General features: G+C 38.1%; 105 protein-coding genes and 4 pseudogenes (2 of these 109 only partly in view). 82 read left to right on the top strand and 27 right to left on the bottom strand.

All coding sequences use genetic code 11. The features are described 5' to 3' along the window. A protein-coding gene (locus tag MHB45_RS20875) for an MFS transporter (protein WP_048690078.1) crosses the window boundary here: on the top strand, positions 1-529 show its end. It extends 731 nt beyond the left edge of the window; only the last 529 of its 1,260 coding nucleotides appear in the window; the start codon falls outside the window, past its left edge; its stop codon occupies positions 527-529. Between the two features lie 40 nt (positions 530-569). Here the strand turns inward: MHB45_RS20875 and MHB45_RS20870 are convergent, their stop codons facing one another. Beyond that, complete coding sequence (locus MHB45_RS20870; RefSeq protein WP_048690075.1) at positions 570-1,169, bottom strand: TetR/AcrR family transcriptional regulator; 600 nt, start codon at positions 1,167-1,169, stop codon at positions 570-572. 118 nt (positions 1,170-1,287) lie between these two features. Between MHB45_RS20870 and MHB45_RS20865 the strand changes: the two genes are divergently transcribed. Together MHB45_RS20865 and MHB45_RS20860 are read left to right on the top strand one after the other, a co-directional pair. Continuing rightward, positions 1,288-2,013, top strand: a complete 726-nt coding sequence (locus MHB45_RS20865; protein ID WP_048690072.1) for an ABC transporter ATP-binding protein — start codon at positions 1,288-1,290, stop codon at positions 2,011-2,013. Further along, a complete protein-coding gene (locus tag MHB45_RS20860) occupies positions 2,010-3,026 on the top strand; it encodes an ABC transporter permease (RefSeq protein WP_072273657.1) in 1,017 nt (338 codons plus the stop codon). Before MHB45_RS20865 ends, MHB45_RS20860 begins: the two co-directional genes overlap by 4 nt. Before the next feature lie 95 nt (positions 3,027-3,121). On the opposite strand, the gene MHB45_RS20855 is transcribed toward MHB45_RS20860, so the two are convergent. Further along, positions 3,122-3,571, bottom strand: a complete 450-nt coding sequence (locus MHB45_RS20855) for a GNAT family N-acetyltransferase (RefSeq protein WP_072273871.1) — start codon at positions 3,569-3,571, stop codon at positions 3,122-3,124. A 1,225-nt stretch (positions 3,572-4,796) separates the two neighbouring features. Between MHB45_RS20855 and MHB45_RS20850 the strand changes: the two genes are divergently transcribed. Continuing rightward, complete coding sequence (locus tag MHB45_RS20850; protein ID WP_048684178.1) at positions 4,797-5,495, top strand: GntR family transcriptional regulator; 699 nt, start codon at positions 4,797-4,799, stop codon at positions 5,493-5,495. Positions 5,496-5,567: 72 nt separating this feature from the next. Here MHB45_RS20850 and MHB45_RS20845 read toward each other — a convergent pair whose 3' ends face one another. Further along, complete coding sequence (locus MHB45_RS20845; RefSeq protein ID WP_048684176.1) at positions 5,568-6,155, bottom strand: TetR/AcrR family transcriptional regulator; 588 nt, start codon at positions 6,153-6,155, stop codon at positions 5,568-5,570. 153 nt (positions 6,156-6,308) lie between these two features. Here MHB45_RS20845 and MHB45_RS20840 point away from each other — a divergent pair, with 153 nt between their 5' ends. Then, positions 6,309-7,226 carry an ABC transporter ATP-binding protein gene (locus MHB45_RS20840; RefSeq protein ID WP_048684174.1) on the top strand — a complete coding sequence of 306 codons (918 nt, stop codon included), beginning with the start codon at positions 6,309-6,311 and terminating at the stop codon, positions 7,224-7,226. Positions 7,227-7,342: 116 nt separating this feature from the next. Beyond that, positions 7,343-8,830, top strand: a complete 1,488-nt coding sequence (locus tag MHB45_RS20835) for an ABC transporter permease (RefSeq protein ID WP_340908082.1) — start codon at positions 7,343-7,345, stop codon at positions 8,828-8,830. An 88-nt stretch (positions 8,831-8,918) separates the two neighbouring features. Here the strand turns inward: MHB45_RS20835 and MHB45_RS20830 are convergent, their stop codons facing one another. Beyond that, positions 8,919-9,668: a sulfite exporter TauE/SafE family protein gene (locus MHB45_RS20830; protein WP_072273652.1), complete on the bottom strand. Its 750-nt coding sequence runs from the start codon at positions 9,666-9,668 to the stop codon at positions 8,919-8,921. A 777-nt stretch (positions 9,669-10,445) separates the two neighbouring features. Between MHB45_RS20830 and MHB45_RS20825 the strand changes: the two genes are divergently transcribed. After that, positions 10,446-11,605, top strand: a protein-coding gene (locus MHB45_RS20825; RefSeq protein ID WP_424765136.1) for an IS3 family transposase whose coding sequence is annotated in 2 segments (ribosomal slippage) — positions 10,446-10,704 and positions 10,704-11,605 — 1,161 coding nt in all. Because the reading frame shifts where the segments join, the coding sequence is not laid out codon by codon here. A 204-nt stretch (positions 11,606-11,809) separates the two neighbouring features. Here the strand turns inward: MHB45_RS20825 and MHB45_RS20820 are convergent. From MHB45_RS20820 to MHB45_RS20810, 3 genes are all read right to left on the bottom strand, one after another. After that, positions 11,810-12,628, bottom strand: coding sequence for a hypothetical protein (locus tag MHB45_RS20820; protein ID WP_048678921.1), 819 nt, complete (start codon positions 12,626-12,628; stop codon positions 11,810-11,812). Between the two features lie 935 nt (positions 12,629-13,563). After that, the gene (locus MHB45_RS20815; protein ID WP_226990392.1) at positions 13,564-13,941 is read right to left on the bottom strand and encodes a hypothetical protein; all 378 of its coding nucleotides are present in this window, start codon (positions 13,939-13,941) and stop codon (positions 13,564-13,566) included. 141 nt (positions 13,942-14,082) lie between these two features. After that, positions 14,083-14,469: a hypothetical protein gene (locus MHB45_RS20810; RefSeq protein ID WP_072273651.1), complete on the bottom strand. Its 387-nt coding sequence runs from the start codon at positions 14,467-14,469 to the stop codon at positions 14,083-14,085. A gap of 136 nt (positions 14,470-14,605) precedes the next feature. Between MHB45_RS20810 and MHB45_RS20805 the strand changes: the two genes are divergently transcribed. Together MHB45_RS20805 and MHB45_RS20800 are read left to right on the top strand one after the other, a co-directional pair. Next, positions 14,606-16,018: a LysM peptidoglycan-binding domain-containing protein gene (locus MHB45_RS20805; RefSeq protein ID WP_048678933.1), complete on the top strand. Its 1,413-nt coding sequence runs from the start codon at positions 14,606-14,608 to the stop codon at positions 16,016-16,018. Positions 16,019-16,320: 302 nt separating this feature from the next. Beyond that, complete coding sequence (locus tag MHB45_RS20800) at positions 16,321-17,106, top strand: PhzF family phenazine biosynthesis protein (protein ID WP_340908081.1); 786 nt, start codon at positions 16,321-16,323, stop codon at positions 17,104-17,106. Between the two features lie 226 nt (positions 17,107-17,332). Here MHB45_RS20800 and MHB45_RS20795 read toward each other — a convergent pair whose 3' ends face one another. After that, positions 17,333-17,917 carry a LysE family transporter gene (locus tag MHB45_RS20795; protein ID WP_048678910.1) on the bottom strand — a complete coding sequence of 195 codons (585 nt, stop codon included), beginning with the start codon at positions 17,915-17,917 and terminating at the stop codon, positions 17,333-17,335. 103 nt (positions 17,918-18,020) lie between these two features. Here MHB45_RS20795 and MHB45_RS20790 point away from each other — a divergent pair, with 103 nt between their 5' ends. From MHB45_RS20790 to MHB45_RS20755, 8 genes are all read left to right on the top strand, one after another. Next, positions 18,021-18,575 (top strand): helix-turn-helix domain-containing protein, encoded by a 555-nt coding sequence (locus MHB45_RS20790; protein ID WP_048678909.1) that lies wholly within the window; start codon positions 18,021-18,023, stop codon positions 18,573-18,575. 290 nt (positions 18,576-18,865) lie between these two features. Continuing rightward, positions 18,866-19,036 (top strand): hypothetical protein, encoded by a 171-nt coding sequence (locus MHB45_RS20785; RefSeq protein ID WP_153246092.1) that lies wholly within the window; start codon positions 18,866-18,868, stop codon positions 19,034-19,036. 374 nt (positions 19,037-19,410) lie between these two features. Then, positions 19,411-22,221: a bifunctional metallophosphatase/5'-nucleotidase gene (locus MHB45_RS20780; protein ID WP_340908080.1), complete on the top strand. Its 2,811-nt coding sequence runs from the start codon at positions 19,411-19,413 to the stop codon at positions 22,219-22,221. A gap of 54 nt (positions 22,222-22,275) precedes the next feature. Further along, on the top strand, positions 22,276-26,607 hold the full coding sequence (locus tag MHB45_RS20775) for an endonuclease (protein ID WP_340908079.1): 4,332 nt from the start codon (positions 22,276-22,278) through the stop codon (positions 26,605-26,607). Between the two features lie 347 nt (positions 26,608-26,954). Next, positions 26,955-27,617: an L-serine ammonia-lyase, iron-sulfur-dependent subunit beta gene (sdaAB, locus tag MHB45_RS20770; protein WP_340908078.1), complete on the top strand. Its 663-nt coding sequence runs from the start codon at positions 26,955-26,957 to the stop codon at positions 27,615-27,617. Positions 27,618-27,657: 40 nt separating this feature from the next. Next, a complete protein-coding gene (gene sdaAA / locus MHB45_RS20765; protein WP_063596028.1) occupies positions 27,658-28,533 on the top strand; it encodes an L-serine ammonia-lyase, iron-sulfur-dependent, subunit alpha in 876 nt (291 codons plus the stop codon). Between the two features lie 299 nt (positions 28,534-28,832). Then, the gene (locus MHB45_RS20760) at positions 28,833-28,979 is read left to right on the top strand and encodes a hypothetical protein (RefSeq protein ID WP_162489976.1); all 147 of its coding nucleotides are present in this window, start codon (positions 28,833-28,835) and stop codon (positions 28,977-28,979) included. Between the two features lie 155 nt (positions 28,980-29,134). Next, complete coding sequence (locus tag MHB45_RS20755; RefSeq protein ID WP_226990390.1) at positions 29,135-29,674, top strand: DinB family protein; 540 nt, start codon at positions 29,135-29,137, stop codon at positions 29,672-29,674. A gap of 537 nt (positions 29,675-30,211) precedes the next feature. Here MHB45_RS20755 and MHB45_RS20750 read toward each other — a convergent pair. Beyond that, a protein-coding gene (locus tag MHB45_RS20750; protein ID WP_114238069.1) for an IS3 family transposase occupies positions 30,212-31,560 on the bottom strand; the annotation gives its coding sequence in 2 pieces (ribosomal slippage) (positions 30,212-31,101 and positions 31,101-31,560; 1,350 coding nt in all). Between the two features lie 110 nt (positions 31,561-31,670). After that, complete coding sequence (gene brnQ, locus MHB45_RS20745) at positions 31,671-33,011, bottom strand: branched-chain amino acid transport system II carrier protein (RefSeq protein WP_048678899.1); 1,341 nt, start codon at positions 33,009-33,011, stop codon at positions 31,671-31,673. 1,081 nt (positions 33,012-34,092) lie between these two features. On the opposite strand from brnQ, the gene MHB45_RS20740 reads away from it, so the two are divergent. The 6 genes from MHB45_RS20740 to MHB45_RS20715 all read left to right on the top strand — a co-directional run bounded on the left by MHB45_RS20740 (position 34,093) and on the right by MHB45_RS20715 (position 41,709). Continuing rightward, on the top strand, positions 34,093-35,193 hold the full coding sequence (locus tag MHB45_RS20740) for a GerAB/ArcD/ProY family transporter (protein ID WP_048678894.1): 1,101 nt from the start codon (positions 34,093-34,095) through the stop codon (positions 35,191-35,193). A 1,043-nt stretch (positions 35,194-36,236) separates the two neighbouring features. Further along, the gene (gene speB, locus MHB45_RS20735; protein ID WP_048680023.1) at positions 36,237-37,175 is read left to right on the top strand and encodes an agmatinase; all 939 of its coding nucleotides are present in this window, start codon (positions 36,237-36,239) and stop codon (positions 37,173-37,175) included. A 55-nt stretch (positions 37,176-37,230) separates the two neighbouring features. After that, on the top strand, positions 37,231-38,598 hold the full coding sequence (locus MHB45_RS20730; protein WP_340908077.1) for an APC family permease: 1,368 nt from the start codon (positions 37,231-37,233) through the stop codon (positions 38,596-38,598). Positions 38,599-38,641: 43 nt separating this feature from the next. Then, positions 38,642-40,285: an amidohydrolase gene (locus tag MHB45_RS20725; RefSeq protein ID WP_048680028.1), complete on the top strand. Its 1,644-nt coding sequence runs from the start codon at positions 38,642-38,644 to the stop codon at positions 40,283-40,285. Positions 40,286-40,396: 111 nt separating this feature from the next. Beyond that, complete coding sequence (locus MHB45_RS20720; RefSeq protein ID WP_048680032.1) at positions 40,397-40,975, top strand: TetR/AcrR family transcriptional regulator; 579 nt, start codon at positions 40,397-40,399, stop codon at positions 40,973-40,975. A 419-nt stretch (positions 40,976-41,394) separates the two neighbouring features. Then, positions 41,395-41,709: a DinB family protein gene (locus MHB45_RS20715; RefSeq protein ID WP_340908076.1), complete on the top strand. Its 315-nt coding sequence runs from the start codon at positions 41,395-41,397 to the stop codon at positions 41,707-41,709. 1,047 nt (positions 41,710-42,756) lie between these two features. Here MHB45_RS20715 and MHB45_RS20710 read toward each other — a convergent pair. Then, a complete protein-coding gene (locus tag MHB45_RS20710) occupies positions 42,757-43,287 on the bottom strand; it encodes a PadR family transcriptional regulator (protein WP_340908075.1) in 531 nt (176 codons plus the stop codon). Between the two features lie 46 nt (positions 43,288-43,333). Then, positions 43,334-44,515, bottom strand: coding sequence for a YhgE/Pip domain-containing protein (locus MHB45_RS20705; RefSeq protein WP_048678943.1), 1,182 nt, complete (start codon positions 44,513-44,515; stop codon positions 43,334-43,336). Positions 44,516-44,896: 381 nt separating this feature from the next. Between MHB45_RS20705 and MHB45_RS20700 the strand changes: the two genes are divergently transcribed. Both MHB45_RS20700 and MHB45_RS20695 read left to right on the top strand, forming a co-directional pair. After that, entirely contained in the window at positions 44,897-45,340 is a 444-nt protein-coding gene (locus tag MHB45_RS20700) for a cell wall hydrolase (RefSeq protein WP_034310870.1), read from the top strand. A 122-nt stretch (positions 45,341-45,462) separates the two neighbouring features. After that, positions 45,463-45,648 (top strand): hypothetical protein, encoded by a 186-nt coding sequence (locus MHB45_RS20695; protein ID WP_338566580.1) that lies wholly within the window; start codon positions 45,463-45,465, stop codon positions 45,646-45,648. Between the two features lie 130 nt (positions 45,649-45,778). Here the strand turns inward: MHB45_RS20695 and MHB45_RS20690 are convergent, their stop codons facing one another. Further along, positions 45,779-46,141 carry a hypothetical protein gene (locus MHB45_RS20690; RefSeq protein WP_048680404.1) on the bottom strand — a complete coding sequence of 121 codons (363 nt, stop codon included), beginning with the start codon at positions 46,139-46,141 and terminating at the stop codon, positions 45,779-45,781. A gap of 719 nt (positions 46,142-46,860) precedes the next feature. After that, positions 46,861-47,169: a DUF1796 family putative cysteine peptidase gene (locus MHB45_RS20685; RefSeq protein ID WP_340908074.1), complete on the bottom strand. Its 309-nt coding sequence runs from the start codon at positions 47,167-47,169 to the stop codon at positions 46,861-46,863. A gap of 450 nt (positions 47,170-47,619) precedes the next feature. Between MHB45_RS20685 and MHB45_RS20680 the strand changes: the two genes are divergently transcribed. From MHB45_RS20680 to MHB45_RS20655, 6 genes and pseudogenes are all read left to right on the top strand, one after another. Further along, the gene (locus MHB45_RS20680; protein WP_081088734.1) at positions 47,620-49,209 is read left to right on the top strand and encodes a bifunctional metallophosphatase/5'-nucleotidase; all 1,590 of its coding nucleotides are present in this window, start codon (positions 47,620-47,622) and stop codon (positions 49,207-49,209) included. 218 nt (positions 49,210-49,427) lie between these two features. Beyond that, on the top strand, positions 49,428-49,775 hold the full coding sequence (locus tag MHB45_RS20675) for a VOC family protein (RefSeq protein ID WP_072273647.1): 348 nt from the start codon (positions 49,428-49,430) through the stop codon (positions 49,773-49,775). Positions 49,776-49,808: 33 nt separating this feature from the next. Beyond that, positions 49,809-50,249 (top strand): SRPBCC domain-containing protein, encoded by a 441-nt coding sequence (locus MHB45_RS20670; protein WP_048680407.1) that lies wholly within the window; start codon positions 49,809-49,811, stop codon positions 50,247-50,249. 168 nt (positions 50,250-50,417) lie between these two features. Then, positions 50,418-51,124, top strand: a pseudogene (locus MHB45_RS20665) (cytochrome c biogenesis CcdA family protein). Between the two features lie 270 nt (positions 51,125-51,394). Continuing rightward, positions 51,395-52,534 carry an FtsW/RodA/SpoVE family cell cycle protein gene (locus tag MHB45_RS20660; protein ID WP_072273645.1) on the top strand — a complete coding sequence of 380 codons (1,140 nt, stop codon included), beginning with the start codon at positions 51,395-51,397 and terminating at the stop codon, positions 52,532-52,534. Positions 52,535-52,739: 205 nt separating this feature from the next. Then, positions 52,740-52,889: a hypothetical protein gene (locus MHB45_RS20655; RefSeq protein WP_048680414.1), complete on the top strand. Its 150-nt coding sequence runs from the start codon at positions 52,740-52,742 to the stop codon at positions 52,887-52,889. 33 nt (positions 52,890-52,922) lie between these two features. Here MHB45_RS20655 and MHB45_RS20650 read toward each other — a convergent pair whose 3' ends face one another. Then, a complete protein-coding gene (locus tag MHB45_RS20650; RefSeq protein ID WP_048680417.1) occupies positions 52,923-53,186 on the bottom strand; it encodes a hypothetical protein in 264 nt (87 codons plus the stop codon). Positions 53,187-53,790: 604 nt separating this feature from the next. Between MHB45_RS20650 and MHB45_RS20645 the strand changes: the two genes are divergently transcribed. The 3 genes from MHB45_RS20645 to MHB45_RS20635 all read left to right on the top strand — a co-directional run bounded on the left by MHB45_RS20645 (position 53,791) and on the right by MHB45_RS20635 (position 56,346). Then, the gene (locus tag MHB45_RS20645) at positions 53,791-54,702 is read left to right on the top strand and encodes a DUF4240 domain-containing protein (RefSeq protein WP_048687922.1); all 912 of its coding nucleotides are present in this window, start codon (positions 53,791-53,793) and stop codon (positions 54,700-54,702) included. Positions 54,703-55,669: 967 nt separating this feature from the next. Then, entirely contained in the window at positions 55,670-55,855 is a 186-nt protein-coding gene (locus tag MHB45_RS20640; protein WP_034306238.1) for a hypothetical protein, read from the top strand. After that, complete coding sequence (locus MHB45_RS20635; protein WP_340908073.1) at positions 55,852-56,346, top strand: hypothetical protein; 495 nt, start codon at positions 55,852-55,854, stop codon at positions 56,344-56,346. The genes MHB45_RS20640 and MHB45_RS20635 overlap by 4 nt, the downstream gene beginning before the upstream one ends. Before the next feature lie 1,031 nt (positions 56,347-57,377). Here MHB45_RS20635 and MHB45_RS20630 read toward each other — a convergent pair. Beyond that, complete coding sequence (locus MHB45_RS20630; protein WP_338566496.1) at positions 57,378-58,613, bottom strand: IS110 family transposase; 1,236 nt, start codon at positions 58,611-58,613, stop codon at positions 57,378-57,380. A gap of 781 nt (positions 58,614-59,394) precedes the next feature. Here MHB45_RS20630 and MHB45_RS20625 point away from each other — a divergent pair. The 12 genes and pseudogenes from MHB45_RS20625 to MHB45_RS20575 all read left to right on the top strand — a co-directional run bounded on the left by MHB45_RS20625 (position 59,395) and on the right by MHB45_RS20575 (position 73,540). Further along, positions 59,395-60,147 (top strand): DeoR/GlpR family DNA-binding transcription regulator, encoded by a 753-nt coding sequence (locus MHB45_RS20625; protein WP_048687913.1) that lies wholly within the window; start codon positions 59,395-59,397, stop codon positions 60,145-60,147. A 548-nt stretch (positions 60,148-60,695) separates the two neighbouring features. Then, a complete protein-coding gene (locus tag MHB45_RS20620; RefSeq protein ID WP_241665200.1) occupies positions 60,696-61,676 on the top strand; it encodes a substrate-binding domain-containing protein in 981 nt (326 codons plus the stop codon). A gap of 80 nt (positions 61,677-61,756) precedes the next feature. Continuing rightward, positions 61,757-63,322: a sugar ABC transporter ATP-binding protein gene (locus MHB45_RS20615; protein WP_262871249.1), complete on the top strand. Its 1,566-nt coding sequence runs from the start codon at positions 61,757-61,759 to the stop codon at positions 63,320-63,322. An 80-nt stretch (positions 63,323-63,402) separates the two neighbouring features. Next, positions 63,403-64,305 (top strand): ABC transporter permease, encoded by a 903-nt coding sequence (locus tag MHB45_RS20610; protein WP_225988884.1) that lies wholly within the window; start codon positions 63,403-63,405, stop codon positions 64,303-64,305. A 64-nt stretch (positions 64,306-64,369) separates the two neighbouring features. Beyond that, positions 64,370-65,395, top strand: a pseudogene (locus tag MHB45_RS28380) (glycoside hydrolase family 32 protein); the annotation flags it as partial. A 78-nt stretch (positions 65,396-65,473) separates the two neighbouring features. Next, a complete protein-coding gene (locus MHB45_RS28375) occupies positions 65,474-67,414 on the top strand; it encodes a glycoside hydrolase family 32 protein (RefSeq protein WP_397330534.1) in 1,941 nt (646 codons plus the stop codon). Positions 67,415-67,524: 110 nt separating this feature from the next. Further along, positions 67,525-68,490 (top strand): carbohydrate kinase family protein, encoded by a 966-nt coding sequence (locus MHB45_RS20600; protein ID WP_072273643.1) that lies wholly within the window; start codon positions 67,525-67,527, stop codon positions 68,488-68,490. 952 nt (positions 68,491-69,442) lie between these two features. Further along, complete coding sequence (locus tag MHB45_RS20595) at positions 69,443-70,087, top strand: YczE/YyaS/YitT family protein (RefSeq protein WP_048687904.1); 645 nt, start codon at positions 69,443-69,445, stop codon at positions 70,085-70,087. A gap of 269 nt (positions 70,088-70,356) precedes the next feature. Further along, on the top strand, positions 70,357-71,025 hold the full coding sequence (locus MHB45_RS20590; protein ID WP_048687902.1) for a DNA alkylation repair protein: 669 nt from the start codon (positions 70,357-70,359) through the stop codon (positions 71,023-71,025). 209 nt (positions 71,026-71,234) lie between these two features. Continuing rightward, positions 71,235-71,627 (top strand): hypothetical protein, encoded by a 393-nt coding sequence (locus MHB45_RS20585; protein WP_142398455.1) that lies wholly within the window; start codon positions 71,235-71,237, stop codon positions 71,625-71,627. A gap of 461 nt (positions 71,628-72,088) precedes the next feature. Further along, complete coding sequence (locus MHB45_RS20580) at positions 72,089-72,703, top strand: undecaprenyl-diphosphatase (protein WP_340908072.1); 615 nt, start codon at positions 72,089-72,091, stop codon at positions 72,701-72,703. A gap of 396 nt (positions 72,704-73,099) precedes the next feature. Continuing rightward, entirely contained in the window at positions 73,100-73,540 is a 441-nt protein-coding gene (locus tag MHB45_RS20575) for a cell wall hydrolase (RefSeq protein ID WP_048687896.1), read from the top strand. Between the two features lie 628 nt (positions 73,541-74,168). On the opposite strand, the pseudogene MHB45_RS20570 reads toward MHB45_RS20575, so the two are convergent. Then, positions 74,169-74,342, bottom strand: a pseudogene (locus MHB45_RS20570) (IS4 family transposase); the annotation flags it as partial. 419 nt (positions 74,343-74,761) lie between these two features. Here MHB45_RS20570 and MHB45_RS20565 point away from each other — a divergent pair. From MHB45_RS20565 to MHB45_RS20525, 9 genes are all read left to right on the top strand, one after another. Continuing rightward, on the top strand, positions 74,762-75,103 hold the full coding sequence (locus tag MHB45_RS20565; protein ID WP_048687895.1) for a Na-translocating system protein MpsC family protein: 342 nt from the start codon (positions 74,762-74,764) through the stop codon (positions 75,101-75,103). Positions 75,104-75,312: 209 nt separating this feature from the next. Further along, positions 75,313-76,578 carry a nucleobase:cation symporter-2 family protein gene (locus MHB45_RS20560; protein ID WP_207117882.1) on the top strand — a complete coding sequence of 422 codons (1,266 nt, stop codon included), beginning with the start codon at positions 75,313-75,315 and terminating at the stop codon, positions 76,576-76,578. A 246-nt stretch (positions 76,579-76,824) separates the two neighbouring features. Continuing rightward, positions 76,825-77,211, top strand: a complete 387-nt coding sequence (locus tag MHB45_RS20555) for a DUF1259 domain-containing protein (protein ID WP_048687893.1) — start codon at positions 76,825-76,827, stop codon at positions 77,209-77,211. A 133-nt stretch (positions 77,212-77,344) separates the two neighbouring features. After that, complete coding sequence (locus tag MHB45_RS20550; RefSeq protein ID WP_048687891.1) at positions 77,345-77,839, top strand: GNAT family N-acetyltransferase; 495 nt, start codon at positions 77,345-77,347, stop codon at positions 77,837-77,839. A 631-nt stretch (positions 77,840-78,470) separates the two neighbouring features. Beyond that, positions 78,471-79,331 carry a transporter substrate-binding domain-containing protein gene (locus MHB45_RS20545; RefSeq protein WP_072273641.1) on the top strand — a complete coding sequence of 287 codons (861 nt, stop codon included), beginning with the start codon at positions 78,471-78,473 and terminating at the stop codon, positions 79,329-79,331. 153 nt (positions 79,332-79,484) lie between these two features. Further along, the gene (locus MHB45_RS20540; protein WP_048687885.1) at positions 79,485-80,135 is read left to right on the top strand and encodes a class I SAM-dependent methyltransferase; all 651 of its coding nucleotides are present in this window, start codon (positions 79,485-79,487) and stop codon (positions 80,133-80,135) included. A 269-nt stretch (positions 80,136-80,404) separates the two neighbouring features. Further along, a complete protein-coding gene (locus MHB45_RS20535; protein ID WP_048687884.1) occupies positions 80,405-80,770 on the top strand; it encodes a DUF2089 domain-containing protein in 366 nt (121 codons plus the stop codon). 13 nt (positions 80,771-80,783) lie between these two features. Beyond that, positions 80,784-81,173, top strand: a complete 390-nt coding sequence (locus MHB45_RS20530; RefSeq protein WP_161922167.1) for an SHOCT-like domain-containing protein — start codon at positions 80,784-80,786, stop codon at positions 81,171-81,173. A gap of 10 nt (positions 81,174-81,183) precedes the next feature. After that, positions 81,184-81,465, top strand: a complete 282-nt coding sequence (locus tag MHB45_RS20525) for a hypothetical protein (RefSeq protein WP_048687924.1) — start codon at positions 81,184-81,186, stop codon at positions 81,463-81,465. Between the two features lie 171 nt (positions 81,466-81,636). Here the strand turns inward: MHB45_RS20525 and MHB45_RS20520 are convergent, their stop codons facing one another. Further along, entirely contained in the window at positions 81,637-81,795 is a 159-nt protein-coding gene (locus MHB45_RS20520; protein WP_176702876.1) for a hypothetical protein, read from the bottom strand. A gap of 228 nt (positions 81,796-82,023) precedes the next feature. On the opposite strand from MHB45_RS20520, the gene MHB45_RS20515 reads away from it, so the two are divergent. The 5 genes from MHB45_RS20515 to MHB45_RS20495 all read left to right on the top strand — a co-directional run bounded on the left by MHB45_RS20515 (position 82,024) and on the right by MHB45_RS20495 (position 85,606). Further along, on the top strand, positions 82,024-82,407 hold the full coding sequence (locus MHB45_RS20515) for a nuclear transport factor 2 family protein (RefSeq protein WP_048687882.1): 384 nt from the start codon (positions 82,024-82,026) through the stop codon (positions 82,405-82,407). Between the two features lie 598 nt (positions 82,408-83,005). Then, the gene (locus MHB45_RS20510; RefSeq protein WP_072273638.1) at positions 83,006-83,680 is read left to right on the top strand and encodes a VOC family protein; all 675 of its coding nucleotides are present in this window, start codon (positions 83,006-83,008) and stop codon (positions 83,678-83,680) included. Positions 83,681-83,746: 66 nt separating this feature from the next. Then, positions 83,747-84,196, top strand: a complete 450-nt coding sequence (locus tag MHB45_RS20505; RefSeq protein ID WP_072273637.1) for a hypothetical protein — start codon at positions 83,747-83,749, stop codon at positions 84,194-84,196. A gap of 179 nt (positions 84,197-84,375) precedes the next feature. Continuing rightward, complete coding sequence (locus tag MHB45_RS20500) at positions 84,376-84,753, top strand: hypothetical protein (protein ID WP_048678333.1); 378 nt, start codon at positions 84,376-84,378, stop codon at positions 84,751-84,753. A gap of 361 nt (positions 84,754-85,114) precedes the next feature. Continuing rightward, positions 85,115-85,606: a DUF6584 family protein gene (locus MHB45_RS20495; protein WP_048678336.1), complete on the top strand. Its 492-nt coding sequence runs from the start codon at positions 85,115-85,117 to the stop codon at positions 85,604-85,606. A 137-nt stretch (positions 85,607-85,743) separates the two neighbouring features. Here the strand turns inward: MHB45_RS20495 and MHB45_RS20490 are convergent, their stop codons facing one another. Continuing rightward, positions 85,744-86,388, bottom strand: a complete 645-nt coding sequence (locus MHB45_RS20490; RefSeq protein WP_048678430.1) for a YczE/YyaS/YitT family protein — start codon at positions 86,386-86,388, stop codon at positions 85,744-85,746. Between the two features lie 108 nt (positions 86,389-86,496). Between MHB45_RS20490 and MHB45_RS20485 the strand changes: the two genes are divergently transcribed. The 11 genes from MHB45_RS20485 to MHB45_RS20435 all read left to right on the top strand — a co-directional run bounded on the left by MHB45_RS20485 (position 86,497) and on the right by MHB45_RS20435 (position 94,350). Beyond that, positions 86,497-86,949: a MarR family winged helix-turn-helix transcriptional regulator gene (locus MHB45_RS20485; RefSeq protein WP_127777915.1), complete on the top strand. Its 453-nt coding sequence runs from the start codon at positions 86,497-86,499 to the stop codon at positions 86,947-86,949. 25 nt (positions 86,950-86,974) lie between these two features. Next, positions 86,975-87,493 (top strand): GNAT family N-acetyltransferase, encoded by a 519-nt coding sequence (locus tag MHB45_RS20480; protein WP_048678342.1) that lies wholly within the window; start codon positions 86,975-86,977, stop codon positions 87,491-87,493. A 290-nt stretch (positions 87,494-87,783) separates the two neighbouring features. After that, entirely contained in the window at positions 87,784-87,966 is a 183-nt protein-coding gene (locus MHB45_RS20475; RefSeq protein WP_034310968.1) for a hypothetical protein, read from the top strand. A 67-nt stretch (positions 87,967-88,033) separates the two neighbouring features. Beyond that, positions 88,034-88,165, top strand: a complete 132-nt coding sequence (locus tag MHB45_RS20470; protein ID WP_221408526.1) for a DUF6254 family protein — start codon at positions 88,034-88,036, stop codon at positions 88,163-88,165. 787 nt (positions 88,166-88,952) lie between these two features. Then, entirely contained in the window at positions 88,953-89,297 is a 345-nt protein-coding gene (locus MHB45_RS20465; RefSeq protein ID WP_048678348.1) for a hypothetical protein, read from the top strand. A 416-nt stretch (positions 89,298-89,713) separates the two neighbouring features. Further along, positions 89,714-90,289, top strand: a complete 576-nt coding sequence (locus MHB45_RS20460) for a TetR/AcrR family transcriptional regulator (protein WP_048678351.1) — start codon at positions 89,714-89,716, stop codon at positions 90,287-90,289. A gap of 111 nt (positions 90,290-90,400) precedes the next feature. Then, positions 90,401-91,249, top strand: a complete 849-nt coding sequence (locus MHB45_RS20455) for an alpha/beta fold hydrolase (RefSeq protein WP_340908071.1) — start codon at positions 90,401-90,403, stop codon at positions 91,247-91,249. A 14-nt stretch (positions 91,250-91,263) separates the two neighbouring features. Continuing rightward, a complete protein-coding gene (locus tag MHB45_RS20450; RefSeq protein WP_055348208.1) occupies positions 91,264-92,322 on the top strand; it encodes an alkene reductase in 1,059 nt (352 codons plus the stop codon). Between the two features lie 104 nt (positions 92,323-92,426). Next, positions 92,427-93,419, top strand: a complete 993-nt coding sequence (locus MHB45_RS20445; RefSeq protein WP_055348207.1) for an NADP-dependent oxidoreductase — start codon at positions 92,427-92,429, stop codon at positions 93,417-93,419. A gap of 141 nt (positions 93,420-93,560) precedes the next feature. After that, complete coding sequence (locus MHB45_RS20440) at positions 93,561-94,097, top strand: sugar O-acetyltransferase (protein WP_048678359.1); 537 nt, start codon at positions 93,561-93,563, stop codon at positions 94,095-94,097. 64 nt (positions 94,098-94,161) lie between these two features. Continuing rightward, positions 94,162-94,350 (top strand): hypothetical protein, encoded by a 189-nt coding sequence (locus MHB45_RS20435; RefSeq protein ID WP_048678360.1) that lies wholly within the window; start codon positions 94,162-94,164, stop codon positions 94,348-94,350. A gap of 25 nt (positions 94,351-94,375) precedes the next feature. Here MHB45_RS20435 and MHB45_RS20430 read toward each other — a convergent pair whose 3' ends face one another. The 3 genes from MHB45_RS20430 to MHB45_RS20420 form a co-directional block, all read right to left on the bottom strand. Further along, the gene (locus MHB45_RS20430; protein WP_340908070.1) at positions 94,376-95,434 is read right to left on the bottom strand and encodes a YkvI family membrane protein; all 1,059 of its coding nucleotides are present in this window, start codon (positions 95,432-95,434) and stop codon (positions 94,376-94,378) included. 125 nt (positions 95,435-95,559) lie between these two features. Further along, the gene (gene proC / locus MHB45_RS20425; RefSeq protein WP_065421095.1) at positions 95,560-96,459 is read right to left on the bottom strand and encodes a pyrroline-5-carboxylate reductase; all 900 of its coding nucleotides are present in this window, start codon (positions 96,457-96,459) and stop codon (positions 95,560-95,562) included. Positions 96,460-97,040: 581 nt separating this feature from the next. Then, positions 97,041-98,399, bottom strand: a complete 1,359-nt coding sequence (locus MHB45_RS20420; protein WP_072272405.1) for an IS1182 family transposase — start codon at positions 98,397-98,399, stop codon at positions 97,041-97,043. Positions 98,400-98,945: 546 nt separating this feature from the next. Here MHB45_RS20420 and MHB45_RS20415 point away from each other — a divergent pair. The 4 genes from MHB45_RS20415 (at position 98,946) to MHB45_RS20400 (ending at position 102,133) form a co-directional block, all read left to right on the top strand. Then, positions 98,946-99,500 carry a histidine phosphatase family protein gene (locus MHB45_RS20415; protein ID WP_048678367.1) on the top strand — a complete coding sequence of 185 codons (555 nt, stop codon included), beginning with the start codon at positions 98,946-98,948 and terminating at the stop codon, positions 99,498-99,500. A 38-nt stretch (positions 99,501-99,538) separates the two neighbouring features. Beyond that, positions 99,539-99,916: a TIGR04104 family putative zinc finger protein gene (locus tag MHB45_RS20410; protein WP_055348204.1), complete on the top strand. Its 378-nt coding sequence runs from the start codon at positions 99,539-99,541 to the stop codon at positions 99,914-99,916. A gap of 103 nt (positions 99,917-100,019) precedes the next feature. Further along, positions 100,020-100,775, top strand: a complete 756-nt coding sequence (locus MHB45_RS20405; RefSeq protein WP_048678372.1) for a class I SAM-dependent methyltransferase — start codon at positions 100,020-100,022, stop codon at positions 100,773-100,775. Between the two features lie 86 nt (positions 100,776-100,861). Then, positions 100,862-102,133: an MFS transporter gene (locus MHB45_RS20400; RefSeq protein ID WP_253349917.1), complete on the top strand. Its 1,272-nt coding sequence runs from the start codon at positions 100,862-100,864 to the stop codon at positions 102,131-102,133. Between the two features lie 81 nt (positions 102,134-102,214). On the opposite strand, the gene MHB45_RS20395 is transcribed toward MHB45_RS20400, so the two are convergent. Next, positions 102,215-103,545, bottom strand: a protein-coding gene (locus MHB45_RS20395) for an IS3 family transposase (protein ID WP_226990452.1) whose coding sequence is annotated in 2 segments (ribosomal slippage) — positions 102,215-103,173 and positions 103,173-103,545 — 1,332 coding nt in all. Because the reading frame shifts where the segments join, the coding sequence is not laid out codon by codon here. A 335-nt stretch (positions 103,546-103,880) separates the two neighbouring features. Here MHB45_RS20395 and MHB45_RS20390 point away from each other — a divergent pair. Further along, on the top strand, positions 103,881-104,699 hold the full coding sequence (locus MHB45_RS20390) for an alpha/beta fold hydrolase (RefSeq protein ID WP_055348314.1): 819 nt from the start codon (positions 103,881-103,883) through the stop codon (positions 104,697-104,699). 176 nt (positions 104,700-104,875) lie between these two features. After that, positions 104,876-105,259: a YkvA family protein gene (locus tag MHB45_RS20385; protein WP_340908069.1), complete on the top strand. Its 384-nt coding sequence runs from the start codon at positions 104,876-104,878 to the stop codon at positions 105,257-105,259. A 204-nt stretch (positions 105,260-105,463) separates the two neighbouring features. On the opposite strand, the gene MHB45_RS20380 is transcribed toward MHB45_RS20385, so the two are convergent. Both MHB45_RS20380 and MHB45_RS20375 read right to left on the bottom strand, forming a co-directional pair. Continuing rightward, entirely contained in the window at positions 105,464-106,117 is a 654-nt protein-coding gene (locus MHB45_RS20380) for a Vat family streptogramin A O-acetyltransferase (RefSeq protein ID WP_048678380.1), read from the bottom strand. A gap of 25 nt (positions 106,118-106,142) precedes the next feature. Beyond that, positions 106,143-107,030: a Vgb family protein gene (locus tag MHB45_RS20375; protein ID WP_048678384.1), complete on the bottom strand. Its 888-nt coding sequence runs from the start codon at positions 107,028-107,030 to the stop codon at positions 106,143-106,145. Between the two features lie 421 nt (positions 107,031-107,451). On the opposite strand from MHB45_RS20375, the gene MHB45_RS20370 reads away from it, so the two are divergent. Further along, positions 107,452-108,552, top strand: coding sequence for a CotS family spore coat protein (locus MHB45_RS20370; protein WP_048678387.1), 1,101 nt, complete (start codon positions 107,452-107,454; stop codon positions 108,550-108,552). Continuing rightward, positions 108,549-109,682 (top strand): annotated as a pseudogene (locus MHB45_RS20365) (glycosyltransferase family 4 protein); the annotation flags it as partial. The gene MHB45_RS20370 and the pseudogene MHB45_RS20365, both read left to right, overlap by 4 nt. Positions 109,683-110,236: 554 nt before the next feature. On the opposite strand, the gene MHB45_RS20360 reads toward MHB45_RS20365, so the two are convergent. Continuing rightward, positions 110,237-111,577 (bottom strand): nucleobase:cation symporter-2 family protein, encoded by a 1,341-nt coding sequence (locus MHB45_RS20360; RefSeq protein ID WP_340908068.1) that lies wholly within the window; start codon positions 111,575-111,577, stop codon positions 110,237-110,239. A 247-nt stretch (positions 111,578-111,824) separates the two neighbouring features. Between MHB45_RS20360 and MHB45_RS20355 the strand changes: the two genes are divergently transcribed. Next, complete coding sequence (locus MHB45_RS20355) at positions 111,825-113,009, top strand: PucR family transcriptional regulator (protein WP_048678394.1); 1,185 nt, start codon at positions 111,825-111,827, stop codon at positions 113,007-113,009. A gap of 109 nt (positions 113,010-113,118) precedes the next feature. Here MHB45_RS20355 and MHB45_RS20350 read toward each other — a convergent pair whose 3' ends face one another. Beyond that, positions 113,119-114,309: a PucR family transcriptional regulator gene (locus tag MHB45_RS20350; protein ID WP_048678397.1), complete on the bottom strand. Its 1,191-nt coding sequence runs from the start codon at positions 114,307-114,309 to the stop codon at positions 113,119-113,121. A gap of 239 nt (positions 114,310-114,548) precedes the next feature. Here MHB45_RS20350 and uraD point away from each other — a divergent pair, with 239 nt between their 5' ends. Further along, positions 114,549-115,046 (top strand): 2-oxo-4-hydroxy-4-carboxy-5-ureidoimidazoline decarboxylase, encoded by a 498-nt coding sequence (gene uraD, locus MHB45_RS20345; RefSeq protein ID WP_105718765.1) that lies wholly within the window; start codon positions 114,549-114,551, stop codon positions 115,044-115,046. Between the two features lie 13 nt (positions 115,047-115,059). Continuing rightward, on the top strand, positions 115,060-115,343 hold the 5' end (the start) of the coding sequence (gene pucL / locus MHB45_RS20340; protein ID WP_048678400.1) for a factor-independent urate hydroxylase. The gene runs 700 nt beyond the window's last position; 284 of the gene's 984 nt are visible here — the first part of the coding sequence; it begins with the start codon at positions 115,060-115,062; its stop codon lies beyond the right edge, outside the window.

Genomic DNA, 115,343 nt, shown 5'->3' with positions numbered 1-115,343 from the left:
AGCTGCGTTTGCCAAGGCCGTGCTCCTTTTAACGGACAGCGATTACGGATTCCTTGTAAGCGTCGCCGGGGCAGGCATCATTGCTGGTGCCATAGTCAATGCCGTATTCATCAGTAAAGTGAAAATCTCGCACATGATTGGTCTTGGATCTTTATTTGTCTCGATAGGTTATATGATTTTTGCCTTTTCGAATTCCTTTTCACTGGCCGCCATCGGATTTTTCATCATTGCCTTTTCATTGGCTTTTGCCAACACTGGCTTTCAAACCTTTTATCAAAATAATATTCCGGTGGAAATCATGGGCAGGGTCGGAAGTGTTTTTGGCTTGTTAGAAGCTTTATTGATCATCATTACTACCGCAATCGTTGGTGTTTCAGCCCATTTCATTTCGATTCGGTTCGTGGTGATTTCAGGTTCCTTGATCATGTTCGCTTTATCCATATGGTTGTCGATGCTTAGTATGAAGACCTCCAAGAGCAGGTATTATTCCGTTGGTGATGCAGAGATAGAAGCGAAGGAAAAGATGTAATCCGATTTAAAGGCATGTTGATATGCCGTTGATGAATGATTCATTGGATGAATGTGCGCAATTGGCTGATGAAGTTCAAGATTTGAAAATGGATTTTCGCCATTTCTTCCACCGTTTGTTCTTCACAGTTCTCCAGCCACTCAGTAATCACCCCTAAAATCGCCGATGTCAGGAAGGCGTGCATATACATGCGGAATGCTTCATCTTTAGCTGCTGGATGAAGGCTGATCAAACGCTCCAACAGTACTTCCCCGAAAACCCGTTTTATTTTTTTCGCAAAAGAAGGGTCGCCCTGATCACCAAGAATGGCCCTTAATGCGTGAGCATGTTCACTGATGAATTGAAAAATCGCTATGAAAGGCGGATAAAGTTGCTGTTGATTAAGAGCCAAAAAAGCTTCTTTAGGCAAAATGGCAGTAATGCGGGTTTGAAGTTCATGTAACAATTCCTGCTGTAAGTGATCCATCAATTCATATTTATCTGTGTAGTGCAAATAGAATGTGCCCCGATTAATATTGGCACGCTCTGCAATTTTCTTCACGGATACATGTGAGAACCCCTCTGCTTCAATGAGTGCAATAAAATGATGTTGTATCTGCTTTTTCGTCTTTTGTACCATATCCTCATGAATCGATGCCATGGAATGTCTCCTTCACTAAACATTTTTCCAAATGTGTTGATTGTATTAGACCGAATGCTACCTTAGAATGATGATACACTCAACACCGTGTTAATTAAAGAGGGAGGATGTGTGTGCAATGAAAAAGGCGATTTCCATTGATGGAATTGCTAAGGGTTTTCAGAAGAAGAAGGTCATTCAGCCATTGAGCCTGAATATTGAAAAAGGCGGAATTTTTGGCTTGTTAGGTCCATCCGGATGCGGAAAGACGACCTTGATTAAAATGATTGTCGGATTGATTAAGCCCGATGCGGGTAAAGTCACGGTTCTGGATCATGAAGTGCCAAATGAAGCCCTGTTAATGGATGTCGGCTATATGGCACAGTCCGATGCTTTATATACAGAACTGACGGGAGCTGAAAACCTCGAATTTTTTGCGAAGCTATACCGTTTTTCGAAAAAGGAACGAAGGGAGCGCATTCAATATGCAGCTGAAATCGTACAGCTGACGAATGATTTGAACGTTCGGGTTGCCCATTATTCAGGGGGAATGAAACGCCGTCTTTCACTTGCGGTTGCACTCATCCAAAATCCGGAGATTCTCATTTTGGATGAACCGACAGTAGGAATAGACCCTTTGCTGAAACAATCGATTTGGGAGGAACTTGAGCGTTTAAGGAATGAAGATGATAAGACGGTCATCATCACGACGCATGTGATGGATGAAGCGGAGCGATGCGATAAACTGGCGATGCTGCGTGAAGGTGAAATCATCGCGGCAGGGACCCCTGCAGCTTTAAAAACTCAATTTGCCGCGGAAACGCTTGATGATGTTTTTTTAAGGATTGGAGGCGGCCTAAAATGAGAATTGCCTCTCTTGTTACTCGTATTACCCAGCAGATGCGCCGGGATCGAAGGACGCTCGCTTTATTTTTCCTGGCTCCATTGCTCATTTTAACGCTCATGTATTTTATTTTCGATACAGAGGCAAGTGATTTGAAAATCGTTGTTACAGGCAGTGATGAAACGATCGTTAAAGCATTGAAACAAGCGGATTTTCAAGTCACGGCTGCTGAGGAATTCTCACGGGAAAAGATGATTGAAAAGGATACGGATGGCTGGCTGCATGTTGAAAATGGCAAAATGAAACTCACGCTTTTGAACGACGAACCGACCCGGGCAAAGGCCGTTCAAATGCAAATGATGCAAGGCTTGCAAGGGAATGAAAAAAACACTCCCTCAATTGAGGAGAAATATGTTTACGGAGATGCCAACACAAAGGGTTTTGATACCTTCAGTCCGATGCTCGTCAGCTTTTTCGTTTTCTTCTTTGTATTTTTAATAGCGGGGATTGCGCTTTTGAAGGAGCGTACAAGTGGTACGTTGGAACGGCTGCTTGCCACCCCGATTAAAAGATACGAAATCGTAGCGGGCTATGTGATCGGATATGGCTTATTTGCTCTAATTCAAACCATAATTGTCGTTCTATACGCTGTCAATGTATTGGATATCGTCCTTGTTGGCTCCATTTGGCTCGTTTTACTGACGAATATACTGGTCGCGCTCGTTGCATTATCGCTTGGTACATTACTATCGAGTTTCGCGACATCCGAATTCCAAATGGTACAATTCATTCCGTTGGTCATCGTGCCGCAAGTCTTCTTTACAGGGATTTTCCCATTGGATGGCATGTCAGACTGGCTCCAAAAAATCGGCAAGGTCATGCCTCTCTATTACGCATCGGATGCCATGAACGGCATTATGTACAAAGGTTTAACGTTCGACGAGGTCTTACTGGATCTGCTCATTCTCCTGGCCTTTGCCATCGTTTTTATCACCATCAATATCATTAGCTTAAAAAAATACCGTGCACTATGAAATCAACAACTTAACAAAAGAAGCCGGATTCCCTGGAAAGTGAGGAACCGGCTTTTTTTTACTGACATGCTTTTAGTTGAAAGGGATCTAGATACTTACACCTTTTTGACCATGAGCCTTTCGTTGTTATAATCTGATTCGCCATTGAATGCAAAGCCGAATTTCCTATACAAATGAAGGGCAGCCTGATTATCTTCAACTATGCTTAAATAGATTTCAGGACAATCATATTCTTCTATTATTCTTTTTATTAAAGCCTCCAACATGATACTTCCAAGCCCGAAACCCTGATGTGCAGCGTCAATGAAAAAGCGGTCTAACCACACTCTGCCATTTTCGCCTTCCCCAGGGAAAAAACCATACATCGCAAAGCCGACCAAGATATCATCATAATAGAGCCCGACTGGCCTGTAATATTTACATTCCTTAGCGTCTTTTAAACATTGTTCAGTCGTTTCGATGTAAGCCCTTTGCTTTTCGTTTATTCGCAATTTCAAAATATCCGTTACATTTTCTTTCAAGACTTCATTTATTGTGGTCTTCATCATTCATTTTCCTTCCTCATTTCGCACTTGGTTATCCGCTTTGTTATCATGATATATAAATACCCTAAGGTATATGGTTTCGAACGTTTGAGGGTTAGTAAATCTGATCGTGGATTTCCACTCCAGGCACTCGATTTCCGCGGGCGGTCCGCCCTCGGCCACGCTTTTCCCGCAGGAGTCTCGTACCTTTCGTTCCAATTAACTTTGTTTTATTTAGATAGAATCCTTTTGTCTACAAATTAGATAATATTTGTTTGCCGACAGTCTTTTTTGGTGGGTTTATAAAATGGGAACGTTGATTTCCACTCCAGGCACTCGCTTTCCGCGGGCGGGCGGGAGCCTCCTCGGCGCGCCTGCGGGGTCTCCCATGCCACGCTTTTCCCGCAGGAGTCTCGTACCTTCCGTTCCAATCAACTTTGTGTTTTATAAGAACAAACTGCAGGCCGGTTTCATAACGAACCAAGTTTGAGACTAGTTTATCCTTTAAGTTTTTTTTACCTGTAATCCTCATTGGATGGAAGAAATAAGCGACACTCCTGCCGAAATACTGTCTAGCCGAGACCCCGCAGGCGCTCGCTTTGATGCGGCTTAGCAGACAGTCGGCGGAAAGGGAGCCGGAATTCTGAAATCAGCTGGAATGTTTTCTAGAACAAACTGTAGGCTGGTCTATTCGGAACCAAGTTTAAGACTGTTTATCCTTTAAGTTTTTCACCTAAAATCCTTATTGGATGGAAGAAAATTGCGACACTCCTGCCGAAAAACTGTCTAGCCGAGACCCCACAGGCGCTCGCTTTGATGCGGCTTGGCAGACAGTCGGCGGAAAGGGAGCGAATTTCTGAAATCAGCTGGAATGTTTTCTAGAACAAACTGTAGGCTGGTCTATTCGGAACCAAGTTTAAGACTAGTTTATCCTTTAAGTTTTTCACCTGTAATCCTCATTGGATGGAAGAAATATGCGACACTCCTGCCGAAATACTGTCTAGCCGAGACCCCACAGGCGCTCGCTTTGATGCGGCTTGGCAGACAGTCGGCGGAAAGGGAGTGGATTTCTGAAATCAGCTGGAATGTTAATAAAAAAACTGCAGGCAAACTCAGTTTTCTTCGAATTTGAAGTAATAGAGGTTTCTTTACAATCGTTATAAAATAAACTATTGTAAAGAAAACCTATCATTCAGTCTAAATTATTGTTCTAAATCATTATGTATAGAGGAAGGTATATGGAAATATGGGTGTAAAGTATAGAATGGTCGTAGAACAAATGGAAAAAGAGATAGTAGAAGGAAAATATACATTAAATACTAAGTTACCTACTGAAGAAGAGTTGATGAAGAAGTTCGATGTCAGCAGGAACACCATTAGAAAAGCAATCAACATATTGGTTGAGCAGGGATATATCTATCAAGTTCAAGGAAGCGGCATATTCCTTAGGGAATTTTCCAGACAGGGCTGCATTTCGATGAGGGATATGGGTGGCTTAACCAAAGTTTTTCCAAATGATGAAATGAAAAGTAAAGTGTTGAAGTTAGAATTAATAGAAGCTGATGAAAAATTGGCCAAACAAATGAAATGCCAGGTAAAAACCAAAATCTATAACCTCAAAAGGGTTAGATACTTAAATGGTGAACCCATTGTAATAGAAGAGTCCTTTTTCAATAAAGATATCATCCCCATCATAAATAAAGAAATCGCAAATGGTTCCATTTATGAATATATAGTCGAGGATTTGAAGTTGAATATCGGGTTTGCGGATAAAATCATTTCGTGTGAAAAACTTAACGACGATGATGCCAGGCTTTTGGACTTGCAGCCAGGTGATCCGACATTAATCGTTGAAAGTACGGTCTTTTTAAAAGCGGGAGCCGTTTTTGATCTATCAATCGAGAAATATAATTACACTTCAGCCAAATTATTAACATTGACTTAAAGAGTGCAGGAAATTCCTAAATAAGATTTTACGGTGTGAATGGGAAATATCGATTCACACCGTTTTTTTCATTCATTTCTCTTTTTCCCCAACGATCCCATAAAACAAAATCTTCATAATATCCTCAGTCAAAGGCAGGATGCTTTGATAAACCTCTTCCCGTTGGATATATTCATTCATTGCTTTTATATAAAATAAAATCGCTTCATTAGATAAGTTCGGGTCAACATATCCTTGTTCCTTCCCCTGGTTAAACAGATCGATAAAGCGGGGCAGGGCCTTTTCTGTATATATTTTTTCCATATAATTGATTCCGGAAGTATATTCCTTCATTAAATATTGATAAAAATCTTCATGAATTTGTTTGGCTGTTTCATTTTTCGTGAACATGAGATGTTTTATTTTTTCAGGGAAGGCCGTGTTGCTGGCCAGTATTTGTTCAAATTCATCCAATGCCTTATCTGTATAATAAACAAAAACCTCATGAATTAGATTATGTTTGCTTTCGAAGTAATTATATATCGTTACTTGAGATACATTTGCTTTTTTTGCTATTTCCCCAATCGAAATCTTTTGGACACCATACTCCATGAATAAAGCCAAGGCAGCCTCTAATATATTCAATTTTTTTTGTTCCCTGCGTCGTTGAAATCCGTCCATTTGTTTCACCTCAACCTTAGTTTAATTAAAAATATGTAATAGAACAATTAAATTAGTTCATAAACTATTGTCAGGAATTCTCCTTTTGTATATTATGTACTAAATCGGTTAAGATATTTCATATTTTTTCAATGAGGAAGAGGTGGATGAGGAATGTCAGTATTGAAAACAACGGATTTAACTAAAAAGTTTGGAAAGTTCACTGCTTTAAATGGTGTGAACATTGAAGTGAATAAAGGGGAGGTATTTGGGTTCATCGGTCCCAATGGTGCTGGAAAATCAACAACGATCCGTGTGCTGCTCGGGATTTTAAAAGCGACGGATGGGGAAGCGAAAATTTTTGGCAAGGATGCATGGAAAGATGCGGTTGAAATTCACAAGCGAATCGCGTATGTACCGGGAGATGTGAACCTATGGCCCAACTTAACAGGCGGGGAAGTCATTGATCTATTTGTTGAATTACGCGGGACGAACAATAAAAGCAGACGCGAAGAACTAATAAAAAAATTCGATTTGGACCCTTCCAAGAAATGTGGAACCTATTCAAAGGGAAACAGGCAAAAGGTTGCTTTGATCGCTGCTTTCTCATCTGATGCCGATCTTTATATATTGGATGAACCAACATCAGGTCTAGATCCATTGATGGAAAGGGTTTTCCAGGAATGTGTGATGGACGCGAAAAATGAAGGAAAAAGCATATTGCTTTCCAGTCACATTCTTTCTGAAGTGGAAAGGTTATGCGATAAAGTGGGCATCATTCGGCAAGGGCAAATAATTGAAACGGGAACATTGGATGAGTTACGTCATTTAACGAGAACGAGCTTGCTTGTCGAAACGAAGCAGCCTATTCCTGCTTTAGGGAATGTAAACGGTGTTCGGGATATCGTGATGAAAGACCAGGCACTTTCATTCCAAGTGGATACAGATGAGTTGGGTAATGTCATGAAGTATATAAGCCAGTTTGGAATTGTGAAATTGGAAAGCGCGCCGCCTACATTGGAAGATTTATTCATGAGCCATTATGAAGGTGTAAGGAAGACTTCAGATTCTGGGGCGGGAGGTGCGTTATAATGGCGAACTAGTCCTATCATAATACAGGAAGACTTTCCCGATTCATCGTACGGCAAGATCGGGTCCGGATCCCTGTTTGGATAATTTCCTTATCCGTCCTTTCCTTTATGGTTGCGATGGCATTCACCGATCTGTACCCGACTGGGCTAGAAAGGCAAACCATTGCAGAAACGATGAAGAACCCTGCAATGACAGCGATGGTGGGGAAAGGTTACGGCCTGGATGACTATACAAACGGAGCGATGATGGCGCATCAAATGTTACTGTTAACCGCTATGGCCGTGGGGATAATGAGTATTTTACTTGTTACACGCCATACACGCGCAGATGAAGAGGACGGCCGTATCGAAATGATCCGTTCTTTGCCGGCTGGACGATTGGCTAATTTATATGCAACCATTTCCGTATCGTTTGGAACGAATGCGTTAATCGCGATAATAATGGGTTTCGGGTTGTATGCTCTGGGAATAGAAAGCATGGATTTGGAAGGTTCCCTTATGTATGGAGCTGCGTTAGGGGCAACCGGTATTTTCTTCTCGGCAATAACGGCATTATTTGCCCAGCTTACCGAGAGTGCTCGAGGTACGATGGGTTACTCCATCACTGTATTGCTTCTCTCCTATCTTATTCGGGCGATAGGGGATGTCAGCAATGAAACACTTTCCTGGTTTTCACCATTGGGTTGGGTTTTAGCTTCAGAAGTATATGTGAATAATTATTGGTGGCCAATCATACTTACGATCGGTGCGGCAATCATATTGGTTGCCTTATCTCTATATTTGAATGCCATCCGTGATTTGGAAGCTGGATTCATTCCGGCTAAGCCCGGCCGGAAATATGCTTCATCGTTTTTAAAAAGTCCGCTTGGGCTCTCGCTGAGGCTTCAGCGTACAGGATTGATCGCCTGGGCAGCCGGGATGTTCATTTTGGGTGCATCTTACGGTTCCGTTTTAGGTGATTTGGATTCCTTTTTTACAAAAAATGAAATGATGGCCGAACTATTGACGCCAGTGAAAGGCTATTCGCTGACAGAACAATTCTTGACAATGTTGATGTCAGTCATCGCCATGATATGCACCATCCCGCCTTTAATGGCGATGTTAAAACTTAAAGGGGAAGAAAAAAAGAACCATACTGAACATTTACTGAGCCGCGCTGTATCACGTACAAGGCTTATGGGCAGCTATCTTATCATCTCCGTCATTGGCGGTTTTCTCATGCTTGCGCTTGCTGACATCGGTCTTTGGGCAGTCGGGAATTCAGTGATGGATGAAGGGGTTGCTTTCGGCACTATATTTAGTGCAGCGATGGTCTACCTGCCTGCGATGTGGATCATGATTGGTATCGCCGTGCTGTTTATTGGCTTTGCACCAAAATTATCCGGCTTGACTTGGCTTTACTTGACATACTCAATCTTAGTCGTTTATTTAGGGGGAATGCTTCAATTCCCGGAATGGATGGGAAAACTAACGCCATTTGGCCATATTCCGAAACTTCCTGTTGAAGATATGGACTTCATGAAAGTATCCATGCTTACAATCATAGCTATCTTATTATTGGCTGCAGGCTTTCTCGGATATAACAAACGGGATATCCGCGGTTGATGGTTCGACTATGATTCTATTATTGTTGCAAATTGTCTTCAGACTAAAGCCTGATTTCTTTGTTTAGAAATCAGGCTTTTATTGGTTATCAGTCATGGGGAATCAATAATAGTACACCTAGCGAAATGATGATGAAGAATAAATAGCTTTCGAATTTCTTCGCGGGGATTCGCTTATTCATGAACATTCCGAGACCTGTCGCAAGTAATATAGCTGGAATGGAATAAGCGTAAAGAATAAGTGAATCGGCTGTCCAAAGTCCGCCTAGCGCATGACCTGTCACGACCAGGATTCCGGATATCAGGAAATGGGCTTGCAATGTTCCGCGGAATCTATTTGGGTTCCATCTTCGCAAAGTTCCATAGACGACGACCGGCACCCCGTTAAAGTTATAGGCGCTGCCAAGGGCTCCCGACGCAAAACCGAACGGCCATACCCAGCCCTTTGAGTTAAGTAATGGTTCATCCACAGTCTGAAAAAGTCTTTGCTTTAGAAGAGAATACCCCCCATATGCAATCAAAAAAACACCCAGTGCAGAAGTGATGATCATAGAAGGTGCGTAATGGAGCAAAGCCAGGCCGGCTGGTATGCCGATCACCGTTGAAGCCGCCAGCCTGATTAATACCGAGCGTTCGATATGCCGCCATCCGCTAACGACGGTTAGTGAAGCGACGGTAAGACCTGCCAATCCAATCAAGGAAACCGAAGTATTAAGCGGAATGTGAAGTAAGGCAAGCAGAGGCATGCTGACAATCGCTTCACCGAACCCGAACATCGTCCGCATCAAGGCGCCGATAAAGACTGCCGCCACCACCAATATGATGCTGCTGATCGTCATTCTTTCACCTCCTAAAAGCACAATAACCCTTTTATAATTATACCATACCAACCCGGTTTTAGACCGAGGGAAAGATACTTTGAAACGGGTTATTTAAGGTATTTCACGCTCTTTGTGAAGTGTTTGAAATGATATTTAATAGAGAGGTACACACCCTTTATTTTTGTTGCTTATGAGTCAAAAATAAGGCAGGGGAAGCGGGTGTATATCTTGAAGTGTTAATTCAGATGAAACTCCATTAATTTCTACTTTCGCATCAACTAAAACAAAAACAATTAGTCATACTGGTACTTTAGGAGTTTTAGGAGTCCCTAAACCATAAAAGTGAAAGACAATAAACCCCTTGGCTACAAGTGGTTTATTTTGGTGTAACTGCGTACAATATCGCTAAGTTTCAAAAAGTAAAATTAAAGAGAAGGTTTCCTTCTCTTTTTTTAATAATAATTAATAAAATAAGGGGACATGAAAGGGACATTGATGGTTTTATTAGGGGACACAAAGGGGACATTGATGGAGTTTTCATGTACCCACAAAAACACTAGGCTTTGCCTAGTTCAACAACTTAGTTGGGGACAGTTTTTCCTTATGATCTTTCTTCTGCCAATACCTAGTTATGACACTTTCCATTTAGATAAATCAAGTAATTGGCTTAAGAAACAAAGGCATAAAAAAAGGAAGAGGAACTACAAAAGTCTGGTATTATCCCCTTCAGGTAGACAGAGAAAAAAGAGAACATGATAAAATGTTCTTAACTGTCAATCTGGAGGGGATTTTTGTATGGCAAAAAAGGGGCAAACGTTTCAAGCGTATACAGAAGGATTAAAGAGAGAAGTGGTTCGTCTGAAAGTGGAGGAAGGTTGGTCATATCGCCAGATTCGTGAGCGTTTTGGTATTAAAAGTGATGCACAGATAGCGAGTTGGGTGAAGAAAGTGCAGAATAACGAGTCTTTTGAAGATCAACGTGGTGTATGGAACCGTAAGAATTTTTCTAGTGTCGAAGAGGAAAATGCCTATCTAAAAGCGCAGGTGGATTATTTAAAAAAGCGCAATCCAAATCTACATGGGAAGGAATGGTCCTGAAAGCCGAAAGGTTTCAAATAATCGATGGTTTGAGGAAAACGTACCCACTTTCGTGGCTATTAAAAATCGCTGAAGTATCAAAGGCTGGATACTACAAATGGCGGAAGACACATTCTGCTCGTTCTTTGCGACTTGAGAAAAATTTATGGATAAAAGAACATATTTTAGCCATCCATAAGCTACACCCCTACTACGGATATAAACGGATGACTGGAGCTTTGTCCAGAGAAGGAATCGTTGTAAACCACAAGCGTGTTCGTCGATTAATGAGAGAGTTGGGGGTCCAATCTGTCATTCGGAAGAAACGCCCTTTCTACGGTCGAAGAGGGTCAGTTGTATTTCATAATGTCTTAAATCGTGAATTCTACGCAGAGATGAGGTTTCATAAGTTAGTAACAGATATAACCTATGTACGGATTGGAAACACGTTTGCCTACCTTTCCGCCGTTTTAGATTTGTATAATAATGAAATTGTTGCATGGGAAGTTTCTACACGAAATGATCTTGAATTGGTTCATAATACGCTAAACCAGCTAAGGGACAAGCCGTTTAGCAAGGGGGCTCTCCTGCACTCAGATCAAGGATTCCAATATACGACGAAATCATATGAAAATCAGGTGAAGGAACTCGGCATTCGAGGAAGCCACTCTCGTCGTGGCAATTGTCACGACAACGCGTGTATAGAAAGCTTCTTCTCACATTTAAAAACAGAAAAGTTATATTTAACATGTCCAAAAACAGCAGAGCAAGCTTATCTAGCTATTCAAGAGTATATAGAGTTTTACAATACGGCTCGCTTTCAGGAGAAATTCAACGGCCTTTCTCCAATTGAATATCGAGAAAAGGCCGTAGCTTAAAAAATACTCTTTTTTTATTGTCTACTTGACAGGGTTATGTGCAGTCCCTCTTCTTTTTTCACTTTATTTTTTTGAAATTTTTCTTAATAAATATAAAGCGTATATGATAGCTGGTATAGCTCCAATCATTAAAATCATCTTTATTAAACCAAATATAAAAAAAGAAGGCGATACATTCATTTTAATTCAACCCCATTAAAAGTTTTAATCTCTATATGTGTATTGTGAATAAACACGAGCATATTTACTAGTTTTATTTAATTTAGTAAGTTTGAGAGAACTAGTAAGACTTACATAGCCATTAGTAACGCTACCAGTCAATTTATAATTTCCTACAGCATTCATATCATAACCTATTTTTTCAGCTTTTGAATCAGTAACATCACATGAAGCATCTACATTTGACCAAACAGTACCTTTTGTTCCTGCTACAGAACAATATCTCATTTTCAACCCATAATCACCAACAGAATAATGATTACCTAATTTTAAGGTAGCAACAGTCACCCCTAAACTTTTTAATTTAATCCAAGCAGTATACAATCTAGATCCATAATCTTTAGGTCCATGAATGAATAGCCCCCTCTCCGTAGAGGTAATTCCCCGAGCCTGTATGCTGCTTGAATTACTGTAATCAACTTCATCTGTTGAACTAAGGTCAACAGATGAACCATCGCTTAATTCTATTGTTATAGGTCCTTCAGAATTAACATTTGATTCGTCTAATAAAGCTTCATTAATCTCGTTCATTTTCTCTTTCTGGTATTGCTGTGCCACCTCTTCAGGTACAGACTCTACAATTGTATTTAAAAGATCTAGTTTATCGTTGTTTGAAAGACTTTCTACTTGATTAGATTCTTCAACACTTTTTAATACAGCCACTAAATCATCGGAATTGCTATTTTTATTTAATTTATTAGAGTATAAATCAGTTGCCTGATCCAATGAGTACTCTGATTTTTCTGGACTAGAAGCTTCAGCTTTATTAAATCCTGTACCTGAAACAATAATCCCAAATCCCAAAACGCCTGTAAATACTTTTAAATCCTAAATTCATTTGAAAACTTTCCCTTCTTTAGTAAATTATTTATGTACTAGCAAATTATGAACTAATTTAACTACTAATTGTACATATTTTCCTACTAGTTAGGAATTCAGTCCCGAAATTGTTTATTTACAACGAAAATTACATTAATTGATTAAGTTGACTGTCAGACAAATTACACTCATCATTGAACAAAATCCTGAAAATGAAAGAAAAAGCTCGCGAAACGCATAAGTTAGCATATGACCCATTCTAGGTCCTGTACTACGATATGCGTAACGACATACGGCATACAACAAGGCTACTATCATAGAGCGTAGTTGGACAAGGGGGTAATTATAGCGTACGCACCACACGCCAATCGGTGCACCTGTCACCGCGCATACCATTGCACTCACATCCACGTACAATGCAGGATGCGACTTACTCTCATAATAGATGAATGAATTAGAGATTAGATTAAGGGTTAGAGTCAGGAACCTACGTGGGCCGGCGTTAACCTCCCTCAAGTAACTTTTTATAGGAAGGGCGAAATATCGGAAGGGTACCATAGGGGGACGTGGGTACCTCCCTCCCGGCCGACTGCTGGGTGGAAAATATACACCACAGTCTCGAAATCTAAACTTAAAAAATATGTAAATTAAATCTAAGGATAACTGCAGCACAACACAATCTTTAGTAGTTGAAATATTTATCGGTAGTATCGGTAGTATTAGTTGAATTATCACCGATTCGTGTGTAAACTTTTAAGTTATGACACTACCCATTTAGATAAATCAAGTAATTATTTTCTGCATAAGAAAAGGCTGAAGTGGAAATACTTCAGCCTAAAAAACCCTATATATATTTTTTTAGAAGAATATCTCTTAGCATTTACGAATCAATCCCAAGTTTTTTTCATTCAGTTAGTGAATTAATCATAAAAGATTAAATGCATATCACTGTTAGTCCTTGATTTCGCAAAAAATTCTGCTTCATTTCCTCCATCAACGAAGTTACCAATACCCCGGAAAATACCACATTGGCCTCGATCTAAATATCTTACCCCTACATAATCATTATAACTGTCAGGATCATACTCCCATAATTCAACTTTTAACTTACCAGCTGGACCCACGTAAGAATCCCGACAAATCTTATAATCACCACCAGTAGAGGGAAACTGATCACTTTCAGCACCATTAGAATAAAGAGATTGTTCTCCTAAGTAATCCCAGCCGCTTGCAAATGTAGAAGAAGGGAACAACAACGCCGCTAACAATGTCACAGCACTCATTTTAAACATTTTCATGCTCATTCCTCCTCACACGTTTTGACTTATTATTCTCCATATAATTCTAATCAATATTTTTTATATTATCATCTATCCAAAGATTCACTTTTTCACGAAGCGTTTTTGTAGTACCCACTACTTCATGCCCAACATATGGAATTAGGGAAAAAGTGAAATGTGCTCGTCATTCAGTTTTGAAATGTATTCCTGAATCATCTTTAAACTTTTAAGCCTTCCCGGATCAAGTAAACTAATTACCTCTGGATCCACCATTTGTGTAGAGACGTCTCGATTTCCAATACCAGCAATCAGCAGCATAGTTGCTGCTAAACTAACACTGCAATCCATGGAATAGGCCAATGCTGAAATTCTTTCATGCTCATAAGCTTTGAACCTTAAATGAATCCTTTCCTTTTGAATAATAGTTCTCTTCTGGATTACTTCGGCTTCAAAATCCCCTCTGAAAATCGTATTATCATGCCTGTAGTCTCTTTTAAAATACATGGACAAGCCCTCGATACATTCCCTGGAATTGATAGCTGCCATTATTATTTTTTCCCCTATATCCTTCACAGGCTTATGAACACATTCATTTAATGAGTGTTGAACGCAAAAAAACATATTAGGGCTACCCAGGGAATAAAATGAAAGGAATATTTTGAAGGAAAGCGGGGCTGTGCATGTGAAAATCCATGTGGTGAATAGGGGGGATTCTTTATGGGGAATTTCCCAGCAATATGGTGTCAGTATCAACCGGATTGTTCGGGTCAATGGACTTGAAAATCCAGATAAGCTGGTGATTGGCCTAGCTCTTTTGATTCCTGAACCTTATCTTCAGTACAGGGTTCAGCAAGGGGATACTCTAAATAATATCGCAAATCAGTTTGGAATTACGGTACAGGAAATCATGCAATCGAATCGCATCACAAATCCTTCCGCTATCTATCCAGGACAGAGACTAACCATCCCGGTTATTTATCATACCGTAAGGGAACGAGATACCCTTTATGATATAGCAAGACGTTATGGAACGACAGTTCAGGCCATTATTCAGATGAATAGGATTACAGATCCGTCCTATATCCATATCGGACGGATAATAAGGATTCCCCAGAAACCAAAACCCATCATTGAAGTCAATGGTTTTACAAACGTTTACGGGCAAGCCGGTGCGGAGCAAGTACGTGAAGTAGCCTACGATCTGACCTACGTAAGTCCATTTGGTTATAGAATGAGGCAAGATGGCAGTTTAGAAGTCATTGATGACATCCCGACGATACGGGCGGCACAGTCGACTGGCGTCATACCCATGATGTGCATAACGAATTTTTCCGCGACGGAAGCGGGAACTCAGCTTGCCCATACGATACTTTCTGATTTGAATTTAGTGGAAACAATATTAACCAACGTCATAAAAACGATGAAAGATAAAGGGTACCGTGGATTGAATATCGATTTTGAAAGTGTAGCACCAGAGGACCGTGATTTCTATAATCGCTTTCTCCAAAGAGCAGTGGATCGGTTGCATCCTGAAGGCTACTTTGTGTCATCCTCCCTTGCCCCAAAAACTAGCGCCAATCAAAAGGGACCATTAGTTGAGGCGCATGATTATCCAGTTCACGGACGGCTGCTCGACTTCGTGGTGTTGATGACATATGAATGGGGTTACCGAAAGGGGCCGCCGCAGGCAATCTCCCCCATTAATGAAATAAAACGAGTCCTTGACTATGCCGTAACGGTGATACCAACAAATAAAATCTTCATAGGATTTCAAATTTATGCACGGGACTGGCTTATTCCTCATGAAGAGGGGCAGGAAGCAGAGACTTTCGACATGCAGGAAGCCATCAGACGCGCCGTCCAATATAATGTAGAAATAAAATATGACGAGACAGCCCAATCACCTTATTACAGGTACAAAGATGATCAGGGACGCACACATGAAGTTTGGTTTGAAGACGCACGCAGTGCTAAAGCCAAATTCGATCTAGTGAAGATTTACAGGTCAAGGGGTCTCAGTTATTGGGTACTTGGTTATCCGTTCCCCCAGAATTGGGAACTGCTTGGGGATACATTCATTGTACGGAAACTGTAGGGTGTTTTGTTACCGCAAGGCGTATCACACATTATTAATCTAGTGATGGGCAGCTTTTTTATAAAGCTGTCTATTTTAGTATTTCGAAATGCACCTACAAAAATCACACGATTTTTATAACAACGTTAAAAGTCGTTTGGAATTTGAGTCGATAAAGGGACTTAATCGAGGACGCCATATGGTGGTCTTTTTCAATTTAATGAAACTCTTTAAAAAACAAGGGAATGGTCATTCAAAAAAGGAAAAGGGTTCCTCATTGTGGAATTAGGAAACTAGAATATTACTTACCGGAGGCACATTTAATGGAATTAACCATCATAAATACGTTTACAGATCAACCTTTTAAAGGAAACCCTGCTGCAGTCTGCCTTCTTACCGGGGAAAGTGATAGCGAGTGGATGCAGAGAATAGCTAAAGAGATTAATATGCCTGTTACCGCTTTTATTCAACCTCATAATGGTGAATGGAAACTGCGATGGTTCACACCCGCCATTGAAATCCCGATTTGTGGACATGGGACGCTGGCAAGCTCTTTCTTTTTATGGGATAAAGGATACGTGCCAAGAGATCAGCCGATTGCCTATCAGACGAAAAGCGGGCTTCTCACTGCAAAATTCGTTGATGGGATGGTTCAGTTGGAATTTCCGTCATTAAGGGAGAAGGAGACCACTGCCCCTGATTTACTGATAAAAGCTTTAGGAGTTGTGCCTGCGTATGTTGGGCAAAACAAATGGGATCTTCTAGTCGAAGTTCAATCAGAGGAAATCGTAAGGAATTTAAAGCTGGATATAGACTCCATTGCCCAATTGCCGGTTCGGGGCGTCATTGTAACGAGTCAATCGGATAGCAGTGAATATGATTTCGTTTCACGTTTCTTCTCCCCTGCCCAAGGCCTTGACGAAGATCAAGTAACGGGCTCGGCCCATTGTTGTCTGGGACCATATTGGAAAAGAAAGCTGGACAAAAGTAATTTTATAGCCCATCAGGCATCGGAAAGAGGAGGTCAATTGAAGGTTGAAGTAACGGAAGACACAGTTAAACTTTCCGGACATGCCGTCACAATATTCGAAGGGAACTTAACCATTTAATGCAGGATTTGGTTTGAGGGGGTTCAATCTAAATATTAAAACAAAGTTGATTGGAGCGGAGTTACGAGACTCCTGCGGGAAAGGCGCGTCCAAGGGAGACCCCACAGGCGCATAGGCGCCGCGGGTGGATCGCCCGCGGAAAGTGAGTCCCTGGAGTGGAAATGAACGTTCGGAATTTACAACTCGGCAATCCTTCTTAATGAAAGTTTGTGCCCTTTACCTTTTTTTAGTGTGCAAGAATCGAAATGGCACTATACACTAATAACAAAGCCATGATTACATTAAACTGACTTCTATACTTTGATAAAAACGTTTGAAAAATAGAACCGAACATACTCCAGCAGAACGTACTCATAAAACCAACGAAAGCAAGAAATAATGAAAAGAACAGTAAGCTGAAATTTGAAGAGTGATAAGGTAGGATGAAGGTCGATATTGCCGTGATGCCATATAAGATTCCTTTTGGATTTATGAATTGTAAAAGCATGCCTGCTATAAAACTATTGTGCTTGTCATCATTATCGTCCTTCGCTTTAGTTGAACTGGAAATGATTTTTATGGCCAGATACAGCATGTAAATTGCCCCAAGGATCGTCATGATAAATTCAATCTTTGGTATGAAATTTTCAAGCAAAACATTAAAATAACTGCACAATAGCATGATTACAAAAAAACCGGCACCTACTCCGAAACAAAATTTAATCGTCTTTTTTAACCCGTACTTGTTCGCAAATAACATGGCCATGATGTTATTTGGACCCGGAGTGAAACTTGTAACAAAAACAAACAGCAAAAAAGATAGTAATGGCATGGTTGACTCCCCTTTGTATGCTATAATGACCAAAATTGACATTATAACGATTTCCTTTTTATTGTACAATGCCGACGTTATATTGTAAATAAGGAGCATTTTTATGGAAGAAATAAATTTTATTATTGCTAACAATTTAAAAGCCATCAGGGAAAGTAAGAAATTAAGTCTTGAAAAGGTTGCAGAATTGACTGGAGTAAGCAAAACGATGATCGGACAAATAGAAAGGGGAGGATCGAGCCCTACGATTACGACAATTTGGAAAATAGCCAATGGATTAAAGATTTCATTTTCTTCATTGATAAATAGTCCGCAGCCGGATACAAAAATTGTTTTAAAAAGTGAAATTCAATCATTATCTGAAGATAACGGCAAATATCGAGTTTATCCCCACTTTCCCTTTGAGGATGAGAAGCGCTTTGAAGTATATTCAGTCGAGATAGAAAAAGGTGGATTCCTAAGTTCCGATTCGCATAGGGAAGGGACGGAAGAGTACATAACTGTTTTTGAAGGGGAAGTGACTGTACGTGTAAATAACGAAGAATTTACAATAAGGAATGGTGATTCTATCAGGTTCAAGGCTGACAGACCGCATGCCTACCATAATTCAGGGGATACATTAACTCGATTAAGCATGATCTTATATTATCCAACTTAAAAAATGGATTAATGTAGTTCTGTTAATATATCTTAGCAAAGTGAATATCCCCTATGGATTGACTGTTGGTATGGTCTGCCTGTTGGGGATACTGCTTCAAGCCGATTTTCTGGTTTTCTTACAGAATCGGCTTTTTTTATTTAGTCTTCTTCAAGCCCCATTACTTGAAGTACAATATTCACAATGTCTATATACTATATTTAACCTTCCCCTACTAATTTAGAAATGTACCTACTTATCCTCTGTAAGAAACCCTTGGAGGATTCGTCCATACTGCAGCAAGGCGTCTCTTGATTCTCGCAATACGTCAATTTCCTATAACCCTCATTGGATGGAAGAAATTTGTGACACTCCTGCCGAATAACTGGCTAGCCGAGACCCCACAGACGCTTGAAGAGAGGAGGCTTGGCAGCCAGTCGGCGGAAAGGGAGCGGATTGCTGGAATCAGCTGGAAGTTATAAAAAAAACTGCAGTTTCTGAGACTCTTTTGATTGATTTAGGTATAAAGACCAAGGGTGGTTATGGAAGCGTGTGATTCTATTTTACCATTAAATCATTTTATTGATATATCATCTATCTGTTACTAGGTATTTTAGGGTGATTATAATGATAATATTCTGTTAATATTCGATGTAGCATTGTAAATTTGTTTTAAAATTGGATTATTTTGTTGTAATATAGGAGATACACGAATCTTTAGAGGAAAAAAGTAGGGTGGATTTGTGTATGGGTAAGTAAATTTGTCGGAATTCATTTTTTGGGAAAAGTGTGTCATTTACATGTATAAGTTATCAGAATGTTATGCCAGTATAGAACTAATGGGGGGATTACGATAATGGGGAAAAAGAAAATCGTAAAAATTGCATCAGCTACCATAATGGCTGCAACAACGATCGTAGCAGTAGCACCGGCACCATCGGAAGCTGCGACTAGCCTTAATAGTAAAATCAAAACGGCCAAGGCCGCCATCAAAAAACCATTCGATACCTATTTCTACACTTCTAAACTCGCTTCAGTGTCCACTGTTGAAAAACAAATCAAGTCTGCAAAACAAGTAAAAAAAGACATCAACTCTACCATTAAAAAATCAATGTTAAGCAAAAAAGAAAAAGATGCCAAATACAAAGAAATCGAAGCTTATGATAAGTACATCACTCGTTCAGAAGGTTATGTAAAAGGATATAAAGCGGCTGAGAAAGCAAAAGCTGCACATGGCAAATCGATTGGCAACCTTACGAATTCAATACTTGCCAAGAAATCCATTGATATCAGGAATCAATACGAGGCATTGGATAAAGCCGTGAAAAAGGCAGATAAAGATATTAAAGATACGGTTTACGGTGCGAAAATCGAAAAGCTCCTATACGATAAATTCACTAAAGCGACCAAAACAGCTTTGAACGGTGACCTGAAAGTTCCATACTACTATGAAAAAGCTGCTTACTGGGTGAAGAAAGGTGATTTAAAGACCGCGGACAAACGGATGCAAACCGTTTCTTCGCAATTGAAGAGGGTCAGCAAAACATCCAAGCTCGGAAAAGCTATACACGCCTATGTTAAAGAAGTGAAAGGTAAGTATGATGATGCGGTATATGCAGAAAAGAAAAAAGAAGTGGCAAAGCAGGTCAATGCCTATGTAGCCCTTGCCAATGGGGAACTTAAAACAAAAGAACAGATAAAAGCGGCTAAAAAGGCCAGAGCCGACATCCACTTAAATGGGATCAAGGAGTCGGACCGAAAGGAATTCGAAACGAAAATAGCATTGGCGGATATGAAAGTAGCAGCTGCTAAAGAAGCTTTGAAAAATCCAGCGAAGGCAATCACGCTTTCCTTGATGCATACGAATGACACGCATGCTCACTTGGACAATGTGGCCAAAAGGGTGACAGCTGTTAAGGAAGTGCGTAAGAGTAAACCGCAAGCTCTTTTGGTGGATGCAGGTGACGTATTCTCGGGTACCCTCTATTTTAATGAATTCAAAGGGCAAGCGGATCTTCGCTTCATGAACTTAATGAAATATGACGTCATGACATTCGGGAATCATGAGTTTGACTTGGGTTCAAGCGCCGAAGGGCATCAAGCTTTGGCTGACTTCGTTGAAGGGGCACAGTTCCCATTTGTCAGTTCGAATGTGGACTTCTCCAAAGATGATAAGTTCAAGGGACTATTCTCGGATTTGATTTCAAGTAAGCCAGAGCAAGGGAAAATATACAATGGCGTCGTAAAACAAGTGGATGGCCAGAAGGTAGGTTTCTTCGGGCTTACGACTGAAGAAACGAAAGATATTTCAAGCCCTGGAAGTATAGTATTCGAAAACTATCTTGAAGAAGCCGAAAAAGCGGTCAAGGCGTTCAAAGGCATGGGTGTTAATAAGATCGTTGCCGTATCCCATATTGGTTACGATGATAATGCGGCCTATGACAATGATTTAACATTAGCTGCCAAGGTCAAGGGCATCGACGTGATTGTGGGCGGACATAGCCATACGCAGTTAAACGCCCCCGTTGTTATTGATAAGGATGATAAGGGGAAAACGAAAGATCCGACAGTCATCGTTCAAGGGTATCAGTATAGCGACTTTTTAGGCACGATCGATGTGGAATTCGATAAGAAAGGCAAGATTGTCGGACAAGCCGGTCAGCTGATTAAGCTTTCTGAAAAACAGGATGATCCTGAAGCGGCAAAAGTGCTCGAAACATACTCCTCGAAGATTAAGGAGCTGAAGGAAACGAAGACGGGTGCAACAGCTGTAAAGGCCTTGGAAACCCCTCGTGATTCAGGTGATGAAACGAAACCGAGCGTTCGTAAAAATGAAACCGAACTGGGTAATCTAATTACGGACGGAATGCTTAGTAAAGCGAAGGAATTCAATAAGGATACGGTAATCGCATTCCAAAATGGCGGGGGCATCCGCGCTGGCATCGATCAAGGTGAGATCACTTTAGGGGAAATCCTCACCGTTTTACCGTTTGGGAATACGTTAGCGACGATGAAGCTTACGGGTGCAGAAATCAATGAAGCATTAGAGCATAGTGTAAGCCTGGCCCCTAAGGAAAATGGCGGCTTCCTGCATGTTTCCGGAATGAAATTCAGCTACGACAGTTCGAAGGAAGCAGGCAATCGTGTGACAAAGGCAGAAGTCCTTGGACAAGATGGAACCTATTCCGAATTGGATCCAGCGAAGGAATATACTGTGGCGACCAATGCTTTTACAGCCAAGGGCGGAGATGGATTCAACGTTTTCAAGAAGGCTTATGAAGAAGGAAGAGTGACGGATATAGGCCTCGCTGATTGGGAGAATTTACGTGATTATGTAAGCGGGCTGAAAACTGTCGATCCAAGCATCGAAGGACGCATCAAGGATGTGGCTGGAAGCAATACAGACCCGACTGTGGTATTGGCTAAAGACTTTGGCGGAACGGCTGATGCGCCAAAAACACATGAAGGCAATGTAGTTGTGGATATCACGGATATTGCTTCATTGGAACATGCAGTGGTTAAAGGGAATCTTACATTAACGGGAACTCCTCCGGATGATTTTACTTTTTCAGAGGTTACAGTAGAGGGTGATTTGGATTTATCGGGACTTAACGGTAAGACCGTAAGCCTGAGCGGTGTCACGGTGAATGGCGAAACCATTCTTTAAACGGTTTTTAAATGATTGCTGAGCCTATGGAAAAAAGTTGGAGGGGTTGAGATCTTGAAGAAGAACGGGATAAGCAAGCTTTTCTTTGCCATACTGATCGTACTGTCAACGGTTCTGCCAAATGCAGCCGCAGCAAATGCCGAAGGGACAATATCGGTCATTGAAGCGATTAATAATAACAGCGGAACGGCGACGGTGAAGGGATATATCGTCGGTACAGCTAAAAGCGGTACAAGCTATCAACAAACATCGCCTTTTACTGAAAGTACGAACATAGGCATTGCCGATAGTCCGGATGAAACGGATGTTAAGAAAATCATGCCTGTTCAGCTTCCAGCCGGAAGTATCCGGACGGCCTTGAATTTGGTCGAACATCCGGAATTACTTAAAGCGCAGGTGACGATTACGGGGAAGCTGGAAAAGTACTTTTCAGTACCCGGCCTGAAATCCGCAACGGATTTCACGATCATCACTGATGGGGGAACAACACCTGAACAGCCTGATGTGAAGGTTCTGGATTCCATTGCCGAGGCGCGCACGAATACGGAAGATGTCGTGCAGGTCGATGGGGTGGTCACGACGGGACTTGGTTATTGGGGAGGAAAAGGTTTTTATATCCAAGATGAAACGGCAGGGCTATATGTTTATGGTTCTTCGTGGCCTGCGGAAGTAAAGCAAGGGGATAAGGTTAGATTAATCGGACAAGTATCCGCTTATAATAAGGAATTACAAATCCAACCAACTTCCCTTGAAGTCGTATCTTCTGATAATGAACTTCCTGAAATCCAAACGATTGATGCTTCAGGGATCAATGAGGATACACAAGGTGAGCTGGTCACCATCGATAAGGCGACCATTACAGAATTGGCGGCATCGGGCACTTACGGAACTTTCGAATTCAAAGCGGAAGATTCTGAAGGGAAATCCGTCATCGTTCGCCATGATAACCGGACCGGTTCGAGCTATGAAGATTTCGTGAAAAGCTTTAAAGCAGGGGATGTCATTTCCGTAACCGGAATCGGATCGAGGTTCAATGACACGTACCAGTTGAAGCCGCGTGGCATTGAAGATTATGAACTGGTGAACAAACCAGCCGTTTACACGGATATTTTCCCTGGTACGGTTAGTGAAAATACAAAGATATCACTTGAATCTGGTTGGGAAGAAGCGAAAATCCATTATACGCTGGATGGATCCGCACCAACGTCTTCAAGTGCTGTGTACACAGAACCCATCATTTTAACGAAAGATACGGTCATCAAGGCAATTGCTGTCAACGACAGGACATCGGAAGTTTTCACATTTGCCTATACCGTTAACAAAACCACTGAAGTGAAGATTTGTGACATTCAGGGGATGAATCATTTTTCATCTTATGAAACTCAACTCGTCTCAGGTGTGGAAGGTGTCGTCACTTATGTAAAAGATGCGAATAACTTTTACATGCAAGATCCCAACCCGGATAAGGACTTAACGACTTCCGAGGGAATACTTGTGTACAACAAAGCGCATGGCCTAAAAGCGGGCGATCATGTCAAAGTGGCAGGTAAAGTCGCCGAATGGTATATCGAAGGTTACGCTGAAATGAAAACGACGGATCTGCCGACAACTGAATTGACCAATACGACGATTGAAAAGCTTGGCACTGAATCGATGCCAGAACCGATCGTCATCGGAAAAGATGTCATTCCGCCGTCTGAGAACATCGATGATGATAGATTGACAGATTTTAATCCGGGTGAAGACGGCATTGATTTCTACGAGAGTCTGGAAGGAATGCTTGTGCAAGTATATAACCCGAAAGTGGTTGCTCCTCAAGACTATGGTGAATTGGTCGTGATTCCAGGGAATATGGAAACGACGACTGCAGTTGGCGGCGTCAAAATAACGGAAACGGATTTCAACCCTGAAAGAATTACCCTGGATATAAATGATGAATCATTTGCAGCGAAATCGGGTGATTTCTTTGAAAGCTCGGTTACCGGTGTAATCAGCTATGGATACAGCAACTATAGGGTAGTGACGGATAAAGCTCAGCTGCCGGCGTTAAAGGATGGCGGTACGGCTCGGGAAGTGACATCTTTAGAGAAGGATGCTGATGAGCTATCGATCGCTTCCTATAATATAGAGAATTTCTCCACTCAAACCGCTAATTCGAAAGTTGAAACGATCGCAACATCCATCATTACCAATCTTAAACAACCCGATATCATCGGGGTAACGGAAATGCAGGATAACGATGGGGGAACAGATAGCGGGACAACGGACTCTGCTCAAAGTGCCAAGAAGTTAACCGAAAAAATAAAAGAGCTGGGCGGACCGCAATATCAATACATCGATATCGCTCCAGAAGATAAACTTGATGGCGGTGCACCTGGCGGGAATATCCGTGTAGGCTTTTTATATAATGCCGACCGTGTCAAATTGACTGAAGGAACGAAAGGGACGGCAACACAGTCCGTGGCTTTCAAAGATGGAAAACTTACCTTGAACCCTGGACGAATCGAGCCTGCCGATCCCGCCTTCAATTCAAGCAGGAAGCCTTTAGCGGCTCAATTCGAATTTAAAGGCGAAAGCGTAGTGGTGGTGGCCAATCATTTCAATTCCAAGGGCGGTGACCAGCCGTTATTCGGCAAAAACCAGCCACCTGTTCTTTCAAGTGAAACGCAAAGGCTTCAAATTGCCTCCATCGTCAATCGGTTTGTCAGTGATATCAAGTCACAGGATGCCAAAGCGAATATCGTCTTGCTTGGAGACTTTAATGACTTTGAATTCTCGGCTCCGCTTAAAACATTGAAGGGCAAAGATTTAACCAATATGATTGAGAAAGTCCCTTTTGAGAAACGTTATTCTTACACCTATCAAGGCAATTCACAAGTACTGGACCATATCCTGGTATCGAATAATATGGCCGCGGCCACAAAAGTCGATATTGTCCATATTAATTCATCCTTCATGGAAGTTCACGGAAGGGCTAGCGATCATGACCCTGTATTGATTTCAACCCCTTTATCTGAATCAGGCGGAGTTGAAACTCCTGCTCCAGAAAAAACATATAATCTGACAAACGTTAAAACGAAAAAACTTACGATTGCTTCACCTAGTGCTTTGATCGATATTGATGAAGCATCCAGCATCGAAGAAGGTATCTGGTTAAAAGGCTCATATGCTGTACTCAAAGGCCTCGGGCTGAAGAATGCTGCTGTGACGATAAAACCGGATAAGGATGGTGCAATCATTGATTTTAGCGGCATGGCGGTGAAGGAAGTCATCATTGATAATGCCAATGTAAAAGAAATCAGAGGCGCTGAAAATGTTCAGAAATGGTCGGTGACAGAAGGTGTTGACACATCGAATATCAAGTTTGTCGATTCCAAGGGGGAAGCAATTGCTTCCCCTTTCGACCCTAAAGAAAACCATGCGCCCGTCGTAACGAAAAAACTGGAAAATCTTGAAGTGAAAGCCGGTTCAAAGGTCACCATCGATTTGAGTGAGCACTTCTCAGATCCTGATGGAGATAAGCTGACCTTTTCATCCACTATCGGTACAGTCACCGGCCAGACATTAACGCTTCCTGCAAATGAAGCTGGAACATACCTTGTCGCAGTCAAGGCCGAGGACCAGCAATCGGAAGCGGTTGCCCGTTTCACGTTGACCGTATCGAATGATAAGCCGCTTGAAGCTTATTACGAAACGGCGGCAGGAAAAACGGGAACGGAACTGAAATCGGTTCTGCACTCGATAATTAAGGGCCATACGATGTTATCTTATGATCAAGTGTGGAATGCCCTTAAAGAAACGGATGAAGATCCGGTGAACAAACAGAATGTCATCTTGCTTTACTCTGGAAAATCCATCTCGGAGAACGCGAATGGGGGCAATGCCGGACAATGGAACCGCGAACATGTTTGGGCAAAGTCCCACGGTGATTTTGGGACAAGCAAAGGTCCCGGGACAGACCTTCATCACCTTCGTCCCGCTGATGTGACAGTCAATGGCAAGCGGGGCCACCTTGATTTCGACGAGGGGGGTCAAACATATAGTGGATGTGAATGTAAGTTTGATTCAGATTCATGGGAGCCGCCAGACCATGTTAAAGGTGATATAGCACGGATGCTATTTTACATGGCCATCAGATATGAAGGAAACGGCGAGTTGGATCTTGAATTATCCGATACAGTCAATACGTATCCGAAGCCACTTCATGGAAAGCTATCGACACTTTTAAAATGGAATGAACTCGATCCAGTCGACGATTTCGAGAGCCATCGCAATGATGTCATTCAGGACTGGCAAAATAACCGCAATCCATTCATCGACCATCCGGAATGGGCATCCGAAATTTGGGGTGCCGCTGAATCCAGAGATGAAAGAAAGGCGAGTTAAATCGGAGATCGAAGGGGAAGCAGCCTGATGGCTGCTTTTTTTAGTTTGATTACGCAGGTAATTAGAAAGTGCCTCACCCCGAACATGATTTTAAAAGAAAGCGGCATGTAAGTGAATGGGTTAATTATCTTAAAATACTGAAAAATCAAATATTACTTCTAAGTTAAATAATAAAAAATATTGGTAGGTATGTTATGTAATATATGTTAATATGGGATATGTAATGAAAGGGTTTTCATTGCAAGAATGATAAAAATATTTTAATATAGTAATAATGCCGCTTTTTGATCTTCATTCACTTTAAAAGACGGTTAAAAAATTTATTGCCAGAAATGGGGCATTACACGATGAAATACAGATCTGCATTCGATATAATCGGTCCCGTCATGATTGGACCTTCAAGTTCACATACAGCAGGAGCTGCCAGAATTGGCAGAGTAGCACGGACATTATTTGGAAAGCAACCGAAGAAAGCGATTATTTCTTTATATGGTTCTTTTGCAAAAACATACAGGGGGCACGGTACGGATGTTGCTGTCGTAGGCGGGATCTTGGATTTCGATACGGATGATGAACGAATCCCTGCCTCTTTAACGATAGCGGAAGAAGCCGGTATGGACGTTTCCTTTACAATTGAGGATACTGTGATGGATCATCCTAATACAGTCAAGATTAGATTGTTCGACGAGGATAAGGAATTGGAACTGGTTGGGATCTCCATTGGCGGCGGAACGATAGAAATAACGGAGCTGAATACATTCAAGCTAAAATTGTCAGGGGAAAACCCAGCCATTTTAGTCGTGCATAACGATGTGTTTGGAATCATATCTTCCGTTTCGACCGTATTGGCGAATCATGAAATTAACATTGGTCATATGGAAGTTTCACGAAAAGAAAAAGGTCAAATGGCCCTCATGTTGATTGAAGTCGATCAGAAAATCCAGGGCGATGTCATGAAGGAAATTGAAGGGTTGGAAAACGTGTCGCAAGTCATAAGGATGGTTGAATGATCATCATTAAAAGTGCTGGCATAGATATGGAGGTAAAAACATGTTCCGAAATGTAGCAGAGTTGGTTGAACTTGCTGAAAGTAAACAGGTAAAAATCGCGGAAATCATGATTTTACAAGAAATGGAGTTCTCAGGCCTGTCGAGAGAACAGATCATCGAAAAGATGGACAGGAATTTGACAGTGATGGAACAAGCGGTGGAAAGAGGTCTGAAAGGTGTGCAATCCGTGACAGGCCTAACGGGCGGAGATGCCGTTCTTTTGCAAAATTATATCAAGTCGGGCAAGGCACTGGCAGGTAATTTATTATTGGATGCCGTCAGTAAAGCTGTTGCGACGAACGAAGTGAACGCAGCAATGGGAATGATTTGTGCCACTCCGACTGCAGGTTCTGCGGGCGTTGTGCCCGGTACATTATTTGCCGTGAAAGAAAAATTAAACCCGACCCGGGCAGAGATGATTGAATTTCTTTTCACTTCCGCTGCCTTCGGATTCGTGGTAGCAAACAATGCTTCCATTTCTGGAGCGGCTGGCGGCTGCCAAGCAGAAGTGGGCTCGGCAAGCGGAATGGCCGCAGCTGCGATAGTGGAACTTGCCGGCGGTACACCAAGCCAAGCGGCAGAAGCGATGGCGATCACTTTGAAGAACATGCTTGGATTGGTTTGTGACCCAGTGGCTGGATTGGTTGAAGTTCCTTGCGTGAAACGTAACGCAATGGGTGCATCCAACGCAATAACGGCAGCTGACATGGCACTTGCGGGCATTACGAGCCGCATTCCATGTGACGAAGTGATCGATGCCATGTATAAAATAGGATTGACCATGCCGGTTGCACTTCGTGAAACGGCAGAAGGCGGCCTGGCTGCGACTCCTACTGGGCGAAAATTGGCAAAGGAAATTTTCGGTTCATATAAATAAACATTCAGTCCCATTAACAAGAGGTTTGTTAATGGGATTTTTAATTGGTCTTAAAAATAAATGAGGCTATTTTTGTGAATGAAAAAAGGAAATTAGAGGAAGACCGAGGGATTTGGCGTTTTTGGACACGGAGATGGAAACAGTCGTTAAAAAATCTGAATTATCAGTGAATATGGAGCCATAGCAACTTTGTGAGTTATCCCTTTCAATGATAAGATGAGTACGAAATTCACTATGGGAAGGATTGATTCTTCATTAATTTTCTCGAACTAACGTACACGTCGGCAATGGAAAAAGCGATGTTTCAGGCTCATGGAATCGGCTATGCACAATATGCTCAAAAACTGGAGCAACGCATGATGGTTGAACAAGAACGGGAACAGGATTATTTACAGGGCAGGCGTATATCAGAGGAGATGAGAGCCAATCTTTTTTTGGGGAGCTAATTTCGATCTGCGATATCGATAACATAAACGAAAAAATACAAAAGGAGCAATCGAAAAGATTGCTCCTTTTGTCCTGCCATAAAGGGTATTTTTCCATTAAAAGAAGGAAACAGCACTTTTAAATAGAAAGTACGTTCATGAAGAGGAGGAGGATCTTGTTGGAGAGAAAAGCATTGCTTGTATCAGCATTACCGGGATATGAAGAGGAAATTGGTCGGTGGCTTTGGTGTTTAGAAGATGTTCGACGTACGCTTATATCGGAATTGACTGGAATCAGCCAAAATATACTCGATTCAAAAATCGATGAAAGGCAAACTATAGGCTCGATGTTATATCACATAGCGCTGATAGAGGCAGATTGGTTATACGAAGAGGTCCTTGTTACGGAATGGGATTCGGAAATATCCGCGTTGTTTCCAGTAGGGTGCCGTGCTGAAGATGGCTCCCTGAACCATATTGAAGGACAAACATTAGACGAACATTTCTACCGACTCAATAAGGTGCGTGAGGTATTTCTTTCAAACTTTCGCACAATGGACCTGACGGATTGGCGTAAACCGAGGGTACTTGAAAAATATGATGTCACACCTGAATGGGTCGTTTACCATTTGATTGAACACGAATCACATCATCGAGGTCAGATATTCCAATTGCTGAAGAAATTACGGAATGAATATGAAGTTAAAGAAATGTGATTTTTTGATGGCCTGCTATCAACATCAGATTATGGAGGTCTCACCCGGAACCATGATTTTAAAATAGGACTAGATTATCTTTAGTGTTTTTTACTGTTATCCACAGGAATGTTTAATAAATAAAGAACCTGAAGGCAAACTTGCTTTTCTTTCAGTCTGGAGCTGCCTTTATGGCAGCTTTTTGTATGTCGAGATACTTGGTTGTTGGATATATATGGTTAATTACCCATAATAAGTTGCGGTTTATGGTATATTGGTTAATGTCAATACGTCAACATGGTCCGGTGTGCTTGCGTTTTTGTTTGTCTTTAAATTAAAGAATAGATCCAAGCCTTCACGAAAGAAAGCAGTGAGGTTTCCGATCTTTATGAGGTTATAGCGGTCAGTGCTATAAAAGACGGTGACGCCATCGTAAATTGAAATTATGAAAACAAGACTTCTTGATGATTCCATATGGGATGAAACCATCAGAGACGTTTGTTAATAAAAAAAACTGTAGGCAAACTTGATCTGACCCAATAAAGTTAGACATATAATTTAAGCAGCTTCTAAGACCTGAGTTCGGTATTCTATCGGACTCAGGTCTTTTAATTTTACCTTCATTCGTTTGTGGTTATAGTAATGAATATAATCATCTAATTCCTTTTCAAAGTGCTCCATACTTTCAAACTCTTGGAGATAAAGCAATTCAGACTTTAACAAGCCAAAAAAGTTTTCCATGACTGCGTTATCTAAACAATTTCCCTTACGGGACATGCTTTGTATAATGCGGGAATCTTTTAAGGTTTTTTGATACTTCTTCATTTGATAATGCCACCCTTGATCCGAATGGAGGATGACCGTATCTTCTGGTTTTAGGTGTTTAATCGCCTCATCTAACATATCTCCAACAAGTTTATAAACAGGCCGTTTCATCACTTTGTAGGCAATAATTTCACCATTACATAAATCAAGGATAGGGGATAAGTAACGTTTCTCCCCAAATAAATGAAATTCCGTTACGTCTGTTACCCATTTTTGATTCATTTTCTCGGCTTGAAAATCACGTTGTAAAATATGGGGGGCAATTCGACCAACACGCCCCTTATACGAACGATACTTTTTCATACGGACTAAACATTTTACGCCCATTTCATTCATGAGGCGGTTGATGGTCTTTGGATTGTGAGAAAACCCATATTTTTTTAACTCTTTTGTGATACGACGATAACCGTAACGTCCTTTATGTTCATGATAGATAGACTGAATAGTGGCTTTTACCTTCGAATACTTATCTTCTCGATTCAAGCGTTTTTCCCAATAATAGTACGTGCTACGTGGAATATCAGCGACTTTAATTAAGGCCACAACCTCATAAATGGACTTTAGTTCATAAATTACTTGCGCTTTGATTTTGGTTGTAATTTTTCCTGCATTTGAACTAAAGTATTTAACTTTTTTAAATACGCATTCTCCATTTCCAGTTGTTTAATTCGTTCTTCAAGCTCTTTAACCGAACCTTCAATTTGTTTGGATGGATTGATATCTTTTTTCATGGATGGTCTCCCCTTTTTCTTAGAAATTAGGGCATCTAATCCATAGGCATTAACATTTATTCTCCACGTCCGAATTAGCGCTGGAGATGAAATATTAAACCTTGCGGCTGCGTCGTAAGAAGATATACCCGTTTCATTCATATAATTAAGTACATCCATTTTAAACTCCGTAGAATAACTTGTATAGGATTTCTTAAATCCATCGGCTCCTTGAATTTGGTATAAACGAACCCATCCTTGAATCATTTGATAAGAAACTTCAAATATTTTCTGAAGATCCATATAGCTGTGCTTTCCTTCAAGGTAAAGTCGTACAATGAATATTTTCTGTTGGGCAGAAAAATTAGCCATAAAAAACACCCCGTAAATGTTAGTTTGGTGTCTAACATTTACGGGGCAGTTCAACTCGCTTATCTTCGAGTTCGTCTACAGTTTATATGCCTGGACTGATTTTATATCATTTAATCTATTTGGTGATTATGACCGAATTTCGACTTTAAGACGCTGCTTGCATACCCAATGAATCCTCCAACAATGGCAGGGACGATCCACCCAAGCCCAGCTTCATACATAGGAAGTATTGCAGTGAAGAAATCATTGATGAATGTAATGTGTACACCTGCTCCATTTAATCCATCAAATAGACTGACGATGAATGTTAAAAGTAAGCTGCCTTGATAAACCTCAGGTCTTCCCTTAAATAAGGAATGAAGAAATGTTAGGAAGATCAAAACAATGGCTAATGGATAAATGGCTGTCATAACCGGTACTGAAATGGCAATTAACTCGGTTAGTCCAATATTGGCAATGATTGCACTGAATATGGATAAACTTATGGCAATCGTTTTGTAAGGAAGACTTGGAAATAGTTTATGGAAGTACGTCGAGCAAGAGGTAATGAGTCCTACGCTCGTCGTTATACAAGCTACTGTGATCATTAATCCCAATAATAGCCCGCCATATGATCCAAAGTAGTAATCCGAGACTTTCGCCAAGATAATGCCTCCATTATCCAAGCGTCCAAGTTCCCCAACGCTTGAAGCACCCATATAAGAGAGAGCTGTATAAATGGTGGCAAGGATAACGGCCGCAATGGCAGTCGCTTTTCCACAAACGATCATGATTTGTTTTTTTGTTTTGGCACCTTTTTCTTTGATGGCATTAATGATGATGATGCCAAAAACAAAAGATGCTAGAGTATCCATGGTTAAATATCCTTCTCTGAACCCATTGAAAAATGGTTGAACCATATAGTGCTCGGCAGGTGCTTCAAAATCTCCAATTGGATTAACGAAAGCGACTACCACCAGGATTCCAATGAACGTCAACTTGATGGGTGTCAAAATTTTCCCCACAATTTCGACAATTTTCGCGGGATTGAGCGAAAGAAGGCATGAAACTGTAAAAAAGATGATGGTGAAAATAAGTAAAGGCAATGGACCTGGATCTTCAGGTAAAAAAGGTTTTACACCGATCTCAAAAGAAACGTTTCCTGTTCTAGGCATGGCGAATAATGGACCAATGGCTAAATAAAGAATGGTTGTGAATACAATACCAAAGACTGGATGGACACGGCTCGCTAATGATTGTAAGTCATCTTTTCCAGAAAAACCGAGTGCCAGCACACCAAGTAACGGTAATCCTACTCCTGTGACCAAAAACCCTGCATTAGCCGACCAGATATTCATTCCTGCCGATTGACCAAGCATTGGCGGGAAAATTAAATTCCCTGCACCGAAGAAAAGGGCAAATAACATGAACCCAATCACTACTATAAATGAAGATGGAACCTTATTAGACAAAATAAACCCTCCGACTAAAATTTGCTATTTTAGAAAATTATTAAATTTTCTAAAAATTATATAAACAGTAATACTAAGACCGTACAGTATTATAACTAAATTAAATTGATATTTCAATATATTTTTTGTTTTTTATTATTTACCTTGATGATCAGTATCCGCCCTTATCTTATTTTGAACATCTAAAGGCTGCTCATACTCATGAAATTTGAAATGTAAAGGAAATGAGGATGCAGAAAAAACGGCTTTACGTCGCGAACCAGTTTGAGCTCACGATAAAGAGTGACGGTTTAGATGCGGTTTTAATTGTGGGAAAATTAAGGATGTGTTTAGAATGGTTGAAAAAATACTGGGATTGTTCTTTGAAAAACGGAAACAAAACAAAAAGGATGTTTTATTACTAATTTTCATATTCATGCTCCTATAATTAATTTGGTTAAGTATATCTCGGATATGGACTTATCTTGGTTATCTGGCATTGTATCAATTGCAATCATTATTCTTGCGGCATCTATATATTTTGAAGGAAAAAGAAACAGGGAAAACGATGGATAAACTTCTGTTTTAGTTTGAGGGGATGTTAGGCTAATTGTAGTTGTTTAATCAATAAAATAAGATGACGCTAAAATAATAATTATTACTTTAATTAGGGACTGTACTTCAATAAGGGAGCTGCTTTGGCAGCGCTTGAGTTTGTAGACAAAAGGGGTTTATCTAAATTTCAAAATAAAGTTGATTGGAGCGGGTGTGCGAGACTCCTGCGGGAAAAGCGCGTCGAGGAGGCTCCTGGACCGCCCGCGGAAAGCGAGTACCTGTAGTGGAAATCGACATTCGAGGTTTTATAAACCCAAATAAAAAACTGAGGAAAACTTAATTGTTTGTTTACATTTGGGCTGCTTATGCAGATACTCCTTAAATTATAAATTGAAAGGAAGCTCAAAGGTATCCGATCAACGGGAGTAAAAATAACTTGTACTCAACAGGGTTTGTATAGTCTTCTTCTGTCAATAATGGTTATGGAATCAGAATTTCTGCGTTTTGTCTATAACTTACCGTTTTGTCGTGAAAGGAACTTATGAAAATGCTCGAGAAGGGTAAAATCGGAAGCCGTCAACTGATGATATTAGTGATTCTATATACGCTTGGAGATTCTATTTTAGTCATTCCCTCCATTGTCGCTTCCGAAGCTGAACAAGATGCTTGGATTTCGGGCATGATAAGCGTGGCAATAGCACCGTTATTGATTGTTTTGATATATGAGGCCTTAAGGAAATGCTATCCTGATTTAACATTAGTGGAATACAGCCAAAAAATTCTGGGGAAGTGGCTGGGAATGGCTATTTCTCTTCTTTTTATAAGCTACTTTTTTATAACCACAGCAACTTATTTGAGTGAAATTGGGGATTTTATGATTAGTCATATTATGCCTGATACTCCAATTCAAGTGATCATGATTCTTTTTATGAGTGTCGTCCTCATGGCCGCGCGTCTTGGTTTGGAACCTTTGGCCCGAAGCGCGGAAATATTTTTCCCCTATGTTTTATTACTTATATCAACCTTGATAATTCTTCTGCTTCCCGAGATTAAATTTCAAAACCTGCAACCTGTATGGGAGGGGGGAGTGAAACAGGTTATACGGGGTTCTATACCATTTATTGTTTTTCCGTTTATTGAACCGGTTGCGATTCTAATGATCCTCCCGTTCGTAAGTCAAAAAGATAAAATAAGAAAAAGCCTTTTTGTCGGTCAATTGTTGGCTGGAAGTGTTTTGATCATTATAACCATGTTAGCCATTCTTGTACTTGGTTCCGAGTCAACGATAAGACAAAATTATCCAATCTATATGTTGGCAAAGAAAATAAATATCGCAGATTTCTTGACGCGGCTGGAAGCAATAATGGCCATAATATGGTTCATCACAATTTTTATTAGATTTAGTTTGTTTTTTTATGTGACCGTTTTAGGTACGGCCCAAACCTTAAAATTGCAAGATTATCGTCCTCTGGTTTTTCCGTTTGGTATCCTATTGATTGCCTTTACTCTGATGATGACACCGAATATTGTCCATTATAATAAATTCATTACAGAAATCTGGCCGTTTTATGCCATGACATTCGGGTTTCTGCTGCCATTGATATTACTAATAATCGCCAAAATTAAGAAAAATGATCAACGTAACTAAGGCAGGACTTATCTATTAAGAAACTAGTGTAAAAGAATTCTATTAGAAGCTCAGGTGTCATTTTTTACTTTGTCTCAGTTTATAGAACTCCCCGACGCGCTTTTCCCGCAGGAGTCTCGCACCTTACGTTCCAATCACTGGAACTTTTTTTCTTGAGGGGTTGTAAAATTTGAGCGTTGATTTCCACTCCAGGCACTCGCTTTCCGCGGGCGGTCGGGGAGCCTCCTCGGCTTGCGCCTGCGGGGTCTCTCCTAGACACGCTTTTCCCGCAGGAGTCTCGTACCTTACGTTCCAATCACTGGAACTTTTTTTAGAAATATTGTAGGGAAACTGGCTCTTCTTCTCGAATTCGTCTTCAGTCTATCGGTTCCATCATTTTTCCGGCAAAAGGATTTCCGAATTGCTCTCGCCCCGAACCAAAATTTAAAAAGTAAAAACTAGATTAATCTTCATAGTTATTTACAGTAATCCATAAAGGATGTAAGAAATTTGCAACACTCCTGCCGAGTAACTGGCTAGCTGAGACCCCGGAGACGTTTACGTCGAGGAGGCTTGGCAGACAGTCGGCGGAAAGGGAGCGGGTTTCTGGAATCAACTGAAATGTAATTTAAGAAAAAGCCGTATGCCGGCTCATCAGAACCAAGTTTAAGACTAGATGATCCTTCATGGTTTTTTACAGTAATCCTTAATGGATGGACGAAAATTGCTGCACTCCCCGAAATACTGGCTAGTCGAGACCGTACAGACGCTTGCTTTGATGTGGCTTGGCAGGCAGTCGGCGGAAGGGGAGCGGATTTCTGAAATCACCTGGAACGTTTTTTTAGTATTATGAAATAGACAAATAGAATTTAAAAAATAGTTTGACTTTTTTAACAACTATGTTTATATTTGGTTTAATACTAACTACCGTTAGTTAATATGGTGCGAAAAAGTAGGTGTTAGACATAAAAAGTAATCCACTGAATCATAGTTTGTAAGCGATTACAAATTGTGTTCGTAAATTCATATGAAAAGACTTTTATTAAAACCAGGAGATGATACTTATGAAATATCCACTTACACCAGATGTAAAGCCAGAGTTTTGTACAACAGGAACTTTTATGCGTTTACCTTCTCAAAAGCATGATGCAAAGCTGGCAATTGTAGGTATGCCTTTTGATACAGCAGCTTCTTTTCGGGTAGGAGCCAGGTTTGCTCCTCAAGCCATTCGCCAATCATCCATGACCCTGTTTCCCTATCATCCGATTCATAATGTATATCCTTTTGAACAAATGAATGCCATTGATATTGGCGATATCCCTGTTATTCCCCATAATATTCATCGAAGCTATGAGCTAATGAAGGAATCCATTCATGAATTGATGTCCAAAGGTGTCATACCGATTGGATTAGGAGGAGACCATTCGGTTACTTTAGCTAGTTTACGAGCTGCGGCAAAGGTATATGGGCCTGTAGCCATGATTCATTTTGATTCCCATACAGATACCTGGGATACATATTATGAGGAAAAATATTGGCATGGATCTCCATTCATTCGTGCCCACGAAGAAGGTTTACTGCAGGCAGATAAAGTGTTTCAAATAGGAATCCGCGGCACGCTAAACCACTCTGGAGATTTACAGGCAAGCCTCGATTTAGGCTATCGCCTGATTACAACTGGTGAACTTTCCAATCGTGGATTTGAAGATGTTTTGAAAGAGATTAGAAAAACGATTGGTAACACCCCTTGTTTCTTGACATTTGATATAGATTTCGTTGATCCTTCTTTTGCCCCGGGAACAGGTACACCTGAAATAGGTGGGTTTAGCAGCTATGATACATTAAAAATGATACGATCCCTAACTGAATTTAACTTTATAGGATATGACGTGGTTGAAGTGCTGCCTTCATATGATCCAAGTCAAATCACTTCACTTTTAGCGGCAACACTTGTACATGAATTTGCCAGCCTGGCAGCATTAGGTGCGAAAGAAGATAATTAAAATCACTTTAACTTAAAAACAGCCATTTATTTAATAAAGGAGGCACCTCTTTGCGATGAAAGGATTACCCGAGCTTAAGCGTTCACTGAATACAAGATATGTAATTGTATTTGGACTTTCCTTTATGGCGCCTGTGACAGTCTTTAGCACATATGGCATCGCTATTGACCGTACCCATGGAATGATTCCGACAGCATACATAATCGCGTTAATTGTCATGCTATTCACTTCATATAGTTACGCAAAAATGGTTCAGGTATATCCCACTACCGGTTCAGCTTATACCTTTGTGCAGAAAGGAATTAACTCACACCTTGGTTTTCTGGTAGGATGGGTGATTTTATTGGATTATCTTTTCAGTCCTATGATCAGCGCTTTACTTTTTGGGATTATGGTGAATGCTTACTTCCCTGGTATTCCTATCGTTGCCGTTATCATTTCCTTTATCATTGCTGTGACAGCGATTAATATTTTTGGGATTAAGGTCGCTGCAAATGTGAATACCTTTTTGGTGATACTTCAATTTCTTTTTATCATGATCTTCAGCCTGCTTTGCATAAATGGACTTTTAGCAGGAAAAGGCACCGGAGAGTTGTTTTCTAAAGATCCTTTTTTTAGTCCAGCCGTGAATATTAATAATCTGCTTTCGATTGTACCTTTATTATGTTTTAGTTTTCTTGGGTTTGATGCGGTTACTACACTTGCAGAAGAAACCAAAAATCCAAAAAAAACACTTCCTAAAGCTATTTATGCTACGACATTGATTGGAGGGTTATTATTTGTTGCAGCTACCTATTTTGCACAATCGATTTTCCCGAATTTCAATGCTTTTAAGAACCCTGATACAGCTATAGTCGATATCATGATTTATACCGGGGGTAATTTTCTGAATAGTTTGTTCATTTCTGTCGTAGTGACATCCGCTACTGCTTCTGCAATAGCTTCAGGAGGCAGCGGAGCCCGGATTTTGTATGCAATGGGGAGAGATAATGTTCTGCCTAAGCGGATTTTCGGATATGTTTCTCCAAAATTTCAAACGCCCATATTCAATATCTTGATCATTGCTTGTATTGCAATGAGCGCCGTATTTTTGGATATCGCAACGGCCACTTCTTTCATTAATTTTGGAGCACTGTTTGCTTTTACCTTCGTTAATCTTGCTGTGCTTTTCCATTATTTTGTGAGACAGAAGCAGAGAGCTCCTAAAAGTATCATTTTATATGTTCTTCTTCCCTTAATAGGCACCGGCATAACTATATGGTTTATGACAAAGTTGGATATCCATTCATTAGCATTAGGAATCACTTGGATGACAGTAGGGTTCATTTACTTATTGTACTTAACAAAAATGTTTAAGGAACGTCCTCCTGAACTGAATTTTGCAGAGCAAAAAGAAGAATTCGATGTAAAACTAGTGCAATGATCAGTTACTGTTTTATTATTTTGAATGAAAAGGGGTAAACTCCATGACTATTAAAAAAGCGGATATTGTACTTTCCAGCGATGCTATTTTCACAGGGCTTACACATGAGCCAATGTCTGGGGCAATAGCTATCTTAGGTAACAAAATTCTGAGTGTGGGATCAAAAGCAGAGATTGAACATTTTATAGGAAGTGGGACAAAAGTATTTAACTATGGAAATCAATTGATTATGCCTGGATTTCATGATTTTCATCTCCACATTATGTTCAGTGCACTAAGTTTAACTAGCATTAATTTATTTGAAGCCAGGTCAGCTCAAGAAGTGGCTGCAAAAGTACTGGAATTTTCTAAAGAATGTCCTGGGGAAGAATGGATTATCGGCATGCAATGGGACGCAGGTTATTGGCATGATAAACAAGAGCCCCATTATAAAATCCTTGACGCTGTCATTCCAGATCGTCCTGTCGTTCTTTTTCATGCTGAAGGTCATTATACATGGGTAAACAGTAAGGCCATGGAATTAGCAGGAGTTACTGAGGAAATACGTGATCCGGATTTTGGTCGCTATGAAAGAGATAAGAATGGTTTACTTACTGGAATTTTATATGAAGAAGCCCAGCAAATCGTTTTAAAAGAGGCATTACGGTTAACACAAAATAAAAAAGAAACGATATTAAAAGAGTTTTTACGATTGTTATCGCAATATGGGATTACTTCTGTAAACGATTTGTTTGCGCCAATAGATGACTTCCTTCAAGACTATGATCTTTTTGAGAAATTGGATAAGCAAGGAGAATTATCGACTAGATTTCATATCACTCCTGAATTGGATGGCAATTTGGACAAAGCTCAAATACTGAGAAATAAATATGAATCAAAGAAACTACAATTCTCAGGATTAAAACAATTCGTTGATGGAACAGTCACGGGTCATACCGCTTACTTCCTGAAACCTTACTCCGATCAATTGGATATTTGCGGTCATCCAGCGCTAGATCCAGAAGTATTGATTGATCGGGTTGTTAAAGCCGATGAACTTGGATTTAGAATCAGGTTTCACGCTATTGGAGATGCGGCAATTCGTTTAGCTTTAGATGCTTTTGAAGAAGCTGTACGAAAGAATGGAAAAAGAGACTCAAGGCATACAATCGAGCATATTGAAGTAATCGATTCGGATGACATTGAACGTTTTTCAAAACTGGGGGTCATTGCCTCGATGCAGCCTGATCACATGGCTGCTTCATCAAGAGAGGTATATTCTTCAATAATAGGTCCTGAAAGGGAAAAAAATGTGTTCTTGACGAAGTCGCTATTAAATACAGGTGCATCTTTAGCTTTAGGAACAGACTTTCCGGTTTCCATCTCATTAAATCCAATGCGCCAAATATATACTGCGATTACTAGAGTGGATAGTAGCGGAGATTCACAAAACACATGGCACCCTGAACAAAAACTCACTTTGGCAGAGGCATTGCAAGCATATACATATGGCTCAGCCTATGGATGTTTCAGGGAGCACGAGCTAGGTACAATAGAAGAGGGGAAACTTGCTGACCTTGTGGTTTTAGACAGAAATCTATTTGATATTCCAGAAAGTGAAGTGCTCAAAACCAAAGTGGAACTTACAATAAACGATGGGAAAGTTGTGTATAAAAGCGAAGAAACCTCTTTATCAAGCATATTCTAATTCTTATCTTTTAGAGAAAGAACCATGTTCCAAGGTGTTAAATATTTAGTTTAAAAAAGGAAATGAGTTTATAATGAAATTAACTGACGTTGGATAGTTTGGAGGCTCATTATGACAAAAAATGAAATTAAAAACATTTCCTTGACTCTTTTTACCAAGTACGGATACGAGGGAACTGCTTTATCGGAAATTGCCAAGAGGGTAGGTATACAAAAACCCTCAATCTATAACCATTTCAAAAATAAGGATGACCTTTTCTTGTGTCTGTTTGAAGAAATCCTGGAAGAGCATATACACCAGGTCGAACAATTTGTCGAAGAGATAAATACCCTCTCTTCTGAAGAAAAGTTAAAACACATCCTTCTTGATACTTGTAATTATTATAAAAACCATGAAGATAAAGCAACATTTTTAAAGAGGGCAATGATCTTCCCGCCGGAGCATTTGAAGCACATCTTAAATGAAAGTTTCCTTAGATCTGAAGAATCATTTTCCGCTATCTTACATGCTATCTTTGTCGAAGGAATCGACAAAAAAGAAATACGCCAAGGGAAAGTCGAGAACTTAATCATGTCCTATTTCTGTTTGATTGATGGGATATTCATGGAATTTTCTTATTATGGTAAAGAGAATATGGAACCTAGAATTCAGAATATATGGGAAAACTTTTGGTATGGACTAAGTGGATGATATGTTCAAAAAGTTCATGCTCTAAAACTAGATCTACGCTCCAGGCACTCGCTTTCCGAGGGCGGTCCGCCCTCGGCGCCTATGCGCCTGTGGGGTCTCCACTGGACACGCTTCTCCCGCAGGAGTATCGCGCCTAATAATCGAAGTCTCTTCCGATACCCTGAAATTGGAAAATCCCCATCAAACATATAAAACGATTCCCAAAATGGTCAGTTGTTCTTTCTCAGTCAACACAACTTATGATAAACTGGTATTATCAGAATTTTCCAAACAACAGAACGTTCATTGTTCCGTTAAAGGGCCAGATTAATTGGACAAGGAATTAGCATGACACCTTGGTTAGTTATCTAAAACACGTCGCAAATGAATGTTGACCAAAGGGATTATCTATTAAAGGGATTAAATGGGGGGAATGGAAAATGGATGTAAAGACCCTTTTGTTACAACAATGGGCAAGCTGCTTAGATGAAGAAGACTGGTTTCCACCACTTGAAAAAGTGCTAGAGGATATTACTTTTGAACAGGCAATTTGGAAACCAGCTGATGGGGTAATGAATTCCATTTGGGAATTAGTTTGTCATTTACTTTTCTATGAAAAGAGATTTCTGATGCGGTTTCTTGGTGAAACAGAGAATGAACCACAGGCAGAAAATAATGATTCTACATTTCGTTTACCAAATGAGACGTTAGAAAATTGGAAAGAAATAACAAGAATACTTTTATGTTCATCGTGAACTTGGAAAAATACTAGCAAAATCAGAACATCAAGATTTGTATAGACAGGTCCCGGGAGAAGATAATTCATTAGTGCTTGAACTGAAGAGTTTAGCCATGCACGATGCATATCATATTGGGCAAATTGTATTCCTTAGTAAAATGCAAGGAGTATGGCCAGAGAAACGCAGCTTTTAAAAATGCTGCATTAGCTTTACAGTAATTCAATTATAGGGAGCTTTAATGGAATAAGAACGGGAACGCCCAAATCGGACGTTCCCGTATTTTATACCTGAAAAACAATAATCCTACTTTTTATAGAGAAGAAGCCCTCATTGGATGGAAGAAATTTACGACACTCCTGCCGAATAACTGGCTAGCCGAGACCCCACAGCCGCTTGCTTTGATGCGGCTTGGCAGACAGTTGGCGGAAAGGGAGCGGGATTCTGAAATCAACTCGAACGTTTTTGAGGGTAGTAAATCTGATCGTTGATTTCCACTCCAGGCACTCGCTTTCCGCGGGCGGTCCGGGAGCCTCCTCGGCGTGGCCTGCGGGGTCTCCCTTGGCCACGCTTTTCCCGCAGGAGTCTCGTACCTTACGTTCCAATCAACTGAAACGTTTTTTAAAATAAAAACTGCAGGCTGGGCTATTCCGAACCAAGTTTAGTTTATCCTTTAAATTTTTTTTCTGTACTCCTTATTGGATGGAAGAAATATGCGACACTCCTGCCGAAAAACTGGCTAGCCAAGACCCCACAGGCGCTTGTGCCGAGGAGGCTTGGCAGGCAGTCGGCGGAAAGGGAGCGGATTTCTGAAATCAACTCGAATTTGTCTACAGAAAAGCTATGTGAATATAAGATTTCACATAGCTTTTATTTTTGGTTATGCGATTGGGCTTCTGTGCATTTGGGAAGAAACAGTCATTGGATGGAAGAAATATGCGACACTCCTGCCGAAAAACTGGCTAGCCGAGACTTCACAGTCGCTTGCTTTGATGCGGCTTGGCAGACAGTTGGCGGAAAGGGAGCGCATTTCTGAAATCAACTCGAATTTGCCTACAAGTAAACTCACAATTCCTTTGTCTTAATCCTTTTGATTAACTCTTCAAACCAAGATATTGTGTGATCTGTTCTGGTCGAAAAATAACCAGCTAAAAATTCACGAATATTCTCGTTGCCTTTAGGTTCTGGCTCGAAATTCCCAAGCTGCTCCCAAATAGCCTTGATGGAATTTACTTTTCTTTCTAATATATCTACTACATTATCCCGGTCCACATACTTGATGTTGGCTAAACCAACAATCATATCCTTGATTTCATCCGCATTTTCAAATAACTTATAGATTTTTTTGGGTAGTTCTTCGCGACCCTTATCCGTAATCGCAAATACCTGTTTATCAGGCCGATGTTCTTCTTTTATCACTTCAACTGGCTCGACTAAACCTTGTTTCACCAATGATTCAAAATGGTAGTACAGTTTACTTTCCGTTAACCCGCCCAGGCGATCCAATGGAATGGGTTCTGAAAGCTGCTTTTTTAATTTATAAGGATAATTTTTATCCTCCATCAGCTTGCTCAATATAAAAATTTGAATAGACATTTTCTACGCTCCTTTAAGAAGTATTATCTCCTTATTGTAGCAAAACCTAAGCTGTGATTTCTGCCGCTTTCTTTTCAACTTCTGTTTCAGAAACCTGTACTGGCATCGGTTTGTGTAAAAACGCGACAATAGCCATATTAATTAACATCGCACCGGCACCTACCGCAGCCATTGACCAAATATACGGACTTGGACTGATGCTGCCAAATAGGTTTGCAAAGTAAGCTTGAACCGAGTAATACATCGGTGAAATGTGGCTCATCCATTCATATGGTGCGTGCATCATATCACGTGTGATGGTGGCACCATTCGCTATTGTTTGCATTAATAAAATCGGTAAGTTTAAAATCATGCCGCCTTCACCAAATAAGAAGATTAAAATCGCGGTGAAATTAAAACATACCATATAGTTCAGTATTTGTTGACCTACTATACCAAAGAATAGGTCACCGCTCGGCTTGTCAATTAAATAGGCTACACCTACAGCGATGATTGATGAAACCACGGCAATCAATAATGCAGCCATTTGCACATAAGCGAATAACCGTGTTTTGCTTGCTTTTCCCCGGCTGGCTCTAAATGCACTTACTAATTGCATGGCCCCGATCATTGCCCCTACATAACCGGCCATTGTTAAGAACATCGGCAGCATATTATGATTCATGCCATCGGGTATTTCGTTGATTGTAACGACATTTCCTACATAGGATTTCTCAATCTTTTCCGCTAATTCAGCAGCTTGCTTTTCTGGTACATTAAAGTTCATCAATACGCCCTGAGCTGTTTGTTGCGAGAATTGTGTGCTTAACTGACTGTTAATTTCAGTTACGACAGAATTCATGGTAGAAGAAACGACTGTTGCGCCTGCCTCATTGATTGTAAAGTCGATGCTTGATGACGCTTCACCTTTTTGAATGTTTTCAGAGAAGGTTTTTGGGATGTGTACGATTAATGCTAAATCATTGTGCTCCAAATCTTTTAAGGCTTGTTTATTTGTTATATCCGTCTCGATTTCTTTAAAGGGTAAATTTTCTTGTAAATTTTCGGCGATCATTGCACCATTTTTACCAGCATCATCATTGATGATGGCGATAGGTAATTTATCGACATTTCCTGGAATGGCTGTATACCCAGGCAAGAAGATGCCTAGCATGGCAATTGCATAGAAAATCCCCATAAAGATTGCCGCTGTTGCACCTCGTGTTTTTAAGAATGCAGTAAATTTCATATGTTGAATCCATCCTTTTATTTTAAAGTATATTACTCGATTTAAAGTACTCAAGTTAGAGTAGTTTAAAAGAAGTACTTAGAATTTTATTTTATTTTTTACATAAAGTCAATCGAAAAATTTTATGTTTCCTTATTCAAAAGAAAAACCCCCGACACTGTTGGGGGGAATTTGTTATTTAGATTCCTTCGGCAACCTTGTGTGCAAAAAAAATCCTTCTCTGACTAGCATATAGGATCTTGATTTCATTCCATTAAGACACCCATTTTCTCGGTGTTACTAAACGAGTTAATAACAGCCTCTACTGAAGGAGAGTGTCATTTTCGCAAATAATGACATTAGTGCAGGCTGTTTTTCATACGATATATTTGGGGTGAAAAAATGCCGAGAGTAAGTTATCGAAGTTCAGACGTTGATTTAATGGCAAGGATGATGAGAGCTGAAGCCGAAGGTGAAGGACTGCAAGGAATGTTGTATGTTGGAAATGTAATTGTTAATCGTCTTAAGGCAAATTGTTTAGACTTTAAAGAGTTAAGAACAATTCCACAAGTCATTTTTCATGTACAAGGAGGAAATTATTCTTTTGAAGCTGTTCAAAAAGGGAATGTATTTTATCAAAGAGCGAGAACTGCTGAAAAAAGATTAGCAAAACAGAATTTGGATTATTGGAGGCAACACCCAGGGAAATATGCACTTTGGTATTTTAATCCATATGCTCCATGCCCTCCGACATGGTACGATCAACCTTTTGCGGGTCAATTTAAAAATCATTGTTATTATGAACCAAAACCTGGAACATGTGAAAGTGTTTATACAGGAGGTTAGGCTGTTATTTCATTTCAAGGAGCAGATCAGCAGCTCCTTTTTTTTATGCAACAATCGGGCACTCCAATAGGTTTTTTTTGGTAAAATAAAGGGGGAATGAGTTGTTGTTTGGGGGATTTTTAGTGAAGGCTATAATATTTTATATTGTTGGGGGATTCATTCTCTATATAGTTATTGAAACAGCAGTGAGAAGAGGAATTAACCATTCAATTATTGGTCAATTTCTTGAAAAAAAGTATGGAATGAAAGAAGATAAAAAGTCTTTTCTTGATGATGATTTGGATAATGAAAATAAGGAGGATTATTAAAACAAGGGAGGTTGCTGCGGCAACCTTTTTTTAGAGGGGAAGTTAATGTACGAACCCTTTTTATAAAAACAAATTCAACAAGAAAACAATGATTTTCCTCAAACAGGCTCCAGTTTGTCGGAAAGCACATTTAATCAGCATCTTTCCCAGGGCGGCGAAATTCGGCGTAGTAGACCTTTCTTTTTTGGGGTTCGGATTCAATATTTTCGATGAATGCCGTTTTGGCTTTCTCCAGTAACAACCCCTTTAGTTCCCGAAGCTTTATTGGACCCACTCCTGGCATCTTATCAGGTATATGTACTTCGAAATCCCCCTGGCGTTTATAAAAGCGGATGCTAGCAAGCCCCGTTCTTTCGGCTTTCCCCAAGGTATATGCAAATTCAAATCGCTGCTGAATGAATGAAGATAACTCAGGCAGCCCTAAACCTTCATAGAGGGCAGGGAATTCATGATAAACGGGAGGTTCTATGAACGATATTGAAGAAATCTTCAAATGGATACTCCTCCTTTGGCAATAAAGACAGCATACGTTGCCTATATTATTGTGCTATGGGCCAATTTTTTAAACATCCATATAGGGGTCTTGCTTTCCGGTAACAAGGAACAGTACAGCTTTTTATTAGGGCTCCTCAGCACTTTTCTTATACTGCATTATCAACATATAAATCACGATCGTTATAATTCAATTAAATTAATTGGGTGCAGAAGCTTAATAAGTACGATCTGGGTGCAATAGCCATTAATTTTCAGCGTGCGCGATGAGAAAAGCAACTTTTCATTTTGCATAGTAAATAGAAATTATTTAATAAAAAAAAGCCAGGAAACCCTGCCTTTATGTTTAATTCGTTAAAGATATTCCTTGTAAAACATGATCCCAAATGGCATTATCAATGGGATTACTGCGAGGAACATGTACAAAGCAAATCCCATCATGGGGCCAGTTCATGTCTTTAACTCCTGTTAAACCACTATCTACTGGCTGCATAATCAACAGGGTAAACTTACCCGTTGTAAGTTGAGATAAAATGGATTTTAATTCGATAATATCTTCATAGTTCGCCGCTGACCACTCATATCTGATGAATAATGTATTTTAACTTTGCTGGATTTTTGTAAGGGAATTTTGGATGCGGTGATTCAGCTTATTTTTAAATGCTGGATATTGAACAGTCCAATCTTGATTTGGTATCTTCGGAAAATCATGGACGGAATCTATCTTATAGTGGCTATCATGAATAAAATGTGCTTTTGATGGTTGAGTACCCCTGGTTCAAGAACAACATTTCCTTCATCAACAAAATGAGCGAGTATATTTTTCTCATGCATATTTTCTAACTCCATATATCCCTCAAATTTATTCTTTAATAATCTATTTACTTCAGGGAGGAAACTAGATTGATCCCAATCCAAGGGAAATGAATTCCTTCTTAAATCATACCTCTTTGTATGGAGGGCAGGACCGCACCAGCTGCCCAAACCAGCGATCAATTCATAAGATCCTTTTATCTCCGATAAATTCAAATAATCACTCCTCCGCTTTTTAATATTCTATAACAGAGCCATTCTATTTGATTGAACTTAAGAAAAGGTTATAAGGTTTCCACGGAAGCCTTTTTTTCATTGTTGAACTATAGGAGTAAGATACCAAACTTTCCTTCTGCCGAAAGCAAATTTGTGAAATATTGTACATAAACTAAAGCGTACTTTATTTTTGAACACCTGGAACTGATCAGCTGTTCCTTTATTTATTGGATCCGTTATTTTAGAACAAATAATGGAAGGAAAATGGGAGCCTTTCTAAATAACACTGTTGCTGCTCAAAATCCTAACATATTTCTTTTAAAAGATATGCATGTACGGGGTTAATTTAATAATTATTATATAAAACATAACAAAAAATCACGGTCCCTTTATACGGATATAAAATTCTAGAGTTATTCTTAATTTACATCTAGAGGGAGGGATCCGAAGTTGTCAAAATTTCAGGCCATAACTTCTTTGTTCATCTTGGTATTTATCATCATTTTCGTATCTTATAAAATCACTGCTTTCTCATCCAATCATCCCACAACGAATCATTCCACATCCAACCGCTACATTCAACTACAATTATTAGGCGTTAATGATTTTCACGGCCAACTAAACAAATATCAATTGGTTTCAGGAACCATGGCAGGCGGTGCTGAATACTTGGCTGCCTATTTAAAAAAATATAAACAAGAAAACCCAAATACATTACTTGTTCATGCTGGTGATATGGTAGGAGGAAGCCCTCCAATCTCTTCTCAATTTCAAGACGAACCCACGATTGAATTTTTAAACCTCCTGCACTTTGATGTCGGGACACCTGGAAATCATGAATTGGACGAAGGCGTAAATGAAATGAAACGTCTTATTCATGGAGGATTCAATAAAAAAACAGGGTATTTTCAAGGTGCCAATACTGCTTACAGTTCTGCAAATATCATCGACAGAAAGTCGGGCCTTCCATTGTTACCACCGTATGTTATTAAACAAATGGACGGAATTGATATTGGATTTATCGGTGTGGTCACAAAAGAGACCAACATGTATGTGTCCCCTGAAAATCGAAAAGAGGTAGAAATTACGGATGAAATTTCAGCTATTAACCGAACCGTAAAGATTTTAAAGGATAAAGGGATCAAAGTGATTGTTGTACTGGCACATAATTCAGCTAAATCAGAAAAGGCAGGAGCAAATTCCACTGGAGCTTTAATGGAGATGGCTCCAAAAATCGATGATGAGGTAGATGTCATTTTTGCGGGTCACAGCCATGAATATGCCAATACCGTTGCAGCCGGTAAACTGATCGTTCAAGCTTATTCTAATGGGAAAGCCTTTTCTCAAGTAAATCTTGAAATTGACCCGCATTCTAAAATTATTGTTAAGAAACAAGCAAAGATCATTGCCACTTCACATCAACATATAAAACCGGATGAAGAAACGGTTGCTCTTCTAAATAAATATAGAAAAAGATTAGGGAGCAAATTTAATCAGGTAATAGGGGAAATGCCGGAAGAAATCAGACGAAATCAAGATGCAAACGGTGAATCCCCATTAGCGAAAATGATTGCAGAATCTGAGCGCGAAGCCATGGGGGTAGATATTGCTTTTGTCCATCAAGGCGAAATGCGGAAAAGCTTAAAAAAAGGGAAGATCACGGTAGAAGACCTTTATACCAACGTGCCTATGGGTCATAGTGTCAGTAAGTTAATTTTAACAGGAGAGCAGATAAAACTTGCTTTAGAACAGCAGTGGACGAAGGAATATGAAAATAGGTTACAAACGGTTGGCTTAACGTATGATTGGGAAGCCAAAGCTCCAATTGGCAGCAAGGTTGTTGTGCTGAAAGACAAGAAGGGTCAAGAGATTCAGCCAAACAACGAATATGAAGTAGCGGTTAGTAATTATTTAGCTTCAGGCGGTGATAACTTCACTGCATTTGAACAAGGCAGGCTCGTAGAATCCGGTCCGCAAGTTGTCACTGCACTTATACGTCATATCCAACAGAAGTATCCTCCCCATTCATTGAAAGAATGAAGGGGAAACATAACGGGTGCGTTTCTGTAATAAGCAGGAACGCCTTTTCCCTAATGTAAGCACGTTAGTTCAACAACAAGGAATTTGCCTTCATCCTAGGGAAATATAGTAATGAACTAAAGGGGCAGTATAGTTGAAGAAGGAACTTGAAACGTAAATCTCGAATATCTAATGTAATCGATAGATGAAAATTGGATGACAGACAGGAGTTAGATACGATGATAAAAGGTTTCGGAGGAATATTTTGGAGAACTAATAATCTTGAATCTGTAAAAAAGTGGTACAGTGAAGTGTTGAAGCTTGAAATAGAAAATTGGAATGGGACTGTGATAAAACCGCAATTAGGAAATGAAACGATCTTTTCTTTCTTTACCGAGAATGACAGTTATTTTCCAACAGAACAACAAGTGATGTTAAATTTCGAAGTACATAATCTTAACGAGACTATTAAGCATCTTGAACATATTGGTGTACCTCTTGCAAAGAAAAAGGAGATTAGTGAATTTGGAAAGTTTATTTGGATTGAAGATCCTGAAGGCCGACTGATCGAGCTTTGGGAGAAATAACGAGTTGTAATTCATTTGAAAGGAGTTCTACAAATGACCGAACAGCTAATTGTAAGAGATGAGATACTCATTGAGGCGAATTCTCAGAAAGTCTGGGAAGTGCTAACTAAACCCAAATACGTTGCAGAATGGGATGAACTACCAGAAAATTATCCTAATGAAGATATGACCGAGGGAAGTAAGGTGATTTGGGATATCCCTAATGGCGGTCAGTCAATCACTAAAATCATTAGAGCAGTTGTGCAGAAAGAATTAAAAATCGCTTTGCACGTTTCAAATTGGGAAGTAAAACCGAATGAAGGTGATGTCGCATATAATTATCACTTAAAAGATAAAGGCGATAGTACTCTGCTAAGAATCGAGATTGGTGATTTCTCCCTGATTAAAGACGGAAAAATGTATTATGATGCATCTGTGGAATTTGCATCTAATTCTAAACAAATAATTAAGAAGTTATCCGAAAATCTTGGCTGATTAGACATACCTGGATTTCCTAATGAACTCAAAGGTGCTTTAATTCAAAAGGAGTTGCTTCGGCAGCTCTTTTTCTTATGGAGCTAAAGGCAGAATAGTTCAACAAGGGTATAGGCATATATGGTAAAGTTATACAGAATGGAGAAGCGGAAATTGGAGGAAATAAGATTGGGAGACTTAAATATTCTTTTATCTTTTGGTGCAGGGATACTATCTTTTATATCTCCTTGCTGTTTACCCTTATACCCTGCGTTTTTATCTTATATTACAGGATTATCAATAAGTGAATTAAAAGAAGATAATAACAAATTAAACCGCAAACCAATGCTTCATACCTTATTCTTTTTGATCGGTTTTTCTATTATCTTTGTAATATTAGGGTTATCCACTTCTTTTATTTACGATCTCTTTTATGAATATATTGATTTAATTAGACAAGTAGGGGCTATTTTGATAATTATTTTTGGTTTAATGATTGTTGGGGTTTTTCAACCTAAATTCTTGATGATGGACAGAAAAATAAATTTTAAAAAACGCCCATCTGGTTATATAGGTTCTATTTTAATTGGGATAGGTTATGCTGCTGGTTGGACTCCTTGCATTGGACCCATATTAGGTGCCATCGTAACCCTTGGTTTATCGACTGGACAAGGTTTAATATATATGATTGCTTATATTCTTGGGTTTTCCATACCTTTCTTAACAATGTATTTTTTATAGGGAAATCAGGATGGATAAAAAAATATAACCACAAAATAACTCAATTTGGTGGCTATATAACAGTTATTATGGGGATTGTCTTATTTTTTGATTGGATGGCCAAGATTACATCTTTTCTAACAAATAATGTATTTGGTGGCTTTACGGGTTTCTAATGCTTATAGAACTAACCGGTGCTTTACTTCAATAATGAAGGTTGCTAATGAATTACTTGTATACTTTTAATTACTTTTTGTGAAATAATGTGTAAATAAAATCGTATAACAAAAAAAGATAACATTCTTTTTATTGGTTATCCTTCATGCTTTTATTCAATTGTATACCTAGAATGTATGAACAATAAAAGTGCTTTTATTTAAAAAAATTACGTTTTTAGTATAATTAAGTTAAGTTACAATATAAGAAAATATTTACAAGGGGAAAAAATGAAAAATTCAAAGTTGGATTACAACCTAATTACACTTTTACTTTTACTATTTATAACAAGTTGTATAGCTATATTAAATGCTCAAGATTTTGGTCAATATGAAGGGAATTTTTTATTTAGACAAATAACCTGGTATATTGTAGGAATCGGAATAATTGCAGGAATTATGTATTTAGATTCTGAACAGATCTTTCGCTTGAATTGGTTTATTTACTCATTTAGCATCATTCTATTAATCGCGTTAATTTTGGCACCTGAATCAATTGCTCGTGAAATAAATGGAGCCAAAAGTTGGTTTCAACTTCCGGGAATCGGATCTCTGCAACCAGCTGAATTCACAAAAATATCTTTGATAATTTGTTTAAGTTTCTTAGTACAAAAACATCATGAAAAATATTTAGATAAAACTTTAAAAACAGATTTGTTACTGTTAATTAAGATGGGAGCTGCTACAGTTCTTCCTATACTATTAATTATGCTACAACCAGATTTAGGTACGTCTTTAGTATTAATATGTATTTTTACAGGGATTTTTATTGTTTCGGGAATATCATGGAAAATTATCAGTGTTATTTTTATTATCATTTCCTTAATTTCTAGTATTCTTATATACCTAGTCTTTTTCAACCCTGAAATGCTTCAATCAATGGGATTCGCAACATATCAATTAGGAAGAATTTATGCTTGGATTGATCCAGAATCTTATGCATCAGGTGAAGGCTATAATCTAACAAAAGCATTACTAGCCATTGGTTCAGGAGGGGTATATGGTTATCTGGAAAAGGGTATATATGTTCCAGAAGCACATACGGATTTTATATTTAGTGTTATTTCTTCTAAATATGGTTTCTTTGGAGCTAGTATTTTAGTAACAATTTATTTTCTCCTTATTTCGAGTATAGTGAAGTTAGCTCTGGAGGTAAAAAATAGTTTTGAATCTTACATATGCACTGGTGTTACTTCCATGATTTTTTTCCATGTTTTTGAGAATATCGGGATGAATATAGGCCTAGTACCCATAACAGGAATACCTTTACCTTTTATAAGTTATGGAGGAAGCTCATTAATTGGTAATATGTTAGCGATGGGGTTAGTCTTTTCAATAAGCTATCGAAAAAAAACATTTATGTTTGATTAAGATGGCTAAGTATTCAGGATTAATTCTAGGTAAATTTTTATTAAGACCATTTGGCGGTAAATTATTTACTGAGTTTTTAATGTTTTTACTGATATATACAAAGTTACCAGTACACAATAAAGTAATAAGGTTTACTTCAGTAAAATAAGGTATATTATATTTGTGAATAGATTCTCTTTAAAGACAAGAAAAGTAGGTGAACAAAGTGGGAAAATATCAATTGGATACCAAAGGTAAGGTAGCTGTGACAAAGTTTCATGAAAAACAGAAGCCTGCCAAATTTGATAAAAAGCAGCAACTTGAAAAAATACGTGCGGAGTATTTGAAAAAGAAGCAAAAACAAACAGATAAATAATATGAATGAAAACATAGGAAGACTAAAATCTCCCTATGTTTTTCTTATTCGAAGTTCTTTTTTCAATTGATGATAGAGTTTATTATTCCCATAAATTTCAGATTCGGTGACAAAAAACTCATCATCAGATATCCATTCCTCACTAAAAATTTCAGAAGCAGAATCAATAGACCAACCGTTATTTTGGATACACCAGTAATCTCCAGCAGAAATTTTTAAAACATTTGGATACTCACTTGGCTTAGGTAGCTGAATAAAAAGATAAGTCTCGAGCTTTTCAGCAAGATACTTTCTCAACACCCCACATTCAAAGAAACCCAGGAAATACGTGCTTTACACCAATAAAGGAGGTTGTTGAAGCAACCTTTTCTTAATGAACTCCCATGAAAATTAAAAAAGCTCAAAATCCAGAAAAAACCACAACAAAATAGACCCAGTAAAAACGCTTTTTTAAAAAAAGGCTGAGCCTTATGAGTAATCAGATTGAGTTTGGTAAATCGTTAAACAAAAACCTCCAATCATTGCAAATTAAGTGAAGGCTAGCGCGACGACCAAAAAAGGATTAATCTCCCATGAGTGCTACCCATAAAGGGCGCGACAGTCGGTGGTACACCGTGGTCGTCGGAGTCAGACTAACGGATGGGCTCAAAGGCACCATAGTTCAACGACCTTCTTCGCCAGCCATTAAAACATTATCGACATAGAGACCAATTTTCATTCTCTGTGGTGAAGCGCTGAATTTTGCGCTTCATGGATGGCTAACGGGGCAGTTTAGTTCAACAAGGATTCCCCAATTAAATGGTGAAATATATACCTATGGATATACACATATCAAGATTCTTATAAACATTTGTAACGTCATATAATTCATAACTCTTTTGTAAATCAGGAGGAAGAGCAATTGGAGAATCAAAAAAAGATAAAAAAGCAAACAGTATCAATTGGGGATGTATTTGCGGTAAAACTCCCTGATGGGAGATATGGAGCATTAAGAATTGTTAACTGTGATCGAAACTCTTATCTTCTTGCTACTACCCCATATATAGGGGAGACTATCCCAATGATTGAAAATAATGTTTTAAGTAAAACTCTTCTGCAAAACCGTTTTTATTTTGAAAACGCCCCTGCAATTTGTTGGTTTGATGGTAAAATTCCTGGAACTTTCATTTACATTGGGAACATTCAAGGGACTAAAAAAATGAGACAAAGTAATTATGGTGGCACCTGGGATGAAACAACAGGTATGGAAGCCCTTTATGAGTGGCGTTGGATCAATGACAGAGATAACTTTGAGAAAGAAATACTAGAGGAAGAGCGAAAGATTGAACAACTAATGGAAAAACCGCAGAAACCAAGAAAGATGATGACAGATGAATCCTTTTGGTACATAATTTCTCTTCTAGATTGGGAGTCAGTTAATGATGAGGATGAAGTTATAGAAGTGGCTGTTAGAGAGCTTGAGAAAATGGGAGTAAGGAATATTAAGCAATTTGAAGAAGCGATGTCCTACAAACTTTATTTATTAGACACAAAGGAACACGCAAAAAACATAGGCGAATATTCATACAGTAAAAACAAGGATGATTACTTCTCACCTGATGTTTTTTTATACCTTCGATGTGAAGTAATTGCTAAAGGAGAAGGCTTTTTCAATGCGGTTCTAGAATGCCCTGTACTTATGCCTAAGGAGAATACATTCGAACCATTGCTTTCCATAGCAACTGAAGCATATGAAAGGCTAACAGGAAAAGAGTTTCAGTATATCACTGGATGTGATTATGAGACTTTCTCAAATGTTGTAGGTTGGAAATAACTTTGCAATCTTCAACTCCCATGAAAATTAAAAAAGCTCAAAATCCAGAAAAAACCACAACAAAATAGACCCAGTAAAAACGCTTTTTAAAAAAGGGCTGAGCCTTAAGAGTAATCAGATTGAGTTTGGTCAATCGTTAAACAAAAACCTCCAATCAAAGCATATTAAGTAGAAGCTGGCGCGACGACCAAAAAAGGATTAATCTCCCATGAGTGCTACCCATAAAGGGCGCGACAGTCGGTGGTACACCGTGGTCGCCGGAGTCAGACTAACGGATGGGCTCAAAGGCACCATAGTTCAACGACCTTCTTCGCCAGCCATTAAAACATTATCGACATAGAGACCAATTTTCATTCTCTGTGGTGAAGAGCTGAATTTTGCGCTTCATGGATGGCTAACGGGGGCGTTAGCTGAGGATCAGAGCTGTCTTTTAGGCAGCTTTTTCTTATGGCACTAACGGGGCAGGATAGTTCATTAACTTCCAGTTGTTAAGAAACTTTATTCCTGTTTATTCGTATGGTCATTTAAGCATTATGAAAAATGGGAGGATTAGTAGTTTGGAAAAAAATCCACAAACGAAGGAAATTACTATAAGAACAGTGCTAAATATATATGGGGTTTTCACTGTTCTTGCATTAATATTATAAAATTTTCACCACTCCTTATATGAAAACATGCAACTTTTTTACGATGAAGATTTAATGATGGAATCCAAAAAGATAAAGGAGTTCTTACTTTTTATTTTTGGTTCTGCGTTAGTTCACTAAAAGAAAAAAGGAGAGTACATATTATATATGGCTAATATGTACTCTCCTTTATTTATTAAGGTTTTTTATAATTAGGTCTAGATAATTTTGAAAAACTAAAAAACATTAAAGGACCGTCAATAGACCTGTTTTTTGTACGAAAGAAGGATGGCCACCAAGTTTCGACGAATATATCAATATACTTATTGGAGGTGTTGGATATGGGGATTTGTTGTGGAGAGTGTCACGTTGAATTAAAGAGTGATGATTATGTCACATTGGATGAATTTAGCACGCTGAGGCATACATATTGCGGTTATGATCTTATTGCCGAGCTGATCAAAGACATTGGGACTTATCGAAATATCAAAACAAAGTATTGGTTTTCCCGTGAGCGTACTAAATGAAAATCGGTAAAATCTTGGAGTTAATTAAAACTGATACACCAGCGGATATTGCCAAAAGGGCTGATGTTCATCTTTCAGAAGAATCACTAAGAAAAGCATTGAATAAAGCTGGTTATGAGTATAGAAATTCAGGCAAAAAAGGCTGGTATTTTGTTGGTGAAGGTGACGAGGAAACGGTACAAGAGCAGCTTATTTATGACTTTGCAACAGCAGGAAAAGTTTCAACTAATGTAAATAAAGAACCTATTAACGATACCAACCAACGTTCTAACGTTGGCATAAAAAGTGGTAAAGAACAGGTCAAACAAGCGAACGAACAATCAGCACCAACCATAGAACGAACCAACGTTATAAGAAAACGTTCTTCATTCGATATGGATGTTGAACTTATGAAGGAACTAAAAATACAAGCAATCATTCATGATAGGACGGTTTATGAACTAGTTGAATGTGCCGTAAGACACTATTTAGCTGAATTAAAGGGAAAATGATGTGGCTTTGAAATAAAGTCACGATGTTTATAATAAAGTTGCACCGTTTTACTCCTTTGGATAATATCCTCTAAAGGGGTGTTTTTATGTCCAAAAGATAAAGTACATCTGAAATTTAAAAATGGTTCAAGGGAATTTTTTAGTGGTAATAGAGTTGTTCCGTTAAAGGGCGCGATTCTTTAATAAGAATTACTTTTCTTATGGAACTAAAGGGGCAGGTTACTTCAACAAGAAATTATGGGTTTTATGGTAAAATAAAGGGGAAAATTGAGTATTTGTTTGGGGGATTTTTGGTGGAGGTTATCGTGTCTGTTGTTTTTTCTATTGTTGGGTTATTTATTCTATATATAGTTATTGAAACAGCAGAAGGAAAGGTATTAACAGTTCAATAATTGGTCAATTTCTTGAAAAGAAGTATGGAATTAAAGAAGATAAAAAGTCATTTCTTGATGATGATTTAGATAATGATAAATAAAACGGATTATTGAGATAACGGAGGTTGCTGCGGCAACCTTTTTCTTAATGTACTAAAGGGGCAGGTTAGTAAAAGAAGGTATAATTAATTATTCAACAAGAATATGAGGAACACGAGGTCAAAAGTGATGTATCAATACCAACACGAGGTAAAAAGAAAAGAAAAAATATATATATGGCATATGTCATATTATTTATTATATCCGTATTGATAAATGTAGTTTTATTCTTTGTAGATGGTAGTATCCTTCGTGGAATAATCAGTCTCTTAGTTTTTTCTATTGTCCTTTACTATGGTTTACGAAAGAAAGTCTGGGCAGAATTAATCGTAAAATGTATTGTATGGATGCATTTAGTTTTATTGTTTATTATGTTTCTAACTATGATAATTAAAGTTATACAGTAAGTACCTTTTTCAACTAAACCAGCCAATAGTTTGTCAACATTTTTCAATAAACACTTAAAATGTTTCATGTTATACTAAATTTGCGTATGCCAAATAACCTTCCAAGGTTCTGTGTTTGGAAAGTTTTGGGCTATTTAGTTATACTTTAAAACTAGGCTAGATCTTGGAAAGTTGATTTGCTTTTTAAAAGTGCATAAATCCAATGTAAGAATTTATTGGCACATGCTATCACAGCTACTTTAAAGGGCTTTCCTTCCTCACGTTTCTTATCATAAAACTCTCGTAATCTCTTGTTACGAGGAATGATTTCATCTGTCGTTTTCTTTTTGCGACTATCACGAATGGCACATTTTACAGCCATATATAAGGCGTGTCGTAGCCTACTAGAACCTCTTTTGGTAATCCGATTTAAAGTACCTTTGAATGTACCAGATTCAAAAACACTTGGATCGATTCCGGCAAATGCAACCAGCTTCTTAGGGTGATTAAACCGATCAATTTCCCCAATTTCAGAAATTATCTTGGCAGCGATTTTTTCACCGATACCAGGGATCGATTGGATAACCTTACACTCTTCAATACCTTTTGCTAAAGCATCTATCTCATCTTCAAGCTTGGATAGATGCTTTTTGTATTCAAGAAGCATATTAATATACATATCCAGGCTTAAGGTCAGACTATGATATAAGTTTTTCTGAAATGGATTTTGAACTGCGGCGGCCATCAGTTTTTCTGCCTGACTGTCTGCCCATTTTTGCGAACGACTTTTACATAATTCCTTTATTTTCTTGGCAACTTTCTCTTCACCAGTATCCAGGATTTTTTGTGATGTAGGAAATGTTTGTAAGGTTAGTAAAGAAACATATGAATGTAAGTCACCAAAAACCCCACGGTATTCAGGAAACACTTGATCCAAAATTGCTTGAAATTGTAATTTAGTTTGTACAAACAGGCCTGTAATATTTTCGTGCTGTCTTGTAAGGTTACGTAAGTTTAAGAGTTGGATTCCTCGCTGTTTATACGGCTCTAAGTCCTCTTTATAATACAGCTCGCAGAGATGACGAGCGTCAATAACATCTGTCTTTACCTTGCGTAAACTAGAACTCTTAGCTCGATACGATATGAGTGGATTTACGATAATCAATAAGTACCCTCTATCCTCGAAATACTGGACAACTGGTGTATGATAATGTCCAGTGGATTCTAATACAATGGGAGGCCGTCCCCCGGATACATTTTCTACTTCTCTAATAAAGTCTAGAAGACTAGCTAACCCTTCAAGAGTATGTGCTACTTTAAAGCCTTTTTTGTAAGGCTGCTTTTTATCCAAGAACGCTTGAACCTGACTTTCCCCTTTTGCCACATCCAGACCAACAACTGGATTCATAAATTATCTCCTCCTAATATAAAGTCACCGGTACCCCATTTCCTTCTTGTAGTATCATAGCTTCGCTTGTTATACGAGATCATAGTCCCAACCAGCCTCAATCATGTTTCTACAAGTAGGGGGCGAACTGTTTAGTTGACGGGATCAAATCCCACGGGTGCGGACGTTCTACCCCGGCTACGGTTATCATATATCGATATAAAAAATGGTCAACCAGAAATATTTTCTGGATGACCTTATAATACGAACGGGTGCGTTAGCTGAAGATCGGAGCTGTCTTTAAGGCAGCTTTTTCTTTATGCATTTAAAGTGGGAAGATAATCCGATAATAAAAAAATACTGATTAATTAGAGGAGAAGGGTGGTTAATAATATTTAGGGGTTATTTCGTTTGCTTTAATTATATTGGTTAGATGGTTAGACCCTGGAGTAACAACTTTTCGTGTATTGATGATATGTGGAATCATTATATCTTTCTCTTATCTCAGAGAGAAAGGACTTTGGAGAAATTTAGCTTTAGGTCTTAGTATATTTGTTGGTTTCGTTTACTTTATGAGCTGTTGAATTAAAAAAGAATAATATTCCAGGGTAATGGATTTTAAATTGTTTATTCAACAACAGGTGCTTACTTCATTACCAGGAGCTGATCAACAGCTCCTTTTTCTTATGGGCATACCCTAATAGTTCTCACATGTCACTGCAAAATTCTATATACTAAAATTAATTAAACTAGAATACACGAAGAACCTTTAAATAGAAGTGTAATACGAGGAGGAGATATCATGCTTATTACGGAACGGCATCAATTAATTATAAAGCTATTAAAAGAAAAGGGGAATGTTAAGATTCATGAGCTAGTAGAATTAACAAATACTTCAGAATCTACTTTGCGTCGTGATTTAGATCAATTAGAAAAGCAGAACTACTTAAAACGTGTACATGGTGGAGCTTCACTTTTACATAGTAAACGAGACGAACCAAGTGTGTTTGAGAAAATAACGCAGAACCTTGAGGAAAAAGCTAAGATAGCAAAATATGCGGCAGAACTAATTTTGGACGGCGACTGTGTTTATCTTGATGCTGGAACAACAACGTATCAGATGATCAAACATTTAAGACAAAAAGATATCGTTGTCATTACAAACGGAATTGATCATTTAGATGCATTACTTGAAAATGAAATATGCACATATTTTATTGGTGGGTTTGTTAAAAAGATTACCAAAGCAACAGTTGGACGTTATGCATACGAAAGTATAAAAAAATACAGATTTGATAAGTGTTTCATGGGTGCGAACGCTATTCATTATAATTTTGGATTGACTACCCCAGATCCAGAAGAGGCGCAAATAAAAGAAAGAGCCATCTTTTTGTCACGTGAGGCCTTTGTATTAGCAGATCATACAAAATTTGGAGAAGTATCATTTTCTAAGTTTGCAGATTTAAACCAGACAAAAGTTATTACGAATGAGGAAGGTACAATAACGTTAGGAAAATATAAGGAGAAAACGGAGATAATTATTGTGAGGGACTAAAAATTAAATTTGCTATCGTTGAAGGAAAGCTGGTATTCAAACTGTCTGATTCAGACATTTAGAATACCAGCTTTTTTTGAAGATTCTGAAATTATTTTATTGAAAATTTTCCCCTTTGTTTTATCAATATAATAAAGAATGCTTGATTTATTGTAATGTGGCCAATTAACAATGAGGGAAAATCTGCTCCATGTATTAAACATTCCATTTGAAACGTTTAATATTTTATGTTATTAATATATTTTTTGTAATAATTGGAACTGTTGACAATTACAAACAGCTCTAATATAATCAAAATCAATCAAAAACAACCAAAATCAATCAATTATAATTCTAATGTGTAAAGGGTAATCATATTGTTTTACAAGGGATGAAAGCGTTATCAATAAATAGTCAATGTGAAAAACTATCAAAATCAACCATACTTCCATTGTTTCAACCAAAAATATTCATTTAAGGAGGTGATCTAGTTTAAGAGATTGAGAGCGGTAACAATTTCTCGTTCAGTAGCTAATTATTTTCATCTTCAAAAACTAGGGGGGACTAATATGGTGAATTATGTAAAAGTAATAGGGATACTAGTTTTGGCGTTTGTAATTGCCACGATGACGGCATGTAGTGGGGCTAGTGAATCATCAAATGGATCAACAGACGGTAACGAAGGACAAAAAGGTAACAAACAATTAACGATCGGTGTAGCGGTGGGTAGTTTAGCAAACCCTTTCTTCGTCTCCATGGCTAAAGGTGCTGAAGAAGCAGGAAAAGAATTAGGTGCGGAAGTTCTAGTTGAAAGCGCTGAATATGATTTAGCCAAACAAGCAGCTCAAATTGAAAACTTTATTACGAAAAAGGTAGATATCATTCTTTTAAATGCTGTTGATACAAAAGGAATTGCGGCAGCTGTTCAACAGGCCAAAGCGGCTGATATTCCAGTAGTTGCTGTAGATACCAATGCTGAAGGTGGTGTCGATGCCACTGTTACTTCAGACAACTATCAAGCTGGTAAACTGGCCGGAGAATATGTGATTGAAAAATTAGATGGAAAAGGAAAAATAGTTATTATTGATGGACCTCCTGTTTCGGCTGTATCTGATCGTATTCAAGGATTTGAAGATGCAATAAAGGATTCCGAAATTAAAGTTATCGCGAAGCAAAATGGAGAAGGGAATCGCGAAAAGGCATTAACGGTGATGGAAAGTATTTTACAAGCTAATTCATCAGGCTCTATTGACGCTGTATTTGCGATTAATGATCCAGAAGCAATTGGTGTTGAAATTGCTCAAGAGCAAGCGAATCGTAAAGATGAATTTTTCATTGTCGGAGTGGACGGTGCTCCTGAAGCCACAGAAGCAATGGCAAAGGAAGGAAGTACAATTGCTGCTACTTCAGCTCAGTCACCTAGTAACATGATCAAAAAAGCTGTTGAAATCGGAATGAAAGTGAAAACTGGTGAAAAAGTTGAGGAGCTTATTAAAGTTCCAGTTGAGATTGTAACTCAAGATACATTAGATTCTTACCAAGGTTGGTAAGAATCTTTCAATAAATAGGCTGATAAGGATTCCTCCTTTAATCAGCCGATTCAAATCAATATAAGGGGTGAGATAAAGGTATGGCTGTGAATGAAATGTCCCTTAAAGGCCAACAAAGTCTAAAAAAGCCAGTGTTGAATATGGAAGGGATTGGTAAGACGTTCTCGAGTGTAACCGTATTGAACAATGTGAGAATTGAACTTTATCCAGGTGAAGTACATGCATTAATGGGAGAGAATGGCGCTGGAAAGTCAACTTTCATGAAAATCCTCGCAGGCATTCATACACCTGATGACAATGGTGGGAAAATCTACTTGAAAGGTCAACCAATTTTATGGAAGGACCCTACTGATGCAAGGAACAAAGGAATTAGTGTTATTCATCAGGAGTTAAACCTTTCTCCTAATTTAACAATAAGTGAAAATATCTTAATGGGTTCCACCTTTCCTAGAAATGGTTTAGGAATGGTGAAATGGGATAAGGTCCATGAACGTGCCCAAGAGGTGTTAGATTCAATGGGGTCGAATCTAAATCCACGCCAATTGGTTTCGACCTTAAGTGTTGCTCAACAACAAATGGTCGAGATCGCCCGAGCATTATCCTTTAATGCAGAGGTACTCATAATGGATGAACCAACCGCCTCTTTAACAGATAAAGAAATAAAAAAGCTGTTTGAAATTATTGATGATTTGAAAAAGCAGGGAGTTGCCATTGTATATATCTCTCACAGAATGGAAGAAATCTTTAAAATTTCTAATAGGTTCACTGTATTACGTGACGGCGAATGGATTGCAAGTGGGCCGATTGAAGAGACAAATCCTGATCATCTCGTAAAGCTGATGGTAGGACGGGATTTAAAGGACCTGTTTAATCGGTCAAAAGCCTTTGGCACAAAAAATCCAAAGGAAGTTTCACCTGTACTTGAATTGAAAAATGTTTCTGATAACACAATTGTAAAGAATGTATCTTTAAAAATTTACCCAGGTGAAATTGTTGGTTTAGCGGGGCTTGTTGGTGCTGGCAGAACAGAATTGGTTAGGGCCATTTTCGGTTTGTCCGAGTTGAAAAGTGGCGAAATATTGGTTGATGGTCAATCTGTTAAAATCAAATCCTCAATAGATGCTATTGCTAATAGGATTGCACATGTACCTGAAAGCAGGAAAGAACAAGGGTTATTTTTATCAATGTCCGTAAAAGAAAACATCATAATGGCTGAATTGAAAAAACACGCTAAAGCAGGAATTGTTAGTTGGAAGCAAGCAAATGAAAGCGCTAACCAATATATTGAAGACTTAAATATAAAAATAGCTTCCCCAGAACAGCAAGTATCAAACTTAAGTGGTGGGAATCAACAAAAGGTAGTGATCGCTAGGTGGCTATCAATTGCACCAAAGGTATTACTACTGGATGAGCCAACACGAGGGGTTGATATAGGTGCCAAGACTGAAATCCACAAGATTGTTTCAAAGCTTGCAGATGAAGGATTGGCCGTTTTAATGATATCATCTGAACTTCCTGAAGTATTGGGGGTAAGTGATCGAATACTTGTCATGAGTGAAGGAAGGTTAACAGGCGAGCTTTCGAAGGAAGAAGCTACACAGGAAACAATTATGCGTTTAGCTACCAAAGGGGGGAGAGAGAAATGAGAGGGAATACGCAAACTATTACACATTCACAACGCCTAAATATAGGAAATGTCCTTTATTCTTTATGGAATAGGCTTGGCATGATCATGATTTTATTATTATTGTGTGTAGTACTTTCCTTTACAGCACCAAATTTTTTAGATACAGCCAATTTATTGAATGTATTAAAACAAGTTTCCATTATTGCTATTTTAGCTGCTGGGATGACAATCGTTATTTTAACTGGTGGTATTGATTTATCAGTTGGTGCAACAGTTGCTCTATCTGGCGTTATCTCAGTCATGGTCTCTTCTGCAGGAGTTAATCCTATAATTGCGATGTTATCAGGCGTACTAGTAGGGTATGCAGTAGGACTGATTAATGGGTTTCTTACAGCCAAAGCAAAGTTACCAGCATTTATTGTTACACTAGGCAGCTTCACATATGTTCGTGGACTCGCTTATGTCATTAGTGGCGGTTATCCAATTGTTTTACAAAACGAAACATTTAAATTCATCGGTGGTGGAAGTATTTTCGGAATCCCCACTCCTATTTATATCATGTCTTTAGTATATGTTGTGATGTTTTTTGTTCTTAAATATACGATGTTCGGTCGTCATATTTATGCGATTGGTGGCAATGAAGAGGCAGCTCGGTTAACTGGAATTAAGGTTGAAAAGTCTTTAATCAATGTGTATTCGATTAGTGGTTTACTAGCTGGTTTAGGAGGAGTCGTTTTAGCGGGAAGGTTGTTTTCTGGACAGCCAACTGCTGGTCAAATGTATGAGTTAGACGCAATTGCTGCTGTTATTCTAGGAGGAACAAGTTTAACAGGTGGAAAAGGGAAAATAATAGGAACAATTATTGGGGTTTTAATTATGGGGGTAATCAGTAATGGGTTAACTCTAATGGATGTCAACTATTATTGGCAGTTAGTTGTAAAAGGTGGAGTTATTGTAGCAGCCGTTTTATTAGATCGATTGCGCGGAAATAGTCCAGCATAACGATCATATGTCATTTTAGATTTTAAAAAAGGGATGTGAAATAAAAGTGAAGAGGATCATTAGTATTCTACTAATATGTTCAACTGTCACTTGTTTACCATTTAATCGTGCAAATGCAGAAGATCCTGGGTATTATAATGAACCATACCGTAATCAATTTCATTTTTCTCCTGAAGCTAACTGGATGAATGACCCGAATGGTATGGTTTTTTATAAAGGTGAATATCATTTGTTTTATCAATATCATCCGTATGGAACGACATGGGGACCGATGCATTGGGGGCATGCTGTCAGTAAAGATCTTGTTAATTGGGAGCATTTGCCGATTGCTTTATCGCCGGATGAAAACGGTCAGATTTTCTCGGGGAGTGCTGTTATTGATTGGAACAATACAGCTGGCTTTGGAAAAGAAGCAATGGTTGCCATCTTTACGCATGCAGGGGATAAGCAAGTCCAAAGTATAGCGTATAGCCTAGATAAAGGAAGAACTTGGGAAAAGTACAAAGGGAATCCCGTAATGCCAGACCCTCCTATACAAGATTGGCGCGATCCTAAAGTATTTTGGCATGAAGAATCAAACCAATGGGTTATGTCGTTAGCGGCTAAGGATAAGATCATGTTTTATACCTCACCTAATTTAAAAGAGTGGGAGTATGCAAGTGAATTCGGCGAAGATGGTGGAATACAAGCAAATAGCTTAGACAGAACTTCTTATACCATGTCATCCCAGACAGGTGAATCATTTAGCTATGAGGGAGATATTACCCTTAATGAGAAGAATGGGAGAGAAGGGGCAGGCGGTTTAGTTTTTCGGTCAGACAGGAGTGCAAAGAACGGCTATGTTGCGAGCTTAGATGCCAAAAACGATGTCATAACATTAAGTAAGAATGTAGATGGAACAAACGAGGAAATTGCGAGAAAACCTTTTACCCTCGAAACTTCAACTACCTACCATGTGAAGGTGGAAACAGATGGGGATCAAATTCAAGTCTCTGTAAACGATCAATCCGTTATAAAAAAAACAGATATAGAATTCGATTATGGATACTATGGATTGTCAGCGTGGAATTCAACGGCTGCCTTTCGAAATGTGGAGTTCAAGAATACATCTAACTTTGAAACCAATTTATCAAAATGGACAGATGTAAACGGAAGCTGGGAGAACACGATGGACGGAAAAAGTGGAGCCTCTACGGAGGATGCTTTTGTAATGAGTGGTCAAACAGGGGATAACTTTTTTTATGAAGCAAACATTGAGATATCTGGGGGAAAAGGTGGCAACGGAGCTGGCTCGCTCGTTTTTCGTGCAGATCCTAATGCAACAAATGGTTATATGGCGAATGTCGATGCTTTAAACGATACAGTAAAAATCATGAAAATTGAAAATGGAGACATATCCATTCTAGCTGAAAAAACAATAAATCTAGATACAGATAAAAGGTACCATTTAAAAGCAAGCACTCATGGAAAAAATATTAAAATTTTTTTAGATGGTAATCTCATTCATGATGTAAATGATTCAACTTTTTCGTCAGGGCATTTTGGCTTGAATGTTTGGAATTCATCCACGTTATTCCAAGATGTTCAAGTTGGTAAGAACATCATGACAAATGAGAAGGAAGTTACTAATCATGATTTTGAGACAGGTGATCTAACTGGGTGGAGTACAATCGAAGGTAATGCTTTCACAAAAGATCATGTGACAAATGTACCATCTTACTGGGGAGGGGATTTCGGCCACCAAGGAAACTACCACCTATGGGGGTTTACTGATCTTCAAAAGGGAGATGACGCAACAGGTGAACTGCACTCCTCATATTTTAAACTAGGTGGCTCTGGAGAAATCAACTTTCTGTTGGGCGGTGGTAATGATATCAACAACCGCTATGTTTCGTTAGTGAGAGCCTCTGATGATCAAGAATTAATTCGACAAGCCAATACCAAATTTAAAGAAGAAAAATATCAAAAATACGTCTGGGATGCTTCTAAATACATTGGAGAAGTGTTATATATTAAAGCTGTGGACCATGCTACAGGTGGTTGGGGTCATTTAAACATGGATGATGTTAATGTTTATAATGAAGGGGCCATGCCAAATGAAGTAGACCAAGTTGCCAAAGAGCCTGAGAAAGACGATTCGAAAGAAAGCGGCATCCTTACAGACTGGTCTGCTGTTTCTGGAGAGTGGATACCTTCTACTCATGGTAGTAACGGAGGGATTTGGGAATGTCCTACTCTAATCGAATTACCAATTGATGGTGACCCTTCAAAAACAAAATGGGTACTACAGGTAAGCATTAATGATGGCGCTCCTGCAGGCGGGTCAGGTATGCAATATTTTGTAGGTACCTTTGACGGGAAAACGTTTAAAAATGAAAATTCTTCCGATCAAGTGTTATGGACTGACTACGGGGCAGATTATTATGCCGCAGTAGATTGGAGCGGAATTGATGGTAAGAATGGCGAAAAATATTGGATTGGCTGGATGAGTAATTGGCTGTATGCAAATCATACACCAACTTCGACTTGGAGAAGTTCAACGACATTGCCAAGAAAGATGGAGCTAACTCAGACAGATGAAGGTTTACGTTTAAAACAAACACCAGTTTCTTTAAAAACCATTCGAGATAAGAGTGAAAAAATTTCATATAAAAATAAAGTCATATCTGGTGAAAGTAATCTCCTATCCAAACTATCAGAAGATACATTTGAAATGATAGCTGAGTTTGATGTAGATGATATAAAAGCAACTGAATTCGGCTTTCAAGTTCGTAAAGGAGCAACTGAATATACGACTATTGGCTATGATGTTGCCACCAAACAATTATTCGTAGACCGTTCAAATTCAGGAAGCTTTGATTATGGGAACAATGTGGTCGGTAAGCATGACGGACCGTTACATGCATTAAATGGGACTGTGAAAATGCATATTTTCATTGACCGATCTGCTGTAGAAGTGTTTGGAAACAAAGGTGAAACGGTTATTTCTGATCAAATTTTCCCGGATCCATCAAGTAAAGGATTACAAATTTATAGCAAGGGTGGAGAAGTTACATTAAAGTCTTTGAAAATATACCCTTTAAAGAGTATATGGAAAGATAAAGACTAAATTTCAATCCTATTAAAGATGGGTTGATAGTAAGAGTTTATGAAGGCTGTCGAAAATGATCGATAGCCTTTCATTTTACCTAAATCACAAGAATGGGGAGTGTAATGTAAATGAATAAAACAAACCGCGCAGTCATATGCGTTGGGGAGCTTTTGATCGATTTTTATTGTACAGATATTGATGTTAATTTAATGGAAGGTAATCATTTTCTAAAGAAAGCAGGGGGTGCACCAGCGAATGTCGCAGCTGCTATTTCAAGGCTTGGTGGGGAAGCAAGTCTTATTGGAAAAGTAGGAAATGACCCATTTGGATTATTTTTAATAGAAACGATAAAAGAGGTGGGGGTTGATACATCGATGATTGTTACTGATGATTTGGCACCAACCACTTTAGCATTTGTTTCTTTACAAGCAAATGGTGAAAGGGATTTTGTATTCAATAGAGGAGCGGATCGAAATTTAACAGAGGATAACTTATACCTAGATAGATTAAGTGGTGCAAAGATCATTCACTTTGGATCTGCAACTGCATTTCTGGAAAACCCTTTTAAAACAACTTATTTAAAGGCAATGGAATTTGCACAAAATAGGGGGATATTTCTATCGTTTGACCCTAACTTCCGACATGATTTATGGAAAAATAGAGTGGCTGAATTTATTAATTTAGCCAGAAAGGGTATATCAATGGCTGACTTTGTAAAAGTAAGCGAAGTAGAGCTTGAACTAATCACGGGAAAAACGGATAAATATGATGGAATAGCAATGCTCCATCATTTAGGGGCAAAAATAGTGGCTGTTACCCTTGGATGGGAAGGCACTCTTCTTTCAAATGGAAGTGGAATGAGTGTAATAAACAGTGTCGAAGTAAACTCAATTGACTCAACTGGTGCTGGTGATGCATTTGTCGGTGCTGCTTTATTTCAATTTGCAAATCTTGAGTCCTATGACACAATTCTTAGTGATTTTAGTAAACTTAAAGAGATCATTCTTTTTGCAAATAAAGTGGGTGCCGTCGTGTGTACGAAGGTAGGAGCGATTTCTTCTCTACCAAACGAAGAAGATATATATAAGGTTTAGTCTTCAGCGTATTGTTTCGGATTTTTAGTTTATATTCGTCCCTTAGCGGATAAATATTATATATATAAATAAGAAGAACCGTGAACTGAAGTGAATTAGATTTTATTTTGATTAACTAGTAAAAAACAGATGGATAACAAAATCATGCCTTAATCGTTACTTAGAACAGTAATTAGGTAATTACTATTAGTGCCTCGCCCATTTGGATTGAAGGCACTATTTAGTGATTTAAGAAAAATGAGCCTACTTAATGTGAACTTTGTGAAATATTGTACTTAAACTCCCATGAAAATTAAAAAAGCTCAAAATCCAGAAAAAACCACAATAAAATAGACCCAGTAAAAACGCTTTTTAAAAAAAGGCTGAGCCTTATGAGTGATCTGATTGAGTTTGGTAAATAGTTAAACAAAAATCTCCAATCATAGCAAATTAAGTAGAGGCTAGCGCGACAACCAAAAAAGGATTAATCTCCCATGAGTGCTACCCATAAAGGGCGCGACAGTCGGTGGTACACCGTGGTCGTTGGAGTCAGACTAACGGATGGGCTCTAACGCACCATAGTTCATCGACCTTCCTCTCCCAGCCGTAGAATCAGTATTGACCGTTCTGAACCATTTTCATTCTCTGTGGTGAAGCGCTGATTTTTGCGCTTCATGGTTGGCTAACGGGTATGATCGGAGCTGCCTTTAAGGCAGCTTTTTCGTGTTTAATCGTTTTTCGACTTGAGCCATGGTTAATAATTGTTTTTCCAATTTGTAACCCTCCTATCCAGGGAATGGAATATTATATTAACTTCTCCGGCAGTTCTGCAATAACCTACCTTCCTTTGGTACGTCTTTATGTACTTCACTGTTAATCATTTGGTAACAACTTTTGATTTGGATAGATCATCTTGTTCATTTAACCTGCTTCATCTATAGTAGATGGATATATAAGGTGTAGAGGTGAAGAGATGGCATTGCGGCTATTACGGTATTTTATTTTTTTTCTTGGATTAACTTTCTTTGGATTAGGGAATGCAATTGCGGTGAATGTTCAATCCTTGGGGCTGCATCCTTGGGAGGTTTTAAACGTCGCCCTGTTCGAGTGGTTCGGTTTCACAATTGGGACGTGGAGTGTCATGTGTGGTTTAGTACTTGTGTTGATCGTCTTTGTCGTGGATAGGAAGTATATTAATATAGGTACCTTCCTAAATGCCTTGTCAATCGGCCCGATCATGGATTTCTTTTTGCATCTCAACATTCTTCCTCATGAAACGGAGCATTGGTGGTTGAATATACTCATATTGTTGACGGGTATCATCATAACCGGAATTGGCGGAGGAATTTATGTGGCTGCGGGAATTGGGGCAGGTCCCAGGGATGGTTTCATGCTTTCCGTTTCGGAAAAAACCGGGTTATCGGTCAGTTGGGCAAGAATCGTTGTCGAGAGCCTCATCTTGATTATCGGGTTCATTCTTGGAGGTCCAGTGTTTATTATGACGTTTGCATATACCTTTATTCAAAGCCCGGTCTTTCAGTTTTCCATGAAACTGATGCGTTCCTTTATCGTTAGTTTGGAGAAGAAGCGAAAGGAACAATTTGAGATTCCGTTATAATTGGAAGGAGGATGTCCTTTGGTCACCTCTTTTCGTGCTAACGGGTGCATTTCTTTAAAAAGGAATGCTCTTTTCGTATCCAATTAAAAGGAAGTGAATGTTATTATTTTATTAAAGATGGTTGCTCTTCTAATATAGGTGGAGAAGGCTTTAATAAAATATTAACTTTGGAAGCACACCACTGCAATACTTATAACGAAATTAAGTTCTTGATATATCCCGTCAAGGACATATTATGAAACAGTGCTTTAATAAAGGAGTTGTATAAAATGAATGAAAATAAAGGTACAGAAATAAAACGCTTTTCAAAAGCAGAAAACATTCTACCTCAGATCAATAGTAAAACTAAGCTAGGCGACTTACGAAAAATCGCGAAGGACATTAAAAAAGATCACGAACTAGCTATGGAACTTTGGTCAACCGAAGAGTTTTTGCCCAGACTATTAGCAATCTTAATTATGGACAAAAAACTTCTTTCACAAGATGTGCTAAATAAGCTTGATAAGGATATGCAGACTCACACTTTTGATGAGCGAAATAACTTAATGGATTGGTTAATGGCTAATCAGCTCACCAAAGACAAGAAGAAAATTGCATTGATGGAGTCATGGGAAAATAGTCCTTCTGCTCTTCAAAGGCGAGCTTTCTGGTATTATCAAGGGCGATTGAGATGGACTGGACAGACACCGCCTGATAACACCGCATACTTGCTATCTGCATTAGAAGCTAATATTACGCAGGAAGAACCGGAAGTTCAATGGGCGATGAATTTCACCGCAGGCTGGATAGGCGTTTATGATGAAAAGAATCGTGCACGTTGTATTAAACTTGGTGAGGAAACGGGTCTTTACAAAGATGAAATAGTAGCAAAAGGATGTACTCCCAGCTATTTGCCGGAGTTCATTACAATTGAAGTTAACAAACGGCATAATAATTAGTTACCTCTGAAAAATTTATTAGGGTTTAATGCAAAAAATAAAGGAATTCAAAGCCTCAATATGAAAATTGTAATAGGCTTGGACTTCATTTATAACTTTAGAGTTAAACAAGGATAGAACAGAATTAACTATCACTTTGCCAAACGAAAACCGGTCACCTACACAAAAGCAATGATGGATCCGGAAGAGTTTAATCCAGAATTTGAGTGGTGAAAAAATTATCAATAAAATGGTACACGTGGGTAGAAAAGTTAAAAAAAAAGGCGTGTTTTTGGTCGGAAAATATTGGGGAATCAGATGTTTTTAAACAAGTAGTAAAGAGAATTTGTAAAATTAACAATATTCCCCCCCAGAAACCTAAATTTGAAGTTATCGATAACTTAATGGTTATTAGTATAAAGAACCATTTAAAAGATGGAGTAGACTTAGATTGTTTTAATATTTTAAATCTGATTTACCGAATAAATGGACCATTAGGGATAAGATTCAATCAACAAATGTACCTCTATCCAAATTCGGAAAGACTGGCTAGAGTAACTTTATCTTTTAAAAAAGAAGATTATGATACTTTAAATAGCAAAATGAAAGAATTTTGTGAATAAATGTACTTAAGCTTAACGGGTGCGTTCGTTCTATAAAAGGCTGCCAATTGGCGGCTTTTTTTACAAAACAAAAAAGGAGCTATATAGCTCCTGGTAATTTAAAAAATCCAAAAGGTTCATCCCTTGTTATATATATCAAAAGGACGATGTCAACTTCCGTCATAATAAACATAGGCACAAATTGATCCTATTTCCCTTGCCAATCCGGTTACTTCATTTTCAAATTCAGTTACCCATCTGTTCGCGCACTCAACATGAGCCCATATTCTAAATATTGCCATCAAGATAGTTTAAGGTGTGAGTGAAATATTTTAATATAAATGGAGGATTAAAACCGCCACGTTGATGATGGACTTTCTGTCTGAAAGATGTAAAATATAGGTTTAATTGAAGTTCATCTTATTTACATAATGTAGCATATTGAAGGTTTAAGTGATAATACAATCAGGAGGAATTTTTCAATGGCTTTGTCCGAAATGAATAGTAATTCGTTTAGAATGATTAATAATCTAGGTAAACAATACACGGAATTAAATCCTTTCTTTGTATTCATCGCTGAATACATGATTTTTTTCTTGGTATTGGCAGTCCTGATGTTTTTGTTTTCTCGTAGTAATAAAAATAGAATCATGGTAATCTGTGCATTTATTGCATTAGTTATCTCGGAAATATTGGCGAAAATAGCAGGGAAATTCCACTCGAATTATCAACCGTTTGCTGAGTTGCCCAACGTTAATAAGTTAGTTGAAAAAGCAGTCAATAATTCATTTCCAAGCGACCATACGATCATATTTTTTTCATTTTGCATAACCTACTGGTTGTTCAAAAGGGGTTGGGGATTTTTATGGGGAATTTTGGCTGTTCTTGTAGGCATTTCGCGAATTTGGGTAGGTGTCCATTATCCAGCAGATGTTCTTGTCGGAGCCATCATCAGTATCGTTTCAGCGATGATCGTTTACAAAATTGTTCTTAAGTTAAGTCTGACCAAGAAATTTTTGAGAAATCAAGGGGTGGGCGAACAATCCATTCTATCTGCCCTATCCAAACAAAAGAAAGGTCAGTCAAAGGACTATTAAAAAAGGGTTAATTAATATACAAATTAGCAGACCAAATCGGTCATTGCTTCACTTGCATTTGTTGTTTTAAGTCTTGTTTCAAGAACCGAACGGAAGCAGGACAAAAAATATGTAATTATCAAAAGCTGATTTACTTCTTGAAATGAAATAATTATTAAACAGGAAGTTTTATTCAACGATTTTTCAACTAAAAGGTCAAAAGGATAACAAAAGGTTGCTAAGGCAGCCTTTTTTTATGGCACAAAAGGGGCAGGTTAGTTGAATTAAAGGGAAAAAAGAATGCAATAGTTTTCATTTTACTTAAAAGCTGTAAGTTATTATAACTAAACATTTATATTACATAAATAATGACATGACTGTAGGCTATTTTTCATACAATATTTTTGGGGTGGAAAAATGACAAGAGCAAAATACACAAGTTCAGACGTTGACTTAATGGCAAGGATGATGAGAGCAGAAGCCGAAGGTGAAGGAAAACTAGGAATGTTATATGTTGGAAATGTAATTGTGAATCGTCTTGTAGCTAATTGTTTAGACTTTAAAGGTTTAAGAACAATTCCACAAGTCATTTATCAAGTACAAGGAGGAAATTATTCTTTTGAAGCTGTTCAAAAAGGGAATGTATTTTATCAAAGAGCGAGAGGTATTGAAAGAAGATTAGCAGAACAGAATTTGAAGCACTGGAGACAGCATCCGGCTAGATATGCTCTTTGGTATTTTAATCCATATGCTCCATGCCCTCCAACATGGTATGATCAACCTCATACTGGTCAATTTAAAGACCATTGTTTTTATGAACCAAAACCTGGAACATGTGATAGTGTTTATAGAGGCTAAGCTTACTCTTTGAGTAAGCTTTTTTACATATTTAAAATATTTATACAAAATAAAACTTTTAGTAATAGTTTTCATCTGAAAAAGTAAGAATGTGAATTATTGTACGGGTGCGTGGGACTTGATCCCGTTAACTAAACTGTCCGCCCCTACTTGTAGCCAGAAGGCTTGGTTACCGACGATTGAGTCTGGAAACGGGTTCAATGGATGCTTGAAACTGATAAGAGACAATATGCGAGTTTCGGAATACAATATTGAAATCCGAACAGTGTATTTATGACAAAGGAATAATAAGTTGTTTTACAGGCTACATTAGTTTTAAAAAATTTAGGCAGCAATTGGGCACTATCCTGGAACAAGAACTCATTTTTCATTTTAGGGCTTGGTTATGAATAAGGGCGCAATTGTTGAATAATTAAATCCCAATTTCTCAATTATATAACTGAGAGATTGGGATTTTTAATGCTGAAATATCCTTAACGTTGGAAATCCGCGTTTTGCTGGCGATACCCCATCGCCATCAAGCTAAGCGCGCAAGAGATAATATAAAAGTGTGTTCTCTTTAATTTGCTATGGTAACACTAAAAATGCGCATGACAAAAAAAACATCAAATAGGTTTTTTAAAAAATATTAGGCAGCTTTAAGTTTTTGTGACGTACAATCATACACAATACCTAAGATATCAAAGACCGTTTTATTGTTATAACGATGACATTTCCGTCCGTTTTTCTCTAAAAGGTGAAACAGACGTAGAATGATTTTTGATAATTCTTTGGCGTCCTTTTGTAATCCTTGATAAAACAAAGAGGAGGGGCCAACCGCAAACTTAAACTCTGATTATTACGAAAATGCTAGATTAAAGCATGAATCCCCAACAGGCGATTAGTAAATCCAGGTTTGGATGGGGCCTGACAAGGGAGTAGCAAGCCAAAAATTATAATAGAAGGCCGCGAAAGCGAAGAAGTTATCAATTCTTTAAACGAAGTTGGACATCAGGTTTGAGTAATAGAGGAGTTGGATGAGATTATGGTCATGTTAATGACATTCTTATCGAAGACCAAGGCTACTTTTTTCGGGAGGTGTTGATTCTTGGACGGATGGAGCTGATATGGACTGGTAAGCAAATGTAAAATTTCATGTTAGATTTCCTTACATTAGTAGTGACAAAGGGCAATAATATTTATATGATTAATTCAAGAACTAGAAACAGCAGGTGAGTATGGGTGAATTCTTCTTTTAAAAAACAGCTGTCGCAGTTATATAATGATATCAACCAAGAAATTTATAGTGCGGGAGTTAGTAAGCAAACAATTGACATCCAGGATAATCGCATTGTCATTTTTGCGCAGACGAAGCGCTCGCCTTTAATCTCAGTATTAAGTGAAAGGTATTCTGAGCTGACCTTATCCGTCGATGGGGCTTTAGTCATGGAATATAAACTTCGATTAAAAGAAAACATTGAGAAGCGATTTGGAGTGAAGGTCAACACCATATTTAAGGATTACGATTCTACAAGTGAGCACGCTTGTACGGTGATTTACCTAGAACAATCGCTTGGTATCTAACCAACCTTATTATTGGAGAAATTTTGATTTATCATTTTTTCTTCACGGACTTGTTTCAAGGATTCAGGAGCTTAAATTTCGTTATACGTGGTTTAGGAGCCGTAGATATAGGAGGAGACCCCTTCTATTTCTGCGGCTTTTTTTATAAAGCAAATTAAGGGGGAATAAAGGTGAATTCAAAAGTATTCTCGTTAGGATTCCAGCACGTCATGGCGATGTATGCTGGGGCGATTCTTGTTCCATTGCTTGTTGGGAGGGCATTAAACCTTACTCCGGAGCAATTGGCTTACTTGGTCGCCATTGACTTATTAACCTGCGGTATCGCTACCTTACTGCAAGCGTGGAAAAACAAATATTTTGGAATTGGTCTACCCGTTGTATTGGGTGCTTCGTTTGTTGCCCTGTCGCCGATGATCGCTATCGGATCACAATATGGTATTCCTGCCGTTTACGGATCCATTATAGTAGCAGGACTCTTCATTTTTTTATTTGCTCGCTATCTTGGAAAACTCGTAAAGTTCTTTCCACTTGTTGTAACGGGAACTGTCGTCGTGATCATTGGACTATCGTTAATTCCATCGGGAGTTAGAAATATGGCTGGCGGAGCAGGGAATCCGGACTTCGGTAGCATAGATAACTTGATGTTGTCCATGGGTGTCATCGCTATTATTCTTATTATCAATCGTTTCTTTAAAGGGTATGTCCGCTCTCTTTCAGTGCTCTTAGGGATTGTCGCAGGTACAGCACTAGCAGCGATGATGGGGAAAGTAGATTTCCATGAGGTTTTAGAAGCTTCATGGTTCCGTATTCCTCAACCGTTCTATTTCGGTGCCCCATCCTTCGAGATCGCTCCGACACTGACGATGTTAATTGTAGGATTAGTCATTGTAGTTGAATCAACAGGTGTGTTTTTTGCCTTAGGGGAAATTTGTGATCGTCCTGTTACACAAGATGATCTCACTCGAGGATATCGAGCAGAAGGCTTGGCTATCACCTTAGGAGGAATCTTTAACGCCTTTCCCTACAACACCTTTGCGCAAAATGTAGGGTTAGTTCAACTATCTCAAAACAAATCAACGAACGTTGTGGTTGCAGCAGGTAGTATCCTAGTATTTCTTGGTTTAGTTCCTAAAATTGCGGCCCTTGCTACCATTATTCCTGCCCCCGTACTTGGCGGTGCTACGGTTGTGTTGTTTGGTATGGTCGTGTCTTCAGGAATTAAAATGCTAGGTTCAGTAGATTACAAAAATCAACATAATGCACTTATTATTGCTTGCTCAATTTCGTTAGGACTAGGATCAACCGTCGTACCTGAGTTATTTAGTCAATTGCCTCCAGCCCTGCGAATCATTGTTAGCGATGGAGTGATTACCGGAAGCCTAACTGCTATCTTTATGAACCTATTTTTTAACTTCCATACTGTTCTAGCTCCAGCATCCGTCCAGCATGAGAAAGCTAACGAAGCACATGTTTAATGAAAAAAAGATAAAGGGGTTATGATACATGATTACTTTGGAATGCATTAAATGAAATTTCATTGTCTGAGTTTATGGAAAAGTTAAAGGACATATTTGAATACTCTCCTTGGGTAGCCCAAAGGGCAGGGGAGTTTTAATTAGCTATAAAAAATGTCATCATTCATATTTCAAAATAGATGCATATCCGTTTCAGATCTATTCATTAGTTCATATCCTATTAATACTAGGGAGGAGATGAATAGATTGGCATCGAATGATGAATTGATTTGTCAAAAGTTTGCTAGGATTATCGGCGGCCAAGAAGGATTTGCGGGTGGCAAATGTGTGGCAACCATAAATCGAAATGAAATAAAAGTAAAAATTTTAGGAAAACGTTTTAGAGTAACCTCTTCTTTCTCATATGAATCCAGAGATAATCAGACTGGACGGGCATTGTGCCTAGGCAGGGTAGCACTCTTGCAAAAAGAAGTCGAGAATTTTGTTGCTTCCATTCTTAAACAAGGAATAATAGTTTCATCTGTACACAATGAGTGGCTATTCGATAATCCGAATTTGGTTTACGTTAATATCGAAGCTGTTGATGATCCATTAGTTTTTGCAAGGAAAGTCAGAAAAGCGTTAAGGAACTAATGGATATCCCACTAATGGTAAAACGGAGCTGTCTGTAAGGCAGCTTTTTCTTATGCAACCATCGGGGCAGATTAGTTGAAGAACAGGTAATAAAATCTCTATGTCGAATTAGTAACAAATGGGGTGATTAATTTTGATATATGTAAAAAGCTTGGAACAAAGTGAGCATGATTTAGATTTTTTAACGGATATGATGTATGAAGCTATTCATATTCCTGAAAATAAGCCACCTAAGGAAGAACTGTTAAATTTATCACATATCAAAAAATATAGTGAGGGATGGGGCCGAAAAGGTGATAGAGCAATAATTGCTTTTGAGGATAATTTTCCTGTTGGTGCTGCATGGTATCGCCTATTTGCAGAAAATCAAAAAGGTTATGGATATGTTGATGATAAGACTCCTGAACTAGGTATAGCAGTAATTAATAAAGTAAGAGGTAAGGGAATAGGTAACCTGCTTATGGAAAAGTTATTTGAAACAGCTTATAGAGATGGTTATACATCACTATCTTTGAGCGTTGACCCTAAAAACACTCAGGCTGTAAAACTTTATAAGAAACTTGGATTTGAACAATGTGATTCATCAGGAACATCTTGGACAATGATATATAACATCTCTTCTAGTTAGAAATTTTCAACTAACGAGTTCAATTCCTAAAGATCGGAGCTGTCTTTAAGGCAGCTTTTTCTTATGCAACCATCAGGGCAGATTAGTGGAAGAAGGTATTTATTGACCAGCTAAAGAATAGTATTCGGTAAAGGTTGATTTTAAGGATTAAACAAAATTAATATCAGGAGGGAAAAATGGTTGATAATAGTTATGAGAAACAACATCTGAAAAAACTCAGGACTTTTACTTATATCACGATAGCATTAATTTTTTCAATGATATTTCTATTTATTAGCATTTTTCTTTTGTTTTTTTCTATGTCAAGCATTTTAGACCTTGTGTACTTTGCACCAAAAATAGCCATTTTCTCAATCTTGATTTCTTGTGTATTTTCTGTTTTAGCTATAAAAAATATCTTTGGTAAGATATTGTTAGTATTAAACATATTTCTCATGCTATTTATGATTTTTTATGGGCCATAACTAGATACCATTAAATGAGGACTACACAGATATGACTAATATGTGTAGTCCTTTTTCTATCAATTGTGGAAAAATGTTTGTTTTTTGAAGGTGATTCTCTTATTTTGTTGTATTTTTACTAATTGATGGATTAATTAAAAATACAGCAAAAAACGGAGGGAAATCACATGTTTAACAACTGGAAAAAAACACTGATGGCTGGAGTGATCAGCTTATCCTTGCTAGGTACTGGATACGTCAGTCACGACCTGATCTCCTCGCAAAACGTCTCGGCTGAACTGGCAGCTAAAAATGCACCAGGGCATTTGAAAAAGGTGGAGTCTTCCCAGCTTGATGAAATTATCAAACGTGGATACATCCGGGTAGGAATGACGGGGGACTATAAACCATTTACCTATTTGAACCCGGAAACAAATGAGTATGAAGGCTTTGACGTGGATGCTGCCAAAGAGCTTGGCAAAGACCTTGGTGTGGAGGTGGAATTTGTCGCTACCACATGGCCAACGATGATGAAAGACCTGCAAGCGGACAAATTTGATATCGCTGTGGGCGGTGTGACCCGCAACACAGCCAGACAAAAAAGCGCTTATGTATCCCAAGGTTACCTTTCATTCGGTAAGGTGCCTTTGATTCGCAAGGAAGATAAAGACACGTATCTTACCATTGAAGATATCAACAAGCCTTCTGTACGCATTGGCGTAAATCCTGGCGGAACAAACGAAGAATTTGTCCGTCAGTATCTTAGCGATGCTAACGTAACGGTTGTAGAAAACAACCTTGATATCCCTCATCTTGTTGCAGAAGGTACGTATGATGTTATGATCACTGACACAGTAGAAGCAATGCTGTATGCAAAAGCTGATTCAAGATTGTATGCGGCTCAAACTGACAAGCCTTTCACAAACAGCGAAAAAGGTTATATGATCCCAAGAGGTGATTTCATTTATGCAAGCTACTTGGAAATGTGGATGGATGAAATGGAGCTCCAAGGGAAATTTGATGCCCTCTACAAAAAGTGGATGGAATAGAATTTAGAGGTGTTCCCAAAAAACTATCCTTAATACTGCCATGTAGGGAAGCGTTTTTTCGCTAACAGGTGCTTTAATAATATTAAAAGCTAGTGAATTTAAAAAAAGAGTATAGTTTTGGATAAAAGATGAAGCAAACCGGGGGTGACAAAAATGAAACAAAATATATGGGAGAAGGAATATAGAAATGTTGATAGTTTATGGGGTTTCAAGCCTAATGGTATCTTATCCCAATATGTTGGAATGCTTCCGGATAATGGAGAGGTTTTAGACATAGGTATTGGAGAAGGAAGAAACGCCCTTTTTTTCGCTGCACAAGGATTTGTTGTTGAGGGTATTGATATTTCAGAAACAGCAGTAGAACGATGTTTGGAACTTTCAAAAGAGCACAATTTGAATGTTGACGCTAAAATTCAAGATATTACTTCTTTTGAGATTGAACCAAATAAATATTCATTAATCATACTTTCTAATGTACTTAATTTTTTTCCTGATAATGAAATTAAAAATATTATCGACAAGGTGAAAAATGGGTTGCAAAAAAATGGGTTGGTATATATTAATGTCTTTGATGATAAAGAACCAGGTAGAAAGAAAGCTCCAGAGAGGTATGAACAGTTAGCAGAGCATACGTTTTACAAGGAAAGTTCAAATATGTTTCTTCATTATTTTACAAGAAGTGAATTGGAAGGCTTTTTTACGGATTATAAAACCATAAGCTTGTCTCAGTCTTACTCTTTGGACATTACGCACGGTCAACCTCATTTCCATAGCACATTAGAAATCATGTCACAAAAGTCTTAAAAAGGTTAACATTCTTTATTTCACCACCTGTGTTAATACCTTAAAAGTGGCCATCATTTGAAAACAAGCGTAACCCCGTTCAAAATTTGGACGGGGTTACACTTGTTTAATTTAACCATTATGGTAAATGTAATACTCGAATCAATAATATTAAACAACGAATTAATATTATTGATTTTTATGATTGAAAAAATTTAATTTTACTATTTATATTTTTAATTCCTTGTTATATAATCGAATCAACTAAAAGGGAGGAATTGCATTCCATTATGGCTTATAAAGTAATTACAGATTGTCCTGTCTGCAGTAAAACATTGAAAATTACAAAATTGCAGTGCTCTCATTGTCACACTACGATCGAAAATGAGTTTGAATTATCTAAGCTGGCATCCTTATCAAAGGATCAGCTACATTTTGTGGAAGTATTTTTAACATGCAGAGGGAATATCAAAGAAGTTGAAAAGGAACTGGGAATTTCGTATCCCACGGTTCGAGGCAAGCTAACAGACATCATTTCATCCCTTGGATATGTGCAGAAGAAGAAAAATGAAGTAGACGAGAAAAAAATTGTCACCATGTTGGAAAATGGCGAAATCACACCAGAAGAAGCCATTAAGCTCTTAAAAGAGGAATAGGGAGGAATTTATCATGAAAGAGGAAATTTCAAGAGTGTTAACAATGGTTCAAGAAGGAAAGATTGATGCAGATAAGGGATCAGAATTGATTCAAGTATTAAAAGAGAAAGAAGAAACAGGTCAAAAGCCTTTGGAAAAACCGACTAAATATTTAGATAAAACATTAAAAATTCGTGTTGTATCAGCCGAAAATGATAACGTCACGGTCAATTTGCCTATAAAACTGGTCAAGGTAGTATTAATGGCTGGACACAGCATCGCAGCGAGTATTCCTCAATCCGAAAAATACGTTAAGGATGTAGACATAAGCCTTATCATGGAAGCAATCGAAAACGAATTAGATGGCCAAATTGTTGATATTAAATCGGCAAACGGGGATACCGTTTCCGTCATCATTGATTAGTGATTTGTTTATGATGCATGTAAAAGTGAAAGCAAAAGACGTTCGGTTTACCATCCCAGTTCCATATGCCATTTTAAATATTGTCATTTCCATTTTGTCTTCAAAATTTCTTCAGCAAAATGTAAACAAATGGACAAAAGAGCATTTCGAAAGAAAAAAACTGGATTTTACCTTTCCGTTAATAGACAAAAATAGGCTAAAGCCTATCGTCAAGGAACTGAAAAATTATAAAGGGATCGTGCTAGTGGATGTCAGAGCTAAGGACGGTACTGAGGTTAAGGTTAGACTATAATTTATTATAGAATACGCCGACCACTGCCTGGCATTTTGAAGGAAAATCCTAATTTCTCACAAAGTTCTTTAATTTTAAAAGCTTAAACAAGCATAACCCCGTTCTAAATGTAGGACGGGGTTAAGAATATGTTGGTGCGCCCGATTGTTGAATAACATGCCGGGCGCTTTTTTAATCGCGCATTGCTCCTGCCTCTCGGGAAGTCATTGCACCTTGTCCTTCGCTTACATCTTTTTGAATTTGTTGTTTTACTTTTTGTGCATCAGTTCCGGCAAATTCCGGTTTCATAATGGAACCCGAGTTCCCTTTAGCTGGTGGATTCTGCTGCATACAATTCCTCCTCAATTTATGTTTAACACTCTTATTGTTTATAAAAAGGTTCAAGAGTACTAATTGATTTTAGAAGCCAATTGCCTTTGAAATATAGACCTAAAACCAGTAACACCTCTCGGAAACTCAAGTGTATACTTGATTGCATTATTTTGTGGGAATCGAAGGGAATATATGTATCGCAAAGAATATATAATGAAAAAAATTATATAGATGAGAGGGGATATTATGATTAGTGAAAAGAGCAAAAAAATCATTGAAAATTATATTATGGCCTACAATTCGTTTGATATTGAAAGTATGGTTAAACTCCTTCATAAAGAGATCATGTTTAGGAATTTCACGAATGGCGATATGAACACAGAGACCAGAGGCATACAAGAGTTTAAAGAACTGGCGGAAAAGTCGTCAAAGATTTTCTCTCGTCGCCGTCAGACGGTTATTGACTATAACGCTATAGAAGATAAGGCAGAAGTGCAAATTGAATATGAAGCAATACTGGCTGTTGATTTGCCTAACGGATTAAACAGTGGAGATAAGATTCAATTAAAAGGAAAGTCCATATTTGGACTTAATGAAGGGAAAATATCATTAATTGAAGATTATAGTTGAGTGCATCTAACCTTAATTACGCTAAATAAACGCGTGAACAAGCTTCAATAACTTTTGAAAATATTGTTAGTACTCAACAAAAGGGATTCGGAAAATATATCTTTCATCAAATGAAGATCCCAAACTAACAACTTCAACTCATCAGGTATGGTTTCTATATAAATGCTATAACAAAGTTGATTGGAGAGAAAGGTGCGAGACTCCTGCGGGAAAGGCTCCCTGACCGCCCGCGGAAAGCGAGTGCCTGTAGCGGAAATCCGCTGCAAATTGTACAAGCCATAAAAAAACGGGAGGCAAACTCGATTTCTTCAAATTTGTCTGCAGTCTCAGCAATTCTTTAATAAGAAATGCTTTTCTTTATGAACTAACAGATGCTTTACTTCTTAAAAGGAGCTGTCAGCAGCTCCTTTTCTTATGCAGCTAAAGGGGGAGTGACTGAAAACAATCAATAAGTGAGATTAAAATAACAATCAGTTAAGTTGGTATATGAAGGTAAAAATAGAATAAATTTACACGAAATGATAATTATGATTTAATCAGAATGTCAGTACGTTTTATAAATGACTTACTCAATAATACAAGGAAGGTGTTATTATCCATGGAAATTAAATCGGTTGTTTTACAGACTAAAAGTTTAATGCAAATGAAAAATTTCTATATTGGAACGTTAGGTTTTTCTCTCATTAATGAAGATAAGAATAGCTTTCGAATGGCTGTTGGTACAGGTGAAATGGAGTTTACAACAAAAGAAGTAAAAGGTGACCCCTATTATCACTTTGCTTTTAACATACCGGCTAACAAATTTAATGAGGCAAAATCATGGGCAAAAGAAAGAGTGAGTTTACTTGTTGAAGATGGGGTAGATGAAGCTAATTTTACTCATTTACCTGCCCATGCTCTTTATTTCTATGATCCTTCTGGTAATATAGTAGAATTTATTTCTAGATATGAAATCGCTGAAGCTAGTATGAAGCCTTTTTCGGTTAAAAGCATTTTAAACATAAGTGAAATAGGTTTAATTGTAGAAGACACTATAAGTGTGAGCGAAAAATTAAAGGAAATTGGTGTGTATGAGCGTGACAATCATACAATAAGTAAAAAATCCCTTAATTTCATGGGTGAAAGAAGGAATGGGGTATTTATTATATTAGCCCAACCTGGGAGAAGGTGGATATTCTCCGATAAAACATCTGCCATATTCCCTCTGGAGATTACATTAATAAATAACAATAAAATAATCATCAATCCCGAAAATGAATTTCAGATATTTTGAGACAGGTTAAAATTTTCTTTATTTAGTGAGTGTATGGTTTTGATTCTTTGAGGGGGAAAGGCAATTATGAAAAAAGTTTGTATGATATTTATATTTGTTTCTGTACTTTTTTTCGGTTGTAGCAATGAAAAAAAAGATCTGAAAGAAGATCCTGGACTTGATGAATCCCAAAAGATAGAAGTATCGTCAGAAGAAAATCCAGAATTGGTTTTAAGCGTTATAGACAATCAGGTTGAAGTAAGTGAATTTGTTAATACACTTGAAGTTGATAAATGGCGTATTGTAGATACTCCTCCAAATTCAACTAAAGGGTATATTTATAGGATGTACCAAGAAGATACAGTCAAACTTGGAGAGCCAAATAGAGATAAAAAGGAACTTAAACAAATCGCTACAATTATTACATATAAAGATAGCCCTTATATTGAACTTAGAACCAAGAAACTACATTTGAATTTTAAAGTTCCAAAAGATGTAGCAGAATACCTATCCAATAAAGAGAATCAAAAACATTGACCATACAACAATTTACGTCAACAATACGTAATTTCTTTTTATTGAATGAAATTAACTGGTAATAGGCAGCTTTTTCTTATGGCAGAAAGGGGCAGGTTAGTTAGTAAGGGAACTTTTACCTTTTTAGTTCGTATTAAATGTAGCAGGAAATAAAGGTGTCCTTTGGAGTTGGTGTAAAAATGAAAAAAGTGTTAATGATCTCAGCAATGTCTGCGTTAGTATTAGCTGCGTGTGGTGAAGAAAAAGCACCATCTTGGAAAGGGGAATGGAAAAATATGAGTGGAGAAAAGAGTGTTTGTCGAAAATCCTTTACCTTTAAAGGGGAAAATAATTTTGAAATTCAAAATTCAAGAGTCCAAGGCGGGGGACAATCTTCTGGAACATATAAGCATATTGAGAGCAATGATTACGAATTTGATTATGGTAGAGGTTCTGACAACTTTACTATTATAGTTGAAAAAAATACGATGAAAGTTCATTCATCAGGCAAGGATACCATTTGCGAATATACTAAAGTCGATAAAATTAGAAATAAGTATGATAATCCATGGGAGTAAAAATTGCAGATTGGATTATGTAACTAAGGGGCAGGTTCGTTTTTTAAGCTTAACTTATTCGAATCTTGATTATTGAAAATACCTAAAATTGGGCTAATGATATTGATTGGGCTGTGGGAACTTGTTAACTACTTTAAATATTCCAGGATTAATTCTATCTTCTCTTTTCGCAATATTAATTTTGTTTTTACTAAGAAAACTAGTGCAATCTATTAGACGGTAAAACCGTCTTTTTTATGTCACAGTATATATCACCTCAACAATAAGTGTTATGGAACTAAAGGGACAGGTTGTTGGAGAAGGAACTATTTTGAACGATCTAGAAATAAAGACTATAAAGAAAAGATAATGAGGTGTTTGTATAGAAAAGATACCTGTTAAAACGATTAAGAAGATAGAAGAAGACATTGAAAAAAATGATTTAGGGAAAGCAAGGGATAGGCTACACGGGTTAATTTCGACCTATCCTAATGAGTTAGAACTGCGCAGAAAGCTGGGGGACATCTATTTTGCATTGAAATACCCTTCAATGGCAGGTCGTTATTGGTATTTAGAAAAGAATAAGACATCAGAGATGGTAAAAGCGTGTATTTTGTTCGAAAAATCCATGGGAAACGATCCTTTCAGAATAGCACGAGCTCTGAAATTTAAAGGTGATAGTGAAATTTTAATAAGACTGGAATTGGATCAGGTAATTTCGCCTATACAAAATAAAGTGAAAGAGAGTCTGCTGGAACAACCTGACGATCTATTGAAAGATAATTTGGTTAGTTTGGGTTGCATCTCAATAATCATATTAACAATTCTCTTTGCATTAATCGGAGTTTACGCTTTTTTCAACTGGATTTTTTAATCGGTAACCTTGCTTTACAAGAGAGTTTTATAGTACTTGTTCTTTACCTAATGGGTGCGTTACTTTTAAAATCTGGCTGCCATCGCTGGCAGTCTTTTTAGGGGCAGGTTAGTTGAGCAATAAAGATAAAAATCATTCTATATGGAATGTTTTTTATCTTTATCATTATTCGGTGATGTACTAGGGTGTGTTAATATGCGGTCTAATACTTTTTCAGTAAATGGCATAAAGTAATTGAGTATCAGCCCGCCTAAACAAACGGTTAATAAAGTTCCAACGCCAATTGGTCCATTTGAAATCATTGCCATTATCAAGAATGCGAGGTAAATGACTGTTCTCGAAAAAAATATATTTGTTTTCGTTAATTCTTGTATGATTAATGTTAATCGGTCAACTGGAATCGGTGCAAAATTTGTGTGTAAATATGTTGCCGTTCCTAATCCTATAACAACTAAGCCGATTCCAAAACAAATAATTTTGCTGTACCATAGTTCAGGTGTTATCAAATGGTGCAATAAAAAAAGCCACATATCGATCCCGATCCCCGTTATAAATGCTGTTAACAACCCCAAAACTTCTGGTCTTTGCCTTTTTAAAAATGAATTAAAACATATCAAGATCAAGGCTATTATGACTTCCCAACTTCCCACAGTAAGCCCCGCATTTATGGATAGTCCCACCAAAAGTGCATCAAAAGGTGAAGTCCCAAGATCTGATTGTATAGTGAAAGAAATACCAAGGGTTAATATTAAAATTCCTAATACATAAAAAACATATTTCACTATACCGCCCCCTTTATTTTTTGTTGCAAACGCAACAAAATTACGTTAAATTTAATATAGGTCATTTTTATTGCATTTGCAACAAAAATATGTGCTGAGGAGTTCATTATGAAGGAAATTCTTCGTGAAATTGGAATGATAGCAAGGGCATTAGATTCCATAAGCAATATCGAATTTAAAGAACATGACCTTACAAAAGGGCAGTATTTGTACCTTGTGCGAATATGTGAAAACCCAGGAATCATTCAGGAAAAGTTAGCTGAGATGATAAAAGTAGATCGAACAACAGCAGCTCGTGCTATAAAAAAGCTTGAAATCAATGGCTTTATTGAAAAGAAAGAAGATAAACACAACAAAAAAATTAAAAAGCTCTTTCCAACGGAGAAAGGAAAAAATGTTTATCCTTTTATAAAAAGAGAAAATGATTACTCCAATATCGTTGCATTAGAGGGATTTTCGGAAAGAGAAGTAGAAACCATTTCCGATCTTCTTCAAAGAGTAAGAAAAAATGTAGAAAAAGACTGGGAATTTGTAAAAAAGGGAAACAAGAGAAATTATTGATTATGTAAAGGAGCGGCATATTTAAATGACTGCAAATATTAAAAAGTGTACCCTAGACAATTCGCGCATTCTCCAAGAAATTAGTTATGAAACATTTAATGAGACATTTAAGCATCAGAATTCACCCGAAAATATGAATGCCTATTTGGAAAGGGCGTTTAACTTAAACCAAATAGAAAAAGAATTAGCCAATATTTCTTCGCAATTCTTTTTTGTTTATTTTAATAATGAAGTCGCTGGATATTTAAAGGTCAATACCAATGATGCTCAGACTGAAGAAATGGGTGATGATTCACTTGAAGTCGAGCGGATTTATATAAAGAACAAATTTCAAAAACATGGGCTTGGTAAATATCTGTTAAATAAAGCAATGGACATTGCGATGGAAACTAATAAAAAGAAAATCTGGCTGGGCGTATGGGAAAAAAATGAAAATGCCATTGGTTTTTATAAGAAAATTGGGTTTGTTCAAACTGGAGCCCACTCTTTTTATATGGGTGATGAAGAACAAACGGACTTTATAATGACCAAAACACTCATATAACTTATTTTGAAAGGTGCATCATTGATAAATAATGAAGGAAATCCAAATTCAAACAAATGGCAGAACTGATGGAAAAGAGATTTAAAAAATCACATATAGCCCAAAATTATTTAACCCTCAGGTTCAATAATTTTGGATGGTACTGCACGAACGGTTAAAAACCAATTGGAACTCATTATTCACTTTATTATTTACCCGAATTACATGACGGATTCATGCTACTGCCGGTTTTATTCGGAGTATATTTCTTCTTTCAGATCTCATACTAAAGATAAGAAGGAGGGGTATACATGGCAAAACGAACAAAGAAAAATGATGCAGATCAAAAAAACAAACAAGGGTTTGATTCAAGCAAAACTGATTCTGAATTCTCTAAGGAATTCGGCAGTGCAAATGCCAATCAAGCACATAAAAATAAAGCAAAAAAAGAAAAAGCATCTAAAAATCAAGGTGAGTGGAAAGGCATGCATTGATGCCTGCTCAGTTCGCTTATCGTGCTTCAAACTTTTTACTTAACTTTATGTAAAGGAGCTTATTTAGATGACTCAATCCAAGCGACAACAAGAACGCCAATGGAAAGATCGTAAACAATCTCAGAATCCACATGGTAAGGTCCCTTCATTTGAACAATTAGCTGAAGATACGGGAAAAAATGAATCTGAAACTAAGTAAAACGCTTCTCTTTTCGTTACCTAAAGGCCATAATCATCGATGATTATGGTCTTTTTAGGTTTTTATATACGAGCTGGATTTTTAGAATGATTCGTATGTATCCCCTTAAGTACATACTGTAAAAGACAAAGACTACATAAAAATGCGGATTATTACAAAACCTTTTAGTAAGGAGTTTTTTGGAAGGGGGGAAGATCAGATATATGTTTTCATTACGGGGAGATGCTCATAAAATTTATCTTCAATTAAAAAAAGCCTCATACAAAAACCGATCTTTCAAAGGGATGAAGAAACTGATTGAAGTGGAAGAAATTCAAAATTTTTATAGTTCGATTGATAGCGATACGTTAAAAAAAGTTTATTATTGTATGATAAAAGAGAAAAACGGATCGGGGATCATTCCTATTATAATATCCTCTGGGCCTTGGCTTTTTCTTCTGTTTTCAAATCAATTGCAAGATTTCCTTTTTAAAGATGGGAGTTTGCTTTGGGTCGTCTTCAGTATAATATATATTACCATTCTTTCCATAAGTGTGTTTCTTCACTTTCATGAAAGATCATGGTCTTTTGTTCATATTGAAATCATTCAAGAAATTTTACATGATCGAAAAGGGATAAGGGGAAAGGCATGAGGTTCCCTCCATTTTTTTGGATGATATTTGTATACAAACTCAGCGATTCTTTAATAAGAATCGCTTTTCTTATTGAACTAATAGGATAGGTTACTTTAACCAAAATTCATGTAAAATATAATAAAAAGCGTGTAGTAGAGGAGCCAGAAAATAATATGGAATGTTTTTGTGAACAAAAAGAAACATATGAGTTGAAAGTTGAAGGGGATGTTGGGGCGGACCCTATATGGTGCAATCAATGTGGTTGTAACTTGGATATTGAGGACATTCTAATTTCAAATACGTTAACAAATGAATTAATTGAATGGGTAAATAGGTATGGTGAATGGATTGATTGGGATGAAGATAAATTGCTTCCTAATGGGATTGAACTTGAAGAAGAACACAATAAACAAGGATTAACTTTAACGGGAAAAATAAAGAAAGAACTTGAAGGGAAATATAGAATTAAATTTTCACCTTCGACAATGGCAAGAATGTATGCAAATAAAGATCATTAACCTTTATTCCACGGAGCTGTCTTTAAGGCAGCTTTTTCTTTTGGCAACTAAAGGGGCAGTTTGGTTGAGTAAGGGCTCAGTTGTTTTTTTCTAATTGCTGTTTCTTGTTTATTTGGTATGAGTGCATCTGTAAAAGAGTTTGATCCATTAATTGTACAGTGGAAGAAAACAATCCTGAAGAAAAGAAATGCTTGGCGGTACCCCTAGGTGAAAGTTATAGGATAACATTGTGGTATGCAGCAAATGTGTTGGGGATTATTGGGTATTTATAATTCTTTACTAATCGTTCTAAAAAGGGTATTATTTAATCAGGGTTTGAAATTCATGTGAATATATTAGAACGTTCATTCTACAATGGATTATGACGTTTGTTTTTGTTAGTATTGGTTCATGGATTTTTTTTAAGGAGAAATAAAATGGCTAGAAGTAAAGAGTTTGACGAAAAAGCTGTATTAAGAAAAGCAATGGAGCTTTTCTGGGAACAGGGTTATGAAAAAACATCCATGCAAGATTTGGTGGATCATATGGGAATACACCGCAGGAGTATATATGATACATTTGGTGACAAGCGTTCATTGTTTTTAGCTTCCCTTAATCACTATGAAGAGCTCATCGTCAATGAGATGGAAAGCATAATTAGTAGCACTTCATCCATTAAACAGACGATACGTGATGTGTTTATTTTCGTACTGAATTCCATTGAACAATACCCAAAAGGTTGTCTATCAGTAAATGCAGCCATAGAATTATCTTTGCTGGACAAGGAAATTGGACGCATAGTTACAAAAATGTTTAACCGTACTGAAGATATGTTTAATAACCTTATAAAACGGGGCCAGACTAGTGGAGAGCTATCAAAAGAAATCGATTCTGATAACACATCCCGTTTCTTACACAACAATTTGGTAGGTATAAGAGTACTAATAAAAACTAATTACAATAAAAAAGAATTAGAAGGCATCATCACTCTAGCACTTTCAGTGTTGGACTAGCTTTCTTTTTTTTCCCCTTTTTAGAACGTTCATTCTAAAAATGACATGAAACAAACCATCATCATGCAACTTTATAAAACCGTTTTTAAATGTCTAAGGAGGAACACAATAATGACTAACTTTAAAATACCAACAGAATCAGAATTTATTGAAGCAGATGGAACTCGTTACGCATATAGAAAATTTGGTATACAGGATGGTATACCAGTAGTATTTCTTGTTCACTTTAGAGGAACGATGGAAAACTGGGATCCAAACATGCTTGAACCTATTGCAAATACACGCCCAGTAATCTTGTTTGACAATAAAGGGGTTGGTGAGACCGATGGACTAACGCCTACTACAATTGCTGATATGGCAAAAGATACAGCAACATTTATAAAAACTCTTGGATTAGAACAAGTTGACATTCTTGGTTTTTCCATTGGTGGCATGGTTGCACAAGAGCTAGCTTTACAAGAGGGAGATTTAGTAAGAAAAATTATTATGGCAGGTACTTCGCCTGAATCTGGTATTAATCCAAATCCAGAGATTTTTGAAAGAATGAATCGTCACGGCGGAACGGAAGAAGATGGAATTAATGATTTTATGTTCTTTTTCTACGGACAAACCGAAACAAGTAAATCTGCAGGAATGGCTTCACTACAAAGAATTTTTAATCAGAAAAAAGTAAACAGTTCAGAACAAGTAAAAGAGGCACAATTACAAGCCATTGCAAAATGGGCTAAACAAAAATCCAATCATGATTATGAATGGTTACAAAACATCAAACTCCCTGTACTTGTTACTAATGGTGTTAATGATGTGATGGTACCGACTAAAAACAGTTATATCTTAACAGAGAAATTACCCAAAGCACAGCTGATTATATATCCTGATTCTGGTCACGGGCACCTGTTTCAATTTCCAGAACTATTTGCAGAACACGTAAATTCATTCCTTGATTCTAATTCTTATTAAAAAGGAGTATTCGTATGAGCAGATTATTTGAAAAAGTCCGTATCGGAAACATTGACTTGAAAAATCGTATAGGAATGGCTCCGATGACTAGAAGTAGAGCTTTACCAGATGGTACACCGAGCGATTTAATAGCAGAGTACTATGGTCAGCGTGCTACAGTCGGTTTAATTATAAGCGAAGGAACCCAACCTTCAGATGATGGGCAAGGGTACACTAATACACCTGGTATTTATACAGAAAATCATATTAAAGGGTGGAAAAAAGTAACTTCTAAAGTTCATAGTGAAGGCGGTCGTATTTTTGTTCAGCTTATGCATGTGGGACGTGTATCACACCCTGATAACACACCTCACCATCGCCAAGCAGTTGCACCGTCAGCTATTGCACCTGGTGTAGAAATTTTCACGGCAGAAGGAATGAAAGATATTCCAACACCAAGAGAATTGAGTGAGCTTGAGATAAAAGATGTTATCAATGAGTTTCGTAAAGCAGCACGTTCAGCAATTGAAGCTGGTGCAGACGGAGTTGAAATTCACGGAGCGAATGGTTATCTGATCCAACAATTCCTTAGTGAAAACTCCAATCATCGTCAAGATGCATACGGTGGTACGATTGAGGGGCGTTCTCGATTCGCTATTGAAGTAGCTAAAGCAGTTGTTGATGAAATAGGAGCAGAAAGAACAGGCATCCGTTTTTCTCCTCAAGGAACACTGCAAGGCATTGATGAGGGGGAAAATAGCCTTGAGATGTATCGCTATTTAATAAGTGAATTAAATAAGCTTAACCTTGCATATCTGCATTTAATGCACTTCGGAAACGAGCAATTCCTAAAAGATGTGCGTCAACTTTGGGATCAATCACTTCTTGTTAACCGTCCTGGTCGTCCTCTAGATCAACTTTCGTCTGATGTAGATAATAATTTTGCAGATGTTGTCACAGTTGGCACTTGGGTACTAGCTAATCCAGACTTTGTAGAACGGATTCAATCAGGTGCTCCCCTAAACGAACCTGATAAAAACACGCTCTATGCAGGGGGAAAAGAAGGTTATACAGATTATCCTTTCTTAAAATAATTTATTTAATATGAATATCCCATCCAGGGATATTCATAATCTTTTTTCTTAGGGTTCGTCATGAAAAGATACATGTGCGTTAAATAAAAATGTGGAGGATTGTAATGAAAGCTTTAGCAATTGAAAACTACGGTGAAAATCCAAATTTTTTAGACTTCCCTATGCCCAAAATGAATAATGATGAGGTCTTAGTTGAGATATATGCGGCAAGTATAAATCCTCTTGATACAAAAATTCGAAAAGGTGAATTAAAATTATTATTGAAATACAAGATGCCGTTAATTTTAGGAAATGATTTTTCTGGAAAAATTGTTGAAGTAGGTGCTAGTGTCACGAAGTTTAAAGTCGGTGATGAGGTATATGGTCGACCTAGAGCAAATAAAATGGGAACTTTTACTGAATATCTCTCTGTTAACGAAGAAGATATTGCATTAAAACCTAAAAATATAAGTTTTGAAGAAGCCGCCTCCATCCCTCTAGTCGGATTGACATCCTACCAAGCTTTACATGATATTCTGCGAATTGAAAAAGGACATAAAATATTAATACATGCAGGATCAGGGGGTGTAGGAACATTTGCTATCCAACTTGCAAAATATATGGGTGCTTTTGTCGCAACTACAGCTAGTGATGGTAGTGATTTGGTGAAATCTCTTGGCGCTGACGAAGTTATTAATTACAAGACAGAAAAGTTCGAACATTCGATACGTGACTACAACGCAGTTCTTGATACCATTGGGGGGGCGACGTTAGAGAAATCATTTGTAACATTAAAAAAAGGAGGAAAGATTGTTTCTATATCTGGAATCCCGAATGGTCGCTTTGCTAAAGAAAACGGATTTAGCTCATTAAAAAAAACCTTATTTTCCATTGCAAGTTATAAACTTACGAAGCTAGAAAAAAAACATAATGTCCAATACACGTTTCTTTTTATGAAGCATAGTGGAGAGCAGTTGAAAATTTTAACAGAAATGTTAGAGTCAGAAGTAATTAAGCCTACACTTGATAAAGTTTTTATTTTCGAAGATGCCCAAAAAGCATTGGAGTATGCAGAGACGGGAAGAGCAAAGGGGAAAATAATACTTAAATTGAAATAATCGTCTTATCTAACAAACCTTTCCTTAGGTAGAAAGTTGTTATTTTTTCTAACTTATCGAGGTTGCTAATAGAACTATCGGGGGGCAGGTTAGTTGAAGATTATGGTAACATTTGTACTAACTGAAAGGAGGAAATTAGGTATGAACGATAAAGAGAAAATCTATTATGAACGAGGAACAGAGGAAATAAAATTAAAAAATATTCGTGCTCATAAACTTGTTCAAGAATTTAACAACAGTGCTATAGAAGATTTCTCAAAAAGAGAAGAAACTATAAAGAAATTGTTTGGTACTGTAGGTGTTGATCCTAATATTGAACACAATTTCCATTGCGATTTGGGCTACAATATCCACGTTGGCGATAATTTCTATGCTGGCTATAACTGCACTATTTTAGATATGGCAGAAGTTAGGGTGGGTGACAACTGTATGATAGGCCCCAATGTAGGGATATATACGGCTGGTCATTCAATCGAACCTAAGGATAGGAACAAGAGTGGTTATGGAATACCAATAATAATTGGAAACGATGTATGGATTGGTGGAAGTTGCATAATCCTGGCTGGAGTCACTATTGGAGATAATTCAATTGTTGCTGCTGGTTCCGTTGTTACAAAAGATGTTCCTGCCAATACAATAGTGGCTGGAAACCCAGCAAAGATACTAAAAAGTATTTAATTTTCCAGTTGTTCTTTGTTGATATCAGAAGTTATCACACCTCGCGAATAAGGAAGAATTATATATGGATAAAACAAGAGAGGTAATACCAGAATTAAGCTATTTAGATGTCATAGCAAAAACATTTAGGCAAACCATCCAGTACCAATCAATTTTGATTGGTATCATTGCTCTTAGTAGGTTAGTTTGTCCGAAGTATACAGGGGAAGGGAGAGTTTTTCCTTCCTTAACCAACCTTTCTACACATGAGTAGAAAGGTTGGTTAAACAATCCTCAATTTAATTTTCTTTCGTTAATCGACTCATTCGGAATGGAGTAATGATGAGAACGATAATAAGGACAATTCCCATATAGCCAAAGATTGGATAGAGAGAGGAAACAAGTTTAGTGAAGCCAAAGAAGCTTGCTATAAATCCGATCAACAGTGATGAAATAATGATTACTTTAAATTTTGTGGTCTGCGGATCAGAAAAGCGTGTTCCAAATGAGTAGAACATGCTGACTGCCGTATTGAAAATCATGGCGAACAGAACGAGAGAGTACAGAATGCCTAAGAGAGGTGAAATACTGTTGGCGATTCCCAGCATTGGCATATCCAAGCCCGATACAGTATTAATATTTGAGAAAATAGTAAGGTGACTAATTAAAAGAAGTAGACCTAAAGCGATCCCTCCTGTAAGTCCTCCAATGGATGATATCCTTTCATCAGGTTCATTTCCACCCATAACAAGTGTCATGGAAGCCCCCATTGCAATGGTTATTGAAATATAGTTTATTGTAGATACAAGCCAATGTCCCGCAGCTGAATTTTGTTCCAGCGCATGTGGTTCAAGTGACGTAAACGATGAATTCATTGTAAACATACTATAAATAAATAGAAAAAGTACGACAAGAATCAGAAATGGTGTGACGGATGCAATTACCTTAATCACACGGTCAACTTTCAGCATAACTGTTATCATGACAAGAACAGTCATAAGGATGGTTCCTATAAAGGAAGGTAATCCGAATTGCTGATCAAAGATCGAGCCTGACCCCGCAATCATGACAATTCCTATACCAAATAGGATGGCATTCAGAACATAATCAATGATACAGCCGAGAAAGCGACCGCAAATCTTATAAATTACTTCCAGATGCGAATCTGTTTGTGTACGACTGCCAAGCTTCATCAGAATCATTCCAAGGTATGCAAAAATAGCGACTGAAATGATAGCTCCAATTGTGCCCAAGTTCCCGAAGCTTACAAAATAAAGCATGGTTTCTTGTCCTGAGGCGAACCCTGCTCCAACTAGAATTCCGATAAAAGCGCTAGCGATCTTAAGGATTCTCTTCATGTTGTCCTCCGTTTTTCTTACGTTTATATTTTTTCTTAACTATTTGATGGATTGTTATTTGATAACCACATCTTTTGATACATATAATTTCCTAAGGAGGCTCCATGGTGTATTTATGGAGATGATTAACTTAGGCACCGTCCTTTTATGGTACTGAAGTTCCCCATTACTCTCGGGGGATTAGTCGATTTGCTGTACGCTACTGCCATCTCTTCATTCAGCTCTTTCGAACGTTTCGCAGCATGATGAATCGCCTGTGAAATGGCTCTGCCGCCATTATTTTTCCGTAACGCATCAAGTCCGGATGCTGTCGTTCCATTTGGTGAAGTGACTTTCTCTCTGAGACTTGCCGGTGTCTCGTCGTTCACCATAATCATCTTGGCTGCGCCTAAAATCGTTTGGGCGACAATCTCACGGACCATCGCTTCATCCATACCCTTTTTAACGCCAGCGTGTTCCATATGCTCCATTAAATAATAGAAGTAAGCAGGTCCGCTTCCTGCAATTCCTGTAAAAATATCCATATGCTCTTCTTCAATTAAGAACACTTTTCCCATACAGCCTAACAGTTCTTTCACTGCTATCACATTGTCCATCGCTGTATGTCTTCCCGGAGATAACGCAGTTGCCGACTCCCGGATCATGCTCGACGTATTCGGCATCAACCGCACAACCTGCTGTCCAAGCTGTAGATGATTTTCCATGAATTCAGTGGAAATGCCCGCTAAAACAGAAATTACAACTTGATCCACTCTTATTTTATCTTTGAGTGCATCAAGAGCCTCTGCTGCTCCCTGGGGCTTCATTGCCAAAATGAAGAAATCAACTTCTTCATATGGCAATGCATCCTGATGGACCGCATGGACTCCATACACGTGATTCATTTCCTCGAGTCGTAATTGATTGCTGCGATTTGTCACATAAATTCTCTCTGCTGGTATGCTCCCAATCTGCACAATTCCAGAAATCATCGACTCTGCCATCGAACCGGCTCCTAAAAATGCAACAGTTTTATCTCTCAACATTATGCCCTCCTAAAAGTTCATTGTTCGTAATTCCGTTCGTATTTTTTAACCTTGTTATCGTAACATGCTGAGATTTAGATTCAAGGGAAGAGAGGACATTCACAAGGAAAAGGCCGAGATAGTGAAGGGAAGCGTTATCATTTGGGGCTTACATGCCAGTCAGGTCATTTAATCAAGGATAATCGGCTGTAATCGGGGTATTTGCGGATATTTTAGGAAGAAAAACGAAAAAAACAATTCATATCATTACAGGTTTTGGCCGTATTTTTTAAATGCCCTTTTAATAATCGCTCTCCCGTTCTATCAAAGACTTGACCTGAGGGGAGAAGCACATGAAGATGAATATACAACATTATTAGTGCAAGGTGTTGATGAGGACGGGGTATCTTCCGAGTCATTACAGATATTAATGAAATACAAGCTTTTATAGAAAAAGTGAACAAGTTGTGCAACCTCCTAATAAGGAGGTTACAGTTTGTAGACAAAAGGGGTTCGGAATTAAAAAATTCTGAACCCCTTTTGAAATTCCCTTTGAATTTTCGCCTAAAGTTTAGAGATTGGGGCTCTACGAGCCCACTATGTTAGGCCATTTTTGGACCTTGCCATGTCCAATTGGCCATCTTCTTTAAATTAATGGCAGCGAAAGTAAGCATCGCCTGCATCGACAATTTTTTAAGTCCCCTTAAAGTAGTCCAACGCATACCATGCTTTTCTTTTGCATCTGCGAATACACGCTCAATCGTTTCTTTACGTTTTGCATATATAGGTTTTACATCTTGATGATGACGCAGATGATCTGCTTCTTCCACATGTGTTTGCCAGATATGCCGTGTCACCACTTTTTGACAGTCTTTGCTTTCTGTACACCGAGATAAAAATGAGCATGTTGTACAAATTTGTTTTGGCGATTTGTACTCGCGATAGCCCTCTTTATTTGTTGTTGAGTACTTTAAAGTTTCGCCCGAAGGGCAAAGGTAACAATCAAAATGTTCATCGTATACATAGTCCTGTTTGCGGAAAAATCCTTCTTTGGTGCGAGGACGTGTATAAGGTAAAGCCGGTATGATTTCTTTGTTAAATAGGTAGCTTGTAATCGCTGGTGTTTTATAAGCTGCATCTGCGGCAACGGCTTCCGGTTTTCCAACTTTCTCAATCACTTGTTCAACTAGTGGCTCTAAGATCTGACTGTCATGTGTATTTCCAGGTGTTACAATCGTTCCCAATACAAAACCGTTGCGGTCTGCGGCCGCGTGGAATGAATAGGCAAACTGTTTTGTTCGTTCATCTTTCACATAGTAGCCACTCTCAGAATCCGTTGTACTTTCTTTAATCTCTTTGGTCTCTTCTTTATCAAATTTATCTGGTGGAAAAGGCTTTTTTCCATGGTTTTCACGATCTTGATTGATTTCTTCTTGAAGACGTCCTTGATACGCTCGTGTTTCTTTACGAACGATTTTCTTTTCAAATTTCCGTTTATTCGCACTGGCTTTCACATGTGTGGAATCCACGAAAACGTGTTCAGCACTTATTAACTTTTTATTAGCAGCTGTCATTAAAATGCGATAGAAAATCTGTTCAAACAGATCTGTATCTTTGAAGCGTCGCTCATAATTTTTCCCGAACGTAGAGAAATGAGGTACTTTATCATGGAAACCATAGCCTAAGAACCAACGGTAAGCCATATTGGTTTCAACTTCTTCAATCGTTTTACGCATGGAACGAATACCGAAGGTATATTGAATGAAAGTCAGTTTAACTAAAATAACTGGATCAATACTTGGGCGTCCTACCTCTGAATACATATCTTTCACCAAGTCATAAATGAAAGTGAAGTCAATGGCAGCCTCCATTTTACGAACCAAATGGTTCGGTGGCACCAATTGATCTAAAGTAATCATTTCAAGTTGATCTCGCTGAATAGAATCATGTTTAGAAAGCATCCTCATCACCTCAAGTTTTAATACTTCTATTTTAAAACAAACATGACTCCAGGCAAAAGTGTTCTATCTAAAAGGTAAGACAAAGTTGATTGGAACGGAAGGTACGAGACTCCTGCGGGAAAAGCGCGTCTAGGGGAGACCCCGCAGGCGAAAGCCGAGGAGGCTCCCCGACCGCCCGCGGAAAGCGAGTGCCTGGAGTGGAAATCAACGTCCAAATTGTACAAGCCATAAAAAATAGACAAACTCGATTTTCATCGAGTTTGTCTACAGTCTGCAACCTCCTAATAAGGAGGTTATTGGAAAAGAGTAAAGAATTAAATAAAAAAGGGAATTACTTTTTTATAATACCCGATAAAGAAACCATGGATAACAAAGTATACACTATTAATTTTTTAGTGATGGAAGGGTTATGTTTCAAGAATGGATCGGGGTGCGTTAGCTGTAGATCGGAGCTGTCTTATGGAACTAAAGGGGCAGGTAATTCAAGAAGGAAAATTATAGAGAAATATAGAAACTAGTATTTACTACTTATGTGGGAGGATCTGTATGCAAAAGAAGATTTACATTGTCAGACATTGTGAAGCACAAGGGCAACCTTCGGAATCTCCGTTAACAGAAAAGGGTTTGAAACAAGCGAAATATTTAGTTGATTTTTTCAGCAATGCAAAACTTGACCGAATAATAGCGAGTCCCTTTTTGCGTGCTATTCAATCAGTAGAACCATTATGTGAGAAAACAAAGATTAAAATAGAGATTGATGAACGCCTCTCAGAACGAACACTAAGCACAACGGAATTACCTGATTGGTATGAAAAACTAAAAGCAACATTTAATGATATGGAATTAAAATTCGAAGGAGGAGAGTCAAGTCAAGAAGCGAAAAATCGAATCGTAAATGTTGTAGAAGAAGTCTTTAAAAGTGGGGCTGAAAATACAGTAATCGTCAGTCACGGAAATATAATATCCTTACTGTTAATGAATTATAATAGTGACTTTGATTTCGAGTGTTGGAAAAATCTTAGTAACCCTGACGTTTTTCAAATAAACTGTATTAATAATGAAGTGATCTTGGAACGTATATGGGATGAAGATAAAATTTAGCAAAAGATAGGAGCTGTCTTTAAGGCAGCTTTTTCTTTATGCAACAATCTAGTCAGGATAGTTTAGGAATAAATGATATAATTTGTAATATTGATTTAATTGAAAGGAGTTTGTTGCATATGCCAACCTGTCAGCAATGTGGCTATAAATGGGGTTGGGTAGAGGCCTTTTTTAAAATGTTTACCTTTAAAAAGAGGTTAAGATGTTCATCCTGTGATTCATCCCAATACGTTTCCAAGAAAACAAGAAAGCTATTAAGCCTATTTATATTTATAACTTTATTGATCGTACCTTTAATATCATTTGGTGTACCTAAAGGTTATGCCTTAGTTTTTGAAATAGTTGCGTATGCTTTAGTGATTATTATGATGCCATTTATATATAAGTTAAGTAACAAGGATGAACCGATGTGGTAGTCATTTAAACAACGGGTGCGTAAGCTTAAGATAGGAGCTGTCTTTAAGGCAGCTTTTTATTAATGCAACTATCGGGGGAGTTTAGAAGAAGGGAGGAGTTAACATGAATCGGAATATTGGTACAGAAGAAGCGATTAAAAGGTGGGATAGTTTCGCGGATACATATTCTGCAAATCATACCGAGCAAGGAGACCTTCATAAAGAAGTTTTTTTAAATCCAACTTTATTATCACTTATGGAGCCGGTGAGGAATAAAAACATTTTAGATGCCGGGTGTGGTGAGGGGTATTTAAGTCGAATGTTAGCGAGGTCCGAAGCGACTGTAACGGCTGTGGATTATTCATCACGGATGATAGAAATTGCTAAGGGAAGAACTCCAAATGATTTGCTGATTGATTATAGGCAGGGGAATTGTGAGGACTTGTATTGTTTAGAAGATAAACGTTTCGATTTAATAGTATCCAATATGGTCATTCAAGATCTTGCAAATTACGAAAAAGCATTTCAAGAAATGTATCGTCTATTAGTAGATGGAGGCTGTTTCATATTTTCGATTTTGCATCCTTGTTTTGTTACTCCAGAGAGTGGTTGGGAAAAAACAAAGGACGGTAAAAAATTGCATTGGAACGTAGATAAGTATTTTTATGAAGGAGTGTATGAACAAGGTTTAGGAGATAAAGAAAAAATGCTATTCTTTCATAGAACATTAACAAGTTATATAAACACTTTAATCAAAACAGGTTTTATTTTAGAAAGCATAATAGAACCTAAGCCATCAAAAGAGATGTTAGAAAAATATCCTTCATTTGAAGAAGATTTCAGATGTGCTGATTTTATAGTTTTTAAACTAAAAAAGTAAAGGTGAATATTAATATTAGAAAATCAACTAGAGGAAGGTGTACATGGTGGGGAGAAATTACAGAATGATGAATGAGGTCTTAACAAATGTCCAGTAAAACAGATCAAATGAACCAGAGTTATGTAGATTCTCAAGAAAAACAAAAAATGTTATACAAACGTACATTGATTATTATAAGTATTTCACAAATTTTTGGCGGTGCCGGTTTAGCGGCTGGAGTTACGGTGGGGGCACTTCTTGCACAACAAATGCTTGGCACAGATGCATTTGCTGGAGTGCCATCGGGTTTATTTACATTAGGATCTGCCGGGGCTGCTTTAATCGTAGGGAGACTTTCTCAACGTTACGGCCGCCGTACAGGTCTAACAGCTGGTTTTATGATAGGTGGACTTGGAGCAATAGGAGTCATAATGGCAGCCATCATAAATAGCGTTTTCCTTTTATTTGCTTCCCTGCTCATCTATGGTGCAGGAACAGCGACAAATTTACAAGCTCGTTACGCTGGTACGGACTTGGCTAACAATAAACAGCGAGCCACTGCCATTAGTATTACCATGGTGTTTACAACATTTGGTGCAGTTGCCGGTCCGAATTTAGTGAATGTAATGGGGGATTTTGCTCTTTCCATTGGCGTTCCTTCACTCGCTGGTCCTTTCATTTTATCAGCGGCAGCATTTATATTAGCAGGTCTTGTCCTTTTCGTTTTGCTTCGCCCGGACCCATTAGTTATAGCAAGAGCAATAGAAGCGACCAAACAAGAAAGTAATCGATTAGGATATTCGGCTGATACTGAACAAATGGTAAACAAAAGAGGAATTATTGTTGGTGCGGCAATTATGGTTCTTACTCAAATTGTAATGGTGGCCATTATGACCATGACGCCAGTTCATATGAGGCATCATGGACATGACTTGGGTGAAATAGGTCTCGTTATTGGATTTCATATAGCTGCCATGTATCTTCCTTCACTGGTTACAGGTGTCCTTGTTGATAAGTTTGGCCGTACTGCCATGGCTATTGCCTCTGGAGCTACGCTGCTTCTGGCCGGTTTAATATCGGCGATTGCACCAGGTGATTCTATGATTCTCCTAGTTATTGCCCTTTCTTTACTTGGATTAGGATGGAATTTCGGTTTAATAAGTGGGACGGCTCTTATTGTTGATTCAACCGACACTTCAAATCGGGCTAAAACCCAAGGTACAGTGGATGTTTTAATTGCATTATCAGGAGCCTCTGGTGGAGCCTTATCTGGAATGATTGTGGCCGGTTCAAGTTATACAGCCTTATCATTTATCGGAGGGTTATTATCTTTATTATTGATTCCAGTGGTAATCTGGTCTCGGGGAAGTGAAAAATAAAAAGAAGCCATATAATAAGTAAAAAAAGTCAATTCCTATCGTATGAAATGTACCCTTTGTAAAGGACAGTTTAAAAAAAGCCTAGGCAGCTTGAAAAAGATGATTTCTGTATTGAACAGGAGTCATCTTTTTTAAATTCCATTGGTATCTGTAGTGATTGTAATACGTCATATATTGCTTAATTTCTTTTTTTAATTCATCTAAAGTTGAACATGCTTTAATAGAGGCTTCATCTTTAAAATGGCCAAAAAAAGATTCTTGAGGTGCATTATCCCAGCAGTTCCCGCGCCTTGACATCGACTGGCCTAATCCCAGTTTTTTTACTAATTTCTGAAAGTCCGGATGGGTATAATGAGTTCCCTGATCAGAGTGGATAAAGGCATTCTTTGCTTTGTGAAATCTTCGATTTTTCTTTAACTTGAGGAGGGTTTCCGTAGCCAGGTCCATGGTAATGCGATCTGATACATGGTAAGCCACAATTTCATTGGTCGAAGCATCCTTAATCGTTGATAGATAAGCTTTCTTTCCTTGGCCATAGAACAAATATGTGATATCTGTCAGTAGTATTTTACCTGGAACTTCCTGTTTGAATTCCCTCTTCAAAAGATTCGGCACCACACGGTGCTCGTGAGTGGCTTTCATCATTCGTCTGTACGGATTTGCCTTCCGAATAGGGCATATAATGCTGTACTTCTTCATGATTCGCCGGATACGCTTCAAATTATAGACAACATTAAATTGACCCGCCAAAGTCATTTTGATCTGACGAGCCCCTTTCTTACGATTTTTGAAATGGAATGCTTTTATGATGATTTCTTTCACTACCTCATCCTTTTCATCTTTTCGAATTCTTTTTTCCTGTGATTTCACTGAGAAGTAATTATAATAACCACTTCTTGAAACACCGACTATTTTACAAAGGTATTTCACCATATGTTTTAGTTGATATTTTTCAATCACGGAGCGAATTAGGATATATTTTTGGAAAGGAGGAAGAACTACTTCTTCATCCCCCTTTCTGCAAAACGAATCTTTTTTAACAGTTCGTTTTCTGCCTTTAGTAAGTTGATTTGTGCTTCTAAGCGAGCATTTTTCTCCTCTAGGGTAAGTTTTCTTTCCTTTTGGCGCCCTGAATTTCCTGCTCTAGTGTCACATAAACCAATAATCCCGTTCTTCTCGTAAACTGCTTGCCATCTCTTACTCGCTGATTTAATTCTTTCCGTCCCCAAAACCTCTACATCAAACCCAAATTCTTCAAATATTTGCCTTACGAACTTGCCTTTCTGTTTTTCCGCTATAAATATATGCTTAAATTCATCAGTATAAGTAATTCCTTTTGAACTTACAGATTTAACATAATTATTAGATGATAGTAGTTTGATTTCTTTCTCTGTAAAAAGCTTTTTACTCATAACCTTCTCCAGTCCCATGTTGTGTTTTCTCGTTGTGTTTCTTAATTATACAAAAAAGTACCCTATAGGAGACTTTTTTAGGTGTCTACTCTATAGGGTACAGTTTAGTACAGGGAACGGGCTTTTTTTGCTGCGATTTGCTTATCATACAAAATACCACAGTTTGGCGATACCCTTCTATACGTCTATTTTTTCTATGATTAAGGCTCTGTTAAAGGATGTTGTTGATTTTCTTGCTGAACTATGGGGGCAGAATAATTGAAGAAGGAATTGAAGAAACAAAAAGAGAATAGGTACTGTTAGTTAAAATGATTTTTATAGAAAGAAGGATTAATATGGCATATTGCAAAGTTCGCCAAGCTGAAATTTATTATGAAGATTTAGGGGGAGGAAAACCAATTTTAATGATACACGGTTATTCTCCGGACCATCGATTAATGAGTGGTTGTATGGAACCAATATTTACTAAGAGGGAGGGGTGGCGACGTATTTATATCGACCTACCTGGGATGGGATTAACAAAAGAATATAACGAAATAAGTAGTTCGGATGAAATGCTGGATGCTGTTTTAGAGTTTATTCAAGCTGTAATTCCTAACCAAGAGTACGTAATTGCCGGGGAATCTTACGGTGGCTATATAGCTAGGGGCATTATTGAAAAGCATCAAGAACAAATACTTGGTGCAGCATTTATATGTCCTCTTATTATTCCTCTTCCAGAAAATAGAACAGTTGAGATACATAAAATAATGAGAACGGATGAGAAGTTCATTGAGAATTTATCAAAGGGTGAATTAGAAGATTTTAGAAATAACAACATTGTACTTGATGAGTACACATGGTTAAGGTACAACAAAGAAATTCTAAGTGGTTGTAAAATTGGTGATGAAAAGTTTCTAAATAAGGTTAAGAATAAATATGGGTTTTCTTTTAAGATTGACCAGTCTGATTTTATTAAACCCAGTGTATTCCTGTTAGGAAGACAAGACTCTTCGGTTGGATATAAAGATGCTCTGGACATAGCAAACAAGTATCCGCGAGGAACTTTTGCTGTATTGGATATGGCAGGTCACAATTTACAAATTGAACAACCGCAACTTTTTAGCACTCTATTAAATGAATGGTTGGATAGAATTGAAGAGTTCCAAAACTAATACTTAACGCAGTAATTGAAGTTTGTGAAATATAGTATTTAAATTAACGGTTGCTTTAGCTTAGGATCGAAGGCAGCTATTTCTTATGGAACGGGGAGGTTAGTCAAATAACAATCCTTTGTAAATCTTATATTGCTATAATGGAAATAAAAGCTTAATTATTATAGGAGATAAAAATGTTTGATAAAATTAAGACTTGGGCGAGGAGACTAAAACAGCAAATTTTTATCCTTTACTTTGCTTGTAAAGATGAACGGGTGCCTTGGCATGCAAAGGTATTTACGGCTTGTGTTGTGGCTTATGCATTCAGTCCGATAGACATAATACCTGATTTTATACCCATTCTTGGCTACTTAGACGATGTAATTCTCGTTCCAATAGGGATAATGATCGCATTAAAGATGATACCAAAGAGTGTATTAACCGACTGTGAAGTTAAGGCAAAAGAAATGATGAAAAATGGTAAGCCGAAGAATTGGATAGTCGGCTCACTAATAGTAATGATTTGGGTCTTAATTATAATATGGGCTATTATATATATTTATGGTTTAATGAACTAACCGGTGCTTTACTTCACTAGGATGCACAAGAAGACCACTTATAGGTGGTCTCTTTTAATTGTTCAAAAAATCAACATTAATCTTTAACAAAGTCATGGTTAAAAAGCGATCTTAATATAGTCAATTGAATTATCCTATTTAAAAAGTGATTTCCCTCCATTATTTTGTGGTACAAGAATCGGATTCTCTGAAGCTGATGCATTGTCATTTTTTATTTTTTAAGATTCTTAGACTTTCCATATCCCCATTTACTATCACATCAATATGAGCAGAAATGATAGAGATATCCCAATCCCACCATTTAATTTCCAGCAGTTCGTTAATGATTTCTTCCGGGAAGCGGGTTTTAAGTTTCTTTTCGGGATTCCCTCCAACGATGGTGTAAGGTTCCACATCTTTGGTAATAACCGATTTGGCGGCTACAATTGCACCATCCCCAATTTTTATTCCAGGCATGATGACAGTATCCATTCCTATCCAAACATCATTTCCAATAATGGTATCGCCTTTAAACGGCAACTGATCTAACGCTGGCGTATACTTCTCCCAACCGTGTCCGAAAATGTTGAAGGGGTAGGTTGAAAAACCATCCATTCTATGGTTGGCTCCATTCATAATAAACGTTACACCAGGTGCCATGGCGCAAAATTTCCCGATGACAAGCCGGTCACCGAAGAATTCGTAGTGATATAACACTTGATCTTCAAAAGACTCACCATTCCTTGCATCGTAATATGAATATTCACCCGCAATAATGTTTGGTCTAGTGATTGTATTTTTAATAAATTGCACGACGTGATTTCCTTTAATCGGATATTTATCTTGAGGATTTGGTCCATGTTGCTTATTAGATTCCATGGATATCCACTGCCTTTCAGGGTTTTTATAATAAACTTAGCCGGCCGATCTTATTGCATTCCTCAGCGAACCAAATGGCACCATCAGGACCTGATGCAATTCCATGCGGCTCAGCATTTTGGGTAGGAATTGGATATTCCGTAATTTCTCCTTGCATGGTAATGCGCCCAATTTGATTACTTCCCCATTCAGTGAACCATAAAGCACGGTCAGGACCTGTCACTATTGCGTGTGGTCGGGCATCTGGAGTTGGGATGGTATATTCACATATTGTTCCAGAAGTAGTAATGCGCCCGATTTTATTTCCGTTAATTTCCACAAACCAGAGTGCACCGTCCGGTCCGCTTGTAATACCTACAGGACCAGCATGTTTTGTTGGCAAAGTGTAATTTGTCATTTCTCCAAGCATCGTAATGCGCCCAATTTGATTACTCTGATTCTCAGTAAACCAAATGGCACCGTCAGTTCCAGCAACAATGAAAGAGGGGTAACAGCCGGGACTCGGTAAATCATACTGAATCATTTCACCTGATGATAAAATTCGCCCTATCCTATTTCCATTCATCTCGGTAAACCAAATGTCTCCATTATGTCCTTCCGTTATTCCAAAAGGTGCTGAGTTCGGACTCGGGAGAGTATATTCGATGATTTCACCTGTACCTGTCAGTTTTCCAATTTTATTCGCCCTATTTTCCGTAAACCATATATCCCCCTGAGTTGTGGAAGTTATAGATAGCACACCAGCATTGGGGGTAGGAACAACGAATGGAGTGACTTCACCGTTAACGGTCATTCGGCCAATTTGATTTGCTTTATGTTGTGTAAACCATAGCGCACCATCTTTTCCGGCAGTTATTCCATATGGGCCTGAATCTTTGTCAAGAAGTTCGTATTCGTCCATTTTTATCCCCATTATATGCCTCCTTCTTTTTGTATGAAATTCTTCTAGTCATTCGTTATAAATAATTGAAATCCTGTGAAAAAGTTTTTGCACAAGGTGTGAAGTCTGTCCAAGGAGAGATTTTAATTCATGGATGAAAAGGTTATTGAGATTCTATGTTTCAAATTGGTCATATTTGCAGGAGAACCCAATTACCTAACAATTTGGGTGAATTGTCTGATACAAAAGTTTTTTTTCCACATAGTTTATTAAAAAGTATGGTTACTCCAGCGGTGTTGATTAATCATGGGTATTTAATAAAGAACAATATTCAACATTAGAAAATTATGCTTGTATATGGATACAGCCTGATATTAGAACATAATGAATCTGTCGTGACCTTGCCCTTATTTTGGCGGAAAATACTTTTATATATATCACAGGAGGGGTTTTCATGGAGAAAGCAATAATTGTGCCTTGGGAAGAAGATGAGCTCACTCATGAGTTTTTTGTTCCTGAATATATTGAAAAAATGGCACTGGAAGTTCTTGAACATTACGGTTTCTCCGTTCAGAACATTCAAGTTGTTACAACAAAACCAGATAAAGGCGGCTCTATATGGAAAATGGAAACAAGTTCAGGGCCAAAGAGTTTAAAACTTTTACACAGAAGACCTACAAGAAGCATGTTTAGCTTAGGAGCTCAAGAATATTTAGTTAATGTTAAGGAAGCAAGAGTACCGCCCATCGTGAAAACAAAAGATGGAAAGGATTATGTTGAGGCTGGAGGGAAGTTATGGTTCGTCGCTGAGTGGATCGAATCATTGGCACCTGTATCAAAGGATTTGGAAGGAGCCAAACATCTTTGTAATGCTCTCGGCGAATTCCACCTTTTAAGCAAAGGGTATGTTCCGCCTAAACAAGCTGAAGTTGCATCCCGGTTATATAAATGGCCAGCGACTTATGAAAAAGTCATCAATAAGATGGATTGGTTTCGGAACATTGCTAATGCATATGAAGAAATGCCTGCAAGCCCCTATTTGCTGAATGTTTTAAATGATTTTGAAGAACAAGCAAAAAGAAGCTTAGAAAGATTAAGTGAATCAAGCTATCTAGAGCTAGCGAAACAAGGTAATGAATATTGGGGATTAGTGCATCAAGATTATGGCTGGTCAAATGGTCAAATGGGCTCTAATGGAATGTGGATTATTGACCTTGACGGTGTTGCTTATGACCTTCCCATTCGCGATTTAAGAAAACTGATTACCGGCACAATGGCGGATTTATATAGATGGGATGCAACTTGGGTAAGGGAAATGATCAAGTCCTATCACGAGGCAAATCCAATTTCATCGCAACTATATGATATCTTAATGATCGATTTATCTGCTCCAAATGAATTTTACAAGAATGTTAAAGAAGTAGTATATGAACCTGAATTATTTCTAACTGATCAAACAACAGCGATGATTCAAACAATTGTTGATACCGATCAAACAAAATGGCCAGTGTTAGAAGAAATTAAAGATGATTGGAAGGGAATGGAACAAACATGAAAATTTTAATGATTTGTACCGAAAAGCTTCCTGTTCCTCCGGTACTGGGCGGGGCCATTCAAACCTATATCTCAGGCATCCTGCCGCATTTAAGTAAAGCCCATGATATTACGGTTTTAGGTATTAATGATCCATCACTCCCTGATCAAGAGACGATTGATGGAAACCGTTATGTACGTGTACCTGGAAAAATATTCGAAGTATATCGAGAAGAGGTTGTCAGCTATCTTAAAGCAAATCATTTCGATCTAATTCATATATTCAATCGGCCTCGGCTAGTCCTTCCTGTCCGAAAAGCAGCCCCTCATTCAAAAATTACCCTTAGCATGCATAATGATATGTTTAATCCAGAGAAAATCAATCCGGAGGAAGCAAAAGCAGCCATAGACGAAGTTACGAATATTGTAACGGTGAGTGATTATATAGGCAATGTCATAAAAAGTTTATATCCACAAGCTTCATCAAAGATCCGCACCATCTATTCTGGTGTTGACACCAATCGATTCCTGCCCGGCAGTCACCCGAAAATGCAAAAAATCCGTAATGAATTACGTAAAGCGAACGGTCTTGAAAACAAAACGGTCATACTATTTGCAGGTAGACTTTCAAGTAATAAAGGTGTAGATAGGTTAATTCGGGCACTGCCTGAGCTTTCAAGTAAATTTAAGGATTTGGCTTTAGTTATTGTCGGAAGTAAATGGTTCAGCCAAAATGATGTTACCGATTATGTAGCTTATGTAAGAGCATTGGCCAAAAAGCTGCCTATCCCAGTTGTTTCAACTGGTTTTGTCGCACCTAGTGAAATACAAAATTGGTTCGCTGCTGCCGATTTATTCGTGTGTACATCAATATGGCAAGAACCGCTTGCGCGCGTCCATTATGAAGCGATGGCTTCAGGGCTTCCAATCGTAACAACTGCAAGAGGCGGAAATCCAGAGGTCATTCGTATAAGGGAGAATGGGCTTGTAGTAGAGAATCCAGAAGATCCTGGGTGTTTTACAGAGAAGATTACAGAAATTCTATCAAACAGGTCACTAATGAAAAAAATGGGCGAACGAGGCAGGGAACTTGCCTTAAGCTTATATGAATGGGATCGAGTAGGATCTGAAATACTTGAAGTTTGGAAAAAATAACTGTATAACCAATCAAGAGTGGATGTGAATTGCGCTTACAAAATACTTGTCACTGGTGCTGAAGGGGTTACGGATCACATTTATTTGAACCATTCCTAAAGGGTACGAAAAACAAAATGATTGGCGATGATGCATCTGCAGGACCTACCTCTATTACCCTCTAATAAGCTAAGGAAGTTAAGCTTATAGCTCTCCAGAACCACCCCAAGTGTCAATTTTATTATGCGGAAAATTTGTCAATGACACCCCACGGAATCAGGCTTTGTAAAAAAAATACAATTTAAGGGACCCCTTGAATGTAGACTCGAAAAAGGTCGGGAATTTCGGGAGTGACTCCAAATTTTTGGAGGGTTATATCGCTCTCCTTTCAAATGAAACAAGTTGAAGAGCCATAATTGAGTAAAAAAAAGCACCTTGCTAACCTATTAAATAGGCTGTTGCAAGGTGCTTGTATTATTTGTTTGAAAATTCCCTGAATAAGGTTATAATTAAAAGTGTTGGAGAACCTAGCCAACTAGACACCCTTAGAGAATTGCCTTGTCCGCTACTTTCTAAGGGTGGATATTAATATTCTGGCTCATGCTTGGTTGAATTTCGGATATGGAATGATGGTGTGTAATGGATGGATTTGTTTTTCCATTCAGGATGGCATTTAACACAACCAGTGTTATTGTACCCATCACGACTCCGTTTCCACATATTAATTGGACTGTTTCCGGGAATTTATCGAATGCTTCCGGGACCCCCTTGACTGCCAGACCGACTCCTATTCCAAGTGCAATCGTCAATTGATTGGAAGGTTTGCTTAAATCCGCTTTGGCTATCATCCCCAAAGCTGCAGAAAGAAGCATGCCGAACATTGGTATCATGGCCCCGCCCAGAACGGGTAAAGGGATCATTGTCGTAAGACCGGCAACCTTAGGCACAAAAGCTAGAAAGATTAGGATACAACCTGCCGTGACTACTACCGAGCGCTGAGTTACCTTTGTCAGCAAGACCAAGCCAACATTTTGTGAGAAGGTAGAATGGTTGAAAGAGTTGAAGATACCGCTTATGAAGCTCCCTATTCCTTCTGCACGGAGGCCCTTTTCCACATCTTTTTCGGTTATTTCCTTCCCGCATACTTCCCCGAGTGTCAAAAAGACGCCTATACTTTCCACAGCTATGATTAAAGATATGATTGTCATGGTGATAATAGATGAAAGGTCGAAGGTAGGTACCCCAAAATAAAAAGGAGTCACCATTGTAAACCAGCTAGCCTCTATAAAGCCGGAGGTATCGACCATACCTAAAAAACCAGCCAATATAGTGCCAAGAATCATGGCGAAAAGAACTGAAATCGCTTTCAAGAAACCTTTAGTAAGTGTATTCAATAAAAGGAAACTTACTAGTGTAAAACAAGCTAGCATTAGATTCATAGGATCTCCAAAGGTGGGGGAACCGACTCCGCCCGCTGCATTTTTCATGGCAACTGGCATTAATGACACGCCTATGATTAATATGACGGACCCTGCAACAATTGGTGGGAAATAGGGTATTAATTTACCGATTACTCCTGATAAAATGGCAACAATTATTCCGGATACCATAACTGCGCCTAAAACCCCGGTTATACTATGGACCGATCCTATGGCTATTACTGGCTCAACCACGATAAAAGAAACAGCCATTAAAGCAGGTAACCTTATACCAAATCCTTTACCGCCAATAACTTGAAGCAAGGTGACTATCCCGCAGGCGAGTAAATCAAACGAGATCAGGTATATGATCTGTTCTTGTGTCAAGCCGATTGCAGGACCGACGATTAGTGGAACAGCTACCGCTCCTCCATACATTACACAAACATGCTGTAAACCTAACAATAACGTGTTTAGTTTGCTCAATTTTTCCATGTTTGCCCCCTTTTAATTAGTCACGACTTTCCAATTATATGAATGTAACGAAATCGCCTCCTTGTGATTTTGTAAATACTTCCTTATGGATGGTTTTGCTGTTGCTTATTAAGAAACGCTATTTACAAAATCGGTGTATTTTTATATTATCACCGCCATAATGCTAAATCAAGACTATTTTTTGGAAAAATATGAATATTCATTCAAGTTCATTCTGTATATAATTAAGAAGAATAGGGGGAGAAATATGTATTTAACGATCGAAAAAGCTTTGAAACTTCCTGCCCTAAACCAAGTGGAAGTTATTGGAGGAAGTCAAGGGTTAACTCGGGTAATTAATTCAGTAAGTATAATGGATCATCCGGATATATCATGGATTAAACGAGGGGAACTCCTGCTGACAACCGGTTATGTGTTTAAGGATGACCTGAATGCTCAAATCAATCTTGTTAGGGAATTGTCGAAAAGAGGAAGTGCTGGATTAGCTATCAAGCTTAAGCGGTTTCTTTCTACGATTCCTCCTGGAATGGTGGAAGAAGCGAACAAGTACAATTTCCCATTGCTGGAGATTCCTTATGAAATGCCTTTATCCGACTTATTATTCAGCTTTACATATGAACTTGTTAATAAGGAGAAAGTGAAAAACAATGGAAAAGGAAGTGTTGAAGTTTTTCATTCTCTTTTGAATGGGGAAAATAGGAGTACATCTTTTATCCCCCAATTACAGGAATTTGGCTTTAATCCCGATAGGCCCTATATTCTGCTCTTAATAAACGGAACGAAAGAAGAAGGGGATTCATTCTTTCCAATTGGCAGAATGTTGGAGAAATTAAACCAAACGGAAAGGGAAGATTTCAAGTATTGGAATATCGACTTCGATGGTCAATTAATTATTCTGCAAGGGAAAGGAATGGTGACTGATGAACACCTTCTTATGCAGGCTCAACGAATTGCCATCCTTTTAGAAGGTCTTATATCCAAAGATGATCCTGGCACTTCACTATCCATGGGGTTAAGCAAGGTGAAAAAAGAAATCTACAATATGAAAGAAGGGTTTATTGAAGCTAAAAAGGCCATTCAACTTGGCTCGAGGCTTAACCCGACTAATATCAATGATTACGCAAGCGTTGAAGTTGAAGATCTAATAAATCAAATCCCTAAGGATGCCATGACTCAATACGTGCTATCCATGATTCAGCCGATTATTGTATATGATAGGGAAAATGAGGGGGAGTTGTTAAAAACGCTGGAAACCTATCTATTTTCAAGAGGGAGAATAGAAGATGCGGCACGGGCTTTGTTTGTGCATCGAAATACTGTAAAGTTCCGTTTGTCTAGAATTGAAGAATTATTGGGAGTTGATTTAAAATCGAGGGATATTGCTTTTAAATTGCAGTTTAGTATAAAAGCTGCGAAGTTATTACATGACTAAGTAAAGGAAGCATAATTTGAATGAATCGGGAATCAAGTGTTACTGCACATGAAAAACTGCCAGGGAATGAAGGATCCCTGGCAGTTTTTCATGTGTATGGGCCATTTTCTTATTGGTTATCCAGCAGACGTTTGGCATATAGGGCAAGTTTTATAGTGAACAGATCATCATTGCTTAAGTCCATTCCTAATCGTTTTTTTATGCTTTTAATTCGAAAATGGATAGTGTTTCGGTGCACCCCCATTATTCTGGCCGTTTCAGCAGGTCGAAGATTGCATTGCAAATAGGCCTCCAAGGTTTTGATCAGATCAGACTGGGTTTCATCGTCATGGTCCTTCAGCGGTGCTAAATTACCTGTAACAATATCCATGAGCACATTTTTTGGAGCATACTGCAAAATCTTAAATGTTATTAATTCTTTGTAGCCGTAAACTTCCTTTCCTGGGTTCAATCGTTTTCCCAAATCAATAGATTGTAAAGCTTCCTGTAGGCTATTGGCCAGGTTATTAATACCTGTATGATAGTTACCGACTCCTAGCGTAAGTTCCATTGGCAGGTGTTTAGATAAAGTAGAAATAATTTGTTGGCTTATCTGGGTGACTTGTGAATAAAAGCGGGTGCTCCCTAGGGGGATGGTATCCAGATAAATGATAACTAGACTGCCCTTGATATTCCTTATGAGCTTATCGATTTTATTTTGCTCGGTTAATGTTTCGATTGTTTTGATAAGCTGTTTATAAGTAATGGGATCATTCTTTTGATTCCATTGCAGCGTTAAAGGTAAAACCGTACATATGAATCCCCCAGTAATTTGTTGGACGCTGGATTTGTCCTCCGTCATTCCTAAAATCCCGTAACTTAAATTTTCGGCACCAACCCAGGAAATATCTTCCATACCATAGCTTTTCTCTTTTTGTTCATTCTGTCTCTTTACAATTTCACGAAGCAGGGGAGACATGATATCTGATAACGAAAACTCAGGGGGGATTTTGAGAATAGGCAAATTGGCCATATTGGCAATGCTGATGGTGGTTTGCGGAATTTCTTCCAGTTTGATGAACAATCCTGAACAATTCATTTTTGCCAATTCGATTACGAATTGGTCTAATTGTTGCGGATTATCTTGAAATAAGTATCCGGTTGTTAGAATCAATTCATTTGGCTTCAACCAGGAAAGCACATCAGGAGCATCAAAGCTATTGATGGATTCTATTTCTCTATTAAGTCCCTGCATGCCAGCTGCCACTTGGCATTGTTTGATCTGTGGTAATTTTAATGCATCAGTCATCGTTAAATGCATGATAGGTCCCCTTCGCTGTGCCTTTTTTCTCTAATTTAACTAATTTTTTGAATATTGGCAACAGAAGCCAAGCTATAAGGATGGCCTGTTCTTTAAACGGTGAGTGCGGTAAGCACAAAGGGGTTGGAAAAATATTAGCTTTTTCAGCTAATGACCTATAAAGGAATGCATGTATATAATTCAATTAAGTTAAGAATGTTTTGAATTATAAAAATAATTGGAAGAAGGGAGGGCCCGTATTGATATCTGACCTTAATAGCATTAATGAGTTGAACAAGGTGGAATTCATCCAAAAGTTAGGTTGGGTATATGAACATTCTCCATGGATAGCAGAGCGTTCATGGGAGTACAAGCCATTCATTTCCTTAGACGACCTAAAGCAGAAAATGGAAGTTGTTGTGCAGAATGCCTCATTATCGGAACAGCTCCAATTAATCAAGTCTCACCCGGACCTAGCAGCCCGGATTGATATGGCTGAAGCATCAGTTAAAGAACAATCCGCAGCCGGTTTGAATTCGCTTTCTCCGGATGAATATGAAGAATTTCATGCGTTGAATAATCAGTATAAAGAAAAGTTTGGATTTCCGTTCATATTTGCTGTCCGTGGCAGCGATAAAACGGTGATAAAGGCAGAGATGAAAAGAAGGATTGGTTTGGATCAGGCAAATGAACTTAAGGAAGCGATCAAGCAAATCCACTTAATTGCCAGCCACAGGTTATCTGATTTTATAAACTAGGAGGAGGAATAATATGACAGCTCAAAATGAAAACAGAACGATGTTTTACGGTAAAGGGGATGTATTTGTATATAGGACTTTTGTGCAGCCTCTTACAGGTTTGAGGAAAATACCGGAATCAAGTTTCACAGAAAGAGATAATACTATTTTTGGATTCAATTGCCAGATCTCTCTGAAAGGAGAAGCTTTTTTATCTTCTTTTACGGAAGGAGATAATAGCTTGGTGGTTGCAACGGATTCCATGAAAAACATCATTCATCGCCAGGCGGCCAATTATCAAGGAAATACGGCGGAAGG

The sequence above is a fragment of the Peribacillus sp. FSL K6-5616 genome, from assembly GCF_038008245.1.
GTDB lineage: Bacteria > Bacillota > Bacilli > Bacillales > DSM-1321 > Peribacillus > Peribacillus frigoritolerans.
The sequence above is the reverse complement of the archived record's forward strand: the minus strand, read 5'-3'. Positions and strand labels throughout refer to the sequence as shown.

Coding starts and splice junctions, on each gene's coding strand:
- MHB45_RS20620 (WP_241665200.1), top strand. CDS start 60,696: ATGGTGAATTATGTAAAAGTAATAGGGATACTAGTTTTGGCGTTTGTA.
- MHB45_RS20795 (WP_048678910.1), bottom strand. CDS start 17,917: ATGCCATTACTATCTTTTTTGCTGTTTGTTTTTGTTACAAGTTTCACT.
- MHB45_RS20660 (WP_072273645.1), top strand. CDS start 51,395: ATGAAAAATTCAAAGTTGGATTACAACCTAATTACACTTTTACTTTTA.
- MHB45_RS20400 (WP_253349917.1), top strand. CDS start 100,862: ATGTCCAGTAAAACAGATCAAATGAACCAGAGTTATGTAGATTCTCAA.
- MHB45_RS20855 (WP_072273871.1), bottom strand. CDS start 3,571: ATGAAGACCACAATAAATGAAGTCTTGAAAGAAAATGTAACGGATATT.
- MHB45_RS20740 (WP_048678894.1), top strand. CDS start 34,093: ATGCTCGAGAAGGGTAAAATCGGAAGCCGTCAACTGATGATATTAGTG.
- MHB45_RS20450 (WP_055348208.1), top strand. CDS start 91,264: ATGAGCAGATTATTTGAAAAAGTCCGTATCGGAAACATTGACTTGAAA.
- MHB45_RS20390 (WP_055348314.1), top strand. CDS start 103,881: ATGGCATATTGCAAAGTTCGCCAAGCTGAAATTTATTATGAAGATTTA.
- MHB45_RS20540 (WP_048687885.1), top strand. CDS start 79,485: ATGAAACAAAATATATGGGAGAAGGAATATAGAAATGTTGATAGTTTA.
- MHB45_RS20480 (WP_048678342.1), top strand. CDS start 86,975: ATGACTGCAAATATTAAAAAGTGTACCCTAGACAATTCGCGCATTCTC.
- MHB45_RS20835 (WP_340908082.1), top strand. CDS start 7,343: ATGGCATTCACCGATCTGTACCCGACTGGGCTAGAAAGGCAAACCATT.
- MHB45_RS20435 (WP_048678360.1), top strand. CDS start 94,162: ATGGATAAAACAAGAGAGGTAATACCAGAATTAAGCTATTTAGATGTC.
- MHB45_RS20870 (WP_048690075.1), bottom strand. CDS start 1,169: ATGGCATCGATTCATGAGGATATGGTACAAAAGACGAAAAAGCAGATA.
- MHB45_RS20520 (WP_176702876.1), bottom strand. CDS start 81,795: ATGCAGCAGAATCCACCAGCTAAAGGGAACTCGGGTTCCATTATGAAA.
- MHB45_RS20560 (WP_207117882.1), top strand. CDS start 75,313: ATGGCGATGTATGCTGGGGCGATTCTTGTTCCATTGCTTGTTGGGAGG.
- MHB45_RS20790 (WP_048678909.1), top strand. CDS start 18,021: ATGGAAGAAATAAATTTTATTATTGCTAACAATTTAAAAGCCATCAGG.
- MHB45_RS20780 (WP_340908080.1), top strand. CDS start 19,411: ATGGGGAAAAAGAAAATCGTAAAAATTGCATCAGCTACCATAATGGCT.
- MHB45_RS20420 (WP_072272405.1), bottom strand. CDS start 98,399: ATGCTTTCTAAACATGATTCTATTCAGCGAGATCAACTTGAAATGATT.
- MHB45_RS20810 (WP_072273651.1), bottom strand. CDS start 14,469: ATGGCAGCTATCAATTCCAGGGAATGTATCGAGGGCTTGTCCATGTAT.
- MHB45_RS20815 (WP_226990392.1), bottom strand. CDS start 13,941: ATGAAAATGTTTAAAATGAGTGCTGTGACATTGTTAGCGGCGTTGTTG.
- MHB45_RS20615 (WP_262871249.1), top strand. CDS start 61,757: ATGGCTGTGAATGAAATGTCCCTTAAAGGCCAACAAAGTCTAAAAAAG.
- MHB45_RS20675 (WP_072273647.1), top strand. CDS start 49,428: ATGATAAAAGGTTTCGGAGGAATATTTTGGAGAACTAATAATCTTGAA.
- MHB45_RS20375 (WP_048678384.1), bottom strand. CDS start 107,030: ATGGGGATAAAAATGGACGAATACGAACTTCTTGACAAAGATTCAGGC.
- MHB45_RS20370 (WP_048678387.1), top strand. CDS start 107,452: ATGGAGAAAGCAATAATTGTGCCTTGGGAAGAAGATGAGCTCACTCAT.
- MHB45_RS20455 (WP_340908071.1), top strand. CDS start 90,401: ATGACTAACTTTAAAATACCAACAGAATCAGAATTTATTGAAGCAGAT.
- MHB45_RS20515 (WP_048687882.1), top strand. CDS start 82,024: ATGATTAGTGAAAAGAGCAAAAAAATCATTGAAAATTATATTATGGCC.
- MHB45_RS20440 (WP_048678359.1), top strand. CDS start 93,561: ATGAACGATAAAGAGAAAATCTATTATGAACGAGGAACAGAGGAAATA.
- MHB45_RS20625 (WP_048687913.1), top strand. CDS start 59,395: ATGCTTATTACGGAACGGCATCAATTAATTATAAAGCTATTAAAAGAA.
- MHB45_RS20415 (WP_048678367.1), top strand. CDS start 98,946: ATGCAAAAGAAGATTTACATTGTCAGACATTGTGAAGCACAAGGGCAA.
- MHB45_RS20760 (WP_162489976.1), top strand. CDS start 28,833: ATGTTTCAGGCTCATGGAATCGGCTATGCACAATATGCTCAAAAACTG.
- MHB45_RS20580 (WP_340908072.1), top strand. CDS start 72,089: ATGGCTTTGTCCGAAATGAATAGTAATTCGTTTAGAATGATTAATAAT.
- MHB45_RS20530 (WP_161922167.1), top strand. CDS start 80,784: ATGAAAGAGGAAATTTCAAGAGTGTTAACAATGGTTCAAGAAGGAAAG.
- MHB45_RS20470 (WP_221408526.1), top strand. CDS start 88,034: ATGACTCAATCCAAGCGACAACAAGAACGCCAATGGAAAGATCGTAAA.
- MHB45_RS20360 (WP_340908068.1), bottom strand. CDS start 111,577: ATGGAAAAATTGAGCAAACTAAACACGTTATTGTTAGGTTTACAGCAT.
- MHB45_RS20830 (WP_072273652.1), bottom strand. CDS start 9,668: ATGACGATCAGCAGCATCATATTGGTGGTGGCGGCAGTCTTTATCGGC.
- MHB45_RS20640 (WP_034306238.1), top strand. CDS start 55,670: ATGGGGATTTGTTGTGGAGAGTGTCACGTTGAATTAAAGAGTGATGAT.
- MHB45_RS20535 (WP_048687884.1), top strand. CDS start 80,405: ATGGCTTATAAAGTAATTACAGATTGTCCTGTCTGCAGTAAAACATTG.
- MHB45_RS20510 (WP_072273638.1), top strand. CDS start 83,006: ATGGAAATTAAATCGGTTGTTTTACAGACTAAAAGTTTAATGCAAATG.
- MHB45_RS20845 (WP_048684176.1), bottom strand. CDS start 6,155: ATGGACGGATTTCAACGACGCAGGGAACAAAAAAAATTGAATATATTA.
- MHB45_RS20595 (WP_048687904.1), top strand. CDS start 69,443: ATGGCATTGCGGCTATTACGGTATTTTATTTTTTTTCTTGGATTAACT.
- MHB45_RS20380 (WP_048678380.1), bottom strand. CDS start 106,117: ATGGAATCTAATAAGCAACATGGACCAAATCCTCAAGATAAATATCCG.
- MHB45_RS28375 (WP_397330534.1), top strand. CDS start 65,474: ATGGACGGAAAAAGTGGAGCCTCTACGGAGGATGCTTTTGTAATGAGT.
- MHB45_RS20405 (WP_048678372.1), top strand. CDS start 100,020: ATGAATCGGAATATTGGTACAGAAGAAGCGATTAAAAGGTGGGATAGT.
- MHB45_RS20600 (WP_072273643.1), top strand. CDS start 67,525: ATGAATAAAACAAACCGCGCAGTCATATGCGTTGGGGAGCTTTTGATC.
- MHB45_RS20860 (WP_072273657.1), top strand. CDS start 2,010: ATGAGAATTGCCTCTCTTGTTACTCGTATTACCCAGCAGATGCGCCGG.
- MHB45_RS20505 (WP_072273637.1), top strand. CDS start 83,747: ATGAAAAAAGTTTGTATGATATTTATATTTGTTTCTGTACTTTTTTTC.
- MHB45_RS20460 (WP_048678351.1), top strand. CDS start 89,714: ATGGCTAGAAGTAAAGAGTTTGACGAAAAAGCTGTATTAAGAAAAGCA.
- MHB45_RS20720 (WP_048680032.1), top strand. CDS start 40,397: ATGACAAAAAATGAAATTAAAAACATTTCCTTGACTCTTTTTACCAAG.
- sdaAB (WP_340908078.1), top strand. CDS start 26,955: ATGAAATACAGATCTGCATTCGATATAATCGGTCCCGTCATGATTGGA.
- MHB45_RS20610 (WP_225988884.1), top strand. CDS start 63,403: ATGATCATGATTTTATTATTATTGTGTGTAGTACTTTCCTTTACAGCA.
- MHB45_RS20700 (WP_034310870.1), top strand. CDS start 44,897: ATGCCGAGAGTAAGTTATCGAAGTTCAGACGTTGATTTAATGGCAAGG.
- MHB45_RS20410 (WP_055348204.1), top strand. CDS start 99,539: ATGCAACAATCTAGTCAGGATAGTTTAGGAATAAATGATATAATTTGT.
- MHB45_RS20445 (WP_055348207.1), top strand. CDS start 92,427: ATGAAAGCTTTAGCAATTGAAAACTACGGTGAAAATCCAAATTTTTTA.
- MHB45_RS20705 (WP_048678943.1), bottom strand. CDS start 44,515: ATGAAATTTACTGCATTCTTAAAAACACGAGGTGCAACAGCGGCAATC.
- MHB45_RS20385 (WP_340908069.1), top strand. CDS start 104,876: ATGTTTGATAAAATTAAGACTTGGGCGAGGAGACTAAAACAGCAAATT.
- MHB45_RS20800 (WP_340908081.1), top strand. CDS start 16,321: ATGGAATTAACCATCATAAATACGTTTACAGATCAACCTTTTAAAGGA.
- MHB45_RS20465 (WP_048678348.1), top strand. CDS start 88,953: ATGGAATGTTTTTGTGAACAAAAAGAAACATATGAGTTGAAAGTTGAA.
- MHB45_RS20635 (WP_340908073.1), top strand. CDS start 55,852: ATGAAAATCGGTAAAATCTTGGAGTTAATTAAAACTGATACACCAGCG.
- MHB45_RS20485 (WP_127777915.1), top strand. CDS start 86,497: ATGAAGGAAATTCTTCGTGAAATTGGAATGATAGCAAGGGCATTAGAT.
- MHB45_RS20850 (WP_048684178.1), top strand. CDS start 4,797: ATGGGTGTAAAGTATAGAATGGTCGTAGAACAAATGGAAAAAGAGATA.
- MHB45_RS20725 (WP_048680028.1), top strand. CDS start 38,642: ATGACTATTAAAAAAGCGGATATTGTACTTTCCAGCGATGCTATTTTC.
- MHB45_RS20730 (WP_340908077.1), top strand. CDS start 37,231: ATGAAAGGATTACCCGAGCTTAAGCGTTCACTGAATACAAGATATGTA.
- MHB45_RS20840 (WP_048684174.1), top strand. CDS start 6,309: ATGTCAGTATTGAAAACAACGGATTTAACTAAAAAGTTTGGAAAGTTC.
- sdaAA (WP_063596028.1), top strand. CDS start 27,658: ATGTTCCGAAATGTAGCAGAGTTGGTTGAACTTGCTGAAAGTAAACAG.
- MHB45_RS20630 (WP_338566496.1), bottom strand. CDS start 58,613: ATGAATCCAGTTGTTGGTCTGGATGTGGCAAAAGGGGAAAGTCAGGTT.
- MHB45_RS20500 (WP_048678333.1), top strand. CDS start 84,376: ATGAAAAAAGTGTTAATGATCTCAGCAATGTCTGCGTTAGTATTAGCT.
- MHB45_RS20670 (WP_048680407.1), top strand. CDS start 49,809: ATGACCGAACAGCTAATTGTAAGAGATGAGATACTCATTGAGGCGAAT.
- MHB45_RS20590 (WP_048687902.1), top strand. CDS start 70,357: ATGAATGAAAATAAAGGTACAGAAATAAAACGCTTTTCAAAAGCAGAA.
- MHB45_RS20355 (WP_048678394.1), top strand. CDS start 111,825: ATGTATTTAACGATCGAAAAAGCTTTGAAACTTCCTGCCCTAAACCAA.
- MHB45_RS20710 (WP_340908075.1), bottom strand. CDS start 43,287: ATGTCTATTCAAATTTTTATATTGAGCAAGCTGATGGAGGATAAAAAT.
- MHB45_RS20475 (WP_034310968.1), top strand. CDS start 87,784: ATGGCAAAACGAACAAAGAAAAATGATGCAGATCAAAAAAACAAACAA.
- MHB45_RS20575 (WP_048687896.1), top strand. CDS start 73,100: ATGACAAGAGCAAAATACACAAGTTCAGACGTTGACTTAATGGCAAGG.
- MHB45_RS20430 (WP_340908070.1), bottom strand. CDS start 95,434: ATGAAGAGAATCCTTAAGATCGCTAGCGCTTTTATCGGAATTCTAGTT.
- MHB45_RS20545 (WP_072273641.1), top strand. CDS start 78,471: ATGTTTAACAACTGGAAAAAAACACTGATGGCTGGAGTGATCAGCTTA.
- proC (WP_065421095.1), bottom strand. CDS start 96,459: ATGTTGAGAGATAAAACTGTTGCATTTTTAGGAGCCGGTTCGATGGCA.
- MHB45_RS20350 (WP_048678397.1), bottom strand. CDS start 114,309: ATGCATTTAACGATGACTGATGCATTAAAATTACCACAGATCAAACAA.
- MHB45_RS20715 (WP_340908076.1), top strand. CDS start 41,395: ATGGATGTAAAGACCCTTTTGTTACAACAATGGGCAAGCTGCTTAGAT.
- MHB45_RS20525 (WP_048687924.1), top strand. CDS start 81,184: ATGATGCATGTAAAAGTGAAAGCAAAAGACGTTCGGTTTACCATCCCA.
- speB (WP_048680023.1), top strand. CDS start 36,237: ATGAAATATCCACTTACACCAGATGTAAAGCCAGAGTTTTGTACAACA.
- MHB45_RS20865 (WP_048690072.1), top strand. CDS start 1,288: ATGAAAAAGGCGATTTCCATTGATGGAATTGCTAAGGGTTTTCAGAAG.